Origin of the sequence: Haloarcula sp. CBA1127, from assembly GCF_001485575.1 — an archaeon.
GTDB lineage: Archaea > Halobacteriota > Halobacteria > Halobacteriales > Haloarculaceae > Haloarcula.
Genome location: NZ_BCNB01000006.1, coordinates 1,896,504 through 2,008,923, shown reverse-complemented (window position 1 = coordinate 2,008,923; position 112,420 = coordinate 1,896,504). Strand labels below are relative to the sequence as shown.

General features: G+C 61.9%; 107 protein-coding genes, 2 tRNA genes and 1 pseudogene (2 of these 110 only partly in view). 52 read left to right on the top strand and 58 right to left on the bottom strand.

What is annotated here, in order from left to right; all coding sequences use genetic code 11:
- Both AV059_RS21645 and AV059_RS14750 read right to left on the bottom strand, forming a co-directional pair.
- Positions 1-838, bottom strand: partial view of a glycosyltransferase family 4 protein gene (locus AV059_RS21645; protein WP_079990777.1) — the 5' portion only. 245 nt of this gene lie to the left of the window's left edge; only the first 838 of its 1,083 coding nucleotides appear in the window; it begins with the start codon at positions 836-838; its stop codon lies beyond the left edge, outside the window.
- Positions 839-957: 119 nt separating this feature from the next.
- The gene (locus tag AV059_RS14750; RefSeq protein ID WP_058995595.1) at positions 958-2,253 is read right to left on the bottom strand and encodes a sulfatase-like hydrolase/transferase; all 1,296 of its coding nucleotides are present in this window, start codon (positions 2,251-2,253) and stop codon (positions 958-960) included.
- Positions 2,254-2,408: 155 nt separating this feature from the next.
- On the opposite strand from AV059_RS14750, the gene AV059_RS14745 reads away from it, so the two are divergent.
- Complete coding sequence (locus AV059_RS14745; RefSeq protein ID WP_058995593.1) at positions 2,409-3,956, top strand: hypothetical protein; 1,548 nt, start codon at positions 2,409-2,411, stop codon at positions 3,954-3,956.
- A gap of 436 nt (positions 3,957-4,392) precedes the next feature.
- On the opposite strand, the gene AV059_RS21640 is transcribed toward AV059_RS14745, so the two are convergent.
- A complete protein-coding gene (locus tag AV059_RS21640) occupies positions 4,393-5,427 on the bottom strand; it encodes a glycosyltransferase family 4 protein (RefSeq protein ID WP_195156662.1) in 1,035 nt (344 codons plus the stop codon).
- A 244-nt stretch (positions 5,428-5,671) separates the two neighbouring features.
- On the opposite strand from AV059_RS21640, the gene AV059_RS14740 reads away from it, so the two are divergent.
- Positions 5,672-6,778: a hypothetical protein gene (locus AV059_RS14740; protein WP_058995591.1), complete on the top strand. Its 1,107-nt coding sequence runs from the start codon at positions 5,672-5,674 to the stop codon at positions 6,776-6,778.
- 5 nt (positions 6,779-6,783) lie between these two features.
- Positions 6,784-7,923 (top strand): glycosyltransferase family 4 protein, encoded by a 1,140-nt coding sequence (locus AV059_RS14735; protein WP_058997613.1) that lies wholly within the window; start codon positions 6,784-6,786, stop codon positions 7,921-7,923.
- 287 nt (positions 7,924-8,210) lie between these two features.
- On the opposite strand, the gene AV059_RS14730 is transcribed toward AV059_RS14735, so the two are convergent.
- Together AV059_RS14730 and AV059_RS14725 are read right to left on the bottom strand one after the other, a co-directional pair.
- Positions 8,211-8,663, bottom strand: a complete 453-nt coding sequence (locus AV059_RS14730; RefSeq protein WP_058995590.1) for a UPF0179 family protein — start codon at positions 8,661-8,663, stop codon at positions 8,211-8,213.
- A gap of 32 nt (positions 8,664-8,695) precedes the next feature.
- Positions 8,696-9,073, bottom strand: coding sequence for a DUF5820 family protein (locus tag AV059_RS14725; protein WP_058995588.1), 378 nt, complete (start codon positions 9,071-9,073; stop codon positions 8,696-8,698).
- 601 nt (positions 9,074-9,674) lie between these two features.
- Here AV059_RS14725 and AV059_RS14720 point away from each other — a divergent pair.
- From AV059_RS14720 to AV059_RS14700, 5 genes are all read left to right on the top strand, one after another.
- Complete coding sequence (locus AV059_RS14720) at positions 9,675-11,747, top strand: PrkA family serine protein kinase (RefSeq protein WP_058995586.1); 2,073 nt, start codon at positions 9,675-9,677, stop codon at positions 11,745-11,747.
- Positions 11,747-14,029 (top strand): PrkA family serine protein kinase, encoded by a 2,283-nt coding sequence (locus AV059_RS14715; RefSeq protein WP_058995584.1) that lies wholly within the window; start codon positions 11,747-11,749, stop codon positions 14,027-14,029. Before AV059_RS14720 ends, AV059_RS14715 begins: the two co-directional genes overlap by 1 nt.
- Positions 14,020-15,333 (top strand): YeaH/YhbH family protein, encoded by a 1,314-nt coding sequence (locus AV059_RS14710; protein WP_058995583.1) that lies wholly within the window; start codon positions 14,020-14,022, stop codon positions 15,331-15,333. The genes AV059_RS14715 and AV059_RS14710 overlap by 10 nt, the downstream gene beginning before the upstream one ends.
- Positions 15,330-17,369, top strand: a complete 2,040-nt coding sequence (locus tag AV059_RS14705; protein WP_058995580.1) for a SpoVR family protein — start codon at positions 15,330-15,332, stop codon at positions 17,367-17,369. Before AV059_RS14710 ends, AV059_RS14705 begins: the two co-directional genes overlap by 4 nt.
- An 89-nt stretch (positions 17,370-17,458) precedes the next feature.
- A complete protein-coding gene (locus AV059_RS14700; RefSeq protein ID WP_058995578.1) occupies positions 17,459-17,851 on the top strand; it encodes a secondary thiamine-phosphate synthase enzyme YjbQ in 393 nt (130 codons plus the stop codon).
- Positions 17,852-17,881: 30 nt separating this feature from the next.
- On the opposite strand, the gene AV059_RS14695 is transcribed toward AV059_RS14700, so the two are convergent.
- Positions 17,882-19,864, bottom strand: coding sequence for a long-chain fatty acid--CoA ligase (locus AV059_RS14695; protein WP_058995575.1), 1,983 nt, complete (start codon positions 19,862-19,864; stop codon positions 17,882-17,884).
- 160 nt (positions 19,865-20,024) lie between these two features.
- Between AV059_RS14695 and AV059_RS14690 the strand changes: the two genes are divergently transcribed.
- Positions 20,025-20,234: a hypothetical protein gene (locus tag AV059_RS14690; RefSeq protein ID WP_058995573.1), complete on the top strand. Its 210-nt coding sequence runs from the start codon at positions 20,025-20,027 to the stop codon at positions 20,232-20,234.
- A 106-nt stretch (positions 20,235-20,340) separates the two neighbouring features.
- Here the strand turns inward: AV059_RS14690 and AV059_RS14685 are convergent, their stop codons facing one another.
- The 3 genes from AV059_RS14685 to AV059_RS14675 form a co-directional block, all read right to left on the bottom strand.
- Positions 20,341-20,520, bottom strand: coding sequence for a hypothetical protein (locus AV059_RS14685; protein WP_058995571.1), 180 nt, complete (start codon positions 20,518-20,520; stop codon positions 20,341-20,343).
- A 139-nt stretch (positions 20,521-20,659) separates the two neighbouring features.
- Positions 20,660-21,841 carry a bifunctional sugar-1-phosphate nucleotidylyltransferase/acetyltransferase gene (gene glmU / locus AV059_RS14680; protein ID WP_058995569.1) on the bottom strand — a complete coding sequence of 394 codons (1,182 nt, stop codon included), beginning with the start codon at positions 21,839-21,841 and terminating at the stop codon, positions 20,660-20,662.
- Between the two features lie 100 nt (positions 21,842-21,941).
- On the bottom strand, positions 21,942-23,186 hold the full coding sequence (locus tag AV059_RS14675; protein ID WP_058995567.1) for a DUF4352 domain-containing protein: 1,245 nt from the start codon (positions 23,184-23,186) through the stop codon (positions 21,942-21,944).
- 383 nt (positions 23,187-23,569) lie between these two features.
- Between AV059_RS14675 and AV059_RS23175 the strand changes: the two are divergent.
- Positions 23,570-23,932 (top strand): annotated as a pseudogene (locus AV059_RS23175) (hypothetical protein); the annotation flags it as partial.
- Positions 23,933-24,023: 91 nt separating this feature from the next.
- Here the strand turns inward: AV059_RS23175 and AV059_RS14665 are convergent.
- Both AV059_RS14665 and AV059_RS14660 read right to left on the bottom strand, forming a co-directional pair.
- Positions 24,024-24,098 (bottom strand) — tRNA-Glu (locus AV059_RS14665).
- A 153-nt stretch (positions 24,099-24,251) separates the two neighbouring features.
- The gene (locus AV059_RS14660; protein ID WP_058995563.1) at positions 24,252-26,216 is read right to left on the bottom strand and encodes a 3-hydroxyacyl-CoA dehydrogenase/enoyl-CoA hydratase family protein; all 1,965 of its coding nucleotides are present in this window, start codon (positions 26,214-26,216) and stop codon (positions 24,252-24,254) included.
- Between the two features lie 113 nt (positions 26,217-26,329).
- Between AV059_RS14660 and AV059_RS14655 the strand changes: the two genes are divergently transcribed.
- The 3 genes from AV059_RS14655 to AV059_RS14645 all read left to right on the top strand — a co-directional run bounded on the left by AV059_RS14655 (position 26,330) and on the right by AV059_RS14645 (position 29,060).
- The gene (locus AV059_RS14655) at positions 26,330-27,487 is read left to right on the top strand and encodes an acyl-CoA dehydrogenase family protein (RefSeq protein ID WP_058995561.1); all 1,158 of its coding nucleotides are present in this window, start codon (positions 26,330-26,332) and stop codon (positions 27,485-27,487) included.
- 358 nt (positions 27,488-27,845) lie between these two features.
- A complete protein-coding gene (gene cysE / locus AV059_RS14650; protein WP_058995559.1) occupies positions 27,846-28,403 on the top strand; it encodes a serine O-acetyltransferase in 558 nt (185 codons plus the stop codon).
- 45 nt (positions 28,404-28,448) lie between these two features.
- Positions 28,449-29,060, top strand: coding sequence for a DNA-3-methyladenine glycosylase (locus AV059_RS14645; protein ID WP_058995556.1), 612 nt, complete (start codon positions 28,449-28,451; stop codon positions 29,058-29,060).
- Between the two features lie 29 nt (positions 29,061-29,089).
- Here the strand turns inward: AV059_RS14645 and AV059_RS14640 are convergent, their stop codons facing one another.
- Positions 29,090-30,442, bottom strand: a complete 1,353-nt coding sequence (locus tag AV059_RS14640; RefSeq protein WP_058995554.1) for a RimK family alpha-L-glutamate ligase — start codon at positions 30,440-30,442, stop codon at positions 29,090-29,092.
- 114 nt (positions 30,443-30,556) lie between these two features.
- Here AV059_RS14640 and AV059_RS14635 point away from each other — a divergent pair, with 114 nt between their 5' ends.
- From AV059_RS14635 to AV059_RS14620, 4 genes are all read left to right on the top strand, one after another.
- A complete protein-coding gene (locus AV059_RS14635) occupies positions 30,557-31,579 on the top strand; it encodes a succinylglutamate desuccinylase/aspartoacylase family protein (RefSeq protein WP_058995552.1) in 1,023 nt (340 codons plus the stop codon).
- A gap of 99 nt (positions 31,580-31,678) precedes the next feature.
- Positions 31,679-32,098, top strand: coding sequence for a succinate dehydrogenase, cytochrome b556 subunit (gene sdhC / locus AV059_RS14630; RefSeq protein ID WP_004592522.1), 420 nt, complete (start codon positions 31,679-31,681; stop codon positions 32,096-32,098).
- Positions 32,098-32,463 (top strand): succinate dehydrogenase hydrophobic membrane anchor subunit, encoded by a 366-nt coding sequence (locus AV059_RS14625; RefSeq protein ID WP_004592521.1) that lies wholly within the window; start codon positions 32,098-32,100, stop codon positions 32,461-32,463. The genes sdhC and AV059_RS14625 overlap by 1 nt, the downstream gene beginning before the upstream one ends.
- A 3-nt stretch (positions 32,464-32,466) precedes the next feature.
- Positions 32,467-33,354 carry a succinate dehydrogenase/fumarate reductase iron-sulfur subunit gene (locus AV059_RS14620; RefSeq protein ID WP_058995550.1) on the top strand — a complete coding sequence of 296 codons (888 nt, stop codon included), beginning with the start codon at positions 32,467-32,469 and terminating at the stop codon, positions 33,352-33,354.
- A gap of 113 nt (positions 33,355-33,467) precedes the next feature.
- Here AV059_RS14620 and AV059_RS14615 read toward each other — a convergent pair whose 3' ends face one another.
- From AV059_RS14615 to AV059_RS14605, 3 genes are all read right to left on the bottom strand, one after another.
- Positions 33,468-33,755, bottom strand: coding sequence for a hypothetical protein (locus tag AV059_RS14615; RefSeq protein WP_058995549.1), 288 nt, complete (start codon positions 33,753-33,755; stop codon positions 33,468-33,470).
- A 15-nt stretch (positions 33,756-33,770) separates the two neighbouring features.
- Positions 33,771-34,316, bottom strand: a complete 546-nt coding sequence (locus AV059_RS14610) for a DoxX family protein (RefSeq protein WP_058995547.1) — start codon at positions 34,314-34,316, stop codon at positions 33,771-33,773.
- Between the two features lie 255 nt (positions 34,317-34,571).
- The gene (locus AV059_RS14605; protein ID WP_058995545.1) at positions 34,572-35,921 is read right to left on the bottom strand and encodes a PAS domain S-box protein; all 1,350 of its coding nucleotides are present in this window, start codon (positions 35,919-35,921) and stop codon (positions 34,572-34,574) included.
- Between the two features lie 247 nt (positions 35,922-36,168).
- Here AV059_RS14605 and AV059_RS14600 point away from each other — a divergent pair, with 247 nt between their 5' ends.
- Positions 36,169-37,995 carry an FAD-binding protein gene (locus AV059_RS14600; RefSeq protein WP_058995543.1) on the top strand — a complete coding sequence of 609 codons (1,827 nt, stop codon included), beginning with the start codon at positions 36,169-36,171 and terminating at the stop codon, positions 37,993-37,995.
- Positions 37,996-38,034: 39 nt separating this feature from the next.
- On the opposite strand, the gene AV059_RS14595 is transcribed toward AV059_RS14600, so the two are convergent.
- Positions 38,035-38,355: a cupin domain-containing protein gene (locus AV059_RS14595; protein ID WP_058995540.1), complete on the bottom strand. Its 321-nt coding sequence runs from the start codon at positions 38,353-38,355 to the stop codon at positions 38,035-38,037.
- 213 nt (positions 38,356-38,568) lie between these two features.
- On the opposite strand from AV059_RS14595, the gene AV059_RS14590 reads away from it, so the two are divergent.
- Positions 38,569-38,670, top strand: a tRNA-OTHER gene (locus AV059_RS14590).
- A gap of 360 nt (positions 38,671-39,030) precedes the next feature.
- On the opposite strand, the gene AV059_RS14585 is transcribed toward AV059_RS14590, so the two are convergent.
- Entirely contained in the window at positions 39,031-39,255 is a 225-nt protein-coding gene (locus tag AV059_RS14585; protein WP_004592515.1) for a hypothetical protein, read from the bottom strand.
- 86 nt (positions 39,256-39,341) lie between these two features.
- On the opposite strand from AV059_RS14585, the gene AV059_RS14580 reads away from it, so the two are divergent.
- From AV059_RS14580 to AV059_RS14565, 4 genes are all read left to right on the top strand, one after another.
- A complete protein-coding gene (locus AV059_RS14580) occupies positions 39,342-40,382 on the top strand; it encodes a nicotinate-nucleotide--dimethylbenzimidazole phosphoribosyltransferase (RefSeq protein ID WP_058995539.1) in 1,041 nt (346 codons plus the stop codon).
- A gap of 2 nt (positions 40,383-40,384) precedes the next feature.
- Entirely contained in the window at positions 40,385-41,704 is a 1,320-nt protein-coding gene (locus AV059_RS14575) for a cobyrinic acid a,c-diamide synthase (protein ID WP_058995537.1), read from the top strand.
- A 72-nt stretch (positions 41,705-41,776) separates the two neighbouring features.
- Positions 41,777-42,586, top strand: a complete 810-nt coding sequence (dacZ, locus tag AV059_RS14570) for a diadenylate cyclase DacZ (RefSeq protein WP_058995535.1) — start codon at positions 41,777-41,779, stop codon at positions 42,584-42,586.
- Positions 42,587-42,588: 2 nt separating this feature from the next.
- Entirely contained in the window at positions 42,589-43,383 is a 795-nt protein-coding gene (locus AV059_RS14565; RefSeq protein WP_004960988.1) for a mechanosensitive ion channel domain-containing protein, read from the top strand.
- A 6-nt stretch (positions 43,384-43,389) separates the two neighbouring features.
- Here AV059_RS14565 and AV059_RS14560 read toward each other — a convergent pair whose 3' ends face one another.
- Genes AV059_RS14560 through purD form a run of 3 tightly spaced genes read right to left on the bottom strand, consistent with a single transcriptional unit; the run spans position 43,390 to position 46,866 of the window.
- Positions 43,390-43,962, bottom strand: coding sequence for a DapH/DapD/GlmU-related protein (locus AV059_RS14560; RefSeq protein ID WP_058995533.1), 573 nt, complete (start codon positions 43,960-43,962; stop codon positions 43,390-43,392).
- On the bottom strand, positions 43,959-45,455 hold the full coding sequence (locus AV059_RS14555; RefSeq protein WP_079990774.1) for a TrkH family potassium uptake protein: 1,497 nt from the start codon (positions 45,453-45,455) through the stop codon (positions 43,959-43,961). Before AV059_RS14555 ends, AV059_RS14560 begins: the two co-directional genes overlap by 4 nt.
- Positions 45,456-45,513: 58 nt before the next feature.
- A complete protein-coding gene (purD, locus tag AV059_RS14550) occupies positions 45,514-46,866 on the bottom strand; it encodes a phosphoribosylamine--glycine ligase (RefSeq protein ID WP_058995528.1) in 1,353 nt (450 codons plus the stop codon).
- A gap of 152 nt (positions 46,867-47,018) precedes the next feature.
- Here purD and AV059_RS14545 point away from each other — a divergent pair, with 152 nt between their 5' ends.
- Together AV059_RS14545 and AV059_RS14540 are read left to right on the top strand one after the other, a co-directional pair.
- Positions 47,019-47,282: a hypothetical protein gene (locus AV059_RS14545; protein WP_058995526.1), complete on the top strand. Its 264-nt coding sequence runs from the start codon at positions 47,019-47,021 to the stop codon at positions 47,280-47,282.
- Positions 47,283-47,336: 54 nt separating this feature from the next.
- On the top strand, positions 47,337-49,490 hold the full coding sequence (locus AV059_RS14540; protein WP_058995524.1) for a thioredoxin domain-containing protein: 2,154 nt from the start codon (positions 47,337-47,339) through the stop codon (positions 49,488-49,490).
- 2 nt (positions 49,491-49,492) lie between these two features.
- Here the strand turns inward: AV059_RS14540 and AV059_RS14535 are convergent, their stop codons facing one another.
- From AV059_RS14535 to AV059_RS14525, 3 genes are all read right to left on the bottom strand, one after another.
- Entirely contained in the window at positions 49,493-49,882 is a 390-nt protein-coding gene (locus tag AV059_RS14535) for a thioredoxin family protein (protein ID WP_058995522.1), read from the bottom strand.
- A 109-nt stretch (positions 49,883-49,991) separates the two neighbouring features.
- Entirely contained in the window at positions 49,992-52,151 is a 2,160-nt protein-coding gene (locus AV059_RS14530; RefSeq protein ID WP_058995520.1) for a glycoside hydrolase family 3 protein, read from the bottom strand.
- Between the two features lie 41 nt (positions 52,152-52,192).
- The gene (locus AV059_RS14525) at positions 52,193-53,911 is read right to left on the bottom strand and encodes a histidine kinase N-terminal 7TM domain-containing protein (protein WP_058995518.1); all 1,719 of its coding nucleotides are present in this window, start codon (positions 53,909-53,911) and stop codon (positions 52,193-52,195) included.
- A gap of 27 nt (positions 53,912-53,938) precedes the next feature.
- Between AV059_RS14525 and AV059_RS14520 the strand changes: the two genes are divergently transcribed.
- On the top strand, positions 53,939-54,262 hold the full coding sequence (locus tag AV059_RS14520; RefSeq protein WP_079990773.1) for a DUF5827 family protein: 324 nt from the start codon (positions 53,939-53,941) through the stop codon (positions 54,260-54,262).
- Positions 54,259-55,083: a hypothetical protein gene (locus AV059_RS14515; RefSeq protein ID WP_058995516.1), complete on the top strand. Its 825-nt coding sequence runs from the start codon at positions 54,259-54,261 to the stop codon at positions 55,081-55,083. The genes AV059_RS14520 and AV059_RS14515 overlap by 4 nt, the downstream gene beginning before the upstream one ends.
- 23 nt (positions 55,084-55,106) lie before the next feature.
- Here the strand turns inward: AV059_RS14515 and AV059_RS14510 are convergent, their stop codons facing one another.
- Positions 55,107-55,682: an MBL fold metallo-hydrolase gene (locus AV059_RS14510; RefSeq protein WP_058995514.1), complete on the bottom strand. Its 576-nt coding sequence runs from the start codon at positions 55,680-55,682 to the stop codon at positions 55,107-55,109.
- A gap of 122 nt (positions 55,683-55,804) precedes the next feature.
- Between AV059_RS14510 and AV059_RS14505 the strand changes: the two genes are divergently transcribed.
- From AV059_RS14505 to AV059_RS14490, 5 genes are all read left to right on the top strand, one after another.
- Positions 55,805-56,389, top strand: coding sequence for a response regulator transcription factor (locus AV059_RS14505; RefSeq protein ID WP_058995512.1), 585 nt, complete (start codon positions 55,805-55,807; stop codon positions 56,387-56,389).
- A 10-nt stretch (positions 56,390-56,399) separates the two neighbouring features.
- Complete coding sequence (locus AV059_RS14500) at positions 56,400-57,059, top strand: ATPase domain-containing protein (RefSeq protein WP_005534121.1); 660 nt, start codon at positions 56,400-56,402, stop codon at positions 57,057-57,059.
- A gap of 82 nt (positions 57,060-57,141) precedes the next feature.
- A complete protein-coding gene (gene thyX / locus AV059_RS14495) occupies positions 57,142-57,885 on the top strand; it encodes an FAD-dependent thymidylate synthase (RefSeq protein WP_058995509.1) in 744 nt (247 codons plus the stop codon).
- Positions 57,886-58,083: 198 nt separating this feature from the next.
- Positions 58,084-58,257 (top strand): hypothetical protein, encoded by a 174-nt coding sequence (locus tag AV059_RS22095; protein ID WP_154021034.1) that lies wholly within the window; start codon positions 58,084-58,086, stop codon positions 58,255-58,257.
- Between the two features lie 135 nt (positions 58,258-58,392).
- Positions 58,393-58,797, top strand: coding sequence for a translation initiation factor IF-2 subunit beta (locus AV059_RS14490; RefSeq protein WP_058995507.1), 405 nt, complete (start codon positions 58,393-58,395; stop codon positions 58,795-58,797).
- Here AV059_RS14490 and AV059_RS22825 read toward each other — a convergent pair whose 3' ends face one another.
- The 3 genes from AV059_RS22825 to AV059_RS14475 all read right to left on the bottom strand — a co-directional run bounded on the left by AV059_RS22825 (position 58,798) and on the right by AV059_RS14475 (position 60,963).
- Positions 58,798-58,977 carry a hypothetical protein gene (locus AV059_RS22825; RefSeq protein WP_004515550.1) on the bottom strand — a complete coding sequence of 60 codons (180 nt, stop codon included), beginning with the start codon at positions 58,975-58,977 and terminating at the stop codon, positions 58,798-58,800.
- Between the two features lie 73 nt (positions 58,978-59,050).
- Positions 59,051-60,019 (bottom strand): transcription initiation factor IIB family protein, encoded by a 969-nt coding sequence (locus AV059_RS14480; protein ID WP_058995505.1) that lies wholly within the window; start codon positions 60,017-60,019, stop codon positions 59,051-59,053.
- Positions 60,020-60,678: 659 nt separating this feature from the next.
- Positions 60,679-60,963 (bottom strand): DUF357 domain-containing protein, encoded by a 285-nt coding sequence (locus tag AV059_RS14475; RefSeq protein WP_058995503.1) that lies wholly within the window; start codon positions 60,961-60,963, stop codon positions 60,679-60,681.
- A 101-nt stretch (positions 60,964-61,064) separates the two neighbouring features.
- Here AV059_RS14475 and AV059_RS14470 point away from each other — a divergent pair, with 101 nt between their 5' ends.
- Positions 61,065-62,114 (top strand): NAD(P)/FAD-dependent oxidoreductase, encoded by a 1,050-nt coding sequence (locus tag AV059_RS14470; protein ID WP_058995501.1) that lies wholly within the window; start codon positions 61,065-61,067, stop codon positions 62,112-62,114.
- A gap of 62 nt (positions 62,115-62,176) precedes the next feature.
- Positions 62,177-62,464 (top strand): hypothetical protein, encoded by a 288-nt coding sequence (locus AV059_RS14465; RefSeq protein WP_004592488.1) that lies wholly within the window; start codon positions 62,177-62,179, stop codon positions 62,462-62,464.
- A 16-nt stretch (positions 62,465-62,480) separates the two neighbouring features.
- Here AV059_RS14465 and AV059_RS14460 read toward each other — a convergent pair whose 3' ends face one another.
- Together AV059_RS14460 and AV059_RS14455 are read right to left on the bottom strand one after the other, a co-directional pair.
- Positions 62,481-63,140: a 2,5-diamino-6-(ribosylamino)-4(3H)-pyrimidinone 5'-phosphate reductase gene (locus AV059_RS14460; RefSeq protein WP_058995498.1), complete on the bottom strand. Its 660-nt coding sequence runs from the start codon at positions 63,138-63,140 to the stop codon at positions 62,481-62,483.
- A gap of 44 nt (positions 63,141-63,184) precedes the next feature.
- On the bottom strand, positions 63,185-63,643 hold the full coding sequence (locus AV059_RS14455; protein WP_058995497.1) for a hypothetical protein: 459 nt from the start codon (positions 63,641-63,643) through the stop codon (positions 63,185-63,187).
- A gap of 243 nt (positions 63,644-63,886) precedes the next feature.
- On the opposite strand from AV059_RS14455, the gene AV059_RS14450 reads away from it, so the two are divergent.
- The 3 genes from AV059_RS14450 to AV059_RS14440 all read left to right on the top strand — a co-directional run bounded on the left by AV059_RS14450 (position 63,887) and on the right by AV059_RS14440 (position 67,728).
- On the top strand, positions 63,887-65,167 hold the full coding sequence (locus AV059_RS14450) for a Single-stranded DNA binding protein (RefSeq protein ID WP_058995495.1): 1,281 nt from the start codon (positions 63,887-63,889) through the stop codon (positions 65,165-65,167).
- A complete protein-coding gene (locus tag AV059_RS14445) occupies positions 65,164-66,894 on the top strand; it encodes a hypothetical protein (RefSeq protein WP_058995493.1) in 1,731 nt (576 codons plus the stop codon). Before AV059_RS14450 ends, AV059_RS14445 begins: the two co-directional genes overlap by 4 nt.
- A gap of 84 nt (positions 66,895-66,978) precedes the next feature.
- Positions 66,979-67,728 (top strand): metallophosphoesterase, encoded by a 750-nt coding sequence (locus tag AV059_RS14440; protein ID WP_058995491.1) that lies wholly within the window; start codon positions 66,979-66,981, stop codon positions 67,726-67,728.
- A 19-nt stretch (positions 67,729-67,747) separates the two neighbouring features.
- Here AV059_RS14440 and AV059_RS14435 read toward each other — a convergent pair whose 3' ends face one another.
- Positions 67,748-68,596: a class 1 fructose-bisphosphatase gene (locus AV059_RS14435; protein WP_058995489.1), complete on the bottom strand. Its 849-nt coding sequence runs from the start codon at positions 68,594-68,596 to the stop codon at positions 67,748-67,750.
- Positions 68,597-68,773: 177 nt separating this feature from the next.
- Between AV059_RS14435 and AV059_RS14430 the strand changes: the two genes are divergently transcribed.
- Positions 68,774-71,608, top strand: a complete 2,835-nt coding sequence (locus AV059_RS14430; protein WP_058995487.1) for a DEAD/DEAH box helicase — start codon at positions 68,774-68,776, stop codon at positions 71,606-71,608.
- A 23-nt stretch (positions 71,609-71,631) separates the two neighbouring features.
- Here the strand turns inward: AV059_RS14430 and AV059_RS14425 are convergent, their stop codons facing one another.
- Both AV059_RS14425 and AV059_RS14420 read right to left on the bottom strand, forming a co-directional pair.
- Positions 71,632-72,369: a sporulation protein gene (locus AV059_RS14425; RefSeq protein ID WP_058995486.1), complete on the bottom strand. Its 738-nt coding sequence runs from the start codon at positions 72,367-72,369 to the stop codon at positions 71,632-71,634.
- 175 nt (positions 72,370-72,544) lie between these two features.
- Positions 72,545-73,681: a PAS domain-containing protein gene (locus AV059_RS14420; protein ID WP_058995484.1), complete on the bottom strand. Its 1,137-nt coding sequence runs from the start codon at positions 73,679-73,681 to the stop codon at positions 72,545-72,547.
- 203 nt (positions 73,682-73,884) lie between these two features.
- On the opposite strand from AV059_RS14420, the gene AV059_RS14415 reads away from it, so the two are divergent.
- Both AV059_RS14415 and AV059_RS14410 read left to right on the top strand, forming a co-directional pair.
- A complete protein-coding gene (locus tag AV059_RS14415; protein WP_058997611.1) occupies positions 73,885-74,493 on the top strand; it encodes a zinc ribbon domain-containing protein in 609 nt (202 codons plus the stop codon).
- 35 nt (positions 74,494-74,528) lie between these two features.
- Positions 74,529-76,286, top strand: coding sequence for a DNA mismatch repair protein (locus AV059_RS14410; protein ID WP_058995481.1), 1,758 nt, complete (start codon positions 74,529-74,531; stop codon positions 76,284-76,286).
- 5 nt (positions 76,287-76,291) lie between these two features.
- Here AV059_RS14410 and AV059_RS14405 read toward each other — a convergent pair whose 3' ends face one another.
- The 6 genes from AV059_RS14405 to AV059_RS22090 all read right to left on the bottom strand — a co-directional run bounded on the left by AV059_RS14405 (position 76,292) and on the right by AV059_RS22090 (position 81,330).
- Complete coding sequence (locus tag AV059_RS14405; protein ID WP_058995479.1) at positions 76,292-76,756, bottom strand: SRPBCC family protein; 465 nt, start codon at positions 76,754-76,756, stop codon at positions 76,292-76,294.
- A 279-nt stretch (positions 76,757-77,035) separates the two neighbouring features.
- Positions 77,036-77,347 carry a hypothetical protein gene (locus AV059_RS14400; RefSeq protein WP_058995477.1) on the bottom strand — a complete coding sequence of 104 codons (312 nt, stop codon included), beginning with the start codon at positions 77,345-77,347 and terminating at the stop codon, positions 77,036-77,038.
- A gap of 354 nt (positions 77,348-77,701) precedes the next feature.
- On the bottom strand, positions 77,702-77,872 hold the full coding sequence (locus AV059_RS22470) for a hypothetical protein (protein ID WP_170096302.1): 171 nt from the start codon (positions 77,870-77,872) through the stop codon (positions 77,702-77,704).
- Positions 77,873-78,000: 128 nt separating this feature from the next.
- Positions 78,001-80,382, bottom strand: a complete 2,382-nt coding sequence (locus tag AV059_RS14395) for a heavy metal translocating P-type ATPase (RefSeq protein ID WP_058995475.1) — start codon at positions 80,380-80,382, stop codon at positions 78,001-78,003.
- Positions 80,379-81,152: a sulfite exporter TauE/SafE family protein gene (locus AV059_RS14390; RefSeq protein ID WP_058995474.1), complete on the bottom strand. Its 774-nt coding sequence runs from the start codon at positions 81,150-81,152 to the stop codon at positions 80,379-80,381. The genes AV059_RS14395 and AV059_RS14390 overlap by 4 nt, the downstream gene beginning before the upstream one ends.
- Before the next feature lies 1 nt (position 81,153).
- Positions 81,154-81,330: a hypothetical protein gene (locus AV059_RS22090; RefSeq protein WP_008308856.1), complete on the bottom strand. Its 177-nt coding sequence runs from the start codon at positions 81,328-81,330 to the stop codon at positions 81,154-81,156.
- 167 nt (positions 81,331-81,497) lie between these two features.
- Here AV059_RS22090 and AV059_RS14385 point away from each other — a divergent pair, with 167 nt between their 5' ends.
- Genes AV059_RS14385 through AV059_RS14370 form a run of 4 tightly spaced genes read left to right on the top strand, consistent with a single transcriptional unit; the run spans position 81,498 to position 85,564 of the window.
- A complete protein-coding gene (locus AV059_RS14385; protein WP_058995472.1) occupies positions 81,498-82,730 on the top strand; it encodes a halocyanin domain-containing protein in 1,233 nt (410 codons plus the stop codon).
- Between the two features lie 4 nt (positions 82,731-82,734).
- Complete coding sequence (locus AV059_RS14380) at positions 82,735-83,304, top strand: cytochrome c oxidase subunit II (protein WP_058995470.1); 570 nt, start codon at positions 82,735-82,737, stop codon at positions 83,302-83,304.
- Entirely contained in the window at positions 83,304-84,992 is a 1,689-nt protein-coding gene (locus AV059_RS14375; protein WP_058995469.1) for a b(o/a)3-type cytochrome-c oxidase subunit 1, read from the top strand. The genes AV059_RS14380 and AV059_RS14375 overlap by 1 nt, the downstream gene beginning before the upstream one ends.
- 23 nt (positions 84,993-85,015) lie before the next feature.
- The gene (locus AV059_RS14370; RefSeq protein WP_058995467.1) at positions 85,016-85,564 is read left to right on the top strand and encodes a hypothetical protein; all 549 of its coding nucleotides are present in this window, start codon (positions 85,016-85,018) and stop codon (positions 85,562-85,564) included.
- A 5-nt stretch (positions 85,565-85,569) separates the two neighbouring features.
- Here AV059_RS14370 and AV059_RS14365 read toward each other — a convergent pair whose 3' ends face one another.
- The 9 genes from AV059_RS14365 to AV059_RS14325 all read right to left on the bottom strand — a co-directional run bounded on the left by AV059_RS14365 (position 85,570) and on the right by AV059_RS14325 (position 95,377).
- Positions 85,570-86,841 carry a hypothetical protein gene (locus AV059_RS14365; RefSeq protein WP_058995465.1) on the bottom strand — a complete coding sequence of 424 codons (1,272 nt, stop codon included), beginning with the start codon at positions 86,839-86,841 and terminating at the stop codon, positions 85,570-85,572.
- A 40-nt stretch (positions 86,842-86,881) separates the two neighbouring features.
- On the bottom strand, positions 86,882-88,042 hold the full coding sequence (locus AV059_RS14360) for a zinc ribbon domain-containing protein (RefSeq protein ID WP_058995463.1): 1,161 nt from the start codon (positions 88,040-88,042) through the stop codon (positions 86,882-86,884).
- Positions 88,043-88,102: 60 nt separating this feature from the next.
- Positions 88,103-89,311 carry a PP2C family serine/threonine-protein phosphatase gene (locus tag AV059_RS14355; RefSeq protein WP_058995461.1) on the bottom strand — a complete coding sequence of 403 codons (1,209 nt, stop codon included), beginning with the start codon at positions 89,309-89,311 and terminating at the stop codon, positions 88,103-88,105.
- Positions 89,308-90,546 carry an FHA domain-containing serine/threonine-protein kinase gene (locus AV059_RS14350; protein WP_058995459.1) on the bottom strand — a complete coding sequence of 413 codons (1,239 nt, stop codon included), beginning with the start codon at positions 90,544-90,546 and terminating at the stop codon, positions 89,308-89,310. The genes AV059_RS14355 and AV059_RS14350 overlap by 4 nt, the downstream gene beginning before the upstream one ends.
- 56 nt (positions 90,547-90,602) lie before the next feature.
- Positions 90,603-91,787 carry a VWA domain-containing protein gene (locus AV059_RS14345; protein WP_058995457.1) on the bottom strand — a complete coding sequence of 395 codons (1,185 nt, stop codon included), beginning with the start codon at positions 91,785-91,787 and terminating at the stop codon, positions 90,603-90,605.
- Between the two features lie 122 nt (positions 91,788-91,909).
- Complete coding sequence (locus tag AV059_RS14340) at positions 91,910-92,524, bottom strand: hypothetical protein (RefSeq protein WP_058995456.1); 615 nt, start codon at positions 92,522-92,524, stop codon at positions 91,910-91,912.
- Positions 92,514-93,629, bottom strand: coding sequence for a DUF3179 domain-containing protein (locus tag AV059_RS14335; protein ID WP_058995454.1), 1,116 nt, complete (start codon positions 93,627-93,629; stop codon positions 92,514-92,516). Before AV059_RS14335 ends, AV059_RS14340 begins: the two co-directional genes overlap by 11 nt.
- 109 nt (positions 93,630-93,738) lie before the next feature.
- Positions 93,739-94,377: an alpha/beta hydrolase gene (locus AV059_RS14330; protein WP_058995451.1), complete on the bottom strand. Its 639-nt coding sequence runs from the start codon at positions 94,375-94,377 to the stop codon at positions 93,739-93,741.
- A 166-nt stretch (positions 94,378-94,543) separates the two neighbouring features.
- Complete coding sequence (locus AV059_RS14325) at positions 94,544-95,377, bottom strand: VOC family protein (protein WP_058995450.1); 834 nt, start codon at positions 95,375-95,377, stop codon at positions 94,544-94,546.
- 284 nt (positions 95,378-95,661) lie between these two features.
- Between AV059_RS14325 and AV059_RS14320 the strand changes: the two genes are divergently transcribed.
- Positions 95,662-95,898, top strand: coding sequence for a UPF0058 family protein (locus AV059_RS14320; RefSeq protein ID WP_004592453.1), 237 nt, complete (start codon positions 95,662-95,664; stop codon positions 95,896-95,898).
- Positions 95,899-96,036: 138 nt separating this feature from the next.
- Here AV059_RS14320 and AV059_RS14315 read toward each other — a convergent pair whose 3' ends face one another.
- Positions 96,037-96,510: a DUF555 domain-containing protein gene (locus AV059_RS14315; RefSeq protein WP_058995448.1), complete on the bottom strand. Its 474-nt coding sequence runs from the start codon at positions 96,508-96,510 to the stop codon at positions 96,037-96,039.
- Between the two features lie 250 nt (positions 96,511-96,760).
- On the opposite strand from AV059_RS14315, the gene AV059_RS14310 reads away from it, so the two are divergent.
- Genes AV059_RS14310 through AV059_RS14300 form a run of 3 tightly spaced genes read left to right on the top strand, consistent with a single transcriptional unit; the run spans position 96,761 to position 99,487 of the window.
- Complete coding sequence (locus tag AV059_RS14310) at positions 96,761-97,669, top strand: DNA-3-methyladenine glycosylase (protein ID WP_058995446.1); 909 nt, start codon at positions 96,761-96,763, stop codon at positions 97,667-97,669.
- A gap of 5 nt (positions 97,670-97,674) precedes the next feature.
- On the top strand, positions 97,675-97,998 hold the full coding sequence (locus tag AV059_RS14305) for an acylphosphatase (protein ID WP_079990772.1): 324 nt from the start codon (positions 97,675-97,677) through the stop codon (positions 97,996-97,998).
- Between the two features lie 46 nt (positions 97,999-98,044).
- Complete coding sequence (locus AV059_RS14300; RefSeq protein WP_058995441.1) at positions 98,045-99,487, top strand: bifunctional ADP-dependent NAD(P)H-hydrate dehydratase/NAD(P)H-hydrate epimerase; 1,443 nt, start codon at positions 98,045-98,047, stop codon at positions 99,485-99,487.
- Positions 99,488-99,494: 7 nt separating this feature from the next.
- Here the strand turns inward: AV059_RS14300 and hflX are convergent, their stop codons facing one another.
- Together hflX and katG are read right to left on the bottom strand one after the other, a co-directional pair.
- The gene (hflX, locus tag AV059_RS14295; RefSeq protein ID WP_058995439.1) at positions 99,495-100,805 is read right to left on the bottom strand and encodes a GTPase HflX; all 1,311 of its coding nucleotides are present in this window, start codon (positions 100,803-100,805) and stop codon (positions 99,495-99,497) included.
- Between the two features lie 184 nt (positions 100,806-100,989).
- Positions 100,990-103,185 carry a catalase/peroxidase HPI gene (gene katG, locus AV059_RS14290; RefSeq protein WP_058995437.1) on the bottom strand — a complete coding sequence of 732 codons (2,196 nt, stop codon included), beginning with the start codon at positions 103,183-103,185 and terminating at the stop codon, positions 100,990-100,992.
- Positions 103,186-103,389: 204 nt separating this feature from the next.
- On the opposite strand from katG, the gene AV059_RS14285 reads away from it, so the two are divergent.
- Positions 103,390-103,737, top strand: a complete 348-nt coding sequence (locus AV059_RS14285; RefSeq protein ID WP_004960824.1) for an FUN14 domain-containing protein — start codon at positions 103,390-103,392, stop codon at positions 103,735-103,737.
- A gap of 15 nt (positions 103,738-103,752) precedes the next feature.
- Here AV059_RS14285 and AV059_RS14280 read toward each other — a convergent pair whose 3' ends face one another.
- The 6 genes from AV059_RS14280 to AV059_RS14255 form a co-directional block, all read right to left on the bottom strand.
- Complete coding sequence (locus AV059_RS14280) at positions 103,753-104,481, bottom strand: ribosome assembly factor SBDS (protein WP_058995435.1); 729 nt, start codon at positions 104,479-104,481, stop codon at positions 103,753-103,755.
- 86 nt (positions 104,482-104,567) lie between these two features.
- Positions 104,568-105,350: an archaeal proteasome endopeptidase complex subunit alpha gene (psmA, locus tag AV059_RS14275; RefSeq protein WP_058995433.1), complete on the bottom strand. Its 783-nt coding sequence runs from the start codon at positions 105,348-105,350 to the stop codon at positions 104,568-104,570.
- 2 nt (positions 105,351-105,352) lie between these two features.
- Positions 105,353-105,838 carry an Rpp14/Pop5 family protein gene (locus tag AV059_RS14270; RefSeq protein ID WP_058995431.1) on the bottom strand — a complete coding sequence of 162 codons (486 nt, stop codon included), beginning with the start codon at positions 105,836-105,838 and terminating at the stop codon, positions 105,353-105,355.
- 69 nt (positions 105,839-105,907) lie between these two features.
- Positions 105,908-106,627: an RNase P subunit p30 family protein gene (locus AV059_RS14265; RefSeq protein WP_058995429.1), complete on the bottom strand. Its 720-nt coding sequence runs from the start codon at positions 106,625-106,627 to the stop codon at positions 105,908-105,910.
- Positions 106,627-107,052, bottom strand: coding sequence for an RNA-binding protein (locus tag AV059_RS14260; RefSeq protein WP_058995427.1), 426 nt, complete (start codon positions 107,050-107,052; stop codon positions 106,627-106,629). Before AV059_RS14260 ends, AV059_RS14265 begins: the two co-directional genes overlap by 1 nt.
- Before the next feature lie 7 nt (positions 107,053-107,059).
- Positions 107,060-107,245: a hypothetical protein gene (locus tag AV059_RS14255; RefSeq protein WP_004592435.1), complete on the bottom strand. Its 186-nt coding sequence runs from the start codon at positions 107,243-107,245 to the stop codon at positions 107,060-107,062.
- A 629-nt stretch (positions 107,246-107,874) separates the two neighbouring features.
- On the opposite strand from AV059_RS14255, the gene AV059_RS14250 reads away from it, so the two are divergent.
- Positions 107,875-108,441, top strand: coding sequence for an NUDIX hydrolase (locus tag AV059_RS14250; protein ID WP_058995425.1), 567 nt, complete (start codon positions 107,875-107,877; stop codon positions 108,439-108,441).
- Positions 108,442-108,460: 19 nt separating this feature from the next.
- On the opposite strand, the gene AV059_RS14245 is transcribed toward AV059_RS14250, so the two are convergent.
- Positions 108,461-109,285, bottom strand: coding sequence for a hypothetical protein (locus AV059_RS14245; protein WP_058995423.1), 825 nt, complete (start codon positions 109,283-109,285; stop codon positions 108,461-108,463).
- A 296-nt stretch (positions 109,286-109,581) separates the two neighbouring features.
- Positions 109,582-111,024 carry a phosphomethylpyrimidine synthase ThiC gene (gene thiC / locus AV059_RS14240; RefSeq protein WP_058995421.1) on the bottom strand — a complete coding sequence of 481 codons (1,443 nt, stop codon included), beginning with the start codon at positions 111,022-111,024 and terminating at the stop codon, positions 109,582-109,584.
- A gap of 117 nt (positions 111,025-111,141) precedes the next feature.
- Here thiC and AV059_RS14235 point away from each other — a divergent pair, with 117 nt between their 5' ends.
- On the top strand, positions 111,142-112,023 hold the full coding sequence (locus AV059_RS14235) for an extracellular solute-binding protein (protein ID WP_058995419.1): 882 nt from the start codon (positions 111,142-111,144) through the stop codon (positions 112,021-112,023).
- On the top strand, positions 111,998-112,420 hold the 5' portion of the coding sequence (locus tag AV059_RS14230; RefSeq protein ID WP_058995418.1) for an ABC transporter permease. 378 nt of this gene lie beyond the right edge of the window; only the first 423 of its 801 coding nucleotides appear in the window; the start codon lies at positions 111,998-112,000; the stop codon falls past the right edge of the window. The genes AV059_RS14235 and AV059_RS14230 overlap by 26 nt, the downstream gene beginning before the upstream one ends.

The following is a 112,420-nucleotide window of genomic DNA, read 5'->3' as shown; positions in this document are numbered from 1 at the left end:
CCTCAATGTATACAATTCCGAACCCTTCGACATCGTAATTCACCCCGCCTGCTGGTAAGACAAACAGGTCAGCGTTCTGTAGCCGCTCTATCTTCCTGGATTCGCTAATTCGGCCGAGCATTCGGACACTGTCTATATCTTCTGTCATTGCCTCCAGTGTGTCGTAGTCCGGACCAGTCCCAGCGATATCGAGGGTACGATCCCCTCTCCTCTCGTGGTCAAGTCGTTTCCACGCGTCCACTATTGTATCAATATTTTTTCGCCCCACAAGTCTTGAGATAGTGAAAATACTGTCCGTACCGATGCCTGAACCATCGTCAGAGGGTGCATAACAATCGATGTCTATCGACGGATGAATGATTTCGTCTGGAGAGATGCCATGGTCGTGTTCGATCACCGAGCCGGTGAACTCACTCACAGCGTGGACTGCTGTCGCCTCCTCAAACGCAACTGAAGCGAGCGGCCTATCCCCTAATTCGAGGGCATGTGCAGTCACCACTGAAGGGAGTCCGTGTTCAGTTGCGGCCTGTAGTGCTGGCCAAACCCGGATATGTGCAGCATGAACGACATCCGGGTTGTGTTCCTCAATGGCTTCACATGTCCGACGGTGCACGGTATTGAAATATCGATAGAAATGTGGAGCGCGTATCTTAATCGCATCAAGCGTCCGTCGTGTCGGTATCGCATCTTCGAGAGTCGAGCTGTATTCCCGTGGGTCTATCTGAACGATGTTTGGTGTGTGGCCGACATTTTTAAGCCCCTCTTCGAGATTCTGGACCAAAGTCTGTATTCCCCCAGGTGGTGGCGGATAGTCGGGAGTAACGATGAGAACACGCATACCCGCGTTTTGAAGCGGTATCTAAAATATATTACCCTTGGGGAACTTTTCCATTCTAGGGGTAGTCCAGACTTCGGATAATGCAAACGCAATAATGTGATCTCTCCGAACAGGACCTATCACTTGTACCCCAGTGCTTTGAGCTGGTCTTCGATAAGCCGATTCTCTGCCACTGGGGAGTCAGATATGTCCCAGAAGTCTGGCAAAGATTCAACCAGCGCTTCTCGTTTTTCCTCTGGTATTGGTTTAAAATTCTCTCCGTCGTGTTCGACTACACCTGTCAACGTAACGTCGTCCTTTTTTGAACAAATAATCTTATTCATCTCCATGTAGGCTGCTTTTCGTTCAGCGCCATATCTGGAAGCCTCACAGATGGCTATACGGTCATTTGGGATCTCATCCTGCCACTCGCACTTGGTAAATGGGTTATCTCCGATGATTTCATTTGCGAGAGTAGGTGCTAGATCAACATGACTCCCCACGCCACCGATTGGACAAATACGGTCGTCCGAAACCGCGACTGGGACACGTGCTACTTTATCAAATGGAGTACCTCCATGCCCAACACCGTAATTTGGCCGCGAGTCGGTGAATTTCCGGTCCACCTCTGGATGTTCGTAAAGCGCTTCACCATGGTCGCCAGTTACTGTGATTAGAGTATCTGACATTATCTCGTCACATAGTGATTGGATGCAGTCAGTGACGTAATCGAATGCAGCGGATGATAATCTTAGCCTGTGTTTCCGGAAATGGACCGCCTCTGAATCATCCGGATCGTAATTATCCATATAGCCCCCAAATCCATCAAGATCATAGATATCGGTGTTGACGTTAAATTTCTCGATATATTCGTCTGGGGGGTTGACGGGGATATGGAGGTCGCTGAGATGAACGTATCCAAATGTTAATTCCCGCCCTGTACGCCACTTTCGGTAATCTTCAAGAACCGTGGATGCTTTCGAATCTTGGAACACTCTGTGGGTCTGGTACCAAGTTTCTGTTGCTAAAAACGGTTGGACGAAGGCGAATCCGCCATAAGTGTCGTACCCAGCGGCCTCGGCAATCTCTGGAATCGTATGCTCCGGCTGGGCCTGCTCTGGCGTGGCGAACGTCTCATCTTCCGAGTTCGTGTGAACTACAGCTCCGTGTTCATGTGGGTATTCGCCCGAATGGATGCTGGTAACTGCCGGATAGGTCCATGTACCGGGAGTTATCACTTCTGACGTGGAAAAACCATCAATATCTGGCACCTGGTCCGGTCGAAGCGCATCTACGATAATGATGAGTACGTGGTCGGGTGCGTCAGAACGCCGATTCACATTTACTCTGGGGGGTCTATGCTGTATGTTCGCCCTTAATTCCCGGAATTTGTTATAAAACGGGGAAGCAACTTTCATCAACCCCTCGACAGTCATATTCAATACCTCGACTTAGTCATTTATACCATCTTTCATTTCGCCTGGGTTATGTAACGGAAGCTTGATTTGTTCACTATCATCTATGAATCGGTGATTATTAGCCGCAAAATTAGAAGCACTTATGACAGGTGAGACGGTGAGACATTACTTACATGAACAGAGCGGAGAAGTCGGTACTCATTGTTTATTCCCTTCTGTGGACTCTTGGAGCGACATTTGGATTTGGGATTGTTCGCCCAGATAGTACGGCGATTAATTACGTTCTGATAATTCTATTATATATCATCCCAATCACCGCAATTTGCTATGGGCTCCTCTCAACTCCATCCAAATTAGGATTGCTTGTTGCGACTCCTCTCCTCCCATCTTTGTTAGTCCTCGATCCAGTTGAACTTGGATTGTACGGGCACGATCCGTACATCCACACATTACCTGCGTTGTCGCAGTTTCAGCACGGGGCGATTAGTCAAATGTTATCGGAACTCTCCTTCCCTGGTATGTATGCTTTCTATTCAGCCATGGAAGCCGTTCTGGGTTTGGGCCCCAATCCGCTGGCGAAGTACATTCCGCTGCTCTCTTTAACGGCTATTCCTATCATCTATTTAGCATTCCGCCGCGTTTACGCTGATCGAGTCGCATTTGTTGCGGCTACCCTTTTCTCAAGCGTTCGTCTGATTTATTTGTTTGAGATCAAGTTCATCGACGAATTCCTGGCTGTACCGTTGTTTGCAGTCGTTCTGCTCGTGTTATTCACACTTGGTGATAGGCGGCAGAGATATCTCCTCCTACTTTTTTTGCTGGTACTCGTCCTGACTCACCACGTATTCTCCCTGTTATTACTCCTGATTCTTGGATTCTGGCTGTTTATTCCCCTTCTCCTGCAAAAGCAGCCTCTGCGCCGTCTCCAGCCGACATCCAAGCCACCGAAATTGTTTCTGCCGACCTCGTTGGCATCGCTGCTCTTGTGTTGGTTGCTAATTTGGGGTGGCAGCCAAACTACCTCGGGTCTTGTTGTATATCTAGTCAAGGGACTGATAATGGGTGACACCCTTGCCGTAAAAGGAGGGGTGTCCTCTCCAGTACTGACTCAACTCAAACTTATATCAAGAATGTCGATCTTGGCAATCGCTGGACTTTGTTTGCTGGTCGCCTATCGGGTTCTAAACCGAAGATCTCAGTCCGATTGGGTGCTTGGATGGTCAGCAGCTGCTGGTGTTATTGGTGGAGTATATGCGGTAACACTATTTGCTGGCCGCTTGATCCCGCTTGATCCTGGTCGTCTTCTTATCCACTGGTTTTTCCTATTGATTGGAGTGGCTACCCCAGTCCTGTGGTTGAAAAAACCCAAACGGCATTATGTGGTCATTTTGGCCTCCATCTTCATTGTAGCGACACAACTGGCCGCAATACCTCCTGTCGTTATGTACTCCGATATCGACACAACAACTACTGGAGAGGGACATTATACCCCTGCCCAGTTTGAAGCGTCGGCCTGGGCGGGCCAATATACGGATGGGCCTATCATCGCCTATGAGAGCGGGCTATGGGTTTCAAACGGTATAGAATTCATCTCTTATACGAACAATGAATTTGCTGATTGCCAACTGAAGTCTTGGCGAAAGGAGTCGGGAGACCCCCGTCCAATGAATGAATCTATTGTGTTCGACTCGAACGATATTGCTCTCCAGACTTGTCGGTGAAGTTTACTATAGTACCGTCCTTTGCAATCGTCCTGACTCGTTCCACGTGGTCGGGGCAATTTTCTCGCTCACGGATTACGCGAAAGCAGCCGAACCGTTCTGTTACCGACCGAGAGACCACATACGAGTGATTTAAGAATACTTTCCGAACGCCTCGAAGTTCGCTAGGTTGAAACGAGCCATCAATGAACCGTAGTAATTAACGCCTTTTGATCGACTTATCTAACAGGTCGAATCTGTTTTGAGCGCCTAATTTCACTGACAATCTATATTTGATATCAGCTAATAGCGCAGACTCCGAGTCCTACAGATGAATAGTTCGGCTATAGTTACCTTTGATTGTATTTAGTGTACTGCGCAGAAACCGACATGAAATTTCATAGGCATCTGAATGAGTTCGTCTACACTTAGCGGCTGGAAAATGAAAAGTTATGATTCACCTATGGGAACATTTATTTACACTCGCTATCGTTTCTTTTGCTACATTCTCCCAAGAATAACTCTCCGCAATTTTAACGCAATTATCTTGATCTAAGTTTTTAACTTCCTCAACCCCAGTATGTAAATCTTCAGTAATCCTCCCACAGCTATCATCTATAATTTCAGCGGCACCACAATTATCACTAACGACTACAGGAGTTCCACAGGCTAATGATTCGAGAATTACATTACCGAATGCTTCAAAATTGGCAGGATGGAGAGTTGCAATCGCATTGCGATAATACTTAGCGAGATTCCTTTGCGACAATCTTCCCAATGCTTTAATATTCGGTGCATCGATGTCATCGGGACCAACGATATATATCGGATATTCAGATGACTCCGAAAAGTCTATTATTTTTGATTTCCCCTTTCTTTCTTCATTTCCGACGAATAATAAATAATCGCTTTCTACATCTTCTTTAGTTTTAGGTTCGAAGACATCAGTATCCACCCCATTATAGATGACATTTGTCGAGCACTCGATTGGATATTTATCTTCCCACAATTTCTTTGTGAGACTACTATTATAAACAATATGGTCAGAAGTTTTAAGCGATTTTTGAGAAACCCACTGTCTTGTTGGATTTATGAGTTTATCTAATAAGTTTACAGGTTTAGACTGTTCTCTCTTCATAAACCTTCGAGAAATATGTCTACAATCGTGCTTTTTTGTGATCTTCGGTATATTTACACTAAATGGCAAGTCTAAATGAGTTAATAAGACATCATATTTCATTGTATCTATATTTTTAAGTTTTCTATAAACTAAGGATGGAAATTGCAGATGGTATCCACGTATCGATGGATAAAAAAGGCGCTCCACTGTTATATTACTGTTCGTGCCATATTTATTTTTGTTCTTTGATTCGATACATTTACCCGCAATTATTGTGATTTCGTGTCCCAACTCAGCAATTTCGTTATATAAATTCTCCAGATGATAAGAAATGCCACCGAGGATATATGGCGGATATTCGTGAGAGACCACCAGTAATTTCATTAAATCTCTGTATGAACAAGCCCTACTTAGTCTAAACGAAGTAGATCAAGACAGTTCAGTTGACACTCGTAATTACACTCTGGAAAACATAAACCGCAATTTGTAAATGTATACTGGGAAACTACAAAGATAAAGGAGAGAGAAGTTAGTCGTAAATTGATATATCCACCAAATAATAACTCATGACTGAGATGATATTGGAACTTGTGCGACACAGAGTGATTAATACCAAATGGTGAAAGTAAGTCTGGTCTCAACACCCCCTGATGATAATTCCGGAGTCGGGAAATACACAAGAGACCTGAAAGAGCAACTTGCGGAGTTCGTGAAAATCGAATCTCGGTTCATTCCAGTTGATAGTTCAAATCCAATCCCATTCATCAAAAACGCCCTCGCAGCGGGGAGTGGCGATCACGACGTTGTTCACGTCCAGTACGATTACGTCCTCTTCGGAAGATTCTCAATATTCACGGCAGTATTTTTCCCACTGTTGTATCTGCTCACACGATTTAATTCTACATCTGTGGTTATCACGATGCACGAAGTCATAAACGAAGACCTCGTCACTCCTCCCGTTAAAAATTTGAAGGTAGTATATGTGAAGATGTTGAATTTAATTCTAGCAAAAACTGCTGATCACGTTATCTTTTTGTCTCCACAAACGGAGCGGCGGTTCACTAAGTCGGTCTCTGTACAGAACACGAGCCAGATACCACATGGAGTAACTGAAGCAGATGCCAAGGACCTGACAATTGAAGCAGCCAAGCAAAAATTGGGTTATCATCAACAAGACATCGTGATCACGGAACCCGGTTACGTTAGTCCTCGTAAAGGGAGTGAGATGATGGTGTCGTTAGCCAAGCGACTGCCGGAGTACGAGTTTCTGCTTGCAGGGGGAAGTCCGCGCGACAGGCACAATGAGTACATCGAGGAAATCATGGAGCAGGCACCGGAGAATCTCCAAGTGACAGGAATCTTGAGCGATGATGAGTATGAAATGGCATATATCGCTTCTGACCTGATTATACTCCCTTATCAGGAGACGCAACAAGGTGGAGTAACGAACACAGTAGCACAAAGTGGAGTATTTAACGACTGCGTAGCTCGTGAAGTTCCCGTACTAGCGAGTGATTGCGAATATTTCACAACGTTACAGGAGGAATGGGGTTGTATAGAGGTTTTCACCGGTAGTAATGATGCAGCGAACAAAATCCAAGGATATATCGAAGGTAAAGACCGACGCTCCCAATTGATAGAACAGATGGGGAAATTTAGGGAAGCCAATTCTATGAGAGAGATTGCTCTTGAACATCAGAATATCTACCGGTCTGTTGTATGAGCAGTATGAGTATCGCCTTTGTGTCGAATGTCGTTTACCCGTTTGTCACCGGTGGGGCTGAAAAACGAATCCACGAAATCGGTACCCGACTCGCCGATAAGGGCCATGACGTTATCATCTATGGCCGTCACTTCTGGGACGGCCCCAAACAAACCACTCACGAGGGGATGACGCTGCGCGCAGTCGCTCCTGAAGCCGACCTTTACGACGGAGATCGGCGTTCCATCACGGAAGCCATAGATTTCGCGGCCCGCGCACTCCCACCGCTACGCAGACACCTCCGCCGCGACGAACACGATGTCGTCGTCGCCAGTGTCTTCCCGTACTTCCCGGTACTCACCACGAAACTCGCCAGTTTCTGCACGGACACGCCACTCGTGACAACGTGGCACGAGGTCTGGGGCGACTACTGGGAGGAGTACCTCGGTTACCTCGCTCCGTTCGGCAGCCTCACCGAACATGTCACCGCACGCACACCTCAGTGTCCGGTAGCGATATCGTCCATCACGGCCGACCGTCTCGCTGCTATCGGCCCTGCCCGGGAGACCATCGAAGTCGTCCCGAACGGCATCGATGTCAAGCAGGTCAGAAGTGCCCCGCTCCCCGAACAGGGTTACGACGTGCTTTTCGCGGGCAGACTCATCGAACACAAGAACGTGGATGTGCTTCTGAATGCCTTCGACGAGGTTGCCAGCGAGCACGACGCCACGCTGGGTATCGTCGGTGACGGTCCCGAACGCGAACACCTCGAAAGAAAGCAGCAATCACTGTGTCATGTCAACCACGTCGAATTCCTTGGCTTCCTTGACGACTACGATGACGTTCTCAGTCACATGCGCGCTGCAGATGTCTTTGCTTCTCCAAGCACCCGCGAGGGGTTCGGTATCACGTTTGTCGAAGCGATGGCCGCAGGCTGTACCGTAATCGCTGCCGACCATCCTGATTCGGCTGCAGAAGAAGTCATCGACGACGCAGGCTTCCTCATCGATCCCACGATTGAGTCCCTGACGGAGACACTCGACGCCGCACTAAGTGGCAAACGACCACCGACGAACCCCGTTGAACGGGCACAACGATACGACTGGGACGCAGTAACCGACCAAGCAGAAACAGCCTATCGGCGTGCCACCGACGGTTCGTGGTGATCAGTAGCTTAACGCAATGTACAGTCCCCGAGTAATCGTTTCACTATCGAGCATCCCATCCTTTGGAAAATCCAGACTCTGTACCTCACACGCTTTTCCGTGCCACTGTGGATTATTTTCTCCGTAATTCTGTCGAAAAATCAGACGCACGCAGCCTCCGCCCCCAGACTATGGCTTCCTCAGTTCGGCGTCTACCTCTAGACAGCACGGTTTCATCGAGTCGATGTCTGCTATGCACGCAACGCTGCCGTCAGCAAGAGGGGTCACTCATCGTCTCTTGGCTGAACTCAACTATCCTCAGCCGCTTCCAACTCCACCAACGTCAGATCCCGGTCTAGCATACAGTAGTCATGCGGCGGGTCACCAATAATCTCGGATATACGATACTCCGAATCAAATTCAGCCCCAGCAGGCTCACAGTAGGGGTGGCTGGGGCACTCGGTGTGCGGACAGGGGCCCGGCAGCGACGCCTTACTCCCAGCGTACGCACCCTTCGAGGGGACGTTGGCCTGAATCGGTGCGGGCTCAACCTCGACGGCCCGAACGCCGTTTTCATGCACGGCACAGTCTAGCGTTTGCCCGCTCTGTCGGACGTTGGTGATCCGGTAGCGGTTTCCGGTCGTCAGATTGAGGCATTGGTCGCGGTAGGGACAGTCAGCACAGCCGCTGGCTTCGCCGCGGTAGACGAACTCCGCGCCGACCTCGGCAAGGCGCGTCCCGACGAGCGTGACAGTGGTCATGCCGGACTATAGAACGTCGCCACGGTAAAACGTCATGTCCGACCGGTCAGGTCGTCCAGTTTGTCCAGATACGCCTCGCGGGGTACCTGATACAGCGAGCGGTAGTCCAGTTCGCCGTCGGCGAACCGAGTGGCGAGTGCGACAGCGCCCTCAACGGCAGCGTCGCGGCCCTCGTAGGAATCGGCGTCGCGCTCGACTTCGGGCTCCAGGTAGAAGGTGACATACCAGCGCTCCCCAGTCCGGTCAGCGCCGGGGCGGCGGGTTCGTTTCCCGCGCGTGAGATAGATGGTCGGGAGACACGGCGCTGGAAACTGCTCGGAGTCGAAGACATCCGGGCGGTACGCCAGGATGAGCTTCTCGTCGGTCTCGTTCCACACCGTCCAGTCTTCGGGGAGGCCCGACAGGTCCATACCGCCGAATCGGTGTGGACGGGCAAGAATCCGCTGGTCCGTCCCAGGCCCAGATACCGACACTCGGTTGGGTGATGGCAACGCCGGTACATTGGGTTGCCATTTCGTGTGCCCCGTTCTCAATCGCCAATCAATGCGGCAACAGATTCACATCAATCCAGCGCTAAACACTGGCCGACACACCAAAGAGAACAGTTGACAACCGACACGGTATATAAACCAATCAAAAACTAATGAGATGTGCTAACATAGGTATGGCCCGCCATCCCCGCATTCGGCTGACCAGAACACCGGAATTTATCGGCGGTATGCTCACAGTAGGGCAAAGTTCTTATATGAACAGAACTCGTACGGTAAATAGTATCGGAAACAGTTCCGCACTGTCTCCCGTTACCACGCCAGGTCGGAACAGTTCCCGTGTTCCGCCCGGCAGGTCAGCCATGGAAGGGCACACGCGTCACCCCGCAGTGAAGGGTGAGCCAGCGGCTGTTTGCGGTCACATCTGCAGCGGACAGCACCGACACCGAGTAGCGACACAGCCCCGAGACCAGCCCGCGACAGTCGGTGGTCGCCTGCAGCCACGACGAACTACTGAGATAGCATGAGCAAGAACAAAGAGACACTCGAAGCGCTGAGCAAGGAGTACCGTGACACGATACCGGCGGACCTCCGGAAGACGAACACGTTCGACTGGTATCTGCAACAGTTGTACGACGAACCGACCATCGCCCGCAACGCCCACCAGCGCGTGGCGGATATGTTCGACTACTACGGCAAGACCTACGACGAGGAGGCTGGGGTAGTCGAGTACGAACTGGCGAGCGAAGATCCGCTCAACGACGGCGAGAACACCTTCTACGGGCGGGTCATCCACGAGGCCATCCACGAGTTCGTCAACAAGGTCAAGTCCGGCGCTCGTGGACTCGGTCCCGAGAAGCGGATCAAGCTCCTGCTGGGGCCGGTCGGGTCGGGGAAGTCCGACTTCGACCGCCAGGTCCGGCGCTACTTCGAGGACTACACCAGCCGGGACGAGGGTCGGATGTACACGTTCCGCTGGACGAACCTCTGTGATGTCATCCACGACCAGGACCCCGCCGACGACGTGGTCCGGTCGCCGATGAATCAGGACCCGCTCGTGCTCCTTCCGCAGAAACAGCGGGACAAGGTTATCGAGGACATCAATGCGGAACTCGATGCCCCCTACACCATCCGGAACGAGCAGTCGCTGGACCCCGCCTCGGAGTTCTACATGGACCGCCTGCTGGCCGAATACGACGACGATCTTCAGTCCGTCCTCGAGAACCACATCGAGATCGTCCGCTTCGTCGCTGACGAGAACCAGCGCCGCGGGATCGAGACCTTCGAGCCCAAGGACAAGAAAAACCAGGACGAGACGGAGCTCACCGGCGACGTCAACTACTCGAAGATCGCCATCTACGGCGAGAGCGACCCGCGAGCCTTCGACTACTCCGGAGCGTTCTGTAACGCCAACCGCGGCATCTTCTCGGGGGAGGAGCTGCTGAAGCTCCAGCGGGAGTTCCTCTATGACTTCCTCCATGCCAGTCAAGAACAGACAATCAAGCCCAAGAACAACCCCCGTATCGACATCGATCAGGTCATCGTCGGCCGGACGAATATGCCCGAGTACCGGGACAAGAAGGGCGACGAGAAGATGGAGGCGTTCAATGACCGGACCAAGCGCATCGACTTCCCGTACGTCCTCCAGTACGAGGCCGAGGCCCAGATCTACCAGAAGATGCTGCGCAACGCCGACCTGCCGGACATCCAGGTCGAGCCCCACACCCTGGAGATGGCAGGCCTGTTCGGCGTCCTCACCCGCATCGAGGAGCCCGACAACGAGTCCATCGACCTCGTGCAGAAGGCGAAAGCCTACAACGGCGAAATCGACGAGGCAGACGACGTCGACGTGAAGAAGCTCCGCGAAGAGGCCGAGAAGATGGCCGACATCGGCGAGGGGATGGACGGCGTCTCTCCACGATTCATCGGCGACGAGATCGCCGAGGCCATCATGGACTCGATGCACCGGAGCCGGGACTTCCTCTCACCGCTTACGACCTTCAATCACCTCGAAGGTAACCTCGAGAATCACGGCTCCATCGACGAGGAGTCGTTCAGCAAGTACTACCGCTTCCTCGAACTCGTCCGCGAGGAGTACAAAGAGCGGGCCATCGAGGACGTGCGTCATGCGCTGGCCTACGACATGGACGAGATCCAGCGCCAGGGCGAGAAGTACATGGACCACGTCATGGCCTACATCGACGACGCGACCGTCGAGGACGAACTCACCGGCCGCGAGCAAGAGCCCGACGAGCAGTTCCTGCGCTCCGTCGAGGAGAAGCTGAACCTCCCCGAGGACCGCAAGGACGACTTCCGGCAGGAAGTGTCGAACTGGGTGTCCCGTCGCGCCCGCGAGGGTGATACCTTCAACCCACAGGACAACGACCGCCTGCGCCGCGCCCTCGAACGCAAGCTCTGGGAAGACAAGAAACACAACATCAACTTCTCCGCGCTGGTCTCCAGTTCGGAAATGGACGACGAGGAGCGCAACCAGTGGGTTGACGCTCTCATCGAGCAGGGTTACTCCGAGGAGGGCGCCAAGGAAGTGCTCGAGTTCGCTGGTGCGGAGGTCGCCAAAAGCGAGATGGAAGAGTAATGACAGGCCAGGAGTACATCGACCGCGCGGACGAGTCACTCGACGCCGCCTACGAGGCACCGATGAGCCTCGCGGAGTACGTCGACACCGTCCTCGAAACGCCACAGGTCGCGGCCCACGCCTCGAAGTACCTCCTCGACGCCATCGAGGACGCCGGGACACGGATGGTCATCGAGGAGGGCGAGGAGAAGGAGCGCTACCGCTTCTTCGACGACCCGTACAACGACGGCGAGCACGCCATCCTCGGCAACACCGAGGTGCTGAACGCCTTCGTCGACGACCTCCGCTCGATTGCGGCGGGCCGCGGGAAAGACGAGAAGATCATCTGGCTGGAAGGCCCGACAGCCACGGGGAAATCCGAACTGAAGCGCTGTCTCATCAACGGCCTGCGGGAGTACTCGAAGACACCCGAAGGTCGGCGCTACACCGTCGAATGGAACGTCGCCGGGGCCGGCAACGACGCCACCAGCATGACCTACGGGAACGCGGCCATCGAAGATGAGGACGACTGGTACGAGAGCCCCGTCCAGGCCCACCCGCTGACGGTGTTCCCCGAGGACGTGCGGGCAGACCTGCTCGCCGAGGTCAACGAGCGCCTCGACGACCACATCCCCATCCGCGTCGATGGGCAGCTCGACCCGTTCTCGCGGGAGGCCTACGACTTCCTCGAAGAGCAGTACCGCCGGCAGGGCGAGACGGACCTGTTCTCGGCGGTCACCCAGCCATCGCATCTCCGGGTGAAGAACTTCGTCGTGGACGTTGGCCGCGGCATCGGCATCCTCCACTCCGAGGATGAGGGCACGCCCAAAGAGCGCCTCGTCGGCTCATGGATGCACGGGATGCTCCGCGAACTCGATTCGCGGGGCCGGAAGAACCCACAGGCGTTCAGCTACGACGGCGTCCTCTCGCAGGGCAACGGCCTGCTGACTGTCGTTGAGGACGCCGCCCAGCATGCCGACCTGCTCCAGAAGCTGCTGAACGTCCCCGACGAGTCCCACGTCAAGCTCGACAAGGGCATCGGGATGGACGTGGACACCCAGCTCGTCATCATCTCGAACCCGGATCTTGAAGCCCAGCTGAACAAGCACGCCGACCGCGAGGGCCAGGACCCGCTGAAGGCGCTGAAGCGCCGGCTTGACAAACACGAGTTCACGTATCTGACGAATCTCTCGCTGGAGGCCCAGCTCCTGCGCCGCGAGCTAACAAACGAGACGCGGGTCTGGGACCCCGAGACGTGGGACGAACTGGAGACGTGGATTCAGGAGCCGCTGAGCATCTCGGTCCGGGACCAGGTCGAGACGGCCACAGACAAAGAATTGGCCCCACACACCATCGAGTCCGCAGCGCTGTACGCCGTCGTCTCGCGGCTCGACAGCGCTGAAATCCCGACCGGGCTGGACCTTGTGGACAAGGCTCTGTTGTTCGACCGAGGGTACTTGATGGAAGGCGACGAGCGCGTCGACATCGACGACTATGACCTGGAGACCACCGCCGAAGACGGCGACCACGGTATCCCGGTCACCTACGTCCGCGACATCATCGCCGACCTGCTGCACGAGCCACAGGACCGCCACCACCCCGACCTCCCGGTCGAACACGTGCTGATGCCCCGAGACGTGCTCAACGCCGTCGCCGAGGGGCTTGCAGACGCCCCTGTGTTCTCGACCGGTGAGGCCACAGAGTACGAGGAACGCGTCGTGACTGTCAAGAACTACATCTTCGGCCAGCAGGAACAGGACGTGCTCGACGCGATGATGCGGGACAAGCGCGTCGACGAGGCGACCGTCGAGGAGTACATCGAGCACGTCTACGCCTGGGAATCGGACGACCAGATCGAAAACGAGCGGGGCGAACTCGTCGACCCGGACCCGCTGAAGATGAAGGTGTTCGAGATCGAGCATCTGGGCCGCTTCGACGAGAAGAACTACGACGGCAACGAGCCCGACCACGCCGTCGAACAGTTCCGAACCGAGAAGATCATCACCGCGCTGAACCGCCACGCGTGGCAGCGCCGCGATGAGGAGTTCCGTGTCGGCGACGTGAACCCCAAGGAGATTCCGGTCATCAACACCGTCCTCGGGAGCTACGACTGGGACGACATCCAGCGGACCTACGAGGACTTCGAGCCCGGGCAGTGGGACAACCCGCCGTCCGGGACCGAGACGGCCCGCCTCAAGGCGAAGACGCTGGACAACATGGTCGAGATGTTCGACTACACGGCGGCGTCGGCCGAGTTGACGAGCCGACACGTCATGAGTCAGGTGAGTTATAGATGGGACTGAAAGACGACCTCGAACGGTACCGCGACGTGGGCGAGGAGCGCCGACAGGACCTCTCCGAGTTCATCCAGTACGGCGATCTGGGCCAGTCTCGGGGCGATTCGGTACGCATCCCGATCAAGATCGTCGACCTTCCTGAGTTCGAGTACGACCAGCGCGACCAGGGTGGCGTCGGCCAGGGCGAAGGCGCCGAAGAGGGCGACCCAGTTGGCCAGCCACAGCCCCAGCCCGGCGACGACGGTGATGAGGACGGCGAGCCCGGCGAGGAGGGCGGCGAACACGAGTACTACGAGATGGACCCCGAGGAGTTCGCCGAGGAACTCGACGAACAACTGGGGCTCGACCTCGAACCGAAAGGCAAGAAGGTCATCGAGGAGAAAGAAGGTGACTTCACGGACATCACCAGATCCGGCCCTTCCTCGACGCTTGACTTCGAGCGGCTGTTCAAGAAAGGGCTCAAGCGGAAGCTCGCGATGGACTTCGACGAGGACTACGTCCGCGAGGCGCTCAAAGTCGACGGCTGGGGGCCGGCAACCGTCTACGAGTGGACCCGCGAGCAGAATATGCCCGTCTCGAAGGCGTGGATCGACGACGCATACGACGAACTGCCAAGCGAGGAGAAGGCCGTCTGGGACTCCATCGAAGAGATGGAAGACAACGTCGAGAAGGTCGAGACCTCCCAGCGCATCCGCCGGGAAGGTGTCGACCAGATCCCGTTCCGTCGCGAGGACGAACGCTACCGTTACCCCGAGATCGTCGAGGAGCGCGAGAAAAACGTCGTCGTCGTGAACATCCGGGACGTCTCCGGGTCGATGCGCCAGAAGAAGCGAGAACTGGTCGAACGGACCTTTACGCCGCTTGACTGGTATCTCACGGGCAAGTACGACAACGCCGAATTCGTCTACATTGCCCACGACGCCGACGCCTGGGAGGTCGACCGCAACGAGTTCTTTGGCATCCGCTCGGGCGGGGGCACCCGCATCTCCAGCGCGTACGAACTCGCCGCCGAAGTGCTCGAAGAGGAGTACCCCTGGAGCGAGTGGAACCGCTACGTGTTCGCGGCGGGCGACAGCGAAAACTCCTCGAACGACACCGAGGAGAAGGTCATCCCGCTGATGGAACAGATCCCGGCGAACCTCCACGCCTACGTAGAGACTCAGCCGAGCGGGAACGCGATCAACGCCACCCACGCCGAGGAGGTCGAACGCAACTTCCGTGACGCCGACAACGTCGCGGTCGCGTACGTCTCCTCGCCGGAGGACGTGGTGGATGCCATCTACGACATACTCAGCACGGAGGACCAATGAACAACGATAGATTCGCGAAACAGCGCGTGGCCGATGACCTCGACGAACCGGTCAAGGAGGCTGGCAATCTCGCCAGAAAGCTCGGGCTGAAGCCGTACCCGGTGAACTACTGGATCGTCGACTACGACGAGATGAACGAACTCATCGCCTACGGCGGGTTCCAGGAGCGATACCCGCACTGGCGCTGGGGAATGCAGTACGACCGCCAGCAGAAACAGGGCCAGTTCCTCGGCGGGAAGGCTTTCGAGATCGTCAACAATGACGACCCGGCCCACGCGTTCTTACAGGAGTCGAACACGCTGGCCGACCAGAAGGCCGTCATCACCCACGTCGAGGCCCACGCGGACTTCTTCGCCAACAACGAGTGGTTCCGTATGTTCACTGACGGCTCCTCCCGAACGACGACCGACGAGTCCGGCGAGGACCGCCGTCGCGGCCCCGACGCCGCTGGGATGCTCGCCCGCCACGGCGACACCATTCAGGAGTACATGCAGGACCCCGACATCGAGCGGGCCGAGGTTGAGCGGTTCATCGACCACGTCCTCTGTCTGGAGGACAACATCGACCAGCACGTCCCCTACAGCCCCGTCGAGACGGTCCCCGAGGAGTTCGAGGACATCGAAGGGGCGGACGTGACCGAGCAGCTGGATGATCTTGAACTCTCCGAGGAGGTCAAACGGCAGGTGTTCGACGAGGAGTGGCTGGACGCCCAGCGCGACGACGATGAGAACGTCACGTTCCCCGCCGAACCCGAGAAGGACGTGCTCGGTTTCCTCCGAAAACACGGCATGCAGTACGACGAGGACGCTGAGCGGGCGATGGAGATGGAGGACTGGCAGAAAGAACTGCTAGAACTGCTCCGCCGGGAGGCGTACTACTTCGCTCCCCAGAAGATGACGAAGGTGATGAACGAAGGGTGGGCCTCCTACTGGGAATCCCTGATGATGACCGGCGAACAGTTCGCCGGCGACGACGAGTTCATCCTCTACTCTGACCACATGTCGAAGGTGCTAGGGTCGGGCGGGCTGAACCCCTACAGCCTCGGGCTGGAGATCTGGGAGTACGTCGAGAACACGGAGAACCGCCGTGAAGTCATCGAGCGCCTGCTCCGGGTCGAGGGCATCACCTGGCGGAACTTCGACGAGAGCGTCGACTACGAAACCGTCCAGGACCACCTCGAACCCCCAGCGTGGCTCACTGACGTTCCGGGTCACCTCGACGACCTCGATCCCGAGGACCCACGCGTCGATAGCGAGGGGCTGGCGGCGGCCCGCGACGGCGAGTTCGACGTGGAACAGTACCCCTGGAAGGTCCTGACCTACGAAGGGTTGGCCCAGCGCCATTACTCGCTGGTCAAGCCCCAGTACCGTGGCTTCGTCTCCCGAGTCGGGCAGGAGGAGCTGGAGCGAACCGCCCGCTACATGTTCGATGACTCGCGCTACGACAGCGTTGCGGAGGCACTCTCGGACGTGGACTACACCCGCGGCTGGGAACGGATGCGGGAAATCCGGGAGAGCCACAACGACGTGACCTTCCTCGATGAGTTCCTCACCCAGGAGTTCGTCGACGACAACGACTACTTCACCTACGAGTACACCCACGCCTCGGGCGACTACCGGGTGACCTCGACGGACCACGAGGACGTCAAGAAGAAACTGATGTTGCAGTTCACCAACTTCGGGAAGCCAACCGTCGTCGTCGAGGACGGCAACTACCAGAACCGCAACGAACTGCTGCTCGCTCATCAGTACAACGGCGTGATGCTCGACATCGGGCAGGCCAAGGAAGTGCTCAAGCGCACCTTCGAACTCTGGGGCCGCCCGGTGAACCTCCTGACCATCGTCAAGGAGTTCGATGACCACGACGTGGAGGTCGCCAAGCGCCGCGACCGCGAACCCGAGCCCGAAGAGGTCGGCAAGCGCATCCGCTACGACGGCGACGAAGTGACCGTCACCGACGTGGACTGGTCAGAAGTCGAACACCTCACCGCGACCGACATCGATTACAACACCAAGCCCGACGAGTGGCTTGCCTGAAGGGCGGAGTTTGAACGAGGCCGGGTTTTCCGACTTACGACGCTGAGCGTAGCGGTACGCTTGAGTCCCGTCCGCTCGTGGGCGCAGATATGCCAACGAATCGATTCACTGTCGCGACTGACGACCAACTCTCGGTAGTCGACATCACCGAGCGAGTCAGGGACGTGATTCCCGAAGACGCCGAAGGGACCTGTACCGTGTTCGTCCGTCACACCACCGCGGGCATCACAGTCAACGAGGCAGAGCCGCGACTGCTCGGCGACCTCAGCGACGCACTCGGGGACCTCGTCCCGGACAGCGGGTGGGACCACGACGAACTGGACGGCAACGCGGACGCACACGTCCGGGCGATGTTTGTGGGATCGAGCGAGACGATTCCCGTCCGCGACGGGGGCCTCGATATGGGGACGTGGCAGTCCGTGCTGCTCGTCGACTGTGACGGGCCGCGCGAACGGGCTGTAGACGTGGTCGTCACCGACTGAGGCGGCGACAGCATTACTGGCGACCACCAGTCAGGCTGCCTCGACCTGCTGCTCGCCGTATATCTCTGCGAGTTTCTCGTGGTACGCGCTGCGGATGTTGCGGCGCTTCTTTTTCATCGACGGCGTGAGCAAGTCGTTCTCGGCGGTCCACTCCCGGGAGACGAGCGCGAACGACTTGATCCGCTCGACGCGTTCGAGTTCCTCGTTGACCGCGTCGACAGCAGTCTGGACCCACGCGTGGACGCGTTCGTCATCGACCAGTGCCTCGGGGTCATCGGGAAGGTCAACACCCTCGCTTTCGGCCCACCGGTGGAGTTCCTCGAAGTTCGGGACGAGTATCGCGCCGACGAACTTCTGGTCGTCGCCGACGACCATGACCTGATCGACCCGGTCGTTCGTCGCGAACTGGTCTTCGATGGGCTGTGGTGCGACGTTTTTGCCCGTCGAGAGGACGAGCAGTTCTTTGAGGCGGTCGTGATAGATGAGGAAGTCGTCGTCGGTCCGTTCGACGATGTCACCGGTGCGGAACCACTGGGTGCCGTCGATCTCCGTGAAGGCCCGCGTCGTCGCGTCGGGCGCGTTCCAGTACCCCTGCGTGACGTTCGGGCCGTCGACGAGCAGTTCGCCCACGTCGCCAGTGACGCCGTCGAACTCGCTGGCGTCGACGACGTCGGTATCGATGTGAACGTTGACCTCAGTCAGCGGAGCACCCAGGGTTCCGGGACGGACGTCTTCCGGCGGATTCACCGTCAGAACCGGCGAGGTCTCAGTGAGACCGTACCCTTCGAGTATCGTCAGCCCCATCCCGAGGAACGTCTCACAGAGCGTTTTCGAGAGACTTCCACCGCCACTGACCATGAACTCGATGTTCCCGCCGAGCCGTTCTTTGACCGTGCTGTAGACGAGTCGATCAGCGAGCGAGTGTTTCGCAGTGAGTATCGGTCCCGGGTCGTCGGTCCGGGCATAGTCGCGGGCCACGTCCATCGACCAGTCGAAAATCCGTTTTTTGAGCGGGGACTCGCTGGCCTGCGTTCGCATATTGTCGAAAATACGCTCGTAGACTCTGGGGACGCTCAGCCCGGTCATCGGTTTGACAGTCTGGAGGTCGTCAGCCAGCGTATCCGGACTCTCGGCGTAGCTCACAGCCGCGCCGGAAGCGTACATGAAGAAATGGCCCGCGAGGCGTTCGAACACGTGTGCCAGCGGGAGGAACGCTATCGAACGCGTCTCGGCGGTGACGGTCGGCAGGTCCGGCGGCTTGTCCGGTCGTGGCCCGATTCGCCTGCGGGCCTGATTGACGTTCGCTCGGAAGTTGCGGTGGGTGAGTTGGACTCCTTTCGGCTGGCCCGTCGTCCCGGAGGTGTAGATGAGGCTCGCCAGATCGTCGGGGTCGCGGTCGTCCAGCCAGGACTGGTACGCCGATTCGCTGAATGTCTCCTCGCCGCGCCTGTACACCGTTTTGAGCGTGTACACGTCCTCGCGGTCCACGTCAATGTCGTCCATGACGACGATGGACGAGAGCGACAGGTCGTCCTCGATAGCCAGGACACGGTCCAGCATCTCGGCGTTCTCCACGACGACGGCGCTCGCCTCTGGGTCCGACAGCAGATACTGCACCTGTTTCGGCGAGGAATCCGTGTACACGGTCGTCACCACCCCACCCGCAGACAGAATGGCAAAGTCACTCAGCGCCCACTCCATCCGCGTGTTGGCCAGGATACCGACGCGGGCATCCGGGCCGACACCGAGGTCACGGAACCCTGCGGCCAAGTATTTGACTAGGTGATGCATCCGCTCGTAGCTGATCTCGGCGTAGTCGCCGTCGGGAGCCGCCGGTATCACGTCGTCAGTCAGTGACCGATCGTAGACGCCACCCTTGTACAGTTGGGCCGTCGTGTCGGCGTTCCGCGCCGCACTCGCGGCGAACATCTCGCCCAACGTGTCGTCGCCGATGACTTCATCAGTGTGCTCTTCCTCGGCCGTACGCCAGTCAGAGTGATTGCCTGCAGTCATGTCATACCGCAGTGTTCACTAGGCCATCCCAAATATGTGCAGGATGTTAACACTCTATTGGTTTGTCGGAGTTGATTCCGTCAACGGTTTTGAAAGAAGGGGGAGACGAGTGGTAACGTGTCACACTAGAGTTTTGTCATAGGAGCGATACAGCCATCACATGGTCGTCTCGACGGAACCAGCCTGGGGTGATGCCGTGGAGCAGTTCGTCAAAGAGTACGAGAGCGCCATCGTATACGCCGACATCGACCAGAAGACAGTCCTCCACGAGGGTGCGGTTCGCGTGCTCGCAAACGGCTGGGTCGAGCTCCCGACCGGGCGACTGCTCTCACCAGACGCTGTCCACCACATTGATGCGCAAATGGACTGAAAAGAGCGTGCGGTTTTTCCGGCGAAGGGATGCACCCGAACGACCTGCGTCGCGGGTGCGCACCGGGAAAGCGGTCACCGTCCGGAAGACAGTTCGAGCAGACGTGTTACTGCCACTCTAGCCGGCAGTCCTCGTTACAAAAGTGGGCCGTTTCGACGCTCTCGTCCTCGATCCATGTAATGACGCGGTGTGTTACTTCGTTAGCGATAGCGTCACCGCAGGTGGCACACTCCGGGGCCTCGTCCTCGTCGATATCCTCGTGGTGATCTGATGTCGGGTCGACCATCTTAGTTGAGAGTGTCTTTCACGCCACTTAATCCCACATACTTGCACTGAACGTCACGAACGTACACGAATGTCGAGTCGGTAACAGAAGGGCAACTATGCGTACTTACGCCAAGCGGAGGCTTGCCGTGAAACCCGCGCTATCGGTCTCGCGTGACGGACTCTCCGGGAGTAGTCGTCGCGCCCGACGAGAGAACGACACCGGCGTTCAGACTGGTGTTGACGGCCGTCTTCGCGCCGTCGCCCGCGACGACGCCGAACTTCCGCCGGCCCGTCGAGACGCGGTCGCCTTTCACTGTTATCCGGACCGGGTCACCGTCGTGGCGAAGGTTCGCCACCTGCGTTCCAGCGCCGAAGTTGACCTCGCGGCCGATGACGCTGTCACCCACGTAGGACACGTGAGGGACGTTCGAGCCAGCCATCAAAACCGTGTTCTTGAGTTCGACCCCATGGCCGACATGGGTATCCTCGCCCAGAAGGGTCGCACCGCGAATGTAGGCGTTCGGCCCGACGTGAGCGCCCGAGCGGACCAGCGCCTGCCCCTCGATGACGACGCCGGGTTCGATGACTGCGCCCTCTTCGACGACGACTTCGCCGCGCAGGTCGGCATCGCCCCGCACCTCCCCGTCGAGTCGCCGGTCCAGTTGCCCGAGTTTCCACTCGTTTGCTTCCAGTAACTCCCAGGGCCGGCCCACGTCCAGCCAGCGGTCGACCTCGACGGCGGTGACCGTCGATTCCTCGATGACTTTCGCGAGCACGTCCGTGATTTCGCGCTCCCCGCGGTCGCTCAGTGGCACGTCAAGCCAGTGCCGTGCCTCGGCTGGGAAGACGTACGCCCCGGCGTTTGCCAGCTCCGTTGGCGGATCGTCTGGCTTCTCGACGATGTCGGTGACGGCACCCCCGTCTGTCGACAGCACGCCGTAGCTCGTTGGGTCGTCGACGCGGTAGGCGGCGACCGACGGTGCGGCATCAAAGAGGCCGCTGAGGCTCTCGGCGTCGTAGAGGTTGTCGCCGTTGAGGACTGCGAAGGGGCCGTCAAGGTGCTCCCTCGCGGCGGCGACGGCGTCAGCGGTCCCGAGTTGCTCCTCCTGAACGGCGAAGCTGACCGGGACGCCGTTGTACTCGTCGCCGAAGTACGAGCGGACCGCCTCGGCCTCGTAGCCGACGACGAAGACGAGTTCGTCGGCCCCCGCCTGAATTGCCGTATCGGCTGTGTGTGCCACCAGCGGCCGGTCCGCGACCGGAAGCATCGGCTTCGGTGTGTTGTCTGTCAACGGCCGCATACGCGTCCCCTGCCCCGCCGCGAGTACGACTGCTTGCATAGTCTACCCGTCGCTCGGCCCCCGAAAATACCTACCGCTGTTGACTCGTTCGAGAACGGTATACACAGAAGTTACCTGGGTTGGGAAGTCGTACCTACACCTATTCCACGGCCTCGAACGTCCACTCCGCCCCGAATGGGGTCGTTCGGTAGTCCCACCGTCTGTCCGAATCCGGTTCCGTTACCAGTTCGATGGTTCTGGTTTCGCCAGCGGGAATCCGCTGTGTGTAGGGGCCGTCAGCGTCAATGTACCACGTATCTGCGGAATAGCCGGCGAGTATGCCTGGTTCCTCAGGCGTCTTGAACTCGAAGATGGACTTGAACATCCCCGCGCTGTCGCCCACGTTCTCGACCTCCATCTCAACGATCGCTTCATCGCCCGTAACGTCCTCCGGCGGAACATCGATGTTCGCCAGTTCGAACTCGGGGAAGCCACCGGGTGACTGAAGCGGGATTTCGATATCAGCGACTGCACTCCCTTCTGCGAGATTTATGCCGAACGTGAGGTCGTCAATCTTGGCCTTCGGGACAGCGTAAATCAGATGGCCGCTGTAGGTCTGCCCTGGGTTGATGTTCTCCCCGGCTGCGTTCGTTCCGTCACGACCTGCGGCCGACTCGCTCACGAAGCTCGATTCGGGGACGACAAAGTCGTCTTTCGACACTGTCTGGGCCTCGCCTGTTCCGTTCTCGAACGTAACGCTCAGAATCAGCAGGATGTTATCTGAGACCGTTTCGCGAATGGCGTGTGCGGTGTTGTCGCCCAAAGTCCGTTCGCCAGCGGGGAGCTCGTAGGTTATCATCTGTTCGTAGGTCATATCCGACACTGTAGCCTGGACCCCACTCGCAAGCTCGATGGTTTCCCCAGTGCTCCCCTGCTTCGGGAGGACCGACACGGTTGACGTGACCGTATCGTCGACAGCGTAGAAGTCGGAGGACGCTTCAAACGCCCATGCACCGGCGTACTCGGCGTCAACACGATAGCTATGCGAGACTTCTTCGCCGGACTTCAGGCCATCAGCGTTAACTGTGACTGTCTGTGGCTCAGTGGCACCTGATTCTGAATGGACGAACTCGATGGTTGCATCTCCGGAGATCGGTTCGCCACCAACATTGACAGCAGTCACGTCACCCTCGATGGTGTCACCGAAGGCAACCTCTTTTGGCCCACTCACCGAAAGCAATTTCAGTCGCGCCGGTGCTTCCTGGTCTACTTCATACGTGGGTTCGGGCGTTGGCGTTGACTCGTTTCCATCTCCACCGTCTCCGCCGTCGCTACCACTACATCCGGCAAGGCTGAGTGCAGCGATGCTGCTTCCAATTGTACTTACGTATGTTCGTCGCTTCATGTACTACTGACTTTATATACATATACAAATATGTGTTCATTTATCTAGTTACTTGTCAGATATAATTATATAAGAGAGCTACTATTCAAACGTACTATTCGAGTCTATTTTTGAGGCGATCAACCACCAGAATGCCACGTGACACTGGTTGGACTGCAAACAGAACCCCGCCAGTATGGCGGTCGTTCGCAGGACGGTACTCAGTCTGTTTCGGTTGTCATTGGTCCACGGTACAGCACCCAGACAAAGCAGTGACACAGTAGACACGAAACTTATCCCGGACGACAAGGCAGTCTGACCCGGCGACAGAGACAGCGACGGACCAGCGGGCAGCAAGCGAGAAGCGGCCCGACCCGCCAGAGGGTGACGCAGTCCGATGGACGTACCAGACGAACGGCCCACTGGTGGGGCAGTGGGGTCATTGCAGGACGAATCGGCCGATCGTGCGGGATGGGATAGTGTGCGTTTCTGGTGGCGAGACGACGGTCCATGCCGTTAACCGAATTGTCGGAGAGCGTGTCTGGAGCCTCTCGTTCGAACGGTCGCTACGAGAGATTCAGACGACAGCTGACACAGTTGTCTGCTGGACCCGGAGCGATGATGCGACCGGTGTGCACACGCTTTCTTTCGGCGGCGACCCGATCTGGAGCGTCACCATTCGGGGAACAACGACCCCTCTAACGGTCACAGATTCCAGGACGTATCTCGGGACAAAGAGCAGGTACATCGTGCAGCTCGGAGACTGAAAGCGCGAGTGCGCACCACACCTGTTCAGAGGGGTGCTGCATCGAACGGCTGATGCAGCAGTTGCTTGCGAACTTGTTTGCGACAGTAATGTGCTCGGTCAGGGATTTGAACCCTGGTCCTCGGCTCGAAAGGCCAAGATGATTGGCCGGACTACACCAACCGAGCGTACTCAACCGTTCCGGGTGGACCAATTTAACCCCATCGAAATCAACGCTACCTGAGGGTGCGTACCACAGGCGTGTGATTAGCGTAAGCAGACCAACCCTGAGACGTATCCAACGAAAAGATGTAATGTAGTTGCTCGGCGAGCGACTGTCCTTACTTCCCTTCGAAGTCCGGCTCTCCGTCGCCCATGAACGCGTTGATGCCCTCCATCACGTCGTCGGTGCCGATGAGGTGGCCGAAGGCCTGTGATTCGACTTCGAGGCCAGCATCGATGTCGTCGCGGCCGGCGAGCATCGCACGCTTGGTGAGCTTCTGTGCGACCGGCGGGCCGGCGGCCATGTCTTTGGCCAGTTCGAACGCCCGCTCGTGCAGGGCGTCGTTGTCGACGACCTCGTTAATGAAGCCGTACTCGGCCATCTCGTCGGCGTCGTAGCGGTCTCCGGTGAAGATAATCTCCTTGGCGCGGCCTTCGCCGACGATCCGGGCGAGGCGTTGCGTGCCGCCCCAGCCCGGCAGCAGGCCGAGGTTGTGTTCGGGCTGACCCAGCTCGGAGCGCTCCGAGGCCACGCGGAGGTCGGCACAGGTCGCCAGTTCCATCCCGCCACCCAGCGCGTAGCCGTCGATGCCGGCGACGACCGGCATCGAACATTCTTCGAGCTTGCCGAAGGTTTGCTGGCCCTTACGGGAGAGTTCAATAGCGTCCAGCGGCGTCGCGTTCGAGGCCATCGCCTGCACGTCGGCCCCGGCGGAGAACGCCTTGTCGCCGGCTCCGGTCAGCAGGATGGCACGCACCTCGTCGTCGTCTTCGAGTAGGTCGACGGCGTCGGCGAGGTCGTCCATCAGGTCTGGGCTGACGGTGTTCATCCGGTGGGGACGGTCGAGTTCGATGTGACCGACCATGTCACCGGGATATTCGATCGTGACGTTGTCGAACTCCGCCGGCGCGTCGTCGTCGCTGCCATAGAAGCCGCCCGCCTCGGCGGCCTCTCGGAGGCCGTCAGCGACGGCATAGCGCTCCGCGCCGGTCTCCTCGTGGGTTTCCTCAAGTGTGTCGACGAGCGTCTCAAGGCCGGTCTTGTCGGCGATCTTTGCGGGCCCGTCCGGGAAGCCGCCGCCGAGCTGGACGGCCTGGTCGATGTCTGCAACGGGGGCGACGTCGTTCTCGACGAGCTTTCCGACCTCATTTGCCATCACGGCGACGAGGCGGTGTTCGACGTCTTCGCGGCCGGCGTCGGTCGGAATGTCGACGCCGCCGTTCTCGTAGTCGTAGAAGCCTCTCCCGGTCTTCTTCCCGAGTTCCTCGTTCTCGACTTTCTGTTCGAGCAGCGGACACGGGGCGTACGGCTCGCCGAGGACCTCGTGCATATACTCAAGCACGTGCAGACCCACATCATTGCCGACCTGGTCTGAGAGTTCGAACGACCCCATCGGCAGGCCCATGTCGAACTTCGTCGTCGAGTCAACCTCGGCGATAGTCGCCTCATCGTTGTGGACGAGCCACGCGGCCTCGTTCATCAGCGGGACGAGGATGCGGTTGACGATGAATCCCGGCGAGTCCTTGCGGACGCGGACCGGTGTTTTGCCGAAGTCTTCGGCAAGCGCCTCGATGGCGTCCAGCGTGTCGTCGCCTGAGTGTGCGCCGGAGATTACCTCGACCAGTTGCATCCGCACCGGCGGATTGAAGAAGTGCATCCCACAGAACTGCTCGGGCCGTTCGGTCACTTCCGACAGCTCCGTGATGGAGAGGCTGGACGTGTTCGTGGCAAAGATGGCGTCCTCGGGTGCGTGTTCTTCGACCTCTGTGTACACGTCCTTCTTGATCTCCATTTTCTCCGGCACGGCCTCGATGACCACGTCGACGTCGCTGACCGCTTCCTCGACATCGACAAGCGGCGTCACACGGTCAAGTGCCGCATCGGCCTCCTCCTGCGTGAGCTGGTCTCTCTCGGCCAGCTTGTTTAGCGACCACTCGATGTTGTCGTAGCCGTCCTCGACGAACTCGTCTTTGATGTCCCGCATCCGCACGTCGTAGCCTGCGAGCGCGGCCACTTCGGTGATTCCATGGCCCATATTCCCGGCACCGAGCACGGCGATAGTGTCAATATCCTCGAAATCCATGACATATCGTTCCACTGCCGGCCGAGGCTTCAACGTTTCTCTCATTAGAAAACCACTCTCCAGTTTATTTCGGATTACAAACCATTAATGCAGTTCACGTCAACACACCACATATGGACTTCGGACTGACAGAAGAGCAGCGACAGATACAGGACGAGATCGCCCGGTTCGCCGAGAACGAAATCAAACCCGTCGCGACCGAGTACGACACTGAAGAGAAGTTCCCCCGAGAAATCGTCGAAAAGGCCGCTGAGATGGGGCTAACCGGGGCAAACATCCCGATGGAGTACGGGGGCGCAGGCTACAATACGCTGACGAACGCTATCATCGCTGAGGAGTTGTTCGCGGCCGATCCCGGTATCGGTCTGAGCATCCAGTCGGCCGCCTTCGGTGCTGACGCCCTCATCGGGTTCGGCTCAGAGGCCCAGAAGGAGGAGTACTTGGAGCCCGTTGCCACGGGCGACGCTATCATGGGCGCGGCCATCTCCGAACCCGACACCGGCTCGGACGTGTCGTCGGTGTCGACGCAGGCGCGAAAGGAGGGCGACGAGTGGGTCATCAACGGTAACAAGATGTGGATCACCAACGGCTCGGTCGGCGACTACTTCGTCGTACTCTGTGAGACGGACCCAGACGCAGAGGGGCGGTACAATGGCTTCTCACAGATTCTCATTGAGTCCGACCGCGACGGGTTCGAAGCCGAGAAGATTACGGGGAAACTCGGCATCCGCGCATCAGACACGGCAGAACTCATCCTCAACGACGTGCGCGTCCCCGAGGACAACCTTGTGGGAACGCGCGGGGCTGGCTTCCTCCAGATAATGCAGTTCTTCGACGAGACCCGGACCGGCGTGGCCGCACAGGGCGTCGGTATCGCTCGTGGGGCCGCCGAGCGTGCTCTGGAATACGCTCAGGACCGCGAGCAGTTCGGTCAGTCCATCTCAGAGTTCCAAGCTATCCAGCACAAGCTCGCCGAGATGTTCACCGAAATCGAGGCCGCACGCCAGCTAACCCACAAGTCTGCCTGGAGCGTCGACAACGACGCCGACAAGCTCACGCAGTTGGCGTCGATGGCCAAGGAAAAAGCCTCCCGCGTCGCTGTCGAGACGGCCGACGAGGCCGTCCAGATTCACGGCGGCGCCGGCTACGTCAACGACTTCGACGTCGAGCGGTTCTACCGTGACGCCAAGATCACCCAGATCTACGAGGGGACGACCGAGATTCAGAAGAATATCATCGCCCGAGAACTGCTCGGGAAGGGCATGACTTGAACAGGCTCCGGTTGCCGGCGGTGAATTGCCCCGGGGTCACTCTTCATGGCTTTCGCCTCGGTCACCGGTCAGTGGCCGGTGGAGCGCTCGCTGCTTTCTTGAATTGCTGGTAGCCCGGGCGTGCGCTTGCCGAGTGGGAAAGAAGGTGGTCGAACCACTGCTTTTTAAGCTACCGAGCGTTGTAGGTAGACCAACGATGGGCGACCGAGTCTCACGCCGCGCCACTCGCCCGCTTCGGACCGTAATCAGTTGCTGCTCTCTCCGTCGCTGTTGTTGTTCCCAGTGAACTTCGTCCGGTGATTCGGACCGCGACCGACTGTCTCGTGCGCAGATGATACGCTATCACTACACCACACCAATGTTTGACCGACTGAAAACGGATATTCGTACAGCACTCACAAAGGACCCGGCGGCGACCAGCGCGATGGAGGTCGCGCTCACGTACCCCGGCCTGCACGCGATCTGGGCCTATCGCGTCGCCCACTGGCTCTGGACGAACGACCGGAAGTTACTCGCCAGACTCATCTCCCACGTCACGCGGTTCCTGACCGGCGTCGAGATACATCCCGCCGCGGAGATCGGCGACCGCGTGTTCATCGACCACGGGATGGGCATCGTCATCGGCGAGACGGCCGAAATCGGCGACGACGTGCTCTTGTACCACGGTGTCACCCTCGGCGGGACGTCCATGCGCCGCGAAAAGCGCCACCCGACGGTCGAGGACGGCGCGACCATCGGCGCTGATGCCTCGATAATGGGGCCGATCACCGTTGGAGAGAACGCGTCCGTCGGCGCTGGCGCTGTCGTCGTCGATGACGTGGCCCCGGAAACAACAGTCGTCGGCAATCCGGCGGAGCCCGTCGGCGCTGCCGGTGTCGCCTCACCAAATCCTGACCCTATCATCGCTGACGGCTAACGGCGACAGATACGTTCTTTTCCGTCGAGTCAGTACCACAGATCGATGAGTGACTCGCCACACGATGCGTTACGTGCGGACCCCGACATCGGACCGCTGGTCGAGACACACGGCGAACTCACGCTTGACCCGGCGTCAGACCTTTTCGAGCGGCTCGTCGTCTCGATTCTCCGCCAGCAGGTGTCGATGGCGTCGGCCGCCGCGACACGGGAGCGACTGTTCGACGCCGTCACCGTGACACCGGCGGGCATCAAAGACGCTGACAACGAAGTGCTCCAAGATGCCGGCCTCTCACGGCAGAAGACCCGCTACGTCAACGAGGTCGCCGATGCGTTTCTGGAACATGGCTACTCGTTGGCGACGTTTGAGGACGCCGCTGACGAGGAAATCCACGAAGAGCTAACGGCCATCACGGGCGTTGGCGACTGGACCGCAAATATGCAACTCCTGTTCGCGTTCGGCCGTGAAGACGTGTTTCCGGTCGGCGACCTCGGCATCCGAAAGGGGTTCAAAGCCGTCGTCGGTGAGGGGTACAGCCGCGCGGAGATGCGAGAGTACGCCGAGCGGTGGTCGCCGTATCGAAGCTACGCGAGCCTGTATCTGTGGCGGGCCAGCGAGGATATCGCCGAAAGCGTCGCAGAAGTGCGCGAGGACTGAGACGGCTCGAACGGAGGTACTAAGCGCCGTTACTCTTCGCTCTGTTCCTCTTCCTCGGTGTCCACTTCCGTCTCGTCGTCCGCGCGGCGGTTCACGTCGACCTGATAGTGTTTGAGGATGTCCCGTCCCAGCAACAGCGGGTAGTCCATGTGTCCGCGGTCTTCGACGCTGGCGGTGACGGTGTGCTGAGTCCCGCCGACGCCGACGACGAGATCGACGACCGGGCGCGAACGGCCGGACTTGAGGCTCCCGGATTTGATCTTCACGATATCGAGAATCGGCCCCGTTCCGATTTCCGCAGCGAGCTTGGCGTCGATACTGGTTCTGGTCGCACCAGTGTCGGATTTCGCGAGGACGGACTTGGTCCCCTGTGTTCCGGTGACGACGACCTCCTCGATGTAGCCCACGACGACGTTCTTCTGCGCTTGCGGCTGTGGCTTCTTCGGCGTACACGCGGGCTTGGAGTCGTCGAGTCGGTCGGAGAGCCGTTCGACCGTTTCATCGTCGACACTTCCGCCGGCCCGCTCGATGGCGAGCTGAGCGATGTATGGGGCAGGGCTGACGCCGCTGGCCTTGAACAGGCCACGGAACCCGGCCGTGGGGTTCACTTCGAGCACGTAGTAGCCGTCATCGCTCTGGACGATGTCGACACCGGCGTAGTCCAGCCCGATGGCGTCAACCGAATCGAGCGCGATTTCCCTGACCCGCTCGGGGAGTTCACCCGTCATGTTCTCGACTTCACCGCCGAGCGCGACGTTCGTCCGCCACTCACCCTCGGGCGCGTAGCGGTTCATCGCGCCGACAATCTGGTCACCGACGACGTACACGCGAAGGTCGTGGTGGCGCTGCTGGTCGTGTTCCATGTACTCCTGTAAGAACGCGTAGCGGCCACCGACCTGTGCGTTGACCTGGTTTTCCAGATCGACCATCCACGTCCCGCCGCCGTGGGTGCCGATGGCCGTCTTGTACACCGCACGGTCACCGAAGCGGTCCCGCTCCTCGTTCAGCAGGTCACTCGATAGCGCGAGCAGGGCGTCCGGGACCGGAACGCCGGCATCGGCCAGTGCGGCGGCGCTGGCGAACTTGTGCAGCGCCGTGGTCGCAGCCATCGGCTCGTTCAACGTCGGTGCGAGCCGGCTGATAGTCATCCCGAGGCCGATCCCTTCCGCGGGGTGTTCGTCGCTGGAGAGCAACAGCCGATTCGCGACCACATCAACGGCGGGTTCGAGCGTCATCTCGCCGTCGGCAACACTGATAGCGGTGTTTTCGGTGCGAAGCCACTCCGTCCCGTAGCCCATCTCATCGACCGCGTTCAGGATGGCCTTCGACTCCTTGCTGGAGTGGAGGCTGAGAACGCCAACCGTGATATCCTGGTCGCTCATGCTGTCGCCTTCTGTCGGCCACAGTATAGATGTACGGATATGTAATGCGGGACGACTCTACCGGGTCACCGCCTTGCCGGAGGGGTTTTAGCCGCCGCCTCTCGTTGTGATGGCATGGACGAGGCCGAGCCGTTCACCTACGACGGGGGAATTGTTGCGCCGGGCGAGACCCGCAACATTCGCTATACGGTCAGCGAGACGTATCTGGGTGACGCCGTCCGGATGCCGGTTACCATCGTCAACGGGGAGCGGGCCGGTCCGACCGTGTTTCTCACCGCAGCGGCACACGGCGACGAACTCAACGGCATCGAGGTCGTTCGAGAGGTCGCCCACGAATGGGACCACGACGGGCTGGCGGGGACGCTGATCTGTCTACCGGTGCTGAACGTCCCTGCATTTCTGGCACAGGAGCGGTACCTGCCGATCTACGACCGGGACCTGAACCGCTCGTTCCCCGGCGACCCGGAATCGACGAGCGCGAAGCGGATGGCCCACGAAATTTTCCGGAATTTCCTGGCCCCGTGTGACGTGGGCCTCGATTTCCACACGTCCACGCGCGGGCGGACGAATATGCTTCACGTCCGGGCGGACATGGACGACCCTGAGGTTGCGCGGGTCGCAAATGCCTTCGCATCGAACGTCATCATCTCCTCGGAAGGCCCGTCGGGGTCGCTCCGGCGGGAGCTGAGCGATTCGGGCGTCCCGACGATCACGATAGAGATGGGCGAAGCCCATCGGTTCCAGCGGCCGCTCATCGACTCTGCCCTACAGAGCGTGGGGTCAGTGCTTGCGGAGTTCGGCCTCCGAGATTCAGACACCGTCCGGTGGCCAGGCTGGCGGACGGTCATCGACGACAGCAGCGAGAAAACCTGGATCCGTGCGGATTCGGGCGGCCTCGTGGATATGCACTACGACCGCGGTGACCTAGTGTACGAGGACGACGTGATCTGTACGATCGCGAACCCGTTCAAGACGGAGAACGCGCTGATGCGTGCGCCGTTTACCGGCCTGCTGGTCGGTATCCTCGAGAACCCACTGGTGTATCCCGGCAACCCCCTCTGCCATCTGGTCCGACTCGACGACCGGACACAGCGGGCCATCGAGTGGAACCGCCGGGCGGACGACGACGATTGGTGACGACGGAGTAGTCAATTGACGAACGTCTTCGGGCGGGATTCCGGCGATACGCGTCCGTTGTAGAAACTACTATCTGTCCCCGGACTAACCCCCCAGTGTATGAGTCAGTCTTACAATCGCGGCACCGTCGAGGACTTCGGACGGTGGCGGGAGTTCACGGCCGGGATGTGGGCCTGGATCTTCCACAAGTTCACCGGCTGGGTTCTCGTGGGCTACCTGTTCACCCACATCGCGGTGCTGAGCACTTCGGTCGGCGTCGATCCGGCGAGCGCGCAGGCAGGCAGTGACCTCTACACCAGCACGCTCAGCGGCCTCGAATCGCTGCTGATCGTCCGGTTCCTTGAAGTCGGCCTGCTGGCTGTCGCCGTCTTCCACATCCTCAACGGGATTCGGCTGCTGATGGTTGATCTCGGCGTGGGGCTGGAATCGCAGGACAAGAGCTTCTACGCGTCGCTCCTGCTGACCGGCGCAATCGTCATCGCAAGCGTGCCGACGTTCCTCGGGGGGAAACTAGCCTGATGGCACAGCACTACTCCTCCTTTGACCGCGGCGGGCGCCGCTGGCTGTTCCAGCGCCTGACAGCGGTGTTCCTCATCGGCGTGCTCGCGTTCCACTTCATGCTGTTGCACTTCGTGAACCACGCTTCGGATATCACGTTCCTGGGCACGCAGGCTCGGATGAGCCAGGTCAGCTACTTCGCAACGATGTGGCTGTTCCTCGTGACCGCAACGTTCCACGGCGTCAACGGCGTGTACAACGCGCTGGTCAACCAGGGACTCACCGGCTCCCAGAAAAACGCAGTCAAGTATATGCTCGGCATCGCTGGCCTCCTGCTCGTCGTGCAGGGGACCCGCGTGTCGCTGGCCATGACGACCCTCGTCTGAACTATGAGTACGCAAATCGAACAACAGGAAACCGAGACAGAGGCCGACGAGGAAACAGAGCCCGAGGTCGAATCCCCGGGCGACCGTCGGCGCGCACAGCGAGACGAACGACAGGCACAGGAGCAGGCCCAGCGGGAAGTCGAAGAGGAGACGCTCGACGACGAAGACACGATTACGCTGAAAGTGTTCCGCTACGACCCCGAAATCGAGGGGAAGCAGGAACCGCGCTTCGACGATTTCCGCGTCCCGTTCCACAAGGGGATGACCATCCTTGATGCCCTCATCTACGCACGGGACCACTACGATTCCTCGCTGACGTTCCGACACTCCTGCCGGCAGGCCGTCTGTGGGTCGGACGCGCTGTTCGTCAACGGGCGACAACGCCTCGGCTGCAAGACGCAGATTTCCGAGCTTGAGGACCCGGTCCGTATCGAGCCGCTGCCCCACCAGGAGGTCGTGAAGGACCTCGTCGTCGACATGGAGCACTTCTACGACCAGATGGAGGCCGTCGAGCCGTACTTCGACGCCGACGAGACGCCTGACGACAAGCTCGAAGAGCAGCGCCAGACCCGGGAGAACCGCGAGAAGGTCAAGATGTCCACGCGGTGTATCTGGTGTGGCGCGTGCATGTCCTCGTGTAATATCGCCGCCGGCGACAACGAGTACCTCGGTCCCGCCGCCATCAACAAGGCCTATCGGTTCGCGATGGACAACCGCGAGGGCGAGAATCGCAAGCAAGAGCGCCTGCGTATTATCGAACAGGAACACGGCGTCTGGCGCTGCCAGACCCAGTTCTCCTGTACCGAAGTGTGTCCGAAGGACATCCCGCTGACCGAGCACATCCAGGAACTCAAGCGGGAAGCGGTCAAGAACAACCTGAAGTTCTGGTAACTTCAGCGTAGTATAACCGATACGCGTACTTCTGCCGTACTCCTCAAATCAAGCGACAGAAGCGGACTGGGCTGGCAGTAGTTACACTGGATGACGGAAGAGGACAGTAGGAGTTAGTCGGCCTGCCCGGGACGCACGTCTGACTGAGCAGTGCCGGGAATACGTCCACCAACGGCCACCTTGTAGATGGCGTAGACGGCCCAGATGAGAAATCCCAGAAGGATGATATACGACCGGATTTCGAGCGGAATGAGGGCATCGTGCACGACCTGTCCCTCGCCGGAGACGGGGTGTGGACTCCCCAGAAACATTTCCACGAGGCCGATACCAACCGTACCGAGAAGGACGAGGCCGCCGCCGACGTACATTACGATCTTGTCTGCTGTGGTTAAGTCACTCATGTTTTGACGTCTCCATTAGCCGATGAGGTACTGGAGCCGCGGATTGTTCTTGACGACCTCGGTGTTCTGCAGATACGCGTCAATGCCGAGGACGCGGCCCGCACCGAGAGTGGCAATCATCCCGAAGATGAGAATGCCCAGCAACTCGCCCGTGACGACGCCGTGAGACCAGGCACCGGTCTCGCCGTTGATGAAGTAAAAGAACACCATCATGAACGCACCGAAGAACGCTGCCGTACGGGTGAGCGCACCGAAGATCAGTCCGAGGCCGATCAGCACCTGACCGATCGGGACCGCGACGTTGGTGAACGCCAGGCCGGCGCCACTACTGAACAGAGTGACGATGGGGCCGAGGCTCGTTCCCTGGGCGGCGCCGCCGACGAACCAGCTCGCGTCGAACGGCCAGCTAGCGAGTTTGTCGAGGCCGGCGTGTAACAGCCACCAGCCGCCGACCAACCGCATAATGACTAGCCAGTAGGCCAGCCACGGCTGTGACACGCTGAACGTGACGTCTTGCCCGAGCATCCGGGTCTGAACGTTGGTGAGGTCGCTAGTTGCCATGTGTTCCCACAACATGGATAACACAGTTATATGTATTCAACTTTTGCCTATAATTTGTCCCTCAATAATCGCTCTAACGCGTCGTCGCTGAAAGATAGAGAACCGCCCCATGATCGGGAATGACGTCGACACGGAACTGTTCGAAAAGCCGCTCCAGCCGGCGAAGACGCAGATTTTCACGTTCCCTGTACCTACAGCGAGCCGGGCAAAATAGGCTTGGACGGCGATTACAGTCGTCGAACAAAAAAAGCGCACTCAGCTATCGCAGCAGATAAACTCGAAACGGGCGCCGCCGCTTTCGCTGTCGGTCGCGATGACTTCCCAGTCGTGTGCGTCGACGATCTGTTCGACGATGCAGAGCCCGAACCCGGTCCCGTCATCGGCCGTCGAGTAGCCGGGTTCGAACAGGTCCGCAGTGCCGTCGGGGAAGCCCGCACCATCGTCGGTGACATAGAACCCCCACGATTCCGTCCCGACAGTGACGGTCACGTCGTCGCCACCGTGTTCGATAGCGTTCCGAAAGAGGTTCTCCAGTAATTCCAACATCGCACCTTCGTCGGCTTTGATGCTGTCGTCGGCATCGGTTTCAAGCGTCGCGTCCTGGGTGTCGACCATCGACCAGGCCCGCTGTGAGAGGGTGCTGAGGTCGATTGTCTCGATTTCCGCAGGGTTAACGCCCTGCTTGGCGAGTACCAGCAAGTCATCGATGAGCGTGTACATCCGGTCGATGCTCCGCTCGGCGCGCTCGAAGTGCGCTTCTTCACCTGTCTCACGTGCGAGTTCGAGCGAGCCGTCGAGGACGTCCAGCGGGTTCCGTAGGTCGTGACTAATCGCGTCCGAGAACCGCTCAAGGCGCTGGTTCTGTCGCTTGAGTTCCTCTTCGCGCTGTTTCCGCTCGGAGATATCGCGGGTCGTCACGACGACGTGGTCTTCCAGCGGGCCAGTCGTGACCTGCTGGCCGCGGGACTCCGCCCAGATCCAGTCGCCATCTGCGTGGCGGTATCGATGCTCAATGACCGCAACGTATCCCGGTTCGTCTATCATCCGGCCGAACTCGGTGAGTGCGTTCGGGAGGTCGTCCGGGTGTACGTACTCGAAGAGGTCTGAGTCCTGCATCGCGTCTTGCTCGTAGCCGAGGACGCGTTCCACGGACGGACTGATGTACTCGACGTTACCTTGCTCGTCGAACACAGTGAGCACGTCGGAGGTGTGTGTGACGAACTGGCGAAACTGGGCCTCGAAGCGCGGTCGGTCGCTGACATCGCGGGAAGTGAACACGCAGCAATCGCGGTCCGTCTCGGTGTCCCCTGAGACGATGGTTTCGAGCCAGACCCAGTCGCCGTCGGCGTTCCGGAACCGGTACTCCGTCCCGTCGTCTTCCCGCTCGTCCGCCAGTGTTGCCCGGACCCGCTCCGCGTCCTCTGGGTGGACGAGATCCAGCCAGTTTGTGCCGACAAGTGACTCCATATCGTACCCCAATACGCGTTCGATTGCTGGACTTACAAACCGTATTGTCAATTCCTCGTCAGTAACTGTCAGCACCGTGGGTGCCTCGGCTAACACCGCTTCGAAGTCATCAGTTGACGTGAGATACTGGTCTGGCATCAGGGTGGGAACGGGTCGGGCCCGTAGTGACACTATCCGGTGGGTCTAGTATCAGTAGTCGGTTCCTAAGTATTCACAGCACGAGATATAATTCCATCGGATAGTACAAAATTCGTTTCCTCTGATATTTTGGCCCGATAGCAGAAGCGGGGTGTGGCCCACTGATGCCGAAGCTCTTGGTAACGCAACAGGGAGGCTTAAGTTTGGCTAATCCTAAGCCGAAACCACGCCAAGAGACACTCTCACAATGTACGAACACGATGTTATCGTGGTCGGCGCGGGTGGCGCTGGCCTCAGGGCGGCTATTGCAGCGGACGAAGAGGGTGCAGATGTTGCCCTCGTGACCAAGCTCCATCCGGTTCGGAGCCACACAGGTGCTGCGGAGGGGGGAATCAACGCCGCCCTCCAGGAAGGGGACTCCTGGGATCTCCACGCGTACGACACGATGAAGGGGTCCGACTACCTCGGCGACGCCCCTGCCATCGACACCTTCGCCAAGGACGCCCCGGAAGAGGTCATCCAGCTCGAACACTGGGGGATGCCCTTCTCGCGCGAGGACGACGGCCGCGTCTCTCAGCGCCCGTTCGGCGGCCTCTCCTATCCGCGGACGACGTACGCAGGTGCCGAGACCGGGCACCACCTCCTGCACACGATGTACGAGCAGGCGGTCAAGCGCGGCATTGAGGTGTACGACGAGTGGTACGTGACCCAGCTCGCGGTCACCGACCACGACGACCCCGAGGACCGCGTCTGTCACGGCTGTGTCGCCTACGACATCAAGTCCGGCGAGATTCAGGGCTTCCGGGCCAACAACGGCGTGATTCTCGCAACGGGCGGCCTAGGCCAGGCCTTCGACCACACCACGAATGCCGTCGCCAACACCGGTGACGGCTGTGCGATGGCCTACCGCGCCGGCGTCCCGATGGAAGACATGGAGATGATCCAGTTCCACCCGACAACGCTGCCATCGACGGGTGTCCTCATCTCCGAGGGGGTCCGTGGTGAGGGTGGCATCCTCTACAACGACGACGAGGAGCGGTTCATGTTCGAGCACGGCTACGCCAACAACGAGGGGGAACTGGCCTCCCGTGACGTGGTCGCCCGTGCCGAACTGACGGAAGTCAACGAGGGCCGCGGGGTCGAAGACGAGTACGTCGACCTCGACATGCGCCACCTCGGCGAGGAGCGCATTCTCGACCGGCTTGAGAACATACTTCACCTCGCGGAGGACTTCGAGGGCGTCGACGGCCTCGACGAGCCGATGCCGGTCAAGCCCGGCCAGCACTACGCCATGGGCGGCATCGAGTGCGACGAGAACGGCGAGACGTGTATCGATGGCCTCTACGCGGCCGGCGAAACTGCGTGTGTTTCGCTGCACGGCGCGAACCGACTCGGGGGCAACGCCCTGCCGGAACTGCTCGTGTTCGGTGCCCGAGCCGGCCACCACGCCGCCGGCAAGGACATGAAGACCGCCGAAATCCAGACCGGCCTCTCCGCCAAGAGCGAGCCCGGTGACGTCGAACCGCCGGTCGACCCCGGCGCAATCGACGCCAGCAGCGACGATGTCGCCGCCGACGGGGCCGCCGTCGAACCGAAAGCGGTGCTCGGAAGCACCGTCGAGCAGGAACGCCAGCGCATCGAGACCCTCATCGAGTCCGACGGCATCAACCACGCCGAGGTCCGCGCGGACGTGCAGGAGACGATGACGGAGAACGTCAACGTGTTCCGGACCGAGGACGGCCTTGAGAAGGCCCTTCGGGACCTCCGGTCGGCGCGCAAGGAGTACGAGAACGTCGCCGTCGAAGACCCGTCCCGAACCTACAACACGGACCTCATCCACACCATCGAGACCAGGAACATCCTCGACGTAGCCGAGGCCATCACGCTCGGCGCGCTCGCCCGCGAGGAGTTCCGCGGCGCACACTGGCGTGCCGAGCACCAAGAACGCAAGGACGAGGAGTGGATCAAGCACACGATGCTTGCCTGGAACGAAGGACAGCCAGAGCTGTACTACAAGCCCGTCATCCTCGAAGGCGACGAAGAGACCTACGAACCGAAGGTCCGGTCGTACTGACGACCTGACCGTCGGCTGCAATATCTGTTTCTGCGAATTTCAGGGCGCGCCGACGAGGACGAGCGTGCTCTCGGTGTCGCCGTTGTGGATTGTCCGTTCTGCCTTCGGCGGGAGCTTGATTGCGTCGCCCGCTTCCAGAGACACGCTTTCGCCGTCAACCTCGACGGTGGCTGTCCCCTCAACGAGGACGTACACCTCCTCGTGACCTTCGTCGGCATGATCGTGCGGTTTGCCGGTCCAGCCGGCATCACAGTCCAGTACAGTGACGCCGACCTGCTCACAGTCCAGCGGGTCTCGGAGAAAGTGCATTGCATCCGCGACTGGTTCCACGTCGGTGTAGTTGACTTTCGTGTAGCTCACGTCCACTGCTGTCGCCGGCCGGCCCGAAATAAGTTGTTGTGAATCCGAAAAGAAAGGGCCGTGGACCGATACCGGTCCCGCTCTGGGCGTCGGCGCGAGTAAGGTACAGATTGGCGACCGGCTAAACCGCACTGGGATGCTGGTGGTATCGGCTCACGGAAACACCCGGAATCATCACTTACTTGGTTGTCAGGAACGTATTATAGGTAGCTTGGAAGGGTGGCTCAGTGGTAGAGCGCTACCGACCAACATGCCAGAATCGGTTGGTGGTTACCCCGCAAAGGGCTCCGCGTGGTTCGACTCCCGCCCCTTCCATTTTCCTTCGGTTCGTTGTGAGCGGATGCAGCCGGCTTCGGATGTGCCACACTGACAAATCAGACCCGACGGCTGACCAGAATTACTGCAACATCGTAGAGGTGGGCTATGAGCTATCGGGTCCCTGTCGGTGTAGGAGCCAACGACTCACAGGAAGTGGAAAGGTAAGGAATGTGGGGGTGGGGGGTGGGGTGGTGCGGCACCAGTGCGGTGCCTATTGCGAAAGGTGGGAAGGGATGTATAAAAAATCACTGCCGGGATTATCACATCTGATATTGAGGTGTGATTCTGTCGCCGGATTCTACACTACTGGCGTAGAGAATTGGCGGAAAACCAACGAGATGGTACTTGTCCCGGCAGTTACTTGTGGGTAAACAGCACGACGTTCCCGTCGTTGATAGTTGTACAGAGGTCCATCTCGAAATCGAGATTGAGGGAGGTAAACTCCTGCTTACAGACGACCATATCGTCGAACGGTTCTTCACAGGATGGACAGGCCACAGCCGTCGTGTTCTGGTAGGAAGCGATCGCCTCGTTGTCCTCGCGCGGCGTCAATGACGAGAGGAGTTCGTCAAAATCGTCCATGTTCGGGGAACCGCGGGCGTACGGTATAAATCATGCGCCGCCCCAGCACCAAGGCATTAAAGTTGACTTGTGGTAATACAACCACAATGACTTCACCCGGTGGCGGCACGCGCTTCGCACTCGCCGCAGGAACCACGGAGACCGCAGGTCGGGCGGGCATCAGCGCCGCCGGAGCCGATCCCGAACTAATGTCGGTAACGCCCGCCGCAGACGCTGAATTAGTGACATACGGCACACCAGTTCGGACGGACGTGACGCCGGTCAGTCCGAGCGGCTGTCCGACGCCGGCGCTGGTGACACGGGCCGCCCGAGACGTTCTTGGATTTGATGTCACAGTTGTCGATGGTGGACTGGCCGAGAAAACGGGGGCGCCAACAGTCTCAGTCGGTGCACGCCCGGGAAAAGACATCGCAGAGCAGGACCCGGTGTCGACGGCCTACGGAGCGTTCGCGGCCGCCAGACAGCTCGGCCAGTCGCTCCCGGCCGACGAACTGTATCTGGGCGAGACCATTCCCGGCGGGACGACGACGGCACTCGGCGTCCTCCGTGCGCTGGGCGAGGACGGGATGGTTTCCTCGTCGCTTCCGGAGAATCCGACCGAACAGAAGGAGCAATTGGTCGCCGAGGGGCTGCAAGCCAGTTCGCTGGAACCGGGCGACGCCGCAAACGAACCGAAACGGGCGGTTCGCCGGATGGGTGACCCCGTTCTGGCAACGCTCGCCGGGCTGACCGCAGGGGCCGTCGAGAGCGATACCGCCGTAACGCTTGCCGGCGGCAGCCAGTGCGTCGCCGTCGCTGCGCTGGTCCGCCACGGCGGCTACGAAGGGCCGCTCGGACTGGCGACAACGAGCTACGTGGCCAACGACGAGAGCGCCGACGTACGGGCGTCGGCTGACAGACTCGACCTCGACCTGACGGTAACGGACCCCGGCTTCGACCGGAGCGACCACGTCGCGATGGAGCGGTTCGTCGCCGGCGAGGCCAAGGAAGGGGTCGGCATGGGCGGCGCGCTGGCGCTGGCCGACCGTGCCGGCATTCCGATGGCAGAGGTTCGGGACCGCTTCGCGGCCATCTACGACGACCTGATTGGCGACGCGCCCACAGCAACGGCCGAGGAGAGGACGTGAACATGGAGGGGTTCGTTCTCGCCGGCACAAGCTCTGGCGTCGGCAAGACCGTTGCCACGCTGGCGACCCTGACCGCGCTCGAAGACGCCGGGTATCAGCCCCAGCCGGCCAAGGCTGGCCCGGACTTCATCGACCCGAGTCATCACGAAGCACTCGTCGACACGCCGTCGCGGACGCTCGACCCCTGGCTTGCGGGCGAGGACGGGATGCGCCGGACCTACTGGCGCGGTGCGGGCGATATCTGCGTCGTGGAGGGCGTGATGGGGCTCTACGATGGAACGAAGACATCGACGGCAGCCGTCGCCGAGGGGCTGGACCTCCCGGTCGTTCTGGTCGTGGACGCGAAGGCTGGCATGGAGAGCGTCGCCGCGACGGCGCTCGGGTTCGCACAGTACGCCGACCGCATCGGTGTCGACATCGAGGTGGCCGGCATCCTCGCACAGCGCGCCCACGGCGGCCGGCACGCCGATGGTATCAGGGACGCGCTTCCCGAGGACCTCACGTACTTCGGCCGGATTCCGCCGATGTCGGACCTGGAGATTCCCGACCGCCATCTGGGGCTGCATATGGGATCAGAGGCCGGGCTCGACCGTGACGCACTCTCGACAGCGGCAGAGACCATCGATATCGAGCGGCTGGTCGAGACGGCACGGGCACCGCCGGAAGTCGCGACTACGGAGCGAAATACTGGCGACTCGCCGGCTGACCGCCGGGTCGCCGTTGCACAGGACAGCGCATTCTGTTTCATCTACCCCTCAGTACTCGAACGGCTCCGGTCCGAGGCGGCTATCGAGCCGTTCTCGCCGGTCGCCGGTGACTCAGTGCCTGACGCCGATGCGATATATCTGCCCGGCGGCTATCCAGAACTCCACGGCGAGTCGCTCGAAACCGGTGGCACGCTCGGCGAGATCGCCAATCGTGCCGCCGAGGGCGTCCCCGTCTACGGCGAGTGTGGCGGTCTGATGGCGCTGTCGGAGTCGCTGACGACGACCGACGGCGACACCTACGAGATGGCCGGGGTCCTCCCCGCGGATATCGAGATGCAGGACCGGTATCAGGCGCTTGACCACGTTGAGTTAGAAGCACGGACAGACACCGCCGTGGCCGCGTCCGGAGCGCACCGCCGCGGACACGAGTTCCACTACTCCGCTGCGACCCTCGGCAGCGATGCGTCGTTCGCTTTCGATATGGTTCGGGGCGACGGTATCGACGGCGACCACGACGGCCTCACAGAATACAGCACCATCGGGACGTACTGTCATTGCCACGGCGAAAGTGGTGCGTTCGACCGTCTGCTTGCAGTGCCTTCGAAGGATATCTGACGTACGGCCCGCTGTCGGACGTGTGGCTGACTGCCCGCAACCTTTTTTTCGACAGACAGCGTCGTTCTGATAATGAACGAGTTGCGCGACCTGCTCGGAGACCTGGTCGCAGACGTCGACGCCGTGTTCCTGTTTTCCCCGAACGCGTCGTTTTTCGAGGAGTTCAACGACGTCGATGAAGAAATCGTCGTTGTCGGCCCGGAGAACACTCTCGATGCGGAGCCGTTTGTCGAGCTACCGATCGATTTCACCGACCTCGAAGGGCGCCTTCGCTTCGGTATCGAGGGCGCGCTGGAGCAGGGCATCGTCGACGAGGGCGACGAGGTACTCTGCGTGACCGAAGTGCTGGATGGGTCTGAGAACACGCTCGTTCGGGTCCAGACCAACGACTTCTCCCCCTCCGGCGTGTACGACATGTTCGTCAACTCCAGGGCGGACGCAAGCGTTGTCCGCGACGTCTTCGAGGTGGCCATCGAACTGGGGAAGAAAGGCCAGAAGGGCAAGCCCGTCGGCGCACTGTTCGTCGTCGGCGACGCCGGCAAGGTAATGAACAAGTCTCGGCCGCTGTCGTACAACCCCTTCGAGAAGTCCCACGTCCACGTCGGCGATCCCATCGTCAACGTGATGCTCAAGGAGTTCTCGCGGCTCGACGGCGCGTTCGTCATCTCCGACGCTGGCAAGATCGTCTCCGCGTACCGGTATCTTGAACCCTCCGCGGAAGGGGTCGACATCCCCAAGGGGCTCGGCGCTCGGCACATGGCGGCCGGCGCAGTCACCCGTGACACCATGGCGACAGCTATCGTTCTCTCGGAGAGCGACGGGCTCGTACGGGCGTTCAAAGGCGGGGAGCTGGTCCTCGAAATCGATCCCGAGGAGTACTGAGGATGCAGTTTGGTTTCGACTGGGCGACCATCATCCGGCAGGTGTTCTCACCACAGGGCACGTTCGTCTTTTCGCTCGTGGTACTGGCGTTTGGCATCGTTCTTGGCTATCTCGTCTGGCGCTCGTCCCGGCGGTTCATGCGCGAACTCGGTGTGCCAGAAGCGGTGGAGGGCACGCCATTCGAGCGGACAGCAAGGGGGCTCGGCACATCGACCGTCGGTATCGTCTCGAACCTGGCGGCGCTGTTCATCTACATCACGACGGTCACTGCCGTCCTCAACATCGCACAACTGACCGACCCGGAACTGTACTGGGCCCGCTTCACCTCGTTCCTGCCCGACCTGTTTATCGCCCTGTTCGCCGTCATCATCGGTCTCATCGCGGGCGACAAGGCCAAGCTCATCGTCTCCGAGCGGCTGCGCAGCGTCAAGATGCCAGAGGCGACTGTGCTACCCGAACTTGTCAAGTACAGCATCTTCTATCTGGCAGTGCTTATCGCGCTCGGGCAACTGGGCGTCGAGACCCTCGCCCTGCTCATTCTCCTCGGAGCGTACGCGTTCGGACTGGTGTTCGTCTGCGGGCTGGCACTGAAAGACATCCTGCAGGCCGGTGCGGCCGGTCTCTACCTCTTGCTGACAGAGCCATACAGCATCGGCGACGAGATCGTCATCGGCGACCAGAGCGGCATCGTTCAGGAAGTCGACATCCTCGTCACGCGGATCGAAAGCGACGGCGAGGAGTACATCATCCCGAACAAGCGCGTGTTCAATACGGGCATCGTCCGTATTCGGGGCTAAGCGAGGCTACGATTCCTCGGTCGTTTCGTCGTCAGAGGCCAGCGGCTCAGCCGGGACGCCGGCAACGGTCGTCTCCGGGGGTACATCGTCAGTCACGAGGGAGTTCGCGGCGACCTGTGCGCCCGGGCCGATTTCGACGCCGGGAAGGACAATCGCGCCCGCACCAATCATGGCCCGTTCGCCGACAACCACTTCGCCAGTCCGGTACTCGTCCTGCAAGAATTCGTGACACAGCAGCGTCGCGTCGTAGCCGATGATGGCGTGGTCCTCGACGGTGATGAGTTCGGGCCAGAACACGTCCGGCGTCGACTCCAGCCCCCACGCGACGCCGTCGCCGACGGTGACACCGAGTCGCGAGAGCAACCAGTTCTTGAGCCTGAGGCTCGGCGAGATGCGACAGACGAGGATGACGACGTAGTTGACCATCACCCGGAGCGGGTGTTTGGCGTCCGGCCATGGGAACAGCGAGTTGTGCGGGCCGGGCGTCGGGTGCTGGCGCAGCCGGTCGTGTCGTGGACCACTCACGTCCGTCGTGTACGGGGCCGCGGTAATCAAACCCGTCGGCTCACCGGCGGTCATCGGGTCCAGAACGTCGGTGTCAGCATCACTAGCACGGGGACGATTTCGATGCGCCCCACCCACATCAGCAGTATCATCAGTACTTTGCTCGACCGGGCAAAGCCCTCGTAGGTCCCGTACGGGCCGGCCCGGCCAAACGCCGGGCCGATGTTGAAAAACATCGACGCGGCGGCACTGAGCGCCTCAAACTCAGTTATCGGCGCGCCCGCTCGCTCCCCATCGACAACGAGGAGGACAGTGCCGATGACGAAAAACACCATTGCCACTAACGTGTAGGCGTACACGTCCCGAACGGTGTCTTCGCTGATAGCTTCGTTACTGAGCCGGACCGGGCGGATGCTCCGCGGGTGGGCCGCGACGTTCAGGTCCCGCCAGAAGGACTTGGTAACGACGAGCCAGCGGAGCGTCTTGATAGAGCAGGTGGTACTCCCGGCCATCCCGCCGATGAACATCATGACGAAGAGGACGTTCTTGGCCCCGGCAGACCAAGTATTGAAATCCGTCGAGGCGTAGCCGGTCGTCGTGACGATGGCGGCGACCTGAAAGACGGCGTGGCGGACAGTGTCTCCAACACCGCCAGTGACGCCTTGATCGAGCACCAGCAAGCCGCCCACGAGCATGGAGCCGACGGCAAGGATTCCGAGGTAGAATCGGAACTCCTCGCTATCACGCAGTCGGCGAGTATCGCCACGGAGCAGCGCATACAGCAATACGAAGTTCGTCGCGCCGACAATCATGAACAGCGTCACCGCCCACTGGACAGCCGGCGAGAACGCGCCGATGCTCTCGGCCCGCGGGGAGAAGCCGGCCGTCGCGATGGCGGTGAAGGCGTGGGCGATTGCGTCGAAAAGGGTCATCTCCGGCGCGAGGCCGCTTGCACCCATTCCGGCGAGAATCAATGCTGCACCTGCCGTTAGTCCCAGATACAGCAAGCCGAGAATCCGCGCGGTGTCCTCGATACCGGGGGTGAGCTTCGTGACGTTCTCCGTCCGCGTCTCGGTCTCCATGAGCTGGGCCCCGGCGACCGAGAGCCGCGAAAGCACGGCCGTCGCGAGCAACAGGACTCCCAGTCCGCCGAGCCACTGGAGCACCTGCCGCCACATCAGCAGCGCCTGCGAGTGCGCGTCGAAATCCCGGATAACCGTCGCCCCCGTTGTCGTGATACCGCTCATTCCCTCGAACAGGGCGTTGACCGGGCTGGCAAAGACACCCGTTCCCTCGATGTACAGCGGTATCGCACCGACAACCGCGATTGTCAGCCACGCCAGCGATACCGTGAGAAACGCCTCCCGGTCACGGATGCGATCTCGTCGGAGGCGTGCCAGCGCTGTGCCGACGCCGAGTGTGACCGCTATTGTGACCAGATACGGCACCGCGGACTCGCCGTAGATAACAGCGACCAGCACAGGAATCACCAGCGGAACCGCTAACCACTGCATGATAGCGCCGAGAACATTCAGCGATGACCGGACGTCGACAGTTGTCAGTGCCACCGGGACTCACCGCCCGACGGTTCGCCGCCGCGTGGCCGCTGACACTGCAACCACGCGCTCAGTCCGCGCCGCCGCGGATGTCGTCCATATGGTCGATACGCTGCTGAACCAGGTCGGCTTTGCCGATGTCGTGGCGGACCCGGAGCCCTTCCGTGCCGGCCCGCTGAAGCGCTTCCTCGGCGATGGCCTCCGCGTCGCCAATCGTTTCTGCGAGGCCGACGACAGCGTACGAGCGAGAGGTAGTCGTGTAGATACCGTCCTCACGGTCGTCGACGCTGGCGTAGCACAGCAGCGCCTCCGGGGCCGTCTCCGCGTCGTCACCGGACTGCTTGCGGTGATCGTTGACGACCTCCGCGATGACGTCGTCGTCGATTGTTACCTTCGCCCCGGCGTCGGGGTCGGTCGGGTAGCCGTCCGGGACGGCGTACTTGCAGACGGTCGCCATCGGGCGGAAGGAGAGCTGTGGCAGGGGGTCGTCGTCGCGGGCAGCGGTCAGTACGTCCAGGAAGTCCGTGTTGAGTACCGGCAGCGTGTTCATCGCCTCAGGGTCGCCAAAGCGGGCGTTGAACTCCACGACGCGTGGCCCAGTCTCGGTGAGCATGAACTGGCCGTAGAGGACGCCCTTGTACCCGTCAAGGGCCTCAACGGTGGCCCGGAGCACGTCGACGGCGTCCATGTAGTCGCCCTCGTCCATGAACGGTAGGTGGAGGCTGGCGTCGGAGTAGCTCCCCATCCCGCCGGTGTTTGGTCCCTCGTCGCCCTCGTAGGCACGCTTGTGGTCCTGCACCGCCGGTGTGACGCGCAGCTGGCCGTTTGCGACAAACGCCTGCACGGTGAACTCCTCGCCGACGAGGCGTTCTTCGAGGACGACGCGGTCGTAGTCGGAACTCCGGAGGTACTCCTTGGCCTCCTCGGCGGTGCACTGGTCGCCGATGACGCGGACGCCCTTGCCCCCGGTGAGGCCGGCGGGCTTGACCGCGAGGTCGCCGTCGTACTCGTCGATGTACTCACAGGCGGCGTCCATATCCTCGAACGTCTCGAAGTCCGGACAGCCGGGGATGTCGTGTTCCCGCATGAAGCGTCGCTGGAACGCCTTGTCCGTCTCGATGCGGGCCTCCTGCTCCTGTGGCCCGAAGGTGTAGATGCCGGCGTCGTCCAGCGCGTCGGCGACTCCGGCGGCGAGGGCCGCCTCAGGTCCGATGACAGCGAGCGTGGCATCGACCTCCCTAGCGTAGGTCGTCACGGCTGTCGGGTTGGTCGTATCGAGTGCCTCAAAGCCGTCAGCGAGGGCGACGATGCCTGGGTTCCGGTTGCTGGCACAGGCGTACAGCTCCCCCGGCGAGTCCGCGAGCGAGCGCGCAATCGCGTGTTCCCGGCCGCCGCCACCCACGAGCAGCACTGTCTCTGACATACCCGAAGGCCGGATGGGCTCTCACGTAAGTATTGTCTTTTCGCCGGTTTTCGCTGACTGCGACGGTCGTTTCTGTGTCGAGCGCGCTCGTATGCAGGTCCGCCGGACGGAGACCAGGAGCTACTTTACTCGACCGTCTGCCAGACAAGTGTGTGTCCCCTCCCCGCCCCTTCATCGACCCCGCGACAGGAGAGATAAACACGGCCCAGATTATCTCGGAGGCTGTGCCACTCGCGAAGCTCATCGGCGTGTTCGTTGCCGGGAGCCTTTTTCCGTACTCGCTTGCTTGGTTGGCCTCGGAAAGATCAGCAGTAGGGTCCTTGCTGCTCGTAGTTGGTCATTTCATCGTTGCAGTCGGCGCTGGAATTGCCCTGATGTACGTCATCGCCCGTGGAATCCGGCTGGCTGGCGAGTGAGGCGTCGCTGCCGGCGTCGCGTTCCTTTTTACCGCGGCGCTCCCAGCCACGGGTATGAGCGACGCCACGGACCCGACGGCCCGAAACCGACTCGACGAGGCGGAGAGCCCGTATCTCCGCCAGCACGCGGACAATCCCGTCAACTGGCAGCCCTGGGACGAGACGGCCCTAGAGGCCGCCAAGGAGCGGGACGTTCCCATCTTCCTCTCCATCGGCTACGCGGCGTGTCACTGGTGTCACGTCATGGAGGAGGAGAGCTTCGAGGACGAGGCCATCGCCGAGCAACTCAACGAGAACTTCGTCCCAATAAAGGTCGACCGCGAGGAGCGGCCGGACCTCGATTCGGTGTACATGAGCATCTGTCAGCAGGTGACCGGCGGCGGTGGCTGGCCGCTGTCGGCATGGCTTACGCCGGAAGGGGAGCCGTTCTACGTCGGGACATACTTCCCGCCCGAGGAGAAGCGCGGGCAGCCGGGCTTTGGCGACCTGCTCCAGCGCCTTTCGGACTCGTGGTCGGACCCCGAACAGCGCGAGGAGATGGAGAACCGCGCTCGGCAGTGGACCGAGGCTATCGAGAGCGACCTCGAAGCGACGCCGGCTGACCCCGAAGACCCCGCCAAGGATATCATCCAGACCGCCGGGACGATTGCCCACCGCGGCGCGGACCGACAGGACGGGGGCTGGGGCTCCGGCGGCCCGAAGTTCCCCCAGAACGGGCGGCTGCACGCGCTGCTTCGGGCACACGCGGATGGCGGTCAAGAAGACTACCTGAACGTCGTCGAGGAGACGCTGGACGTGATGGCCGACCGGGGGCTGTACGACCACGTCGGCGGCGGCTTCCACCGCTACGCGACGGACCAGCAGTGGGCGGTCCCACACTTCGAGAAGATGCTGTACGACAACGCCGAGATTCCGCGGGCCTTCCTCGCCGGCTATCAGGCTATCGGCTCAGAGCGCTACGCGTCGGTCGTTCGGGAGACATTCGAGTTCGTCCAGCGCGAACTGCAACACCCTGATGGTGGCTTTTTCAGCACGCTGGATGCCGAGAGCGCACCTCCTGATGACCCGGATGGTGACAGCGAGGAGGGGCTGTTCTACGTCTGGACGCCCGAGGAAGTCCACGAGGCTGTCGACGACGAGACGGACGCCGAGGTTTTCTGTGACTACTTCGGCGTCACGGAGCGGGGCAACTTCGAGGGCGCGACCGTACTCGCCGTCCGGAAGCCGGTAGCTGTGCTGGCCGAGGAGTACGAGCGAAGTGAGGACGAAATCACAGCGAGCCTTCAGCGCGCGCTCAACGAGACCTTCGAGGCCAGAAAGAGCCGACCGCGACCGGCCCGCGACGAGAAGGTGCTGGCCGGCTGGAACGGCCTGATGATCCGGACGCTCGCCGAGGGCGCGATTGTCCTCGACGAACAGTATGCAGACGTGGCGGCCGACGCCCTCTCGTTCGTTCGGGAACACCTGTGGGACGCCGACGCGGGGCGACTCAATCGCCGGTACAAGGACGGCGACGTGGCCATCGACGGCTATCTGGAGGACTACGCGTTCCTCGGTCGCGGTGCGCTGACGCTGTTCGAGGCGACCGGCGATGTCGAGCACCTCGCGTTTGCGATGGACCTCGGCCAGGCCATCACTGAGGCGTTCTGGGACGACGAACAGGGCACGCTCTTCTTTACCCCGACCGGCGGCGAATCGCTGGTCGCACGGCCGCAGGAACTGACCGACCAGTCGACGCCGTCGAGTACGGGCGTCGCCGTTGACCTCTTGCTGTCGCTGTCCCATTTCAGCGAGGACGACCGCTTCGAGGAAGTCGCCGAGCGGGTCATCCGGACCCACGCCGACCGCGTCTCCTCGAACCCGCTCCAGCACGCCTCGCTCACGCTGGCGACGAACACCTACGAGCAGGGCGCGCTGGAGCTCACGCTAGTCGGCGACCAGTCAGACTACCCGACTGAATGGACGGAGACCCTCGCCGGGCGGTACGTTCCGCGGCGTCTGCTGGCCCACCGACCGGCCGACGAGGGCCGCTTGGAGCAGTGGCTCGACACAATAGAACTGGACGAGTCGCCGCCGATCTGGGCCGGCCGCGAGCAGGTCGACAACGAGCCGACGGTGTACGCGTGTCGGAACTTCGCCTGTTCGCCGCCGAAACACGACCTCGAAACGGCGTTAGACTGGGGCGCAACGACCGACGAAGCAGAGTAACCTCACGCCATCGCGTCTTCGATTTTGTCGGCGAGATACACCGCGATAGGGACCGGCTCTTCCTCGACGAAGCGGGCGATCTCCTCGCCGTCGTGTTCGACGACAACCGTCGGGATGAGTTCGATGTCGTACTCTTCGACCTGTGGGCCGGTCTTCGAGCCGTCGTCTTCCTTTTCGACGGGGTAGTGGTGAATCTGGGCGTCCGGGATATGGGCGGCTTTCAGGGCCGCCCCGAAGTCGGGGAGCTGGGCCCGGCAGTCCTTGCACCAGTCGCCGCCCCAGATCTTGTACTCGAACTCGTCGGCGTAGTGTGTGAGAACGTCGACGGTGTCGGAGTAGGCGTCTTCGACCCACACCGGATTCGGCTCCATGGTTTCGAGCGTCTGACTCATAGCTGGCTGTATGTATTCGGGGGGCTTGAAATCCCCGGCCGCGAATTTCCCGCTTCAAGCGGGCTTCAGCGGATACTTTGCTGTTTCACCCGAAGAAGGGCCGGACGTGCTAGCGGTCGACTGGAACAGTCGTCCGAATATCCCGCGACGACCGGCCGATTTCGACGGTGTACGTTCCGGTGTCGACCGTCCAGCCGGAATTCGGGTCGTACCGCGAGAACGCCAGATCGTCCAGCATCAGTTTCACTGTCTGCTGTTCGCCGGCGTCCAGCTGCACGGCCTCGAACCCGGCGAGTTCCCGCTGTGGCCGGTCGACGCCGTCCACGGACGGTGGCCGGACGTAGGCCTGGACGACTTCCCGGCCAGGCCTGTCGGCGACGTTCTCGACGGGGACTGCGACAGTCTGTTCGTCCGTTGCTTCGGCTTCGCCGTATTCGAACGTCGCATACGAGTGGCCGTGGCCGAACGGATAGGTCGGGTCCGTGTCTTCGTCGTCGAAGTGTCGGTAGCCGACGAACACGCCCTCATCGTAGTGAGCTTCGTCCTCGACACCGGGATAGCGGCGTTCGGCCTCTGCAGTTGGGTACTGGCTTTCCGGGGCGAACGTCACCGGGAGCCGGCCACTCGGGTCACGGTTGCCATAGAGGACGGCGGCCGCTGCGTCCCCGTCCGCCTGCCCGGGGTACCACTGTTCGAGGACCGCGGCCACGTCCGCGCGCCACGGGAGTTCCACGGGGCCGCCGGACCTGACGACGACCACGGTGTTCTCGTTGGCGGCCGCGACGGCCGAGACGAGTTCGTCCTGCCGGCCCGGCAGTGCAAGCGTGTCCCGGTCCCGCGCTTCAGTCGTCGCGTCGCGCACGAACACGACGGCGACATCGGCTGCTGCGGCCGCGTCGACGGCGTCGTCGAGCGACGGCTCCCGTCGGGTGGTGTCCTCGGCCGAACCGTCGGCCTCGTCGTCCTCGCCGACGAACGGCAGGAGGTCGAACAGTGAGACGGATTCGATTTCTGGCACGCCGAACGCTGTCGTGACTGCGCCCTCGGCACGGGATTCGATTCCCTCGACTGGTGTGACCGAGTGGACCGGCGTCGTTTCGGAAGAGCCGCCCCCGCCCAGTTTCGGCTCGTCGATGTTCGGTCCGATGACAGCCACGTCAGCCCCGTCGTCCAGCGGCAGGACCCCGTCGTTTTCAAGCAGCACTGTTCCGCGGGCCGCCACGTCCACAGCGATATCTCTGTGTCGCTGGCTATCGAGTTCGCCCGCCTGGTCGTCGGTTTCACCGTCTTCGGCGGTGCTCCGGCTGCCGTCCAGTCGCTCGAATCGGGCCATCTGGCCGAGAATCCGCCGGACCATGTCGTCAAGGCGTTCGGCCGGGACCTCGCCGCTGTCGAGGGCGTCGGCCAGTGGGTCGCCGAACAGGCCTGCGCGGGTCGCGTCCGGGATGCCGTCGGGCCACTCGAACTCCTCGGCATCATCCACAGTGCCACTGTCGGCGGCTTCCGCTGCCCCGGGGGCCGCCACCCCGGGCATCTCTACGTCCATGCCTGCGTTCGCCGCGCCGACAGCGCTCTCCAGCCCATACCAGTCCGAAACGACGTAGCCGTCGAACCCCCACTCGCCTTTGAGCACGTCGCCGACGAGGCGCTCGTGGTCGCTCATGTGCGTGCCGTTCACTCGGTTGTACGCCGTCATCACCGACCCGACGCCAGCGTCAACAGCCGAACGGAACGGTGGAAGATACAGCTCACGGAGCGTCCGCTCGTCCACTTCGGCACTGACGGTCGTGCGATGTGTCTCCTGATTGTTGGCGACGAAGTGTTTCACCGTGGCGACGATATCAGCGGACTGGATACCGTCGATAAGGCCGGCTCCGACGGCACCGGCGTGGACGGGGTCCTCGGAGAGATACTCGAAGTTGCGGCCGCAGTGCGGGACCCGGATGATGTTCACGCCGGGTGCAAGCAGCGCGTCCTGTCCGAGCGCCGTCGCTTCGCGGCCCATCGCCGCGCCCTGTCGGCGGGCCAGATCGGTGTCGAACGTCGCCGCGGTCGCGATCGATGCCGGAAAAGCAGTCGCACGCTGTCCCTCTGCTCGGATGCCAAGCGGCCCGTCGACGAGGCGGAACGGCGGAATTCCGGCCTCGTCGACACCCGAAATGTACCCCGTCGCTGTGCCCTCTGGATCGGTTGCGCCGCGAACAAGAGCGAGTTTCTGTTCGCGTGACAGCCGAGCGAGAAACGCTCCAATGTGGTCGTCGTCAGCCATATCGCAGTTCACAGCCGAGCGAGCCTTATACTGTCGGCTGCTTACGACGAGGCCTCAGACAGCCGTGTCGGCCTTGTTTCGAGCCCCGAGATGACGAGTTTCGCGCCGCCGGACCGGCTTTCCGTCATCTCGACAGTCCACCCGTGAGACTCGATTACGTGCTGGACGATTGCCAGTCCGAGGCCGGTTCCCGACTCGGAGCTGGTGACGCCGTGTGTGAATATCTCCTCTCGTTCCTCGGGTGGGACACCGGGGCCGTCGTCGCTGATCGTGAACCCGTCCGGGGTGGCGTCGACGCGTATCGTTACCCCCGGCCTGCCGTGGTCCACGCTGTCGTCGGCCCCCGGCCGGTTGCTCGTGGAACCATGTTCCACACTGTTCCGGAACACGTTCTCGAACAGTTGCAGGAGCTGGTCGCGGTCGCCAGTGATCTCCCTGTCGCCGTCGATCTGCAGCGTCGCATCGCCGGTGTCAACGTGGCCCCAGGCCGCCTTCGCCAGCGCCGAAAGCTGTAGCTCGACCCTGTCAGTCGTCTTTTCGTCGCGGGCGAATGCCAGCACCTCGTCGATGAGGCTGCTCATCCGTTCGTGGGCTTCCTCGACGCGGTCGAACTCCTCGGGGTCGTTGCGTTCTCGGGCCAGTGCCAGTCGCCCCGAAGCCACGCTCAGTGGGTTCCGAAGATCGTGTGAGAGGACGGCAGCGAACTGGTCGAGCTGCTGATTTCGGCGTTCGAGTTCTCGCTCCCGCTGCTTCTGGTCGGTGATTTCGTGGACAAGAAAGACACGCCCGACCAGCGCGTCACGGGAGTCGTACAGCGGTGTGAGCTGGACGTCGAAAAACCGGTCGCGCTGCTCGATGACGGTCTGTGTCTCTTTGTCGTAGTCGGTCAGACCGCGGTATTTTTCGAGTAAATCGGGCGACGTTTCGAGCACGTCCTCGATAGATTGATCGACGACGGGTTCGCCTCCGAGTAGTTGGCGGCCAGCGTCGTTGGCCTCGATTATCCTGTCATTCGTGTCGACGACGAACACGGCGCTGTTGAGCGACTCGACGACCTCTCGATAGGCGACCGGTGAGATATCCAGTAATCGCCCCCTGAAGAACGCCCACGAGAGGGTGAGCCCAGTGCCCGCCAGCAACAGCGGTGTGAGTTCGATGCTGGTGTCGCCGAAGATGCTGAGGACGCTCCCGAACCATGGGAGGCCGATTGCCAGCAGGACAGCGTACACTTGCTTTCGGTACAGACCGCCGGAAACGAGTGCGTAGTGGATGATGAGCGCACTTGACACAGCGATAAGTGCGTAGGAATACACCAGATGGCCCCAGAAAACAGGCCCGACAGTGATTTCCCAGCCGTACATACCGGCGTCTGTCGGACCAGAAATCCGGTATATCACGCCATCGGGGCCGACAAACAGTGTAGCAAAGAACACGAGGGGTTCGATGGTCAGTAGCGCGACGGTCCGCCGGCTGAGATAGCGGTCGCGGTCGGTGTAGGCCAGCGCGAATGCGAACAGGCCGGCCATCGCGGGCATCACACCGATGAACACGCCGTACGCGAAAAGCAGCGCCAACTCAGTCCCGCGCGTCAGGACACCGGCCGCAACACAGAGGTCCCAGATCGAGAGGCCGGCGAGCAGAACCGCGAGTGCGGTCCCACCGGTGTAGTCGCGCCGCCCCCACGCGTACACCGATAGCGTCCCGAGGACAACGGCCACAGCAAGCAGAAGAAAGGCGTACGCAACGAGCAGCGTGGCCATTACTGTATAATCCGGCCCAGCGAGTAAATGGGTTCCGCCCAGTTCGAGGGGTTTACACACTCGCTCGGCATACCGGCGCGTATGCCTGTCGACAAGCAGGAGTTCGACGAGATACTGTCGTTCGAGCTCCACGAGCCCGCGGACATTCTCGACCCCGACAAACTGTACACCATCCCGGAAATCGCCCGCCTGCTGCAGGGTCTCCCGGCAGATGCCCAACTTAATGAGGCCAACGAGTCGGTGTTCATCGACTGGGCCATCCCGTGGATGATCTTCAATCAGGACGACCTCGTCATCGCCGACCCGCAGGACGACGACGTCGTCGGGCTGTACGGCCTCGCCGAGTCATGAAGCTCCTCGTCGCCGGCAGCGACCGGGTCGACGCGGGCAAGACCACGTTCAGCGTCGGCCTGCTGGAGCGGACCAGCGCCCAGGGGTTCAAGCCCAGAGCGGGCAACAACTACTGGTTCGATCACGACGACTACCAGCGAGCGACAAACGAGGGACGGCTGTACGGCAAGGACGCCAAGCGCCTCGCGGCCGCGTCACCGAGCGCTGTCGCCCCGGAGGAAATCAACCCAATCCACCGCCTGTGGCATCCCTCACCGGGGGCTGAGACGGGCCTGCTTGGCAAGGAAAACCAGCAGTTCGTCGTCGATCGGGTCGGCCGCCCGAGTTCCGAAACGGGCGTCGAGTACGTCGTCAACGGGACCGTCGACCTGCCGGAGTCCGTTGCCGAGCGACTCCCGCTTGCCGATGCGCCACGAGTGACTTCGATTGCCGATTTCAACGACCTGATGCGGGTGATGCACGTCGAAGCGCTGGAGTCGGTTGCCGCGGATATCGAAGCGACGGACCGGGCAGTTATCGAATCCTACGGCGACGTGGCCCGGCCGCTGTCGGGCATCGAACCGGACGCCGTGGCCGTCGTCGAACCGGGCCGAGCCCGCATATACGACGGCGACCGGTACGCCAAGGCCTGTCAGATTGCCACCGGCGGCCCCGGTGATGGCCAACTGGAGGAGCGGGTGCCGAACGTCGTCGACCTCATCGAACAGGTCGCGGCAGTACGGCTCCCCGCGCTCGACAGCGAACAGCGCAGTGACCCGACGGCTGTCGCCGATGCGTACGACCACGCCTACGACGCGCTGTTGGCGTGTGCGTTCGACTAAAAGCTGTGCGCTGTCCCGCGATCTCAGAACTTCGCGGCCTGCAGCGCCAGTTCGATGTCCTGATACGGCGCGTCGGTGATGCTGGGTCCGTGACCGGTGTGCATCTCCTGTAAGTCCTCGTCGGTGACCGACAGCACCCGCTCGATGCTGTCGACGAGCAGGTCCCGGTTGCCTTCGTCAAGATCAGTCCGGCCGAAGCTCCCGTTAGCGAACACGAGGTCGCCGGCGAACAGGACGCCGGCGTCGTCCGAGTAGAAGCAGAGATGGTCATTCTTGTGGCCGGGCGTGTGCAGCGCCCGGTAGTCGTGGTCACCTAGCTGTATCGTCTCGTCGTCGGCGATAGCGTGCTCGACGCCAGCCTGGTCTGTATCGTAGCCGTACACCGGCACGTCGAAAGCATCGACGACGCTGTCGAGATTCTCGACGTGGTCATAGTGGGTGTGGGTGACGGCGACAGCGTCGATACCATCGACGTGTTCTTCGACAGCCGACACCACATCGAACTCGTTACCGACGTCCACCAGCACGGTTCGCTCCCCGGTGACGAGGAACACGTTGCTCGTGAAGGCCTGTTGCCCACGGGCGAGATTTCGAATCATTACCCGCCTATTGACTGTCGCCCCGGATGTGGGTATCGTTCTGTCACCGGTCGAGACGTGCTGCACGCCCGCACCCACAGGGCTATGTACGTGGATATGCAAACGGGGGATAGTAGAACATTATGTCAGATTCGGACCTACCTGTGGTGCTTATCGTCGAAGACGAACCAGATGTTGCTGAGACGTACAAACTGTGGCTGCAACAGGAGTACGAGGTCCGCATGGCACAGAACGGCGACGAGGGCCTGGAGCAACTGGACGCGGATGTCGACGTGGTGCTACTCGACCGGATGATGCCCGGACTTTCCGGGGACGAAGTGCTCGAACGCATCCGCGAACGGGACCTTGGCTGCCGGGTGGCGATGGTCACCGCCGTCGAGCCGGACTTCGATATTCTGGAGATGGGCTTTGATGCATACCTCTCGAAGCCGATTCGGAGCGAACAGCTCCACGAGACGGTCGACAATCTGCTCGACCGCTCTGAGTACGACTCTCTGCTGCAGGAGTACTACGCACTCGTCGAGAAACAGGCGACGCTAGAAGCGACGAAATCGAGCGCGGAACTGGCGGAGAGCGACCAGTACGACGAACTAACCCAGAGAGTCGTGGAGATGCGAGACGACCTCTCAGATACACTCGGTGGCATCGAAGACGACTCCGATTTCATCGCAACGCTTCGCGGACTGAGCGACGATGAAGACAACTGAGCGACAAACAATGTATGATCTCACCTCAGTACTAGAGTTCGATGCGCTCAGTGAGGTCCGGCCAGGGTCCAGCATCCTGATCTCCGGCCCAGCAATGAGCGGGAAGGAACGACTCGCATACGATATTCTCGCCGACGGGTTGGACAAGGGTGACGGCGCGGTGGTCGTGACGACCGGTGACGGCGCGGGCAGCGTCGTCGAGGAGTTCCGGTCGCTCGTGCCCGATCTTGACGACTCCCAGCTCGGCGTCATCGACTGCCGGGGCGAAGGTGGCACCGACGAGGAGGCAATCGGCAACGCCCACGCCCACCACGTCTCTTCGCCCGGTGATCTCACTGGCATCGGTATCGGCATCACAAAGGCGCTGGAAGGGCTGCACAACGCCGGCAACGAACAGGGCCGTCTCGCCCTCGTCTCGCTGTCGACAATGCTGACCTACACAGACAAGAAGACCGTGTTCAAGTTCTGTCACGTGCTGTCCTCACGGCTGGACTCTGCTGGCTACATCGGCGTGTTTACCATCGACTCGGGAGCCCACGACGACCAGACCCTGCAGGTCATCAAGCAGGCATTCGACGGGATGATTGACGTTCGCGACGCGGAGGGCGGCGGCCGAGAGGCCCGCGTACTCGGCCTGGCCGGCGAGCCGACCGACTGGCAGGACATCTGAGTCCGGTGCCATCCACAGGTGGTCCGAACGCCCTGTCGGTCCGGGAAGGAAGTATTTTGCCGCTCCGGTTCACCCACCCGATATGGACGTAAAGCTGCTCGAAGCCACAGACGACCCCGAGGACCTCATCTGCAAGGCAGCACGCAACGACTACAGCGACACCTCCGTCGGCAGCCAGTCGTTCGAAGCGACGATGGCCGAGGTCGACGGGGATACTCTTGACGACAAAAAGGAGACGCTCATCGGGCATCTGCTCGACCACGGCCACTTCGGTCCGTTCGAGCACGCGCAGGCGACCTTCGCCGTGGAAGGCGTCTCCCGCTCCTGTATGGCCCAAATCACCCGTCACCGGCACGTCTCCTTCGACGTGCAGTCGATGCGGTACGTCTCCTTCGACGACATAGACCCCGAGGCCGTCCGTGAGGGCGAGCTGGTCGTGACGCCGCCGTCCGCGACGGACCCGGACTGGATCGGCCGGAATCAGCAGAAAGCGAGCGTCTCAGACGAGGAGTTCGAGAAGCGCACAGAGATATTCAAGGATACCATCGAGCAGGCGGTCGAATCGTACCAGGAACTGCTTGAGTTGGGAATGCCGCCGGAAGATGCCCGGTTCGTACTGCCAATCGGCACCAAGGTAAACATCGTGATGTCGATGAACGCCCGGATGCTGATGCACGTCGCGGATATGCGAGCCGCGGCGGACGCACAGTGGGAGATTCGAGAGATGACAGAGGAGATGCTCGACCTGGCGGCCGACTGGTGTCCCAAGACCTTCGAGTACTACGAGCGGGAGATGAAGGGACGCAAGAACCGCCTCGCCCCCTGACAGTTCCGGGGCTTCTCGCGGCGGTTCAGAACAGCTGTCTTCAGTCGTGGGCATCGACAATTGTTGAATCGACCTTGATACTCACAACGGCAATAGCGATACACGAGCCGTTTTGTTGCGTAAGCAACCGGATTTCAGAGTATCAAAAGACGAAACGAGTACGACACATTCATTACCGCACATCCTAGATGAACAATTGTGTCTTACGAGGTTGAACGTCCCACCCGTCGGTCGGGCACTGCGTCTGATGTGATGTGTGCTGTCGACGATGTCGACGGCCAGCAGCGGTTCGTCATCGCCGATATTGCCCACGATGACACCTGGATTTCGATGGTAGCGGACGAGACCTGTACACTTACAGCCTGGCGATAACGGACAACTGCCGCCTGATACGGATTATTGTAGATCGTTTCCGGATAGTGCCGACCTCGGGGTCGACACAGACCGGGAAACCGCTCAAACAGCCCGTATGAAAAGTTTTTGTTGACCGCTCTGTGACGTATGGGTATGGAATACGACGATATGCTCGACCGGGCGATGGAGGAGACGCCCGAGATTGACGGCACAAGCGAGCGGTTCGAGGTCCCGGACCCGGATGTCCGACAGGAGGGCAACGCCACCGTCTACGAGAACTTCCAGTCGACGTGTTCCCGGCTCGGACGCGAGGACGACCATGTAATGAAGTTCCTCCAGAACGACCTCGGGACGAGCGGCCACATCGACGAGAGCGGTCGAGCGCGCCTGACCGGCGAGTTCGATGCTGACCGTATCGAGGCGTCCATCGACGAGTACGTCGACGAGTTCGTGCTCTGCTCGGAGTGTGGCCTGCCCGACACGCAACTGGAACGGGAACAGGGTGCGCTGCTGCTCCGCTGTGAGGCGTGTGGCGCACGCTCGGCGACGAGCGAGTAGTTACTGCAGACCTTTCAGCGTCTGCAAGTCGTTTTCTGTACGGGTGAAAACGGCAAGCCGATGGCTCGCGTGACAGTTCGGGCAGTGGAACGTCGTGTCGTGTCGCGGCAAATCTGTCGGCGTCGACTCCCAGTCTTTCTTACACTCAGGACAGAGCAATCGCACGTACGCTTCCTCCATGTATGTTACTCACACACATATCGAATGATAAAAAGCCTTGTCGTCTCCCCATTAGTCTGCCTTCACCCGGGCGTCAGGCCGGAAGGTCCTCGGCTTCAAGGAGTTCCTTGTATCGGTTTCGGATAGTCACTTCGGAGATGTCGGCGACGTCGCTAACCTGACTCTGTGTGACCTTCTCGTTGGTCAGCAACGCGGCGGCGTAGACGGCCGCAGCGGCGATGCCGACCGGTGATTTGCCGGAGAGCATCCCCGACTGGCGAGCACCTTCGATGAGATCTCGTGCCTGTCGCTGGGTCTCCTCGCTGAGTCCGAGGTCGGAGATGAACCGTGGAAGGTAGTGTTCCGGGTCCGCCGGCTGGACTTCGAGGCTGAGTTCGCGGACGATGTAGCGGTAGGTTCGTGTGAGCTCCATCTTCTCGACGCGGGAGACACGGGCCATCTCGTCCAGAGACCGGGGGTTCCCGGCCATGCGAGCGGCCGCGTACAGCGCGGACGTAGCGACGCCTTCGATGGAGCGACCCGGAAGGAGGTCGTCACCGAGCGCGCGCCGGTAGATGACGCTGGATGTCTCGCGGACGTTCTGGGGGAGCCCCAGCGCCGAGGCCATACGGTCGATTTCGCCCAGCGCCTGCTTGAGATTGCGCTCCTTGGAGTCGCGTGTCCGGAACCGCTCGTTCCAGGTCCGGAGCCGCTGCATCTTCTGGCGCTGCTCGCTGGAAAGGGAACGCCCGTAGGCGTCCTTGTTCTGCCAGCCGATGTTCGTCGAGAGACCCTTGTCGTGCATCATGTTCGTCGTCGGCGCGCCGACGCGGGACTTGCGATCCTTCTCTGCGGAGTTGAACGCCCGCCACTCCGGCCCGTGGTCGATTTCGTCCTCCTCGACGACCAGCCCACAGTCTTCACAGACTGTTTCGCCGTGCTCAGTGTCGGTAACGACGTTCCCACTACATTCGGGACAGGTCTCTACAGCTTCCTGTTCTGTCGATTCGGTGATTTGCTCGTCTCGTTCTCGGGTACTCGTTCGTGTTGATGATTCGCTCATGTTTGGAAGTCCTGTTCTGCCGGGTGCAGAAATTTTAAGACTGTTTGGGGAAACTGTCTTATCCTATAGTTAGTCCGTAAAGTATATAAATCTTTCGCCGTATTTCCGCAGGAACCGCCGGACAGCGGCGTGATAGGGTATGGCATGGCCCACTGTACGACTATATAACCTTGGTGGTTATCGCCGCCTTCCGTGCACAACGGATAAATGGGGGGCTGCACTGCCGTGTAACTCCATCTGTGCTGCACCGAACGACCAGTCCTCACCCCGGTACAACCGCTCCTGATGGGTCGGGAACGGCAAGTGGATCCCGGAATTACCGGGTCAGTGGGAGTCACCGTCTGGTTCCGCACATCGTGGGGGAGTGATATGATGTAAAAAGCGATGTTACCAAGTAACACAGTTTAGTTACGATTACATACCAGATAAATACAGACAGTGATGATGACACCCTGTCACTGGAGCGACCAGCGACCGATTAATCGGGGGCGATCCAGACCACGGGGTCACCGAACTCAAGTACCGCAACGAACGTCATCCTGCGACTTGAGAGAGGCCGCGGTTCGCAGTAGGGCAGCGGCCTATCGGTCGAACAGATAGTAGTAGACTGACAGACAGCTCTCTGTGAGCGCCAACCCCATATCCGTCGGGCCGTGGTTTCAGACCGTAAACAGATGCCCCTCGGTCGGCACGTCAAACAGACCGATGCGTGCGCCCGCGTCCAGCCACGCGTGCCCGTACGAGAACGACGCCAGTGCGTTCACGAGGTCGTCGTCGTCCCTGAAGTGACGCCCATCTTCAAGATACGCCGACGCCATCTCCTCGCACTCCAAGGCAGCATTGTGCATCGGTGTCCCTTCAGGGGGCGCGACTGATGCCGCGTCGAGTGCCTCCGCGAGTAGTCCTTCGTAGCGGTCAGTCTTCTCTTCGAGATCTGCGGCCATACCCCCAGCGAACGGTGGCAGCGGCCTAAGCGTGTCGTCCCGATGCGAGTTTGGCGCACGACAACACAAGCTAAATACGGCCCGGTAGTCTAACTTAGCTAATGACAGAACCGGTCGAACACCGACGACTCATCGTCGCTGGCACGGGCGCAGCGGGACTGACAGCAGCCATCTACGCCGCCAGGAGCAACAACGACCCACTCGTTCTCGAAGGCGACGAACCCGGCGGGCAGCTCACGCTGACCAGCGAAGTCGAGAATTTCCCCGGCTTCCCCGAGGGCCTCTCCGGGCCGGACCTCATCAACAATATGAAGGAGCAGGCCGAGCGGTTCGGGACTGAGCTGAAACACGGCATCGTCGCCGACATCGACGACAGCGAGCGGCCGTTCCGCGTGGAACTGTCGAACGGCGACGTCTACACCTGCGATGCCTTCATCGCCGCCTCCGGAGCCAGCGCCCGCACGCTGGGCGTCCCCGGCGAGGACGAACTGATGGGCTACGGCGTCTCGACGTGTGCGACCTGCGACGGCGCGTTTTTCCGTGGCGAGGATATGCTCGTCGTTGGCGGCGGCGACGCGGCTATGGAGGAGGCTCACTTCCTCACGAAGTTCGCCGACACCGTCTACATCGCCCACCGCCGCGAGGAGTTCCGCGCCGAGGACTACTGGATCGACCGCGTCCAGCAGAAGGTCGACGAAGGTGAAATCGAGATTATGCGGAACACCGAACTGCTGGAAATGCACGGCTCCCCCGAGGACGGCGTCGACCACGTCACCCTCGCACAGAACGACGAGGGCCATCCCAGCGAGAAGCTCGACGCCGACGGGACCGAAACCTTCGACTTCGACGTTGGTGCCGTCTTTATCGCCATCGGCCACACGCCGAACACTGACTACCTCGAAGACACCGGCGTCGAACTGGACGACACCGGGTACATCCAGACCCACGGCGGTACCGGCGGCGACCAGACCGCCACCGACGTGGACGGTATCTTCGGTGCCGGCGACGTGGTCGACTACCACTACCAGCAGGCCGTCACCGCTGCCGGGATGGGCTGTAAAGCCGCCATCGACGCTGACGAGTACCTCGAAGCACAGGCCAAAGCTACTGCAGAAGCAGAGTCCGAAGCCGCCGCAGAAGCCGACGACTAGCGCGTCTGTTTCTCCGTTCTCACATCCACAGACCCTTTAGGATAGCCCCCGGAGTAAACCGCATGGCAACAGACACTGTCACGCTGACTATTGACGATGGCGAAGAGACCGATGAACTCACAGTTCCGAGCGAACTCGTGGACATCCTCCGAGAGTCACCGGACGAGACGGACCCGCAGGTCGTCGGCGACATTGCGATGTTCGGCATGACCCAGCGGATTCACAGCGCTGTCCACCACGCGCAGGGCGAGCCGGACGAGCAGATCGTCGCGCTCGAAGAGGAAACCAGCGAACTGTTCGAAGAGCGCTTCGGCCAGTCCTTCGCCGAGCTGACCGGCCACGACCACTAATTCTGTCGGCCAGTTCTTAGAACTGCCAGTGTAGCACCACGCCGTCGTCGACCCGTTCGACGTCGGCCAGCTCCGGCTCCGGGAAATCCTCGATGAAGCCGTCGCCGTCGGCCAGCGTCGGCGCGTCGCGGCCGCCGATGACCTTCGGACCGATGTAGACGAACAGTTCGTCGACCAGCGCCTCCTCTAGCAGGCCGAAAATGAGTTCGCCACCGCCTTCGACCATGAGCTGGTCGATCCCGTCACCTTCCAGCTTCGCGAGCGTCGTCGTCAGATCGACCCGGTCTTGCCCGGCAGCGATGACGTACGCGCCAGCGTCTTCCATTTCCTCGATGAAGTCCGGCGGCGCGGCCTCACTGACGAGGAGGTAGGTCTGTGCGCGGCCGTCAAGCACTGTGGCGTCCGGTGGCGTACGGATACGGGAGTCGGCGATGACGCGGGCGGGATTTTCCGGGTCGCCGCGGTCAGCCCGGGCGGCGCGGCGATCGGCATCGTCGACAGTCAGTGAGGGATCGTCGGCGAGAATCGTCCCGACGCCGACCATCACCGCGTCGCTGTCGGCTCGAAGCTGGTCGACGCGGTCGAAGTCGTCCGGGCCGGAGATAGCGATCTGTTCGCGGCGGCGGGAAGAGAGCTTCCCGTCGACACTCATGGCGGCGTTGACGACGACGTGCATACTCGTTCGTGCCGGCGACACGTCAAACGGCTTTTGGGTTACGCTCAGGTGGAGGTCGTTTCGGGGCGTTTCGAGAGCTTCCGGACATCGAGTTTCTTTACCGTGCCGTCGGCAGTTTTCAGCTTCAGTACCGTCTTTTTCAGTACTAACTCCTCGACATCGAGCGTTGTTTCACTGGTCCAGCCCCGAAGTCTGACCATCCCTTCCTCGTCGATTTCGAGGAACGTCCGGGGCTTGCGCTGGGAGCCCATCGACCACTCCTGGTCGCCGACGGAGAGTTCCTGTCCGCCGCTTTTCGCCCAGCGGAACACGCAGGCGAACTGCTCGCGGGGTTCGTCCGCACGGTCGTGGTCGACACGGGTCCACTGCTCGAAGTCGACGCCGAAATGAGCGGCCCACAGCTCCAGGTACTCGAAATCGAACTTCTTCTTGCCGTCGTTGTTCCGGCCACTCCGCCAGATGACGTGGGCCTCTGACGGCTTCGACCCGAACATACTGCCCATTGTCAGTCACCCCCATGACCGCGATCGCTATCAGTGTCGATAACTTGCTGCCCGGTTAGCTTGACGTGGCCAGTATCGGAATTTTCGGCCGCCTGAAACCCACTAACTCGGTCAGAGAGCATATTCTGAGAGATTACAGTGTCATAAATAAGAATTTTGGGCGATTTCAAACAGGTATCGACAGCTGTACCCTACACGGCTGGCCGAAAACGCTTTTGAGTGCTCCCGTCGAACCGTCAGTCGATGTCTCTCGAAGACCATGCCGAGGAGCTCGCCTCCGACCTCGGTGTTGACAAAGAGGAGGTCATACGCGACCTGGAAAACCTCGTAAACTACTCCGTTCCCATGGACGAGGCCAAGCAGAGCCTCAGACGGAAGTACGGCGATGGCAGTTCAAGCGGCGACGGCACGCCGTCGAGCAAAGCCATCAGCGAGGTTTCGACCGACGACTCGAACGTGACGGTCACCGCCGTGGTGCTCACGTCAGGTCGACGGTCCATCCAGTACAACGGGGAACAGCACGTCATCCGCGAGGGCGAACTCGCCGACGAGACCGGGAAGATTTCCTACACCGCGTGGGACGGCTTCTCTGGCGACCTCCAGCCCGGCCAGACCGTCCGACTTGGCAACGCCGGCGTCCGGGAGTGGGACGGCCAGCCGGAACTCAATCTGGGCGACAGCACCGACCCCGAGGTCGTTGACGAAACACTCGACATTGACTACGATGTCGGTGGCCGCGCCACGCTACAGGCCCTTGCACCGGGCGATCGCGGCATCACTGTCGAGGTGCAGGTGCTGGAATGCGAACAGAAGGTTATCGACGGTCGCGACGGCGAAACGACGATTCTCAGCGGCGTCGTCGGCGACGAGAGCGGCCGACTCCCGTTCACCGACTGGAAGCCTCACGACGAAATCGAAGAAGGAGCATCCGTGCGCCTTGACGAGACGTTCGTCCGTGAGTTCCGCGGTGCGCCGTCGGTAAACGTCTCCGAGTTCTCGACGGTGACCGCGCTGGACCGCACGGTCGATGTTACCGAAGACGCACCGCGGTTGTCAGTCCGTGAGGCCGTCGAGAGCGGCGGCCTGTTCGACGTGGAACTGGCAGGCAATGTCATCGAGGTGCGGGACGGCTCCGGCCTCATCGAGCGCTGTCCGGAGTGTGGCCGCGTCATCCAGAACGGCCAGTGTCGCTCCCACGGCGCGGTCGACGGCGAGGACGACCTGCGGACGAAGGCCATCCTCGACGACGGAACCGACACCGTCACCGCGGTGCTCGATGACGAACTCACCGCCCGCGTGTACGGTGGCGACCTCGACGACGCCCGCGAGCACGCCCGCGATGCGATGGATAAAGAGGTCGTCGCCGACCGTATCAGCGACCGTATTGTGGGCCGTGAGTACGTCGTTCGCGGGTCGCTATCGGTCGACGAGTACGGTGCGAACCTCACTGCCTCGACCTTCGCCGAGGCCGACGACGACCCGGCGACGCGTGCGCAGGCCCTTTTGCAGGAGGCAGACACATGAGTGAATCCGGAGATAGCGGCCCCGGCCGCCGGGAGGTCGCCCATCGGCTGTTCGCCGCGGAGTTCGACGACGCCGACTTCTCGTACTCCGAGTCCGACGAGGAGCGCGCGCCGAACTACGTCGTCACGCCGACCGGCGCGCGAGTCAACCGCCTGTTCCTCGTCGGCGTCCTCACCGAACTCGAACAGGTCAACGACGACGTGCTGCGTGCTCGTGTCGTGGACCCGACCGGCCCGTTCGTCATCTACGCCGGCCAGTACCAGCCCGACGAGCTGGCCTTCCTCGAAGCCGCCGACCCGCCGATGTTCGTCGCCGTCACGGGCAAGGCCCGCACCTTCCAGCCCGACGACAGCGACCGGGTGTTCACCTCGGTGCGGCCCGAAAGCATCAGCGAGGTCGACGCGGACACGCGGGACCGCTGGGTCGTTCAGGCCGCCGAGCAGACCGTCTCGCGGGTCGGCCAGATAGCCAGCGCGAAACAGACCGGTCTGGCCGGTGACGACCTCCGCCAGGCGCTGGTCGACCGGGGCATCGACGAGAGCGCCGCGGCCGGCATCACGCTCGCGCTGGACCACTACGGCACGACCGGCGACTACCTCGACGCGCTCCGAACGACGGCGCTCGACGCCGCTCGCGTCGTCGCCGGCGACACGGATGAAGCGGAAGGGCTGTCGCTGTCACCCGACGACGGGACCGACGACCCGATTCCGCTGCTTGCCTCCCTCGACCTCGACACCGACGTTTCTACAGCAGAGACGACAGCGGACGAGGCAAGCGTGGACGCGGCGGCCGACGAACAGGGGACTGTGTCCGAAGCCAGCGAGCCGGCGACGGAGACAGCCGCTGACGAGCCGGTGGCTGAGACGACAGAGAGCGACACGCCCACGGACGAACCGGCAACGGAGACGGCATCCGAGGACGACACAACTGAAACGACCATCGACGAGGAGCCGGTAGTCTCGGAAACACCGTCGACGACGGAGCCCGAAACCGTCGATACCGAGCCCGAAACGTCGATGGCTTCGTCCACGAGCGAGCCGGAGCCGTCGTCCGGAACCGACGGTACGGCGGGCAGTGAGCCGCTGGAGGAGAGCGGTTCCGAAGCCACCACCACCGAGCCGGAGACGGCCACGTCGACGGCCCCGGACAGCGACGCAGCGACGGCAGACGAGGACCTCGGCGAGTTCGATCCGGAGTTCGAACTGGACGAGGACGAGCGCGAGGAGATCGAGCAGGAGTACGGCACTGACTTCCAGACGGGGACCGAGGTCGACGAGCCCGGCGAAGCCGGCATCGAGACGCCGGACCCCGACGAGGAGGTGCCCGCCGAGGCGGACGCGGACACGGAGGTCGACAGCGAGCCGGAGACGGAGCCCGCCTCCGCAACCGAGTCAGAGACAGAGTCGGAGACAGCGCCAGAAACAGCACCGTCGGCTGAAGGGGACACGACGCTGTCTGGGGCGGAGACGACCGCAGAACCGGCGGCCGAGAGTGACGAGGATGACGACAGCGGCGCGGAGCCATCCGAGGACGTGGACCTCGAAGACGCCGCGATGGAGGTCATGGACGAACTCGACGACGGCAACGGGGCCGACCGCGAAGAACTGCTGGCGGCGGTCGTCGACCGCTACGGGGCCGACGCCGACGCGGTGGACGACGCCATTCAGGACGCCCTGATGGGCGGTCGGTGTTACGAACCCGACGACGGCAAGCTCAAGCCGATATAAACGAACGACGGCTCACAGCCGGTTCCGAGATCGGCTCAGAACGAGCCGCGGTCCTTTTCTTCCCTGCGAACCAACCGAGCGCAGATGCGTGTCGAACCGCTTCCTGGCGTTCCAGCCGCGACAGTCGACACCGACGGGGAGCGGTTGCTGGCGGTCGCAGACTACCACGCCGGCATCGAAGCGGGGCTCAGATACGAGGGCGTCGAACTCCAGTCAGCCGCTGAGGACCGCCGAGAGCGATTACTGGCATGTCTTGACCGCGCTCGCGCCGACCGGCTGGTGGTCGTCGGCGACCTGGGTCACGCCATCGGTGATCCGTTCGCAGACGAGCGGGCGGAACTCGAAGCCCTGTTCGACGCCCTTGACGTGCCCGTGACACTGGTGAAAGGGAATCACGACGGCGGTCTGGAGCCGGTCCTATCTGACCTCGATGCCGATGTCGAGGTAACACCGGGACACGGAACCCGTCTCGGTTCGGTCGGGTTCGCCCACGGCCACACCTGGCCTGCGCCGGACGTACTCGGAGCGGATGTCGTTTGTGTCGGCCACGAACATCCCGTCGTCCGACTCGAAGACAGCGTCGGCGGTGCCCAGAAGGAGCGGGCCTGGCTCCGCGGCTCGCTGGCGAGTGAGCCGTTTTCCGAACAGTTTGGCCAGCCGGTCGAGGACGCACCGGATATCGTCGTTTTCCCGGCGTTCAATGACCGCTCCGGAGGGACGTGGGTCAACGTCGACGGGCAGGAGTTCCTCGCCCCGTTCCTGCCCGAGGGCATGGCGGATACCGAGGCGTTCCTGCTTGATGGCACGCGGTTAGGGGCTTACCGGCAGGTCTAAGCTAGCGCTCTGTACCCGCCTATGCTTCCAAGAGCGCCGCTTCGAGTTCTTCGACCAGTTCTGCGTTTCCGAGGAACGTTGGCGTCCGGTCGTGGATACCGTCCGGTTCGACGTCGAGTAAGGACTGTGAGCCGTCGCTTGAGGCCCCGCCGGCCGCCTCGACGAGGTATGCGAGCGGTGCTGATTCGAAGTGGACTCTGAGCTTGCCGTTTGGATACCCTGACGTCACCGGATACCCGAACAGACCGCCGTATTCGAGCACCTGCGCCAGGTCGGCAACGGTCGCGCCGCCGTAACGCAGCTTCAGGTCCCGCTCGAAGGCCTGGGCGATGTCGTTGAACGTGTCGCTTCGCTCGCCGGTCTTGCCCGCTAACCCGACGACTGTCGGCTCCGCTGGCAGTTCGAACTGGCCCCAGCGCTCGCTGTGCCCGTCCCGGAGGAGGTGCTCTTGGACGACATCGCGGTCGGACCGGGCGATTGTCAGCGTCGTGTATGGGCCGTACAGCACCATCAGCGATGCGACCATTTCCCGGCCTGGCGCGGGGAGTTCGGCGTCGTAAACCCCGATTATCGTCCCCACGGAGTTGTTCGAGGCGAGATTCGAGGAGCCATCGAGCGGGTCGATGGCGATACTGTAGCCCTCGCCACAGTCGACCACGTCGCTGCGCTCCTCGCTTGCGTACGCACCGATGCCGTCGATGTACGCGAGCGCGTCGAAAAACAGGTCGTCGGCCCACACGTCGCCACCGACCTGTTGCTCCCCACTCGGGTTCTCGCCGGCGGCTCTGTTGGCGTAGTTCGCCAGGTTCCCGCTAACGTAGTGGGCCGTGTCCTTTACCGCCCGTTCGATCTCATCAAGCGTGTTCACAGGCCATCACCGGCCGCAGTTGCACAGGCGTCAGTCATGGTTCCACATATCCCAGGGCAACGACATAAGGCTGTACCCGTCGCTCCCCCGCAACGCCCGCAGTGGCCTGGTTACCGACGGGGGACGAGAGAGAGTGACACAACGTGTTTAACCCGGTGTAGTCGCTAGGGAGGGGCGATGACTGACGGGGTCGCTCGCGGCGATGACGCCTTCACTGCGCTCGGGCCGGCCGTCCGCAGTGCGCTCTCCGAGCGCGGCTTCACGACGCCGACCGACCCACAACGAAAGGCGATTCCAACTCTGGCTGACGGGCGGGACGCGCTAGTCGTCGCCCCGACCGGAACCGGAAAAACTGAAACGGCGATGTTGCCGGTCTTCGACGCGCTGGCCGAATCCGGGGACCGCTTTGGCATCGGTGCGCTGTACATCACGCCGCTCCGGGCGCTGAACCGCGACATGCGCCAGCGCCTCGACTGGTGGGGCGAAACGCTCGGCCTCGAAGTAGACGTTCGCCACGGCGACACGACTGACTACCAGCGCCAGAAGCAGGCTAACGACCCGCCGGACGTGCTGGTGACTACGCCGGAAACGCTACAGGCGATGCTCACCGGGTCGAAGCTCCGGACGGCGCTAGAAGATGTCGAGCATATCGTTATCGACGAGGTCCACGAACTCGCCGCGGCCAAGCGCGGCGCGCAGTTGACGGCCGGTCTGGAGCGACTCCGGGAACTGTCCGGGCGGTTCCAGCGAATCGGCCTCTCGGCGACTGTTGGCGACCCACACGAAGTCGGCCGGTTTCTCACCGGCGGGCGGACGTGTGCCATCGTGGAAGTGGACATCGGCAGCCGGCTAGATATCGAAGTGGTTCGGCCCCAGATTACTGACCGCGACGAGCAGCTATCGAGTACACTCGTCACCGACGCCAAAACGGCCAGTCACGTCCGGTACATTGCAGACCTCATCGACGAACACGAATCTGTCCTGCTATTTGTCAACACCCGACAAACTGCCGAAGCGCTTGGCTCGCGGTTCAAGGAACTCGGGACCGACCTTGGCGTCCACCACGGGTCGCTGTCGAAGGAGGCCCGCATCGACGTGGAGGACCGCTTCAAGGCCGGTGACCTCGACGCCTTGCTGTGTACCTCCTCGATGGAGCTGGGTATCGACGTGGGCCACGTCGACCACGTCGTCCAGTACGGCAGCCCCAGGCAGGTGTCCCGCCTCGTCCAGCGGGTCGGCCGTGCCGGCCACCGCCGGGATCTCGTTTCCTCGGGCACGGTCGTCACGACTGACACCGACGACACGTTAGAGGCGCTGGCGATTGCGAGGCAGGCCGAAGGCGGTGATGTCGAACCGGCGGAAATACACGACGGCAGCCTCGATACAGTCGCCAACCAGATCGCCGGGCTGGTGATGGACACCGGCGAGATCCGGGCGATGCGGGCCTTCGAGATACTGACCCGTGCGTATCCGTTCCGGGACCTCGATGAAGCACAGTTCAAGCAGGTCATTGAGGAACTCGCGGCGAACAACGTCATCTGGCTGGACGAGGACCGGGACACGCTGGAGAAGCGCCGCGGGACCTGGCAGTACTTCTATCAGAACCTCTCGATGATTCCCGACGAGGCCACCTACGACGTGGAGGACGTGGCTTCGGGCCAGCAGGTCGGGACCCTCGATGAGAAGTTCGTCGTCAACTTCGCCACGCCCGGCGAGGTGTTCGTCCAGCGCGGAGAGATGTGGCGCATCACGAATATCGACGAGGAAGAGGAAGTCGTGACCGTCTCACCCATCGAAGACCCCGCCGGTGAGGTCCCGTCGTGGGTCGGACAGGAGATTCCGGTTCCGAGAGCCGTCGCCGCGGAAGTCGGCGAACTCCGTCGTGTGGCTGGTCGGCAACTCCAGGACGGCGCGAACACCGAGGCCGTCGCCAGAGACGTGGCGACTCGCTATGCCGCCGGCCCCGAAACCGTCGTCGACGGGCTCTCGCAGGTGGAAAAACACGAAGGGCCGATTCCGGACGACACGACTATTCTGGTGGAGTTCCACGGCCGGGAGGTCATCGTCAACGCTTGCTACGGGCACAAAATCAACGAAACGCTGGGACGGGTCCTCTCGGCGCTGCTCGGCCAGCGAGCGGGCGAATCAGTCGCGATGGAGGTCGACCCCTACCGGATTACACTGGAGGTCCCGCGCCGGATCACTGCCGGCGACGTCATCGAGGTCATCGAGGACACCGACCCCGACCACCTCCCGGTGCTGATCGAACTCAGCCTGAAAAACGCCGATGCACTAAAATTCAAACTGGCGCAGGTAGCGACAAAGTTCGGCTCGCTCAAGCGCTGGCGCGGTCGCGGATCGACGGACTTCGGCCGCGACCGCCTGCTTGCCGCTCTAGAGGACACGCCGATGTACGACGAAGCCCTGCGCGAGGTGCGCCACGAGGACCTCGCTATCGAGGCGACGGCCGACCTTCTCCGGGACATTCAGCGCGGCGACGTGGCGCTCGAAACAGTGGGCGAGCACACGCCAATCGGGACCGGCGGGAACTCATCCGGGCGGGAACTACTCTCACCGGAGAACGCCGACGCAAGCGTCATCAAAACTGTCAGGGAACGCATCCAGAGCGACCGCGTCATCCTCATGTGTTTACACTGCAAGGAGTGGGACCGAAAACAACAGGTCAAGCGCGTGCGCGACCAGCCGTCGTGTCCGCAGTGTGGGTCGACCCGCATCGCCGCGCTGAATCCCTGGGCCGAGGAAGTCGTCTCGGCCGTCCGGACCGACGACAAGGACGACGAGCAGGAGAAGATGACCGAGCGGGCCTACCGCGCAGCCTCACTGGTCCAGAGCCACGGGAAGCGAGCGGTGGTCGCGCTGGCCGCCCGCGGCGTCGGGCCGCACAACGCCGCCCGCATCATCAACCGTCTGCGGGAGGACGAGGACGAGTTCTACCGGGACATCCTCCGGCAAGAGCGGGAGTACGCACGGACGCAGTCGTTCTGGGGTTGAGGGCGGCAGCGTACGCTAGCGAGCTAACTCAGTTCCCGAATCGCGTCCGCGAGTCGCGGCTCGATAGCGTCAGGGTCGGGCGCGTCGACGGTGAGTTTCGTGTGTCGCTCGTCGGCATCGGTCATCTCCGAGAGCAGGCCGGCGCTGCGGTCGACCTCCAGGTACACCGTGAGCCGGTCGTCGTCGAACACCGGGACGATTTCGACCTCGTCGACCCGACCGGAGAACTCGCCGCGCTGTGGTCGGAACTCGAACTCCTGCGCGAAGTTCGCCGAGGTAGTGAACAGGCTCCCGGCGGCTGCCTCGCAGGCCGAGGCGTGGAGCGAGAAGCCGAGGGCATCCAGCGCGTCGAACACCGCTTGCGTGCGGTGCGTGGGCTCGACTTCGATGTAATCCTCATCGCCGGGGTCGACCGCCATCGAGATGTCGAGCCCGGTCTCGATTTCGACGGCCGTCGAGCGCGTGGTCACCGGGGTCTCTCTGGGAATATCGATAGTGGTCTCGAAACGCCGTTGCTCGCCCGCTTCGATAGTGAACGGCTCCGTGAGCTTCCACTGGTCGATAATGGCGTCCTTGTACCCCTCGTCGGACTTGTATTCGGTTTCCAGCGCGAAGTACACCGCGTCAACGTCCTGATCCGTCGACCCGCCCTCGACGTGGATCTCGGCTTGGACGGATTCGCCGGCTCTGACGGTATCTGTCGGCAGAATCGTGTCTACTGTGGCCGACCCGATGCCGATTCTGGAGAGCACGTCTTTCATTGGTATTGTGAAATTCGGCCGTCACATAGTATAAACTTCAGGGAAAGACACTATCGAAAGAATCGGGACTGCGATGGCACACGGCTACGCTTAATTGCAGGGTAGCGGAGCCAGTTAGAACGGTCTCGCCCCGACACAGATGTTCCGGGCCGTCGATTCCACTACAGACACCCGATTAGTCGTCAGACGTCGTCTGCCCGAGCAGGACTGCCCCGGCTGTGTTGCCGTCCAGATCGGTGAGACGGCGGACGGTGAAGTCGTACGGCTGACAGTGGTCACCGTCGGTGCGGAGATTGGCCGTGACGGTGGCTCGCCCACGACCGAGAGACCGATCGACCGCGTCGGTAATCACCTCCCGCTCGGCTTCGGGAAACAGGTCGGTGACCGGCAGCCCTTCGGCTGCTTGTCCGGTGTGGCCTGTAAGCTCACCCGCCCGTTCGTTGCAGTGCTCGATGTGCCCATCTACACTAATGACAAACAGTGGGACCTCCAGCGCATCGAGCGCTTGCTGGATGACCGCACGCTCCTCCAGTAGTTCCTGTTCGTGGTTGTGACGCTCGGTGATGTCAGTAAACGCAACGACCAGTTGTTGGACCTCGCCGTCCGAGATGATCGGCGTAGCGCTGACTTCGTGGATGACTTCCCCGACCGGGTGGTCCAGTGTCAGCGTATAGTCAATCGTCTCGCGCGTGGCGACGCATTTCCGATACGCCCCAGCGATCTTTCTACTGTTTTTCTTCCCAAGTGCTTCAGCTGGAGTCTTACCGATAAGCTCTGACTCTACGAGGCCAGTGAACTCAAGCACCCGTGAGTTGCATCGCCGGAATCGAAACCCGTCCGCTTCGACATCGACGAGGAGGAGTCCGCTCCGCGTGTTCTCGAAAACAGCGGCGTACTCTGCTGTGGTTTCCTCCAGTTGCTTTCTCGACCGATACTGCGCGACAGCGTTGTTTATTCGATTGGCTAGCAGCTCGTACTGCTCAGCTCCGGATTGTTTCTGCAAGTAATCAGTCGCACCGGCAGAAATGGCATCGCTTGCGATTTCTTCGCTTCCCCGACCAGTGAACATGATAAACGGGAGTTGCGGGTGTCGCTCACGGACCGCCTGCAAAAATTCAAGCCCGTCTGTCCCGGGCATCTCGAAGTCTGAAACGACACAGTCAGGAAGAGATCGATCCATAGCCTGTAGCCCGTCGGTGGCACTTGGGACAGTTTCAACAGTGAATCGCTCATCTTCACGTTCAAGTAGCTCAGCCGTCACTGTAGCGAGGGCCTCGTCGTCATCCACAAGAAGAGTGCTAACCTCCCCCATATATGCTGATAGCAGCCGAATGGATTATCTCTTTGCATAGTTCGTACCAATAATGTCATCAAAAGGATAACTGGATGGATGGTCTACCCAACTGCTCTACGATCTATTGAGTCGTACTTTCACTAAGTGTGTCCGTGTTCGTACTATTCTAATAACAATGGTTTATCCGGACCACTCAAAGCGCTCGACGTGCAATGGGGTGTATGACCGAGTGGCGCGACGCGTCGGACCCCGCCTGCCCGGAGTGTGGCGAGCCGCTGGAGCCCACAGCGATGGCCTGCCCACACTGTGACGCGTCGTTACTCACCGATGAACAGACCGAGATGCTCGACGAGCGCCTGACCGAAACGCTGGAATCGATGGACTCCGGTGCGCCGACGTGGGCAGTCACGCTCACAGGGCTTTCGCTCGGCATCGCCATTGCGCCGCTCGTGCTGTACGCCGTCGTCATCCTCGTCGGCGACCTCTCGCTTCCCGTGGCCGTCGGCGTCCTGCTGGCCGGCTGGCTCGGCCCGGCCGCGTATCTCTCGCGGCTTCGCAATCCCAGTGAGGTGCTTGCCCGCGGGCTATACCTCGTTGTCGCCGGCGTGGCCGTGGTTGTGCTTGTGGTCGGCTACGAAGTCCTCCTGTCAGATGGACCGTCAGTGGTCTCGGACCAGACCGCGCTCGTGTCGCTCGGTCTGGCGATTCCGGCAGCGCTTGGAGCGCTCATCGCACGCCGTGCGGCCCGGCGGGCTGACCGGCAGGCCCGCGGGGAACCGGGGCCGCTCCACGAGCGCTTCGGTATCGACGACGACGAGCCCGACAACTGAAAACGCCTAAGCGGGCCGCCGTTCTCCACCCGCCCATGCGACTGGAGGAGTACTGGGGCATCGGCCCGAAGACGTCCGAACTGCTCACCGAGGAGCTGGGTGTCGAGCGGGCCATCGAGGCCATCGAGTCGGCGGATACACGAGCGCTAACTACGGCTGGCCTCTCCCGGGGGCGCGCGACGCGCATCCTCCGGCGGGCGACCGGCGCCGAATCGATGGACCTGCTCGCCACCAGAGATACCCGCGACGTGTACAAGGAACTGCTCGACCTCGCCGAAGAGTACGCGGTCACCGAAGATGCAGCAGACAGCATCCGCGTGCTGACGCCGCTGCCGACCCGGGAGGCGATGGACGAGCGGCTGGACGACGTGCTTGAAGCGCGGGACACCTGGGCTGACCTCTCCGAGTCGGACCAGCGGGCCGTCCTCAGCGCGTTCGACGCCTACGACGCTGACGGGGGCGAACTGGCCGCGGTCGACGTGGCGCTCGCCCTCCGGGACACCGGCATTGAAAGCGGCGTGTTCGAACCGCTAGCGGCCATCGACAGCGAGTCACTGTCGGCCGGTCGAGCGGCACTCGCCGGCCTTGCGGGCGACGGGGAGTCCGTCGGTGCGGGGGCCGACGAGGAACTCGACCGCCTGCGCGACCAACTCGGCCAGATCGAGGACCTCGCGGCCGCTTCGGTGGAGGTCGTCGAGGCCGTGCAAGAGGGTGCGCGGCGGCCAGACGAGTTCCAGGACGCGCTCGTTCGACACGTCACGAGCGAGACAGGCATCGACGCCGCTCGAATCCGCGACGCGATGCCACGAGAGGCAACTGACGCGCGGGACTTCGTCGATGTGGCGCTCCGAGACCTCCGGAATACGCTACGAAGCGACGTACAGGAGCGAGAGGAGGCCGTTGCCGACCGGCTGGAGGACGACCTCGCGGACGCCCGTGAAGACATCGACGCCGCAGTCAAGGCGGTGGACAACATCGCGTTCTCCGTCTCGCTCGCCCGCTTTGCCATCGCCTTCGACCTGACACGGCCCAGCTTTGTCGAGGACCGCAAGACGATTGCAGTGAAGCGAGCACGGAACCTCACCATCGCGGACGTGGAGAGCGTCCAGCCGGTCACCTACGCTATCGGCGACCACACGCTAGAGTTGGACCGAGCGAACCAGCCCCCCAGCGGCGACCGGGTGGCTGTCCTGACCGGCGCGAACTCCGGCGGGAAGACGACCCTGCTGGAGACGCTGTGTCAGGTGCAACTGCTGGCCCAGATGGGGCTCCCGGTTCCCGCCGAGGCCGCCGAGGTGGGTATCGTCGACACCGTCGTGTTTCACCGTCGGCACGCGTCGTTTAACGCCGGTGTTCTCGAATCGACGCTGCGCTCGGTTGTGCCGCCGCTGACCGAGAGCGACCGGACGCTGATGCTCGTCGACGAGTTCGAGGCTATCACCGAACCCGGCTCCGCCGCCGACTTGCTGCACGGACTCGTGACGCTGACCGTCGACCGCGACGCGCTGGGCGTGTTCGTCACCCACCTCGCGGACGACCTCGAACCGCTGCCGACAGAGGCCCGTGTCGACGGTATCTTCGCCGAAGGGCTGAATCAGGACCTCGACCTGCAAGTCGATTATCAACCTCGCTTTGGCACCGTCGGGAAGTCCACACCAGAGTTCATCGTCTCCCGGCTGGTCGCCAACGCCGCCGACCCCGTCGAGCGCAGCGGGTTCGAGACGCTCGCTACAGCCGTCGGTGAGGAAGCGGTCCAGCGGACGCTCTCGGACGCGCTCTGGACCGATGAGTAGCGCAGTTACGACAGCGAACTGGCGACGGCCCGCTCCTCCGCTTCGACTGCCTCAGCGACGTTGGCCAGAAGCCGTCGGACCTCTCGGCGGTTGTACCACCTGATGACCGGCGCGAGAAGGAACTCTGGGAGCGGCCCTGGAACTTCGTAGTCGGCGGCGTAGGTGAGCCGCGTGCCGCCGTCCTCGGGTTCGAACCGCCAAGCGATGCGTCCCGTTAGGTCACCGCGCATCTCGTAGACGATGCGCTCCGGCGGTTCGTAGGTCGTCGCGCGGACCTCACCTGTGAACGTGACCCCAAACATCTCGTACTCGTAGGCGGCGCGATTCCCACTGTTCGGCAGCCGCTCGATGCGCTCGGCACGGGTCAGGCTGGGCGTGACGGCCGCCTGATTCGACGGTTCGTCCATGAACGCGAACACTGTCTCGACTGGCGCATCGAGCCAGCGGTCGTCGGAGGTGTGGACCGTCATATGTGGCAGTTCGCGCTCCAGTATGTTACAGGCTCGGCCACACAGGCAAGCAGACTAGTCCGGATACGGACGACTGCGACCGGTCCCGGCGGCTACAGCCGCCGGGTGCGGCGTGACTGTGCTCTGCTCTTCGAGTCGCGTCGCCGCCTGTCGATGACAGTGGCGAAGTAGAGGTTGTGCATACGTGTGGACTTCCCGGCAGGACTCGAACCTGCGCCGGGCGAGAGCCCGGGTCCGGTTGGGATATTCGGGAAGACGGGAGAGAGTGGAGGGCTGCGCTTACGCGTCACCGGTCACGTCGACGCGGTTGACCGCCATCACGCCGAACCCCGCTTGCAGGAGTTCGGTGCGGCCGTCGGCAGTGTTCCGTTCGTCGTCGACCCGCAGTGTCAGCGACACATCGGCGTCGACCCGGATGTCGGTCCAGGTGGGACGCACGCTTGTCACACGGTCAACGGCCACGTCTTCGACGCCGTCGACGGCCGCGAGGACGCCGGCGACACCGGCTTCGAGGGTCTCGGACCCGCCACGCGGAACGCGCAGTGATACGTCGGCCGATACCTCGGTCGGGGGAGTCGCCTGCAGCGACATAACGCCGACGGCCGGAGTCGAACCGGGCCCAGAGGGCACTCACCAGTCGAGTCGCGTCGGACGGGGACTGCGCGGGTGACGGGCACGTGCGTCCGGCGCGGAGCGGCCGGTAAGGGATTCCCACACCGGGACGATGGGGAACCCGAGGGCTGGACAGCGTGATAGCGACACGGTACGGTACAGGCTCAGGGGCGAGTGGCGACACGTCGACAGACTACACTGGGCGGTGTAGCCTATCAGGCGGAGCAGCCAAGCGGTAGGCAGAGCCCCGCCGCTCGACAGTGAGCCAAATCGAATCCCCACCGCAGTGCGGCGTCCGTGAGTGGGACGCCGGTCCCACGGCGGCGAGCCAGTCTATGGTGCCACGGACGGAATCTTCACCGAGCAGGTGTCCGCAGCGGCCCGTTCCCCGATAAGGGATGCATACTCGACCGTAGCGTCAAGGCTACGTTCGATGGCCGACCGCCCGCTGTACAGCCAGCGAGCGAACGACGTTGGCGCGGGAACGGGAATTGCGTAGGTCATGGGTCACCACGTCGGTGAAAGCGACGTATATGTGACCAGAACTGGTGATATATTAAATCTGTTTCAGACATGGTACCAAATAACAAATATTCGGCGGTCGCTGGCAAGACAGCAATCGACAGCCGGTGTCAGTCGGCCGCTGCTGGTTGCTGTGGCGGAGCCGGTCCATCGGCACTCGCCTCGCCGTGTGAGGCTGTCCCCGCCAGCGTCCGCGTGGAGTTCCCGACGACGAGCAGGCTACTGGCCGTCATCGCCAGGGCCGCAAACAGCGGGTTCAGGACGCCAAGCAGTGCGAGCGGGAGCGCGACGGCGTTGTAACAGAACGCCCACGCGAGGTTCTGGCGGACCCGCATCCGGGTTGCGGCTGTCACCGAGAACACGTCAGGGACGGCTCGCAGGTCGTCCGTCGTTACGACCGCGTCTGCCGCATCGGCGGCCAGTGACGTGCCCGACGCCATAGCGATACCAACGTCGGCGGCAGCCAGCGCCGGGGCGTCGTTGCTCCCGTCGCCGACCATCGCGACGGTTCCGCGGGACTGTAGTCGCTCGACGACTTCGGCTTTCGCCTCGGGCGGCACCCCAGCGAACACCTCGTCGACGCCGTCGTGGCGCTCGAACGGGGTGGCGGCTTCGGGCCGGTCGCCGGTAATGACAACCACGTCGCGGTCACGAGCGAGCGTCGAGACAACTGACTCCCAGTGAGAGCGGAGCCTATCGCCCGCAACGAGCACGTCCCGCGCTTCGCCGTCCCACCCGACGAGCGCCGGGACACGCCCGTTCTCCGTCGCGCGGTCACACTGGTCCCGGAGGTCCGCGGGCACGTCAAACCCGAGGTCGTCGAACAGGGCTTGCGTCCCGACGGCGACGTGTTCTCCGTCAACTGTCGCACTGACGCCCTGCCCCGGGTGCTGCTCGAACCCGGAGACGGCCGCGTCGGGGACCGGCACGGCGTCCGTCACAGCCTCAGCGACAGGGTGCTCCGCGAACTGCTCGACTGCAGCTGCCCGGGCCATCGCCCCCTCGTCGGCCCGCTCCAGCAGTTCCATCTCGCCGGTCGTCAGTGTGCCCGTCTTGTCGAAGGCGACCACGTCCGCGTCGGTCGCCGTCTCGAACACCGCGTCGCCGGTGACGACGGTTCCGCCGTCCAACGCTCGACGGATGCCGGCCGCAGTCGCCAGCGGCGTCGCTAGCCCCAGCGCACAGGGACAGGAAACCACGAGCACCGCCAGCCCAGTCAGCATCGCGTCCGTGGGTGTCGCTCCGGCGACGAGGTGCCCGATGGTGGCGAACACAGCCAGAACGACCACCAATGGAACGAAGACGGCGGCAATTCGGTCGACCAGCCGCTGAACGCCGCCGCGCGTGCTCTGGACCTCCCACAGGAGGTTCGTCAGCCGGTCGACGGTGCTCTCGGCGTCTGGCCCGATCCGCACAACGACGCCGCCCTGCGTGATCAGCGACCCGCCGATGACCTCGTCGCCGTCGGTCTTTCTGACGGCCAGCGACTCGCCGGTCACGAGCGACTCGTCTACGGCCGCGGTCCCCTCAAGTACAGTCCCGTCAACAGGGATTCGCTCGCCGGAGCGGATGACGACTTCGTCGCCGGCCGACAGTGCCCCCACATCGACTTCCTCGTGACCACCGTCGGTGCGTCGTCGGGCGCTATCGGCCCGCTGTGTCGTGAACTCCGTGAGGCGGTCCAGCGCACGCCGCCGGACCCGGTCCTGGTAGTAATCGCCAACTGAGACGGCCATGACGATGACCGTCGCCACGTCGAAGTACACCTCTGTATGTCCCAAGATGACGGCGACGACGCTGTATAAGAAGGCTGTCACAGCAGCCATCGCGACGAGTAAGTCCATGTTCGGCCGACCAGCGCGGAGGCTGACGTACGCCCCACGGAGCAACGGCCATCCGGTGTACCCGACCACGACGCCGGTCATCACGGCCATGTTCCACAACAGATAGTCCCCCGCCTGCCCCGAGGGGTCGAACAGCAACAGGGACGAATCGACGCCGAGATAGGCCGGGTAGAGAAAGAGGATGTACCACATCATTGTCATCATCCCGAAGAAGCCGCCGACGATGAGACGCCCCTCCAGTTCGTACTCATCGTCGGTCTCCGTGGCCTGCAGGCTGGCGTCGTAGCCGGTTCCGGCCACCGCATCCGCGAGGTCCGACTCCGAGAGCGCGTCGGCGTCGTAGGTGAGTTTCATCGTCCCCGTCGGGTAGCTGGCGGCCGCGGCGGCGACGCCGTCGTGGTCTGTGGCCCGCGCTTCGAGGAATGTCTCGCAGGTCGCACAGTGCATCCCGTCGACGGAGAGAAACGCCGTCTCGCCGTCGGCGTCGTCCGGGTCGGGGCCGGTGTCGGCGGCGTCGCGGGCCTCCGTCGCCGGGTCGTCAAGCGTCCGCGCGACTTCCAGACAGCCGCGACAGCAGAACGTCCCCTCGACACCGTCGTCAGTGACGGGCGTATCGACCGGCAGGTCACAGAGCGTACAGTGGGTCATGTCCAGGGCATCGGTAGGGGTGGTTTCGGGATGGCGATACCGAACGCCGCCAGCCCGTTCGACAGCGGGACGAGCGCGAGCGCGATGAAAACGACACCGAGCACCCGGTGCAACGTCGCGCGATGGCCCGGCGACAGCGTGCCGAAGGCGGTCCCGTAGGCGAACACCAGCGGAAACGTCCCGAGGCCGAGCGCGGCCAGCGAGAGCCCGCCGGTGAACGCGGAGCCGGTCGCGAACGCATACAGGAACGCCGGGTACAACAATGGACAGGGGAGCAGGCCGTGCATCGCGCCCAGCGCGATCATCCCCGGACCGTCGACCCACCGGTCGACCCTAGCGACGAGCGACGCGGAGAGTCGCTGGAACAGGTTCCCGACCACCGGCAGCGACCGGGCCACGTCGACGGCGCGACCTCGGGAGAGATACCCGATACCGACAGTGATGATCGCGAGGCCGACGAAAACTCCGACGACTCCCCGGACGGCAGTTCCGAGACGTGCCAGGCCGGCCACATCGTACAATACACTGCCAGCAGCGCCAAGTACGGTCCCGACAAGCGCGTAGCTCAGCGTCCGTCCAGCGTTGAACAGCGCGTGTTGACGTATTTCGTGGCCCGATACCGGCCCGCCGTCGTCGAGTCTGTCGGCGTAGGTGGTGACTAACGGTCCGCACATCCCGAGGCAGTGGACGCTGCCGACGAGTCCCAGCCCGACGAACGCCGCGAGGCCGGCCGTCTCACCGGAACTCAGCCCCGCCGTCCCGAACTGCATATCAGACGGTGCTCGACTCGGTTGGTTTTGTCATCCAGAACAGACTGCCGGCGATGATGACGACGCTGACTAGCGAGAGCGCCACGATGGAGCGTCCGGTTCCCTGCATGTAGTACGCGACCGGCGCGAGCCCGAGCAGCGCCAGCAACGTCACGAGCCGAGGACTTGACGCAGACATATCTGGCCGTACGTTAGAGGGATTATAAAAAGAAACGGGTCGTTCCTGCCGGCTGAAAACACCATCATGGGTTTTTTTAGGTAATCTGCTATCTTCCCAGATATGGTACGGCACGAAGCTATAAACAGTCAGCTGCCAGATTCGCACGACGCGGTGGGGGTGCGGCGATGGCGCTGAGTCGGCGACAGTTCGTCGGTGCCGCGGCCGGGACAGCGGCGCTGGCCGCGACCGGCACGGCGACAGCACAGGAGGAACCAGACTACGGCGGCTGGTTCGACGACGTGTCGAACTACGACGGGACCGCCGACAAGCGAGGCCAGGACACCGTTACAATCACCGTCGGCGCGCAGGGCAACAACGGCGCGTTCGCCTTCGACCCGCCGGCAGTGATGGTTAACCCGGGCACAGAGGTTGTCTGGGAGTGGAACGGCGAAGGCGGCGGCCACAACGTCGTCTCGGACGGTGACGGGCCGCTTGACTCCGGAAGCGCAGTTAGCGAAGCTGGAACGACCTACAGCCACACCTTCGAATCGGAGGGAATGTTCAAGTACGTCTGCATCCCGCACGAAGCGCTCGGGATGAAAGGCGCAGTCGTCGTTCGCTCCGGTGGTAGCGGCGGCGGTGACTCCGGCAGTGGCCAACAGCAGCAAGGCCCGCCGGCAAACCCGGATTACGGCGGCTGGTTCGACGACGTCTCGAACTACGACGGAACGACAGTCGACAGAACCGACGCGGATAGCGTCGAGATATCGGTCGGCGCACAGGGCAACAACGGCGCGTTCGCCTTCGATCCGCCGGCGGTCCGGGTGACGCCCGGAACTGAAGTCACCTGGACCTGGACCGGTGAAGGCGGCGGTCACAACGTTGTTTCTGACGGCGATGGCCCGCTGGACTCGGGCGGCGCCGTCAGCGAAGCCGGGACCACCTACAGCCATACCTTCGAAGAGATGGGCGTGTATAAGTACGTCTGTGTCCCTCACGAGTCGCTCGGCATGAAGGGCGCCGTCGTTGTCGGTGGCCCGCTTGGAGACAGCGGTGGCGGCAGTGGCGGCGGAAGCGGCCAGGAGGGAAGCGGTATCGAGCTGTCCGGCCCGCAGTGGCTCCTTTCGGGCTCGGTCCTGCTGGCGTTCTTTTCCCCACTGTTGTTCGCGGTCGCGATGCGACGCCGCCAGAACGGGCGGCCGCCACAGACGGGTGAGGGTGGTGAGCTACGGCGGGCGACCGGCCCGGAGCCGGTTGAAGAGGCTGCAGAAACTGAACCGGCTGTCGAGCTTGGCCACGACGAGTACGACCCGAAGGGAACGGCGGCGCTAGTCGCGTTCTACTTCGTGCTCATCGCCCTGCTATGGGTGTTCATGTACTTCGTCGAGTTCCTCGGCCGTGTCTCAATAATCGGGTGATATCATGCAGGTTCATAGATTCGAAAAAGTCTGGCTCGGTGCAGCGCTACTGCTCATCGTCGGATTCATCGCGACTATCGCCTACGGCTCGGTCGGCGTTGGCGTCGGGATGGTCGACGATACGGGTGGACAGATCAGCGCAGAAGAGGTACAGAACGGTAACACTGACACCCAGTTCGACGACCCCGGTGTCGTCAAAGAGGACGGGCAGTACGTCGTGTACGTCGTCGCCCGGCAGTTCCAGTTCTCCCCCGGAACTGGGGACACACCGATCCGCGTGCCCGCGGGTGAGAACGTCACGTTCAGAGTAACCAGTGCCGACGTCGTTCACGGGTTCTCCGTGGTCGAGACCAACATCAACACGATGGTCATTCCCGGGCAGGTCTCGGAAGTCTCGGCCCGGTTCAACGAGCCCGGTACCTACGGGCTAATCTGTCACGAATACTGCGGGGCGGCCCATCACACGATGGGTGGCTCCGTCGAAGTCGTCCCGCCGGAGGAGTACGATATGCAGCAAGAGAATATCGACCAGTCCGCAGATGACGCACAGGCGCAGGAGGAGGCGGATCAGTAATGGTGTTCGTCGACTCCTATCCGAAAACGTCGAAGCTCGTCCGTAGCGAGTTCCTCGTCTCGTTCATCGCGCTCGGAATCGGTGCGCTGTTCGGCGTCATCCAGGCGCTCCATCGCACCGGCGTGTTCCGGGGCTTCGTCAGTTCAGCCGACTACTACACGATTCTGACGGGCCACGGCGTCCTGCTGGCGCTCGTGTTTACCACGTTCTTCATCGCGGGACTGTTCACGTGGGCTGTCGCTAGCAGTCTCGAACGCGAGCTACCACATCGAATCGCCTGGTCGGCCTTCTGGATAATGCTCACGGGGACAGTGCTTGCGGCCGTGTCCATCATCGGCGGTATCGTCGGTTCGCCGTCGATTCTGGGTCACGACCTCGAAGCGGACGTGCTGTTTACCTTCTACGCCCCGATGAAGGCGCACCCGGCGTTCTACATCGGCGCCGCGCTCATCATCGTCGGCTCGTGGGTCGCCGGCCTCGCGTACTTCAAGTCCCTGTGGGAGTGGCGCTCTGAGAACCCGGGTGAACGCATTCCCCTGCAGACGTTCATGGTCCTGACGACGATGCTGATGTGGTACGTCTCCACCATCGGCGTCGCCGTCGAGGTCGTCGCCTTCCTCATTCCGTGGTCGCTCGGGCTCATCCAGAACGTCGACCCGCTGCTGACGCGGACGCTGTTCTGGTACTTCGGCCACCCAGTCGTGTACTTCTGGCTCATGCCGGCGTACCTCGTCTGGTACACGATCCTGCCGAAGCTGGCCGGCGGGCGACTGTTCAGTGACCCGCTGGCCCGCGTGGTCTTCGTCGCCTTCCTGCTGCTCTCGACCCCGGTCGGCTTCCACCACCAGTACACCGACCCCGGCATCCCATCGGGATATAAATTCATCGCGATGACGAACACGATGTTCCTGCTGTTGCCCTCGCTGTTGACCGCGTTCACCGTGGTCGCCTCGGTCGAACATGGGGCTCGCCAGCGGGGTGCAAAAGGCTACCTCTCCTGGCTTCGGAATCTACCCTGGGGGAAACCGGCCTTCGCTGGCTGTATGCTCGCCGGTCTGATGTTCGCGGCTGGTGGCTTCTCCGGCATGATCAACGCCGGGATGAACATCAACTACCTCATCCACAACACCATCTGGGTGCCCGGCCACTTCCATCTCACCGTCGGGACTGCGTTCGCGCTGACGGCGATGGCTATCAGCTACTGGCTGGTCCCGCAGATCACCGGGAAGAAACTCCGACAGCGCAGCATCGCTACGCTCCAGCCGTACGTCTGGTTCGTGGGCATGGCAGTGATGTCGAACGCCATGCACCGGGCCGGCCTCGCCGGCATTCCGCGACGGACTGCCGAACCGACGTACGACGAGTTCGCGTTCGAGGGCGTCGCCGGAACGGTCGGCGAAATGCGCCTTCAGATCGCCATCGGCGGCTTCCTGCTGTTCGTCGGCGCGGCGATGTTCCTCATCGTCATGGCCGACACCCTGCTCGCTCGCCGTGGCGGGACGCTGTCGGTCAACGGCCACATCCCGGAGCCGCTGTCCGGCGCGGACCACAGCCCGCGTATCCTGGACAACTACAAGCTCTGGACGGCGATTGCCCTGCTGCTCATCGTCATCGCCTACGGGCCGCCACTTGCCAGTATGGTCGCTGACGGACTGTTCGCGCCCGGTAGCCCGCCGATCCCGGTCTAACACAACTTCACTACTCTCTCATCATGTTCGACGACGTCGACGGTCCGGAGCAGAAGACGCTACTACGACTCCTCATCATCGTTGGAATCGGCTTGCCGATCCTCATCGAGGTCGTTACCTTCGGGAGTATGATGGGGCATCATTTGACCGGGGACACCGGAGGAGAGGCGGTCCCCGAAACGCCGACAGCGGCGGAAGCCGGTGCCGGCATCGGTGACCCGATCCTGGAGTCCGCGAACGTCTCAGCCCACATCGATGCGGCGTCTGTTGTCACCGCTGACGAAGGGTGGCGGTTCACGCTCACGGTGAACGTGACGAACACCGGGTCAGACCCCGCGGCAGTTCGTCTCGACAGCGTCACTACCCGCAGCGGCGAGACGGTTGAGGGATCCGCAAGCACTGGACAGCTATCAGTGGAGCAAACTGACGACGTGACCAAGTCGTGGCTACTGCCCCCCGGCGAACGACCGGACACCGTCTCTGTGACGGTGCTAGTGTATCCGGACGGGGGCTCGGTACAATCGACGCAATACACCGTTGCGCTCGGTGACATCCCCGTTTCGAACCGCTGACCGTCTCACCCGTCCACGGGATCGCCACAGGACGGGCAGGCGTTAGCGTCGGGCGGGAGCGACTCGCCGCACTCGCCGCAGTACGACTGTCCGGCGTCGCGGCCGCCCGGCGTGAAGACGGACGTATCGTCCATCCATGCCTCGTCTGTCGCCGAGGCAGCCTCATCCGTATCGTCCGTCCCGGCCGTCTCCGATTCCGTTTCTGTACCGCTGTCGTCGACCGGTGTCTCCGGCTCCGCGTCGTCGTCCGACGGCTGTGCGTTGTCCTGTTCCGATCCGTGAGCGGGCGGTTCCGCCGCCGGAACCTCGTCGGGCGAAAACACTCGGGTCCCGGTGTGTCCCGGCGACTCGTCGTCGCTACCAGTATCTGCGGGGTCGGTCCCGTCCTCGGTCTGTTCCCGGGTGTCCGGTGCAGCGTCGACAGCCCGCTCGGCAGTTGGACGCTCGGTGCCGCTTTCCGACGTCCTGACCGGTGGCATGATAGGGAACCGCTGGTCCGGACGGCGTTGCGGGTTCGAAAGCGGCGCGCGGATTCGAACGACGGTTCCAGCGAGCAGTTGGAACAGGAGGTACACGCCCGCCAGCACACCGGGGACGGCGATGAACAGAGGTGTGGCTTGCGATGGCTGTACGCCCGTCAGTTGCAGCGCCGTCTCGGCCACGGGGCCGACGCCCGCCCGCACCAGCCACGGAGACAGGGACGACGACACGCCGCGTGCGATGACCGGCTGGGTCAGCCACCCAGTCCCGAGGGCGGCGGCGCTCACGAACACCAGCAACGACAGGAGTGGTGGGACCGAGAGCGTGTAGACGCGGTGTCCGTAGGCAACGGTCCGGGCGACGAGGTGCACTGTCCCGAACAGTACGACTACCGTGAGCGGCCACAGCTGCCCGAGTATGACACTGAGCAGCAGGCAGCCGAGGAGTACACTGCCGGGGATAGCGAGTAACAGGCTTGGATGGTCCAGCCGATACGCGTCGGCAAGGTTGCCGTAGCTGTTCCGAAGCCGTCGGTTGACAAGGACAACGGTCGCCAGCGACGGACCGAGGAGCCAGAGACCAGCGGCGAGTACAGTTCGTAGCGTGACAGTTCGGCCAGCGAGTGTCGCAAGAACAGTCCGTTCGAGCCCTGGGAACTGCGCCAGCAGCAGCCCCGTCGCGAGTACCCAGCCACCGTAGACGAGCCATGCCAGACCCACACCCACAAATAGCCAGGTTTCAGCTCGTAGTAGTGCGGCGGACTCGCGGAGTTCCAACCCCAGTCGACCACGCTCCATCAGCCTGATATTTCCCGACCGACCGCTTAATTGTGGGTGGTCACGCCGCCCGAAGTGTCATCGTGGCGACGCCCGACAGTTCGAGTTCGTCGCCCGGTTGGATCGGTTCCCGGTCTCCTTTCTTCAATTGGGTCTCATTCAGCCGTGTCGGGTTATCCCCGAGGTCGACCAGATAGTACCCGTCCGGCTGGCGGTCGAACCGGACGTGTTCGCGGTGGATCCGAACCGCTTCGTCTTCCGGTCGCCCGGCGTCCAATAGTGCCGCCCGTATCTCCCGGCCGATGCGGTCACCGTCTTCGATGGTGATGTCACGACCCTCGACCGAGAGGACGAGTTTGTCCGGTACCGCCGCGTCGTCGGTGGACTGTGACGCGAGTGTGTCGACGGCGTTGCCCGTGGCTGCTGACTCACTCTCCGTCTCGTCGGCGGTCGACGACCCTGCCGAGTCAGCCGCCGGCGTGTCGCTCTCGCCGCGATGCGCGTCCAAGTCCTCCCCACAGTTGACACAGAAACTGGCATCGTCGTCGACAGCGGTGTCACAGGACGGGCATGCGTCGAGCGAGCCGTCGTCGCCCGGTGTGATGTCCTGTACGTCGGCACCGCAGGCGACACAGAAATTCGCGTCGGCGTCGAGTTCGCGGTCACAGTCCGGACAGCTAATCGTCGCCGCGTCGTCATCTGTCTCCGCGGTTTCGTCGGATACCTCGGCGTCCGCATCGGAGTCACCGCTGGACTGGTCCGGAGTTTCGTCGGCCTCGTCGGGTTCTTCCGCAGCGTTCGGCTCGGTTCCGTTTTCGGCCTCGGTGTCGGCTTCAGTTTCGTATTCCGTCGCTGTCTCCGCGGTTTCCGCCGTCTCCGCTGTCTCCGCCGTCTCGTCTCCGGCCTCAGCTGCCCCAGTGTCCGAGACCTCATCCTCCGAGACTTCGTCGGCGCTATCATCGTCGACAGTGTGCCCGTCCTGAGCCTCGGTTTCGTCGCTAGCCTCCACCGACCGGCCATCCATCGGGTCCGCCTCGTCCGTGCCTTCCGGTATCAGGTCAGCATCGTTCGGCACCCCATCATCGGTGTCAAAATCAGCAGCGCTTTCGTCGGTGTGTTTCCACTCACCACAGTCTGGGTTTGTGCACCATCCGCCCGCGACTGTCGGATCAAAGTCCTCGTCGCATATGGGGCATTTTACCGTGCGGTCGGATTCAGGCATGGGTTTCGTTAGGTCCTACAGAGTCGAGAAATAAAATACTTGTCCCACGAAACTTTCTCTCTATTCGTCTGTCATAATCACCGTGTCACGTTCGGAAATATCGAGGTCAGGGTCGATATCTCGAACTGGCATCCCACCGCTTTCCGGTGTTTTCGGGAGCGCACTGTCAGCAAACAGGAGCACGGAGATGTTGTCTTTCCCGCCGCGGTCGTTTGCCAGCGACACGAACTCCTGACTCGCCGCATCGAGGGACGATGCATCGAGGACCACGTCACGGATCTCGTCGTCGGTGACAACCTCGTCGCGGATACGCTCGGCCACCGAATCGGCGTGGTCTGAATCGACGTACTCTTCGTACAGCTCCGGCGCGTCAGTCTGTGCGTCAATGAGTCCGTCGCTGGTCGCCAACACCGTGTCCTCCGCGTACAGCCTGACCGTTCGCGTGTCCACCCCGACAGTCGCCTCGTCGGGGTCCTCGTAGCCGGACCCGCCTAGTGCGCGTGTGATTTCGTTCCCGTTGGGGTGGACATGTGCCTCCACAGGGTCGATCTCGTCGCTGTCGACCCACTCTTGAACAACGGCGTGGTCTCTGGTCAACGGCGAAATCGTCTCACGGGCACTGTTGACAACGTAGGCCCGGCTATCACCGACCCAGCCGTAATGGAGTTTGCCGTCGGCGTAGATCCCCGCGACAACCGTCGTGTAGGACTGTGTCCCGGTCTCACTTGCGTACCGGATGATCTCGCGGTGGGCCGCTGTCATCGCCTCCGCCACGGCAGTTTCGAGTTCCCGCTCACCGGGTGGGTCCGGCAGGACATCACGGGCCACATCGACATCAAAGCCCCCGGGATAGCTCCGGGCCGTCCGGATCGCCACGGGAGCAAGCTGTTCGGCCACGATAGTCGTCGTGATGTACGACGCGATGTCGCCGGCGTCGTGCCCACCGGCCCCGTCAGCGACCACGAACACGCCGGCCGAGCGGTTCATCGGGAGTCCGCTGTCATCAGCGCCGGACGTATCCGCGTCCTCAGCGTCAGCTGTGTCCGTGTCGTCATCGGTATCCGCTGTCGTCTCAGTATCGGCTGGCTCGTCGGTCACGTCCGCCGCCTCGCCGTCGTCTGCTGTGGTCGGGTCCTGCGACTGCGGTCTGTCTTGCCCGCGGTAGCCGTCCCGATGGCCCTCCTCGAACACCGTCAGCGAGACGCTGTCCTCGTTGATTCCCTGCCCTCGCTTCCTGTCGCCGATGTCGTAGTTCGTGCTGTATCTCATGACTCCTCCGGATGGAACTCGAACGTAACCCCGTAGGTCGGATGAACCAGCGATACCAGATCGCCGTCAGTGAGTGTCACCGACTCGGGGGGCACGTTGCCGTGTCTGTCAGTCGGGTCCTCGCCCTCGGAGCGCAGCCGGTTGCGTCCGGGTTCAGAAAGGACCCGCTGCCAACCGGCCCCTTTCTGGACGAACGTCCCGTTGAGGCTCCGGTCGTGAAGGGACCACTCGCCGTCCTCGATATCGAACTGTACTTGCACGGAGGAGATGTACTCCCCCTGTGGGTCTTCGATTGTTATCGATGCCGGGGGACCGCTCGCGCCCTGTCGCCCAATGGTGTCGCCCGGTTCGACGGTGAACTGCCTGTCCGCCTGTATATACGTCACCGACGCCGTCGCGGGCGGCGTCGGATCTCGCCGTTCGAGGACCTCTTTGAGGACCGTGGCGTTCCGGTATCGGTCACGGTAGTGTGACTGCGTGGCCCGTTCGACGATTTCGGCCAGATAATCGTCGCAGTCGGCCCCGAACGCCTGCGGGTTCACGCCGTCCTTTTTCGGGACGCTCCCCTTGAGCAGGAACAAGAGTATTTTGCCGATAGAATACACGTCCGACCAGGGACCCTGCCGAACGTCGGTTCGACTGGCCTCGGCGACTTCCCGGGGCTTGAACGGCCCCAGAATCGTCGTCCCGGTGTTCCCGGAGGACGGGTCCTCGGTCGCATCGAAGCCCGTCGCCGTATTGAAATCGATTAGTGTGGGCGTGATGTCAGGCGTAAGCATCACGTTCTCCGGTTTCAGGTCCCGGTAGACGATCTCGTTCTCGTGAAGAAAGCCCATCGCGTCACAGAGATCGATGCCGATCTGGCGGACCTGCTCGCTGTCGTCGATCGGGCCGTGCTGGTCGATGACTTCGTCGAGTTCGATTCCGTCGACGATCAACTGGACGACCAGAAATGGAACGTCACGCTCTGTGACCTGGTCGTAGTAATCCATCACGTTCTCGTGCCCGCCGGCCCGGCGGATGCGTTCCAGTGAGCCGACCTCCTTTTTGAAGTACTCCTCGATGATGTCGGGGTCGTTCTGGGATTCGGTGTAGTTGGGGTACTTGACGGCGACCGACTCGCCGCTGTCGATGTCTGTAGCGCGGAACGCCTTTGCGAACCCCCCCTTGCCGAGGAACTCCTCAAGCTCGTACTGGCCGGCGATGACATCACCGCTCTCAGGTTCCCAGTTCATGAATCACCCGTTTCTCCGGCCAGTAGCGGCCCTGCTGACACCACAGATCGGGACGGTCACTTCTGGATACCCTCGTCGGTGACGATTTTCGTCGCCTTGTTTTGCTCCTTGCGTCCGCCTTCCATCACGATGCGCGTCTCCCGTTCGGCTGTCTCGACGGCCTCGGTATCCTCGCCGTGGATGCGCGTCATCCGCTCCAGTTGCGTCTGGGCTTCGGCAACGTTGCCCTTGCCGAGTTCGGTCTTGATAACGGTCTGTCGGTGGTCCACGTCGACCTGTTCGTTGTGCTCGGCCAGTTTCGCCTCGTCGTCGGTGTAGTCGACGGTGATTGATTCCCGCGTCGTCTCGCCGCCGGCGTGCAGCGTGACATCCGCCAGGGACACGGCGTCCTGCGGGTCATTGGCCGGGGCGTGTATCTTCAGCACGACCCGCTGGGTCTCCCGCTCAAGCAGGTCGGGCAGCGGCACGACGGCCGTGTTGTCCTCCCAGTCAGGGTTCACGGACTGGGTCTGTGGGAGCGAGCGGTACACCTCACTCACCTCGACGCCGTCGGACACGTCAAGTTCGAGACGGGCGTCAGGAGCGACAACGGTCCCGGCCTCCTCGACTGCGTCGCCGAAGAACGACTCGATGTCACCGGCGGCGTCCAGATGTGTCCACTCGCCGCGGGCAACGGTTCCGAGCGTCCGGATCGTCTCCTCGCGGTAGTCGCTCCCGATGCCGGCCGCCTTGATCCTGATACCTTCGGTGTCGATTTCGCGTGCTAGCGTCCCGAACGCTTCCGGGTCGTGGGAGTTGTCCTTCCCGTCGGAGAGAAGCAAGACTCGCCGGGCCGTGTTATCGTCGGTCGGTAGATCCTGCAGGGATGCCTTCGCTTCCAGCAGGCCGCTGTACATATCAGTGCCCCCGCCAGCGGAGATGTCAGCGACCGCGTCCACTGCCGTGTCGCGCGAAATCGTCCCCCACCGCGTCGGCGCAAGTACCGTCGTGACCTCGTTGTCGAAGGCGATGATCGAGATGTAATCCTCCTCGTCGAGCAGCCCAAACACCCACTCCGCACCCGCGCGCGCCTGCTCGATGTCGTTACCGGCCATCGACCCACTGGCGTCGATACAGAGGGCAATCTGTCGCGTGGGTGGTTCCTCCAGCTGACCGGGCTCAACTTCGATTTCAGCAGTCAGTTTCGCCCCGCCCGTCGGCACGTAGGGTCGGTTGACCTCGCTCACGACAGTAGCGGTCATACTGGTAGATGGGTCGTACGGAGTAATTATATGTTTCCCTCAAATCGAGGGAAAAAAAGTTCCAACCGCTACCTTGGACGGTAGCCTGTTGCTACTATCTATCCCCCAGTAGTAGGTACTATCTACGCGACCTGTTGCGCCGTCTCGACTCGGCTCCCGACCCAGAGAAGGGTTCCGAGCAGTGCCACGACAGTGAGGGGAAGGAGCCACTGGAACAGCGAGAGGAGCCCAGCGCTTGCCTGCACGCCGACAACGAGCAGGATAGTGGGCCCACAGCAGGCGAACCCGGAGAGCAGTCCCGGTAGTCCCGACACAGCCCCTGCGCCCGGGCCGAGACGGCAGGCCGATGGGCCGCGCCACACGACGACGGAGACGGCGAGGTTGAGTCCGACCAGCGCTGCCAGAACTGCCCCGAGAAGCATATTCAGCGGCGCGACGAGCAGTTCGACTGGGCCGACGATCACTAATGCAATCGGTTCCCACTGAAACGGGCCGACCTGTCGGAACGCACGGGTAAGCGGGTTACTGACGACAGACACCTCGTATCCGGATGGGCCGAAACCGAGATGTCTGAGACCAGCGAGATACAGCAGGAAGTACGCCAGTCCGGACACACCCAGAGACACCCGTCCGTCACGGCGGCTGAGTGCCCCGCTGACCGCAACCACAGTGTTCCGAAACAGGCGCTGGGTGCTGGCAACCACACCTACCCCGTCGGTCGGGCTGTCAGTTGACATACCCACTCTCCGGATAGAAGCCGGCCCAGGCGAACCACATCGCGTCGAAAGACAGCGTGCGGTCCAGCGGAAGGGAATCGGCGTCATGTGCCGTCCCGTCGATCATGTAGCCGTCGTCCGACGCCGCAACTGACATCGGTTCTGGGTTCGCGTACACGTAGCCGGTTGCGAGGTCGGTATCGGCGACCGCGACGTGCGGCGTGTCGTCGATACGGCCGGTCAGCACGCGCTGATCCAGCAGTGTTTCCTTGTCGAATGCGAGTGCCCCGGTTTCCGTCCGGGTTCCGATGACTACGGCTTTTGGGTGAGCACGACTGTCGCTCTGCAAGGGCTCAAACAGCGTTCGCGTACTCGAATAGTAGCCGCGGTTCTCGTTGTACTGGCCGTACGGGTCAACGCCATAGCGCCGCGAGAACCCCGTGTCTTCGGTGAGGATGCGCGTCTCCGGATAGACGCCGGACCAGTGGCTCCACGTTGTCCAGGTGACCCGGAACTCACGCAGCGACTCGCCAGTTAGTGGGCCTGTAATTGCCGTCGCGAGCATCTGTGGCCACCAGCTATCGGTGCCCCGGTCGTACATCGTCAAATTCGAGTTTACCAGCCGTCCGGACACGCCGAACTCTACCGGGCCACGCTCGAACCCCTGTGCGGTGCCCGTCAGCGGACAGTACGTCACAGCGACGGCGTCGCCGGCAATGGTGTCGTTCACGATCTCGTGATGGACGAGTATGTACTGGGGATAGGCTTTCGCCTCGCCGTCGCGGACCACGCCGAATACTGGGTCGTCCGGAGCTAATCCGTCCGGGGGCGTATCCGCAAACGTCGGGTCGTCGATGGCTGGAATCCCATCTTTTGGAACACCACCGCTGACGATATTCTCTTCGAGTGTCCCAGTCTCGTAATCCAGATGCAGGTGGCTATCAGTTGTGGGCGGTTCTGGTCTGTCGTTCCGATCGGTTACCGTCGATGCCGCGCTGGTTCCAGTACTGGAGTCGGGTTCCGAGCCCGCTCCAGCAGTAGCACCGTCATCCCCAACACAGCCTGCGCCGCCGAGCGTCACACCGGCCCCAACTGTGGCGAGAAACCGTCGGCGGGAAATCCTCATGCTATGTGTGATATTCCCAACCACTAAACCTCGCGGTGAGGGGCCGGTAACTCCCTGTTGGGCCACTCATCGAGAGGTTTTTCGGTGAACGTGCCAGCGGTCGGACCGCCTAATTGACGAGGCCAGCGGTCAGCGACGAGACGTACGCCAGTTCGTCCTCGTTCACGCCGTGGCCCATCCCCTCGTAGATGCGTTCCTCCACGTCCCCGTTCAGTTGCTCGAAGACCGAGGCCGTGACGTGAACGCGCTCTTCGGGAATGTGCGGGTCGACGTCGCTACAGCCCAGGAACACCGGCGTCTCCTCGATGTCGCCCTCGTACTCGCTTTCGTCGATGGTCTCGCCGATGAGGCCGCCACTGAGAGCCACGAGCCCGCCGTAGCGCTGTGGGTTACGGGCGACGAACTCGCTGGCGAGACAGGCCCCCTGGGAGAAGCCCAGAACAAGCACGTGGTCGGTTGGAATCCCGGCTTCCTCGGCCTCCGTGACGGCGTCCTCGATAGTCTGCAGTCCCGATGTCCGCCCGGGTTCGTTCTGCTCGACCGGCGAAAGGAAGGAGTTCGGATACCAGGTGTTCCGCGCGGCCTGTGGGGCGAGCAGAGCCAGGCCGTCCTGCTGGAACTCTGCCCCCATCTGGACGATGCTCCGGGCAGTCGCACCCCGTCCATGGACCAGCACTGCCGCCGCACTCGCCTCCGGCAGCGCGGTTCCCGCGGTCACGAGCTGCTGGCCCTGATGGGGGCCGCTCATCGCTCTCCTTCCGGTCGTCGGCTGCGACCTGTCACGCCCGCGCAGTCGGTTTCTCCTACAGTTCGCCCGGCCACCGTAGTCAGCCACCGTGTCGTGTGCATACTCCAGATAGCGCGTGAAGACACTTGAGTTGGCACTTCGGTCAATCGGTCGAAATGTCCCGTATTCAGGTTCGCAGGCGGAGTTCGATGTCGTCGCCGTCGTGCACTGTGAGACCGGCATCGGTTTCCGCGACAGCATAGTCGGACTGACGGAGGCGCTTCTCTGCCGCCTCAAGAGTCGCTTCGTCGGGGAGTCGAATCTCAAACCACGCCAGTCCCTGCCCGGTGTGGGGCCTGGACCGCTGCTGCCAGACGTTGGCCCCGATGTGGTGGTGGTAGTCACCAGCCGCCAGGAACACCGCGCCGTCGTACGTGGCCCTGACGCGCAGTCCGAGTGCGTTGGCGTAGAACGACCGGGCTGTCTCCACTGACGAAACCTCCAGATGTGCGTGTCCAATATCGGACCTGGCGGGCATCGACTGTTCGCCGGTCGCAGCAGCCGCGACTGACTGCGTATCGAGGGGCTCTGTCACCATTTCGACGTGCCCCGACGGTGCCTCACTCCACGATGCCCGCGGAAAGTCCCGATAGATCTCGACGCCGTTCCCGTCCGGGTCCGACAGGTACAGCGCCTCGCTGACACCGTGGTCCGATGCGCCGTCGAGTGTCCACTCCGAGTTGATACGCTGGAATGCGTCACCCAGCGCCGCTTGCGATGGAACGCGAAACGCGACGTGATACAGCCCGGTCCCGGCAGAACCTCTCGCTGGTGCGTCTGGCCGATGGTTCAGGATCAGCAGTTCCTGTCCACCCGCACCGAGTATCGTCCAGTCGTCGTCTGAGTGTAGGACGTGGAGGCCGACAACATCACGGTAGAAATCGACAGTAGGTGGTAAGTCAGCAACGGTCAGGGCCACCCGGCCGATCTCGGTTTCTGATGGGAGAGTTGCCTGGTCCATATCGATAGCAGGCATAGACAGCCCATAATTCTGGGTGCCAGCCGTAGACACCCGCAACGAGTTTGAGTCGGCAGTGTTCGAGTCGGTGCAGTCCGTCATCGAGGGATAGTGCGTTGCTAGCACGCGACAGTGTCTTTAGAGAATAGTAAAATTTAGTGTAAAAATCTCAGAATATACTCCGTGCCAGGAATTATTCATGAACTATTACGTATTACTAGCAGGGCCGTGTGTTAACCTTCATCAGAGTAGTACTATAACCTTCGAGTTGTTACCTTGGGTTGACTATGAAAAAGCAGGAGCTCATCCACCTTCACGGCCTGCTTGCACAGGTACAGAACCACTACGAAGCCGAATCCGGGACAGAAGTGGACCACGACGAATACGAGGAACTGGGTGTCAAGCCGACATCGATTCACAAGTCGAAAACAGACCACAAGGCCGCTGTCTTTGCGATTGCTGACGGTATTGCCTCCGAAATGGCTGACGAAACCAAAGAGCCTGTTTCTGCCGCCGCGGACTAACGGTTCTCCGTAGTTTCTACGCAGTTCTCCCGACCAGCACTGCAATTAGTGACCGTATAACCGCTGTCAGACATATATCAGAGTTGCAATACGTCGAGAGTGCAGCACAGAGATTTCCCTGCCGCTCGGTGGCTGTGCTTACTCGTCGATTAATTCCTCGAACTCGGGTAACACGTCGTCCGATTTGTCCTCTGACTGGTCCGCTGGCAGGTCGTCGGTCTCGGTTGCCGACTCTTCGGACGAGGACTCGTCTTCTGCCGTCTCGTCTGACTCCTCTGGAATCTCTTCGATTTCGAGCACGTCGAGCGGGATGTTTTCGAGCCGTTGCCCGATCTCCTTGCGGGCGATCCGGGCGGCGTGTTCGTCCCGTTCGACGTTGAAGACGGTCATCTCCAGTTCGAGTGCGACGAGACTCTCATCTGCCGCGAGAAAAGCCGGTTCCAGTGTCTCGCCGCAGTGCGGGCAGTGCCGGTCGCCCATATTGATCTCGACGTAGTTGAGGTCGGGGTTCAGCATTTCCCCCGTCTTCGAGATGGCGATGCGAACTGCCTCGTCCGCAGATGCCACATCATACACTGGGACTGCGGCCTCAACAACAACTCGGCAATTCATGCCAGTATGTTTGTTTCCCAATATAATGAAGGTTAGCCCTGAACCAGTGTGTACCACACGCGACGGATATCGAGAGCCAGAGAGGCGGAGCGCCCAATCGAGCGGGACACACACGAGCACTCCAAAACGTCACGACGACAAAACCAGTGACAGGTAAGACAACTGCGGTTCCTGAACTGCTGGTACACGTGCAACGCCAGTGTGAGCGGAACTCGTAACGCCATTACCTCCGGGTCCGTACACACAGACAATGGAACAGGGCGTCATCGACGTCGGGTCGCTGGCAGGCGGTATCGATTTGCAGGCAACTGTCGAGAGCGGGCAATCCTACCTCTGGGACCGCGATGACGGCGAAATGTACCAGCGCGATGGGGCAACTGGTGGGGACGCATGGTACTGGACAACAGTCCGCCGCGATGGGTCACCGGAGGTCATCCGCGTCCGACAGCGAGATGCGATGCTCGAATGGGAATCGACAGTCGACGCCGAAACCGACCTCAGGCGACTCCTTCGGCTTGAAGACGATCTCTTCGCGATTCGGGAGACGGCACCGGACGACGACGTGGTCCAGTCAGCCTACGATCGGTTCTGGGGGATGCGACTGGTTCAGGACCCTCCGTTTGGGTCCCTCATCTCGTTCATCTGCTCGGCACAGATGCGTGTCGCCCGAATACACAGTATGCAGCAGGCACTCCGTGATGCGTTCGGCGAAACAGTCGAGTTCGACGGGCGGACGTACAACGCCTATCCGACGCCGTCGGCACTGGCCGAAACAACAGAGGAACGACTCCGGGACCTCGGGCTGGGCTATCGCGCGCCGTACGTCCAGCGCACTGCGGAGATGGTCGCAGGCGGCGAGGCCGACCCCGAGGAAGCCGTTGGCCTCGACTACGAGGAGGCCAGAGAATCGCTCACCCGCTTCGTCGGCGTCGGCGACAAGGTCGCAGATTGCGTGTTGCTATTCTCGCTTGACTACCTCGAAGCGGTCCCGCTAGACACCTGGATCCGAACGACAATCGAGGAGTACTATCCGGAATGCGAGCGAGGGAACTACGCCGATACGTCGCGGGCTATCCGGGCAGCACTGGGTGGTGAGTACGCCGGCTACACGCAGACGTATCTGTTCCATTACCTCCGAACGGGCAGCAACGAGGACTGACACGCGTGGCGGAAGGCGACAGTATAACGGAGTCCGCCAGCAAACCCTCGGATATGGCTCGCACGCGAGCACACGTGTTCGTCTCCGGTCGTGTTCAGGGCGTCTATTACAGAGCGACCACGCGGGAGCGCGCACAGGACCAGGGAGTCGACGGGTGGGTCCGCAATCTCGACGACGGCCGCGTCGAAGCGGTGTTCGAAGGCCCTGAAGCCGACGTTGAGGCGATGATCGAGTTCTGCCACGAGGGGAGCGAACGCGCGAACGTGACCGACGTCGAAATCGAGGACGAGGACCCGGAGGGTGTCGACGGCTTCGAGGTCCGCTGGTAGGCCGCCGTCCCGTAGAGTTACTTCACTGGCGAGCGAACCCGCGGCTATGCTCACCGGCTCCGAAATAGGTGTCGTCGATGAGAACGCCGCTGCGCTCGGCGTCCCGCGCAAGCAGTTGATGGAGTCGTCCGGACACGCCGTCGCACAGGCGGTCCGTACCATCGCTGACCCCGGCGACCAGGTCACTATCGTCGCCGGACGGGGAAACAACGGCGGGGACGCGCTCGTCGCCGCCCGCTTTCTCGACGACTACGACCTCCGCGTCCTCCTGTTGGGCCGTCCGGGCGCTATTTCGACGACAATCGCCAGGGAGAACTGGGATGCGCTCCAGCACGCAGAGTATCCGGCAGAGACGGTCACGGATTCCGCAGCGCTGGACCTCGGAACACCCGACATCGTTGTCGACGCGATGCTGGGCACGGGTATCGACGGCGATCTCCGGGAACCAGCGGCAACAGCCGCTCAAGCGATGAACGAGAGCGGCGCGACCGTCCTCTCTGTGGATGTCCCGTCCGGCCTCGACGCCGAAACGGGGCGGCTGGCCGAGAACGCCGTCGACGCCGATCACGTCGTCACGTTTCACGACACCAAGCCCGGCCTGCCGGACCTCGACGTACCAGTCACAGTCGCTGACATCGGCATCCCCGACGCAGCGGAGTTGTTCATCGAGCGGGGCGACCTCACCCGGCTCGAACGTGACCCCGCGAGCCACAAGGGCGACAACGGCGAAGTGCTGGTCGTCGGCGGCGGTCCGTACACCGGTGCGCCGGCGCTTTCCGCACAGGCTGCACTCAGAGGCGGGGCCGACCTCGTTCGAGTCGCCTGCCCCGCTGTCGTCGCTCGCGAGATCCAGTCCTACAGCGAGAACCTCATCCTCAGACCCTTCGACGGGGATCACCTCGCGCCGCCGCACGTCGACCGCCTCGCCGAACTGGCGGCAGACCACGACACCCTGATTGTCGGACCGGGGCTCGGGGATGCCGACGCGACGCTAGAAGCGGTTGGGGACCTGCTGTCCGGGTTCGAGGGAACGGCCGTTGTCGACGCCGACGCCCTGTCAGTGGTCCCGGACATCGAAACGGACGCAGAACTCGTCTGTACGCCCCACCAGGGCGAACTGCTCGGTATGGGTGGTGAGACCGCCGAAGACTGGCGAGAACGAGCGGACCTCGTAGAATCCTTCGCATCGGAGGTCGGCCAGACGCTGCTGGTCAAAGGCCCGTACGACATCGTCTCCGACGGCGAGCAGACCCGCGTCGGCCGGACGGGCAATCCGGGGATGACGGTCGGCGGAACCGGTGACGTGCTCGCAGGTGTGACGGGCGCACTCGCCTCCGTGCAGGACCCACTTGATGCGGCCGCTATTGCCGCCTACACTGTCGGCAGCGTCGGCGACCGTGTCGTCGACGACCGCGGCTACGGGCTGGTCGCGACGGACCTGCTAGACGAGATACCGAGCGTCCTGTGGCAGCGAGAAGCAGAACCGTAGGCCGTAGTCAGGCCGACGCACCGACCAAGTCCCCCGCTTTCGCCCGGGACTGCTCGATGATGGCCGGCCGCGCTTCGAACTCGATGACCACCTGGTCGCCGTAATCGACGGTCTCGACGCTGGCGTGATCGTGAATCCACGAGACGAGGCTCATCGTATCGTCGGTCATCGGAAGCACGAGCCGCTCTCGTTCGTAGTCCGGCAGTTCGTGATCAATGCGGTCCGCCAGGTCGTCGATGTTGAGCCCCTGTTTGGCGCTGACGGCGACGGGGTTCGGGGCCAGCGACGAGAGTGCGTCTTTCTTGCGACGGACCTCCTCGTCGTCGACCATATCCGTCTTGTTGAGGACCGTGACGATCGGGGCCTCGTTGCGCTCGTACAGCGTGTCGTGGCTCGTCACCAACTTCTCGCGGATCTCCTCGACTGACTCCGAAATATCGACGACGAGCAAGACGAGGTCGGCGTGGTACACCGACCCCAGCGTGGACTTGAACGACTCGACGAGCCAGTGCGGGAGGTCCTGAATGAACCCCACCGTATCGGTGACAAGCACCTCGCGCTTCCCGACTTCGGCGCGGCGAGTAGTCGTTCCGAGCGTCGTGAACAGGCGGTCCTCGCTCTCGGCCGTAGTGTCGAGGTCGGGGTGGAGATCGTCGTTCTCGTCCACGTCGAGGTCATCAGCGAGGCGGCGCAGGAGTGTTGATTTTCCAGCGTTGGTGTAGCCGGCGAGGGCAACGAGGTCGAAGCCGGACTCCCGGCGCTGTTCCCGACGGTGTCGCTCGGTCTCCTCGATGGATTCCAGCTCGTCCCGGATGTTGGCGATCTGCTTTTTGATGTCCTCTTCGCGGGACTCGTCGTACTCGCCGAGGCCCATGAACCCCGGGCGCTCGTCGCGTTTGGCTAGGCTCGCCTTGGCCTCGGCACGCGGGAGTTCATAGCGTAGCTCCGCGAGTTCGACCTGCAGCTGGGCCTTTCGAGTCTGGGCTCGCTGGCCGAAGATTTCGAGGATGAGCCGGAAACGGTCGATGACGCGCACTCGTTCGGGGAGTTCGTTCCCGATGTTGTACGTCTGGTACGGGCCGAGCTGGTTGTCGAAGATGACGACAGCAGCCTCTTCACGGGCGACCGCGTTGCTCAGTCGCGTTACCTTCCCCTCGCCGAGGTGGTACGCTGGGTCCTCCGTTCTGGTCTGTGTCACTTCGCCGACGACATCGTACCCGGCCGCCCGGGCAAGGTCCCGGATCTCTTCGGTGTCGGCGGTGCCACTGTCGACGCGCTTCGCGATGACCGCTCGTTCGGTGGTGTGTGTCGCCGTCACTCGTTGTGAAGATACGGCGTCCGATTATTTAACCCCCCGGGCGGCTCGCAGTAACGGCCAGTGCGCCGGCGGAAAGCGGTAAAATGGCAGATACTGAAGCGCAGCGGCGGTCGATTGCTAACCTTTGCCCGTTCTGTCTCGCGATATCTGAGACAGCCACCACAGCGGTGGCGTTCGCTCCGGCTTATTCGAGGTCGAAGCGGTCGAGCTTCATGACCTTGCTCCACGTATCCACGAAGTCGTGGACGAGCTTCTCTTCCGCGTCGGCAGAGCCGTAGACTTCCGAGATGGCCCGGAGCCGGTCGTTCGAGCCGAAGATGAGGTCGATGCGTGTGGCTTCCCACTTGACCTCGCCGGTGTCGCGGTCGAGACCCTTATATCGGTGTTCCGAGTCCGCTGCCGGCTCCCACTCCGTGCCCATGTCGAGTAGGTTCACGAAGAAGTCGTTGGTCAGCGTCTCCGGCTCGTCGGTGAAGACGCCGAGGTCGGTGTCCTGATAGTTCGCACCGATCGACCGCATCCCACCGATCAGGGCTGTCAGTTCCGAGGCCGTCAGGTTCAGCAGGTCCGCGTTGTCGACCAGCACTTCCTCCGCCGGTCGCGTGATGTCGTCCTGAATGTAGTTCCGGACCCCGTCGACCTTCGGCTTGAGAGCGTCGAAGGAAGGGGCGTCGGTGTGTTCCGGTCCCGCATCGACGCGGCCGGGTTCGAACGGGATCTCGACGTCGTAGCCGGCGTTCGCTGCCGCCTGCTCGACGGCCGCGTTGCCGCCCAACACGATCAGGTCAGCAAGCGAGACCTGCGTCCCGTCGGAGCGCGAGTCGTTGAACTCCGTCTGGATGTTTTCGAGCGTCCCCAGAACCGTCTCCAGTTGCTCCGGCTCGTTGACTTCCCAGTTTTTCTGGGGTTCGAGTCGGAGACGAGCGCCATTGGCGCCGCCGCGCTTGTCGCTGTCGCGGTAGGTCGATGCCGACGCCCAGGCTGTCTTGACGAGCTGGGTGATGGAGAGATCCGAGTCGAGGATTTCTTCCTTGAGCTCGGCGATTTCGGCGTCCCCGATGAGGCTGTAGTCAGCGTCCGGGAGCGGGTCCTGCCAGATCATCTCCTCGTCAGGAACCTCCGGACCAAGGAACCGCTCGGGCGGCCCCATGTCGCGGTGGGTCAGCTTGTACCAGGCCTTTGCGAAGTTCATCCCGAACTCCATCGGGTTCTCCTGGAAGGTCTCCATGACCTCTCGGTAGTCCGGGTCTCGCTTCAGGGCGATGTCCGTCGTGAGCATCATCGGCGTCTGCGTCTCCGACGGGTCGTGTGCGTCCGGTACGCTGTTTTTCAGCTCCTCGCTTTTCGGTGCCCACTGCCACGCGCCGCCGGGACCCTTCTCCGGCTCCCACTCGTAATCGAGCAGGTTGTTGATGTAGCCCATGTCCCACTCGGTCGGCGACTGGGTCCACGGCCCTTCGATACCGCTCGTGATCATCTCGCCGCCCTTGCTGTTCCCGTTCTCGTTTTGCCAGCCGAGGCCCTGCTGCTCGATTGGGGCCGCTTCCGGCTCGGGACCGAGGTTCTCTTCGGGGTCGTCAGCGCCGTGGACTTTCCCGAACGTGTGCCCGCCGGCGATGAGTGCGGCCGTCTCCTTGTCGTTCATCGCCATCCGGTCGAACGTCTGCCGGATGTTCTTCGCCGACGCCTCGGGGTCCGGGTTACCGTCCGGTCCTTCCGGGTTCACGTAGATGAGACCCATCACGGAGGCACCGAGCCCCTCCTGTATCTCGCCCGGCTCGTCGAAGCGCTCCTGGGTCTCGAACTCGTCTTCCGGCCCCCAGTTGACAGCCTTATCTTCCTCGAAGGCGTCCTCGCGGCCGCCGGCGTAGCCGAACGTTTTGAATCCCATCGACTCGATGGCGACGTTCCCTGCGAGAATCATCAGGTCGGCCCAAGAGATCTTGCGGCCGTATTTCTGTTTGATCGGCAGGAGCAGCCGTCGCGCCTTGTCGAGGTTCGCGTTATCCGGCCAGCTGTTGATCGGTGCAAAACGCTGTCGCCCGCCCGCCGCGCCGCCGCGGCCGTCAGCGGTTCGGTACGTCCCGGCACTGTGCCAGGCCATCCGGATGAACAGCGGGCCGTAGTGGCCGTAGTCGGCCGGCCACCAGTCCTGCGAGGACGTCATCAGCTCTTCAAGATCCGACTTCACCGCTTCGAGGTCGAGTTTCTGGAACTCCTCCGCGTAATCAAAGTCATCCTCCATCGGGCCGACATCCCGGGTGTTCTGGTCGAGAATATCGAGGTTCAGCTTGCTTGGCCACCAGTCCTGGTTAGATTTCGGTCGCCGCGACCGTCCGCCTGAAGCGCCGCTCATATCGGAATTCGGTGTTTCTGCCATCTTAACAGTAAGTAAGATTCGTCGGCAGCATACAAATCTTTGGATATGAGTAAAGAAATAGCATCGTGTGAAAAATATCTCCCCGAATTCTTTGGGACACCCGGGTAGTAACGATGCCACATCTCTGTAGCAGAAGCTGTGTATAACAGTGAATGCGCCAGAGGGAGCACAAAGGATTTAAAAGCAGGCGGTCAGGTACGCGGTATGGGTGAGTTCGTACTCCAACTAGATGGGTTGGGCCTCCAGCAGATGGGCCTCGAATTCGGTGGCGGCGGCCTTATCGGCGGTATCATCGGGTTCGCCGCAAAGAAGGTCGCAAAGCTCATTGCCGTCATCGTCGGCATTGAGCTGGCGCTGTTCAAGTTCCTTGAGACACGCGGGATTCTCGAGGTGAACTGGAACGCGATAGGCGGGGCCGCACAGAACGCGACTGGCACCGCCGGGAACGCGGCGGCGACGCAACCGCCGTCTTGGGTCACGTCGCTGCTTTCGGCCCTGCCGGTCAGCGCTGGTTTCACGGCTGGCTTCCTCGTCGGATTCAAGAAGGGGTAACGCGACGCCGGGGCGTCAGCCGCGTGTACTGATGTCGTCTTCGTCTTTGATGATTTGGGTCTCCGCCTCGCCGCTTGTGTGCTCGTTCACCACGTCATAGAAGTCGTTCTGCAGACCGGCCGGGAACGTCATGACGCCGACCCACGAGCCGTCGGACTGCCACTCCTCGCGTTCGAGGTCGCCGAACTGTCTGATCTGTGCCTGTGCGCTTCCGGCGTAGTCCGCGGGGACCTGCACGGCGACGGTGACCTCGTCGAACCGGATCGGGATGACCGGCCGGAGCGCATCAAGGGCGTCGTCGACCTGCGCCTCGACGGGCTCCATCGGGTCAACTCTGAAATCCGTTTCTTCGAGGGCAGATTCGATTCGCTCCGGCGGGTGTGGCGCATCATCCATCTGCGGGTTGACCGCGTTACGCGTAATCCGCTGGATGAGCTGTTTGTGCTTTTGTTCCTGCATCTCGCGGCGCTGGTCGGCCGTGATCTGAATCTCCCCCCGCTTGATGACTTCGGGAATGATAGCCATCGGATCGGTCGTGTCAAACACCTCTTCGAGCATATTCTCGGGCGGCCGGTCCCCCCGCGAGGCGTCCTCGAACACGTCCTCCGCTGCGATAACGTCCTCGAGGTCGTCGTCGAAGTCATCACGTTTTATCGCCAGCGCAGCGTCCGGATCCACCAGTACCTCGAACCGTTGGCCGTGGGATTCGAGGCGCGCCGTCACCGCCTCGTCAAGCGATATCATACCCGTCGGTAGCAGTGGGCCAGTTAAAGGCCTTACTGCGTGGTCGGACAGAAAAATTCAGTCGCCCGCAAGGGTCGTCGGAAGGGTTACTCTTCGGTGCCGTCTTCGTCTTCGCCTTCGTCGTCCACGTCTTCGCCGGTATCAAGCAGGTCAGCCTCTGCGAGGTGGGTCTCCTTCTCCTCGTCGGTCAGCTGACCGAATGTCTCCGTCTCCACGTCGACCGTGGCGACGCCGATGCCTTCCGGCGTGAGTCCGTCCTCGTTGACCGACGCGAGGGCGGCCAGTGCGAGGTCGACACCCTCGTCAAGGTCCATCCCTTCGTCGTAGTGCTCTTCGAGGTAGTCCCGGATGTCGCCGCGGTCGGCCCCGACGGCGAGGGCCTTCCACTCGTAGGGCGTCCCGGAGGGGTCGGTCTCGAACAGGCGCGGCTCGCCGTTGACGATGCCGCCGATGATGAGGGCGACACCGAACGGGCGCGCGCCACCGACCTGCGTGTACTGCTGGATGTAGTCGGTGATTTCCTTGGTGAGGGTCTCGACGCCGACCGGCTCGCCGTAGCGGAGCTGGTTCACCTGTGCCTGTCGGCGGGCGAAGTCGATGAGCTGTCGAGCGTCAGCGACGTGGCCGGCCGAGGCGATGCCGATGTGGTCGTCAGCCTTGTGGATCTTCTCGACGGAGGAGCGCTCCATCAGCGGCGACCGGATGCGCTTGTCCACGGCGAGAACGACGCCGTCGCTCGTTCTGACGCCGATGCTTGCTGTGCCGCGTTTGACCGCTTCGCGGGCGTACTCGACCTGGTAGAGGCGTCCGTCCGGCGAGAAGATAGTAATCCCGCGGTCGTAGGCCTGCTGTTGGTTTTGTCCCTGCATAGTTATCGGAAATCGAGTGCTGTCGCGCCGACGAACGCACCGTCGGAGGCCGTTTCGACATCGTAGCGCGGAGGCCGAACAGTAGCGCTCCGGTCTGCGTTCTCGAACACGACGTGTCTCTGTTCAGTGGATTCCGGCGGCCCGCGTATATACTTTTCTTCACAGGCACGCACGGTGCCGCTAATCCCCCGGACACGGACCCGAACGTCATCGTCATCGACGCTGTCCAGACAGGTCAGCGCGGCCCGTGCCGGGTTCGTCTGGCCGCGTCTGGTCCGGACGATAGCCTCGGCCGTGCCGTCGTGGTCGTGGAACTGGAGGACCGTCATGTCTGTCTCGGCGCTGCCGGTGTCGCCCAGCAGGTTCTGGGCGGCGTACCACACCGCCCGCTGGAACGCCCGACGGTCGAGCGTCGCCGTCGGCCATGTCTCAATGCCGACAGCAAGATAACGCCACCGGGGCCGGAGATGCTTCGGGAGGTGTTTCATACGCCAGCGTTGGCGCGGAGGACAATGAGCGGTGCGGTGTGGCGCCCGGTCAGGACGGCGGTAGCAGGGCTACTGCTCGCCATCACTGGCGTCGCTTCCGTCGTCTTCCAGCCGAACGCCAGGTTCGATGACGGCATCGCTCTGGCGCTCGCGGTTGCGCTCCACGACGCGGCCCCACTCTACCAGGCCTTCACGGACCGTGTCGGCGTCAAAGCCGATGGTCTCTCCGACGGCAATGATATCTCGCGGTGTCCGAATCTGGAGATGAGTGCTCGGCGACGCCGAGACGACGAAGGGCGCGCCAGCGTTCTCGACCAGTTCCCGGAGCTTCCGGAGTTCCTTGATGGCCCGGACGCGACTGCCGCCGGAGGCCCGGAGCACCGGGCCGAAGTCGAACTCGATGCGGACGCCGTTGTCGGCCGCCGCGTTCGCTAGCACGTGGTTGAAATCGCCGTCCTCGCGCATCGGGTGGGCGAGTACGTCGACGGTCGGTTGCTCGACCGCGAACCGATTGATGCGGCGGTCGCCGCCGTGGACGACGACGACCGTCCGCTCACTTCGGTAGTTCCCGACGAAACCGCTCGCCCGCGACGGGTCGTCGGCCCGAACCTCGACGCCGGCGGCGACGTCAATGTCGTACGCGTCGCTGATAGCGTCAGCATCGTACTCGGCCGGCTCGTCGCCGTGGTTCCTGACGACGATGCCGTCGTAGTCCGAGTCGGCGGCCGTCAGCGCGTGCCGGGCGACGGTGCTGTCGCCGTCGGGGTGAGCGTAGACGGCCTCGTACATCACAACTCCTCGAGGAGTTCACGGGCGTTCTCGACGGCCTTCTCCCGCTTTGCGGGGTAGGCCTCGACTTTCGCCCGGAGCGTGATGCCGTCGCCGCGTTCGACATCGCCGCCGAACGCGGCCTGTTTGTCGAAGGTGAGGAAAAACGAGCAGTTGTCGTCAACCCGGTCGTCCAGTTCCGCACGCACCGCGTCTATCTCCGACGCTGACGCTACTTGCGTGAGCACGTGCCGGATGTCGTCGGCGTTCTCGACGCGAGCCGAAAGGACGATAATCCGGTCGCCGTAGTGCCCCTCGCTCTGTGCGCGCTCGACAGGGTAGTCCTCCGGGAGAAACGTCCGGAGCGCTCCCTCGACACGCTTGTCGTCCTCTGTCGCGTAGCAGAAGGTCCGGAGGTCGACGTAGTGGAACGGAACCGACGACATCGAGGCCCTACTCGTCCTCGGCGGCTTCGAGGTTGTCCTCGGGGACGCCCTGCTCCTGTCCGTCCTCGAAGGAAACCGTGTAGTTGGCGTCGCCGAACATCGTCTCGACGACCTGCGTGACCGTCCCTTCTTCGCCGTCGTAGTCGCTGTGCTCGTCGTGGAGAATAACGCTGTCGTCCTCTTCGAATGCCATACCGTGCGGTACTCGGTGGCTCGTCAAAAAGGGACTGATTCAGGTTTGCTCAGCCCAACCGCGGGAGCGGTCAGAACATCCACCTGTGACACGTCCTGTCTGGACCATTCGGGACGGGTATAAACCTCGATCAGAGTAGACCGGGCAGTGTGCCGACCGCTCCGATTGTTCTCTATCGCTTCCGGTACGGAAGGTACGACGCGTATTAGATTAGTCTAAATATTTAGTTAGACAAATAGAATTAAGTGGCGGGGGCTTCCACATCCACGTGCGTTCCGTCACCCACGGAACGCGAAGTCGTACAGATCGAGTGAATAGGACGAACCGTCAGGTCGTCGCAACAGCCAAAGAGTTCCTGCTACACGGGAGCGTGGCTGTCCTTGTTCGGGCCCCTTCCCGTGTTTCGCTTCGAATGGCTAGACCAGACGTGTATCCGCGTCTGCAACTGCTCCACCAGCGTCAGCAGCACAGCGGATTCGGTGGCAAACCCCCGAGATCCGTCACGACAACCGATCTGTCACAACAACTGTTATGGGACTCTCTAAACTAACAATCGACATGATCAGCCCACCGCTTTCCCCCATCGAGACGGTTGTTTCGTCGAGGTGTCAGACACAGATAGGACACAGATGACGAGCGTCGACGACCTGTGGTTCCTCTCCGACGGAGCCTGTCAAACGGCCGAGCAGACGTATCACGACCTGCGGAAGCGCTACACGGGTTTCGTCGAGTTCACGCGCCACCGCAACGTCCCGCGAAATCGGTTCCGGGACGTGGCGACCGTCGCCCGGGATCACGGTGCACCCTACGGCGCGCACACGCTCGCCTACCGACCCACCGGTGAACTCCTGCTCGTCCGCCACGAGGGTGTCGATATGTGGGTTCTGCCCGGCGGGGAGCTTGACGTCGGCGAATCCTTTCAGGAGGCCGCACTGCGGGAATTAGGCGAGGAGAGCGGCATCAAGGCGACCATCGAGGGACTGGGGATGCTCGGACGGGTCGAGTTTTACTGCGACGGTAATATGGCCTGGGGCGTGCTGCCAGTGTACGAGGCGCAAGCGGAGACGACCGACATCGCCGTCGACGACCCGGATCAGGAAATCAGCGAGGCCCAGTGGTTCGACGAACTGCCGGCCGACACGCGCGACCGCGAGGAGATTTTAGAGTGGCGCGGACAGCGGTTCGGCGGCGCGTAATCCACCGATGTTGAGTGCGTTACTCCGGCCCGAACGACTGGCCCTCGCGAGCGTCGGCGTTCATCCGCCGGATGGTCGCACGGGCGTTGCTAGCGTCGTAGCCGAACAGCACAGTCTCGGCGTACTCATCAGCCACCTCGACAGCCTTCGAAAGATCGTCGACGTCCACGTCGACGGCATACAGTTCGATGCTGAAGGGTGTCGAGAGTCGATCCTGCCAGCCTTTCGCGAGAATCTCAAGCCAGTAGGTCGTCGAGTACGCCATGTCGTAGATGGGGACGACGAATTCGTCGACGTACTCGGCGATGTCGTCGACGGCGACGCCGGACCGGGCTTCGAGGTGGCCGGGGTAAGGGTCCGGATACAGCGTGAGGTACATGTCACCAGGTACGCGCTCGCGGGCCTCGGCGACGAACTCCGTGATGACGTTGCTGCGCCAGGCTGACCAGTCCTCGAACTCGCTGTCGGCGAAGCGCTGCTCGCAACGGTCACAGTGGCAGTACTCGTCGCGGGGGAAGCCCACGTCGTCGAGGCGGACGTCCTCGTTGACGGCGGCGGCCTCCTCGATGATGTCGAGCAGGCCCTCGCGGTAGCGGTCGTGGGTCGGGCAGACGTACGTCCAGTCGAAGTAGGGCTGGTTCCGGGTCGCCGGCGTTCCCTCGTCGTCGAACGCGAGCAGGTCCTCCTCGCTTTCGACCGCGTTGTCGCCGAAACAGGACACCATGTTTACCGCGCCGGCAATCGGTTCGACAGCGCGGCCGGTCACGTCCTTGACTTCGTAGAACGCCCGGTCGAACTCGGACCACTCCGTCTCCTCCTCGTTACGGGTGACGACGCCGTACATGCACGCTGGTACGGCGGTTCGCCGGGTAAGGGTTCGGAAAGCGACGGCGCTCTCGCTGACAGTGCAGAAGCCAAGAGAATACTGCCGGCCATCGGTGTACCCCACCCATACGACGCCGATGAGGACCAGTGGGCAGGGCGGCCGACAGTAGATTCAGAGGGCGATACAGTCGATTCGCGCAGCCTTACCGCTTGACGACGTACACGAGGGCAAGCGCCATGACCGCGACGAGGGCGATGACTTTCTTTGACATCGTTTCAATAAACGAACACCGATTATAAAGAACTACCGCCGTGCTAATCGTCGGCACGCCCGCCTGTATCAGAGGCGGTATCGGCGTCAGGGCCGGGAATATCGGCCTCGTCGTGGGTTCCGACGGGTGGCCGGTTTACCTCCGCCGCTGACGAGTCTTCGAGGGCAGTCCGGTCGTCAGCGTCAGCCTCGATTGTCTCCATCTCGCCGGCTTCCCGCGCGTCCTGGTCGATACGCATCGAACAGAACTCCACGCCACACATCGAGCAAAAGCGCGCCTCTTTGTAGTTGTCACCGGGGAGCGTCTGGTCGTGGTACTCGCGGGCCCGGTCGGGGTCCAGCGCCAGGTCGAACTGCTCGCGCCAGTCGAAGGCGTACCGGGCTTCCGAGAGGGCGTCGTCCCAGTCCCGTGCCCCCTCCCGGCCGTTTGCCACGTCAGCGGCGTGGGCAGCGATGCGATAGGCCGCAAGTCCGTCCCGCACGTCGGATTTCTCCGGGAGACCGAGGTGCTCTTTGGGAGTCACGTAGCAGAGCATCGCCGCACCAGCACGGCCTGCCTCCGTCGCACCGATAGCGCTCGTAATGTGGTCGTAGCCCGGTGCAACGTCGGTCACGAGCGGCCCAAGCACGTAGAACGGCGCGCCGTCACAGACCTCCTGCTGGCGCTCGACCTGCTCGGCGACTTGGTCCATTGGAACGTGACCCGGCCCCTCGACCATCACCTGTACGTCGTGGTCCCAGGCGGTCCGCGTGAGTTCCCCGAGCGTGTCCAGTTCGGCGAACTGCGCGTCGTCGCCGGCGTCGGCGAGACAGCCCGGTCGGAGGCCGTCGCCGAGGCTGAAGGTCACATCGTACTCACGGAATATCTCGCAGATGTCCTCGAATTTCGTGTACAGCGGGTTCTCCATCCCGTTCTCCTCGATCCACTGGGCGAGGATAGATCCGCCACGGGAGACGATACCCGTTTTTCGGCCGTCAGTCAACGGCAAGTGTTCCATCCGGACGCCAGCGTGGATGGTCATATAGTCGACGCCCTGCTTCGCCTGCTTCTCGATGACGTCGAGCAGCAGTTCGTGGGTAATCTCGCTCGGGTCGCTGGCGCGCTTGACCGCCTCGTAGATGGGGACTGTTCCAATCGGGACCGGCGAGTGCTCGACGTTGGCCGACCGTATCTCGTCGAGGTTACTCCCAGTCGAGAGATCCATCACCGTGTCCGCGCCGTAGTGGACAGCAGTGTGGAGCTTCTCCAGTTCGCCCTCGATATCGCTCGTCTCCTCGCTGTTGCCGATGTTTGCGTTGACCTTCGTCGCAAACTCCCGGCCGATGATCATCGGGTCCAGTGAGTCGTGACCGACGTTTGCCGGAATCACCGCCTGTCCGTCGGCGACTTGCTGCCGGACAAACCCCGGTTCGACACCTTCGCGCTCTGCGATTCGCTTCATCGCCTCAGTGACGGTCCCGTTCCGGGCCGCTGCTAGCTGCGTCATACCACTAGGTTATATTACTAGATTATATAACTGTGGTGATCGGTCGCGGTAAAGAGACCCTGTCAATACTGGGATGGACCCCAACACCGATGTACGCGAACGGAAAATAGACGAACAATGGCCCGCCGGACCCGCCGCGAAATACTCACAGCGCTGGGGAGTGGTATCGCCGCGACGGCAGGGTGTGGGGCGTTCAATCGGGAACGGGTGGACGTACTGGTCGCGGGGAGTTTGCAGAAAGCGGCCAGTGAGACGCTGCAAGCACAAACAGACGCTGAGATTGCTGTCGAAGCCCGCGGCTCTGTTCAGGCCGCGCGATTGGTCACCGACGGGAAGCGCGACCCGGATATCGTCGCGCTGGCGGATCCGACCCTGTTCAGTCGGGTCATGGACACCGCCTGGCACGCCGTGATCGCCAGCAACGAAATGGTGCTTGCGTACAACCCAGAGACGGACGCCGGGACCCGAATCACGGACGCAGAGCCGTGGTACGCCCCGCTCAAACGTGACAGTGTCTCGCTCGGCCGCACTGACCCGGCGCTCGACCCGCTTGGGTATCGAACGCTGTTCGTGCTGTCCCTTGCAGCCACCTACTACGATGAGCCTAGCTTGGCCGGTGCAGTCCTCTCGCCAGACCAGACGTACCCCGAAACGCAACTGCTCGCGCAGTTCGAGACGGGAGCCGTCGACGCCGCCTTCGTCTACCGGAGTATGGCGGTCGAACGGGATTACCCGTTCCGAGAGTTCCCGGCGGAGATACATCTTGGCGACCCCGCATACGCCGAGCAGTATCAGACCACCAGCTACAAGCTGCCGAACGGCTCGAGAATCACTGGCAGCCCTATCGAGTACGGGGCTGTCCGCCGTGATAATCAAGAAGCGACGCGTACAGCCTTCGAGACAGTCATATCCGGTGACTGGCTCGCATCACACGGATTTACCCTCCGCCAGGCCTATCCTCGACTAGTGGGAGATGTCCCGAGCACTGTCACGCGGTGAGACCAGAGCCGGCCATACGGTCGGCGTGCGCGAGCTCGTTCCCGTGCTGGGAGCGGTGCTGCTCCTGTATTTCGTCGTTCCGGTGCTGGTGCTCGTTATCACATACTCCCCAGCGGCGCTGCTGACGAGTCTGACAGAGACGTACGTCATCAACGCCGCAGTCACATCTCTCGTTGCCGCACTCGGCAGTACGACCATCGCTGTCGTATTTGGCCTCCCGCTTGCTTACTGGCTCTCGCGAAACACCAGCGTGCTGGCGACCGCAGCGATGGGTGCCGTCGTCCTCCCCCTCGTCCTCCCACCGGTCGTCAGCGGGATGTTGCTGTTGACCGTTGTCGGGCCGAGCGGACTCGGGGGGCTTACCGACCTGACACTGACGCGGTCGCTGCTCGGCGTC

Excerpts from the sequence above, each read along its gene's own strand:
- AV059_RS14730 (WP_058995590.1), bottom strand. The coding sequence starts at position 8,663 with ATGACCACTGTCACGCTCGTCGGGACGCGCCTTGCCGAGGTCGGCGCG.
- AV059_RS14370 (WP_058995467.1), top strand. The coding sequence starts at position 85,016 with ATGTTCGACGACGTCGACGGTCCGGAGCAGAAGACGCTACTACGACTC.
- cysE (WP_058995559.1), top strand. The coding sequence starts at position 27,846 with ATGTTTGACCGACTGAAAACGGATATTCGTACAGCACTCACAAAGGAC.
- AV059_RS14460 (WP_058995498.1), bottom strand. The coding sequence starts at position 63,140 with ATGCACGTCGTCGTCAACGCCGCCATGAGTGTCGACGGGAAGCTCTCT.
- AV059_RS14380 (WP_058995470.1), top strand. The coding sequence starts at position 82,735 with ATGCAGGTTCATAGATTCGAAAAAGTCTGGCTCGGTGCAGCGCTACTG.
- AV059_RS14245 (WP_058995423.1), bottom strand. The coding sequence starts at position 109,285 with ATGTACGGCGTCGTCACCCGTAACGAGGAGGAGACGGAGTGGTCCGAG.
- AV059_RS14585 (WP_004592515.1), bottom strand. The coding sequence starts at position 39,255 with ATGGACGATTTTGACGAACTCCTCTCGTCATTGACGCCGCGCGAGGAC.
- AV059_RS14640 (WP_058995554.1), bottom strand. The coding sequence starts at position 30,442 with ATGAGCGACCAGGATATCACGGTTGGCGTTCTCAGCCTCCACTCCAGC.
- AV059_RS14660 (WP_058995563.1), bottom strand. The coding sequence starts at position 26,216 with ATGGATTTCGAGGATATTGACACTATCGCCGTGCTCGGTGCCGGGAAT.
- AV059_RS14575 (WP_058995537.1), top strand. The coding sequence starts at position 40,385 with ATGGAGGGGTTCGTTCTCGCCGGCACAAGCTCTGGCGTCGGCAAGACC.
- AV059_RS14360 (WP_058995463.1), bottom strand. The coding sequence starts at position 88,042 with ATGCCTGAATCCGACCGCACGGTAAAATGCCCCATATGCGACGAGGAC.
- AV059_RS22090 (WP_008308856.1), bottom strand. The coding sequence starts at position 81,330 with ATGTCTGCGTCAAGTCCTCGGCTCGTGACGTTGCTGGCGCTGCTCGGG.
- AV059_RS14340 (WP_058995456.1), bottom strand. The coding sequence starts at position 92,524 with ATGTCAACTGACAGCCCGACCGACGGGGTAGGTGTGGTTGCCAGCACC.
- dacZ (WP_058995535.1), top strand. The coding sequence starts at position 41,777 with ATGAACGAGTTGCGCGACCTGCTCGGAGACCTGGTCGCAGACGTCGAC.
- AV059_RS14600 (WP_058995543.1), top strand. The coding sequence starts at position 36,169 with ATGTACGAACACGATGTTATCGTGGTCGGCGCGGGTGGCGCTGGCCTC.
- AV059_RS14565 (WP_004960988.1), top strand. The coding sequence starts at position 42,589 with ATGCAGTTTGGTTTCGACTGGGCGACCATCATCCGGCAGGTGTTCTCA.
- AV059_RS14415 (WP_058997611.1), top strand. The coding sequence starts at position 73,885 with ATGACCGAGTGGCGCGACGCGTCGGACCCCGCCTGCCCGGAGTGTGGC.
- AV059_RS14470 (WP_058995501.1), top strand. The coding sequence starts at position 61,065 with ATGACAGAACCGGTCGAACACCGACGACTCATCGTCGCTGGCACGGGC.
- katG (WP_058995437.1), bottom strand. The coding sequence starts at position 103,185 with ATGGCAGAAACACCGAATTCCGATATGAGCGGCGCTTCAGGCGGACGG.
- thyX (WP_058995509.1), top strand. The coding sequence starts at position 57,142 with ATGGACGTAAAGCTGCTCGAAGCCACAGACGACCCCGAGGACCTCATC.
- sdhC (WP_004592522.1), top strand. The coding sequence starts at position 31,679 with ATGAGTCAGTCTTACAATCGCGGCACCGTCGAGGACTTCGGACGGTGG.
- AV059_RS14350 (WP_058995459.1), bottom strand. The coding sequence starts at position 90,546 with ATGAACTGGGAACCTGAGAGCGGTGATGTCATCGCCGGCCAGTACGAG.
- AV059_RS14420 (WP_058995484.1), bottom strand. The coding sequence starts at position 73,681 with ATGGGGGAGGTTAGCACTCTTCTTGTGGATGACGACGAGGCCCTCGCT.
- AV059_RS14315 (WP_058995448.1), bottom strand. The coding sequence starts at position 96,510 with ATGAATTGCCGAGTTGTTGTTGAGGCCGCAGTCCCAGTGTATGATGTG.
- AV059_RS14255 (WP_004592435.1), bottom strand. The coding sequence starts at position 107,245 with ATGGCATTCGAAGAGGACGACAGCGTTATTCTCCACGACGAGCACAGC.
- AV059_RS14320 (WP_004592453.1), top strand. The coding sequence starts at position 95,662 with ATGAAAAAGCAGGAGCTCATCCACCTTCACGGCCTGCTTGCACAGGTA.
- AV059_RS14265 (WP_058995429.1), bottom strand. The coding sequence starts at position 106,627 with ATGTACGAGGCCGTCTACGCTCACCCCGACGGCGACAGCACCGTCGCC.
- AV059_RS14620 (WP_058995550.1), top strand. The coding sequence starts at position 32,467 with ATGAGTACGCAAATCGAACAACAGGAAACCGAGACAGAGGCCGACGAG.
- AV059_RS14720 (WP_058995586.1), top strand. The coding sequence starts at position 9,675 with ATGAGCAAGAACAAAGAGACACTCGAAGCGCTGAGCAAGGAGTACCGT.
- AV059_RS14235 (WP_058995419.1), top strand. The coding sequence starts at position 111,142 with ATGGCCCGCCGGACCCGCCGCGAAATACTCACAGCGCTGGGGAGTGGT.
- AV059_RS14430 (WP_058995487.1), top strand. The coding sequence starts at position 68,774 with ATGACTGACGGGGTCGCTCGCGGCGATGACGCCTTCACTGCGCTCGGG.
- AV059_RS14445 (WP_058995493.1), top strand. The coding sequence starts at position 65,164 with ATGAGTGAATCCGGAGATAGCGGCCCCGGCCGCCGGGAGGTCGCCCAT.
- AV059_RS14535 (WP_058995522.1), bottom strand. The coding sequence starts at position 49,882 with ATGAGTCAGACGCTCGAAACCATGGAGCCGAATCCGGTGTGGGTCGAA.
- AV059_RS14450 (WP_058995495.1), top strand. The coding sequence starts at position 63,887 with ATGTCTCTCGAAGACCATGCCGAGGAGCTCGCCTCCGACCTCGGTGTT.
- AV059_RS14395 (WP_058995475.1), bottom strand. The coding sequence starts at position 80,382 with ATGACCCACTGTACGCTCTGTGACCTGCCGGTCGATACGCCCGTCACT.
- AV059_RS14365 (WP_058995465.1), bottom strand. The coding sequence starts at position 86,841 with ATGGAGCGTGGTCGACTGGGGTTGGAACTCCGCGAGTCCGCCGCACTA.
- AV059_RS14480 (WP_058995505.1), bottom strand. The coding sequence starts at position 60,019 with ATGAGCGAATCATCAACACGAACGAGTACCCGAGAACGAGACGAGCAA.
- AV059_RS14530 (WP_058995520.1), bottom strand. The coding sequence starts at position 52,151 with ATGGCTGACGACGACCACATTGGAGCGTTTCTCGCTCGGCTGTCACGC.
- AV059_RS14335 (WP_058995454.1), bottom strand. The coding sequence starts at position 93,629 with ATGAGGATTTCCCGCCGACGGTTTCTCGCCACAGTTGGGGCCGGTGTG.
- AV059_RS14500 (WP_005534121.1), top strand. The coding sequence starts at position 56,400 with ATGTATGATCTCACCTCAGTACTAGAGTTCGATGCGCTCAGTGAGGTC.
- AV059_RS14580 (WP_058995539.1), top strand. The coding sequence starts at position 39,342 with ATGACTTCACCCGGTGGCGGCACGCGCTTCGCACTCGCCGCAGGAACC.
- AV059_RS14300 (WP_058995441.1), top strand. The coding sequence starts at position 98,045 with ATGCTCACCGGCTCCGAAATAGGTGTCGTCGATGAGAACGCCGCTGCG.
- AV059_RS14710 (WP_058995583.1), top strand. The coding sequence starts at position 14,020 with ATGGGACTGAAAGACGACCTCGAACGGTACCGCGACGTGGGCGAGGAG.
- AV059_RS14250 (WP_058995425.1), top strand. The coding sequence starts at position 107,875 with ATGACGAGCGTCGACGACCTGTGGTTCCTCTCCGACGGAGCCTGTCAA.
- AV059_RS14690 (WP_058995573.1), top strand. The coding sequence starts at position 20,025 with ATGGTCGTCTCGACGGAACCAGCCTGGGGTGATGCCGTGGAGCAGTTC.
- AV059_RS14715 (WP_058995584.1), top strand. The coding sequence starts at position 11,747 with ATGACAGGCCAGGAGTACATCGACCGCGCGGACGAGTCACTCGACGCC.
- AV059_RS14400 (WP_058995477.1), bottom strand. The coding sequence starts at position 77,347 with ATGTCGCTGCAGGCGACTCCCCCGACCGAGGTATCGGCCGACGTATCA.
- AV059_RS14700 (WP_058995578.1), top strand. The coding sequence starts at position 17,459 with ATGCCAACGAATCGATTCACTGTCGCGACTGACGACCAACTCTCGGTA.
- AV059_RS14685 (WP_058995571.1), bottom strand. The coding sequence starts at position 20,520 with ATGGTCGACCCGACATCAGATCACCACGAGGATATCGACGAGGACGAG.
- AV059_RS14465 (WP_004592488.1), top strand. The coding sequence starts at position 62,177 with ATGGCAACAGACACTGTCACGCTGACTATTGACGATGGCGAAGAGACC.
- AV059_RS14355 (WP_058995461.1), bottom strand. The coding sequence starts at position 89,311 with ATGAGATACAGCACGAACTACGACATCGGCGACAGGAAGCGAGGGCAG.
- AV059_RS14490 (WP_058995507.1), top strand. The coding sequence starts at position 58,393 with ATGGAATACGACGATATGCTCGACCGGGCGATGGAGGAGACGCCCGAG.
- AV059_RS14605 (WP_058995545.1), bottom strand. The coding sequence starts at position 35,921 with ATGCCAGACCAGTATCTCACGTCAACTGATGACTTCGAAGCGGTGTTA.
- AV059_RS14750 (WP_058995595.1), bottom strand. The coding sequence starts at position 2,253 with ATGACTGTCGAGGGGTTGATGAAAGTTGCTTCCCCGTTTTATAACAAA.
- AV059_RS14725 (WP_058995588.1), bottom strand. The coding sequence starts at position 9,073 with ATGGACCTGTCGGGCCTCCCCGAAGACTGGACGGTGTGGAACGAGACC.
- AV059_RS14455 (WP_058995497.1), bottom strand. The coding sequence starts at position 63,643 with ATGGGCAGTATGTTCGGGTCGAAGCCGTCAGAGGCCCACGTCATCTGG.
- AV059_RS14330 (WP_058995451.1), bottom strand. The coding sequence starts at position 94,377 with ATGAGCGGCCCCCATCAGGGCCAGCAGCTCGTGACCGCGGGAACCGCG.
- AV059_RS14385 (WP_058995472.1), top strand. The coding sequence starts at position 81,498 with ATGGCGCTGAGTCGGCGACAGTTCGTCGGTGCCGCGGCCGGGACAGCG.
- AV059_RS14345 (WP_058995457.1), bottom strand. The coding sequence starts at position 91,787 with ATGACCGCTACTGTCGTGAGCGAGGTCAACCGACCCTACGTGCCGACG.
- AV059_RS14560 (WP_058995533.1), bottom strand. The coding sequence starts at position 43,962 with ATGACCGCCGGTGAGCCGACGGGTTTGATTACCGCGGCCCCGTACACG.
- AV059_RS14695 (WP_058995575.1), bottom strand. The coding sequence starts at position 19,864 with ATGACTGCAGGCAATCACTCTGACTGGCGTACGGCCGAGGAAGAGCAC.
- AV059_RS14440 (WP_058995491.1), top strand. The coding sequence starts at position 66,979 with ATGCGTGTCGAACCGCTTCCTGGCGTTCCAGCCGCGACAGTCGACACC.
- AV059_RS14280 (WP_058995435.1), bottom strand. The coding sequence starts at position 104,481 with ATGATATCGCTTGACGAGGCGGTGACGGCGCGCCTCGAATCCCACGGC.
- AV059_RS14635 (WP_058995552.1), top strand. The coding sequence starts at position 30,557 with ATGGACGAGGCCGAGCCGTTCACCTACGACGGGGGAATTGTTGCGCCG.
- glmU (WP_058995569.1), bottom strand. The coding sequence starts at position 21,841 with ATGCAAGCAGTCGTACTCGCGGCGGGGCAGGGGACGCGTATGCGGCCG.
- AV059_RS14525 (WP_058995518.1), bottom strand. The coding sequence starts at position 53,911 with ATGGCCACGCTGCTCGTTGCGTACGCCTTTCTTCTGCTTGCTGTGGCC.
- AV059_RS14510 (WP_058995514.1), bottom strand. The coding sequence starts at position 55,682 with ATGATTCGAAATCTCGCCCGTGGGCAACAGGCCTTCACGAGCAACGTG.
- AV059_RS14745 (WP_058995593.1), top strand. The coding sequence starts at position 2,409 with ATGAACAGAGCGGAGAAGTCGGTACTCATTGTTTATTCCCTTCTGTGG.
- AV059_RS14310 (WP_058995446.1), top strand. The coding sequence starts at position 96,761 with ATGGAACAGGGCGTCATCGACGTCGGGTCGCTGGCAGGCGGTATCGAT.
- AV059_RS14615 (WP_058995549.1), bottom strand. The coding sequence starts at position 33,755 with ATGAGTGACTTAACCACAGCAGACAAGATCGTAATGTACGTCGGCGGC.
- AV059_RS14405 (WP_058995479.1), bottom strand. The coding sequence starts at position 76,756 with ATGACGGTCCACACCTCCGACGACCGCTGGCTCGATGCGCCAGTCGAG.
- AV059_RS14410 (WP_058995481.1), top strand. The coding sequence starts at position 74,529 with ATGCGACTGGAGGAGTACTGGGGCATCGGCCCGAAGACGTCCGAACTG.
- AV059_RS14270 (WP_058995431.1), bottom strand. The coding sequence starts at position 105,838 with ATGAAACACCTCCCGAAGCATCTCCGGCCCCGGTGGCGTTATCTTGCT.
- AV059_RS14655 (WP_058995561.1), top strand. The coding sequence starts at position 26,330 with ATGGACTTCGGACTGACAGAAGAGCAGCGACAGATACAGGACGAGATC.
- AV059_RS14375 (WP_058995469.1), top strand. The coding sequence starts at position 83,304 with ATGGTGTTCGTCGACTCCTATCCGAAAACGTCGAAGCTCGTCCGTAGC.
- AV059_RS14390 (WP_058995474.1), bottom strand. The coding sequence starts at position 81,152 with ATGCAGTTCGGGACGGCGGGGCTGAGTTCCGGTGAGACGGCCGGCCTC.
- AV059_RS14325 (WP_058995450.1), bottom strand. The coding sequence starts at position 95,377 with ATGGACCAGGCAACTCTCCCATCAGAAACCGAGATCGGCCGGGTGGCC.
- AV059_RS14610 (WP_058995547.1), bottom strand. The coding sequence starts at position 34,316 with ATGGCAACTAGCGACCTCACCAACGTTCAGACCCGGATGCTCGGGCAA.
- AV059_RS14540 (WP_058995524.1), top strand. The coding sequence starts at position 47,337 with ATGAGCGACGCCACGGACCCGACGGCCCGAAACCGACTCGACGAGGCG.
- AV059_RS14705 (WP_058995580.1), top strand. The coding sequence starts at position 15,330 with ATGAACAACGATAGATTCGCGAAACAGCGCGTGGCCGATGACCTCGAC.
- AV059_RS22470 (WP_170096302.1), bottom strand. The coding sequence starts at position 77,872 with ATGACCTACGCAATTCCCGTTCCCGCGCCAACGTCGTTCGCTCGCTGG.
- AV059_RS22825 (WP_004515550.1), bottom strand. The coding sequence starts at position 58,977 with ATGGAGGAAGCGTACGTGCGATTGCTCTGTCCTGAGTGTAAGAAAGAC.
- AV059_RS14675 (WP_058995567.1), bottom strand. The coding sequence starts at position 23,186 with ATGAAGCGACGAACATACGTAAGTACAATTGGAAGCAGCATCGCTGCA.
- AV059_RS14520 (WP_079990773.1), top strand. The coding sequence starts at position 53,939 with ATGGGTTCCGCCCAGTTCGAGGGGTTTACACACTCGCTCGGCATACCG.
- AV059_RS14515 (WP_058995516.1), top strand. The coding sequence starts at position 54,259 with ATGAAGCTCCTCGTCGCCGGCAGCGACCGGGTCGACGCGGGCAAGACC.
- AV059_RS14260 (WP_058995427.1), bottom strand. The coding sequence starts at position 107,052 with ATGTCGTCGGTTCCGTTCCACTACGTCGACCTCCGGACCTTCTGCTAC.
- AV059_RS14735 (WP_058997613.1), top strand. The coding sequence starts at position 6,784 with ATGAGTATCGCCTTTGTGTCGAATGTCGTTTACCCGTTTGTCACCGGT.
- AV059_RS14625 (WP_004592521.1), top strand. The coding sequence starts at position 32,098 with ATGGCACAGCACTACTCCTCCTTTGACCGCGGCGGGCGCCGCTGGCTG.
- AV059_RS14425 (WP_058995486.1), bottom strand. The coding sequence starts at position 72,369 with ATGAAAGACGTGCTCTCCAGAATCGGCATCGGGTCGGCCACAGTAGAC.
- AV059_RS14505 (WP_058995512.1), top strand. The coding sequence starts at position 55,805 with ATGTCAGATTCGGACCTACCTGTGGTGCTTATCGTCGAAGACGAACCA.
- thiC (WP_058995421.1), bottom strand. The coding sequence starts at position 111,024 with ATGACGCAGCTAGCAGCGGCCCGGAACGGGACCGTCACTGAGGCGATG.
- AV059_RS14740 (WP_058995591.1), top strand. The coding sequence starts at position 5,672 with ATGGTGAAAGTAAGTCTGGTCTCAACACCCCCTGATGATAATTCCGGA.
- psmA (WP_058995433.1), bottom strand. The coding sequence starts at position 105,350 with ATGCAGGGACAAAACCAACAGCAGGCCTACGACCGCGGGATTACTATC.
- AV059_RS14475 (WP_058995503.1), bottom strand. The coding sequence starts at position 60,963 with ATGGCCGCAGATCTCGAAGAGAAGACTGACCGCTACGAAGGACTACTC.
- purD (WP_058995528.1), bottom strand. The coding sequence starts at position 46,866 with ATGTCAGAGACAGTGCTGCTCGTGGGTGGCGGCGGCCGGGAACACGCG.
- AV059_RS14285 (WP_004960824.1), top strand. The coding sequence starts at position 103,390 with ATGGGTGAGTTCGTACTCCAACTAGATGGGTTGGGCCTCCAGCAGATG.
- AV059_RS14645 (WP_058995556.1), top strand. The coding sequence starts at position 28,449 with ATGAGTGACTCGCCACACGATGCGTTACGTGCGGACCCCGACATCGGA.